This is a genomic window from Tenacibaculum sp. 190130A14a (genome assembly GCF_964048965.1).
In the GTDB taxonomy this organism is placed as follows: domain Bacteria; phylum Bacteroidota; class Bacteroidia; order Flavobacteriales; family Flavobacteriaceae; genus Polaribacter; species Polaribacter polynesiense.
Window position 1 is genome coordinate 2,595,214 of the sequence record NZ_OZ040189.1, and the last position, 115,343, is coordinate 2,710,556.

The window sequence follows — 115,343 nt, forward strand, 5'->3', positions numbered from 1 at the left end:
TTTGATAACAAGACTAGTAATACTTCTAAACTTAAAATATTGAACCAACCTATCTGAAAAGAATATAGAACCGGTTTGAAGACTTATAATATCTCTTTTTGCATAGTGTTTATCTAAGGCAATTTTCGCCCATCTGTAGAATAAATTCTCTTCGCTATAATCCTTAAATTCTTGATAGTTTTTGAAAGATAGATATCTTCTGTCAACCTCATCAATCAATGCGTCTTCTTCAGGAAAAATAGCAGATTTAGAGAATACGATCTCAGAAGTAGGAATCATCGGAATAAATAACAAATAATAATTCTGTTCTGTTCCTGTAATGTGAACCTTTCTAATTTTGTAGTCTTCTTCAGATACTTCAAGTTCTTTTAAACATTCTAAGAACTTTTCACTAATGATATATTTATAACCATTAAAATGAGGTGTAAACACCACCAAGTCAGTTTCTTTAGCACTTTTTAAAAAAGACGCACTCAAGTGTTCAATTTCTAAATTCGCTACTTGCTCTTGTTCGTTTACGAAATTGGGATTATAACTTAGTAGAACGTTATTTATGTCTTTGAAATTATCATTTTTACGCAATTCTTTTTCGGAAAATTCTAGTTGATAAACACCGTTTTTAACTCCGATTACTTTCGGCTCTGGATTATGTGATATTTGTTTGTAAGAGTGCATTCTAATTATTGAGTTTTCTAAAATAGTCATTTAATTTTATTCCGCTATCGTACGCCTGATTTAACTGTTTATTCAAGTTTTTTTGTAAGCCTCTAATGGCTTTTTTACTTAAGCTCCCTTCATTAATAAGTCTTTCAATTTGATTCCCTACATACTTATTGTATTGTGGATGATTCCCATGAAAAGGTGTGGGTAACTTCTTTAAATTCCAAACTGAATTTATTTCCATAAATGGAGCTAATATCGCTTTATGTTTCTTCCAAATTGCTTTAGGAATTATATGGTGTTTTTGAATTTTCACCAACTTAGCAGCTCTCGCTATTTGGGTAACACTCTGTTTAACGGGGCCTCCAATTAACTCCAGTGCTCCCCCACCTCCTAGTTGTAAATCGGACTCCCTCTTTACATCAGGAGTATTAAATAAATAATCGGCGATATTAGATATATTAAACTCCGAGTAGCTATTTTGCTCGTTATAAAAATCCGTATAAGCATCTGCAATGTCATCACTCACATAATTAATTACATTAGCCTCGAATGACTTTCCTCCAATAGTTACAGTAGTTGTTTTATCATTGATTTCATTAGCGAAAAACTTGGCTTTTGTAAAATCAGTATCACTAACTTTAATAGTTTTATTTATACCATCGTTTACCTCAACGGTCTCTCCAGTATTAATGTTTTCATAAATCGTTTCCGGAGCCAACCCGGTTGGATCTATAAAAAATATCGGATTGTTATTTGTGAAGTTATAGGGTGACATATCCGGAAATTCTTCACTTAAAGGATCAGGAGTCATCCAACGACTCACAATCTCTGGTTTTAAATCAGCCTCTGAAACACCCAAGTTTTCAGTTATAATGACACCTGTTATTTGCTTAGATTTTAGGTTATATGTAAAGCTCCCTATTTGAACGAGAGTGTCAGGAAAAGCTTCACGATATTTGCCTTTACTTAACGTGGCAATTTTTGGTTTATACCCCAAATGTCTAAAAGGGTTTACCTCATTGATATAGCGTTGTCCTCTTTCTTCTTTTGTTTCATTGTTTTGCTCCGTTTGGGCATACGCTCCAAAAAGTGCAAATACAAAAAGGATGGTTAATAGTTTTTTCATAGTTTAATTTTACTTTTTTAGGGTCATGATTTTTTTGTTTAAATATTTTTCTTTCTCCTCTTTTAGAGATACTAACCAATCGAGATACATTCTCTTAGGCATTTGGCGATATCCAAGTTCATGTATATTTCTAACTTGAGTATTTAGATTTACCCAAGCTATCTTACCTTTTGGGTCATCTATAATTTCATTAATTGTTTTATGCTTGCTCTTCACATATGCTTGAAGTTGCCTCTTCTCAGTTTCTAATTTTAACAACAGTGCATTGATGTAGTTTGGATAATATTGAAGTGCTTTCTCTAAACATCTAAGAATGAACGCTCCATTATTATCGGGATATTTCCTATGATATCCTTGAGCCAGGTCTACTAACAATAAAGCAAGGCTTTCCTTATCGTTTAAAGCCTTCATATAAAGTCCATTTCGTATTCCATCTAAATGGACATAGCCACTGGCCATTATCCAAGCATCAATTGGAAAATAGCCACTAGTCAATTCTGTGTTATACCATCCGTCTTTTTCGTTACGATGCTTGATATAAATATGGTTTGGTGCTAATGCTAAATGTGCTTTCACTCCAATTTCTTCCGCTAAGATTTTATACAAATATGGTAGAGAATGACAATTTCCTTTGTTCTCAATGAGTAGTTTAGAAACAAACATTTTTCTCCAATCTTTTTCGCCCCATATATCTTCAAAATCGTATCCATAAGGTTGATACTCGTACTGTCCTCCTTTCATATAGATTGGTATGGTGTCTTTCATAACACTGTATAAAGACGCGTATTTCAAAACAGCTTCTTTGTCTTTATGATTATAGTTAAGTAGTTTTCTGGATTTTACAATATTCTCAATTAACTTCGTTAATCCTTGAATCTCCATGTTGAGATATAGGGTGTCTAATTCTCCTTCCATATAAGCATTCTCCACTGCGAAAACAGCTTCCTTAAAACTGTATTTCTCTTTTGCATCGTGCATACTTACTATTTTTAAAAATGCATCTTCGTGCAAATGGTCTTGCCCGACCGCTATTTTTGGTAAGAAAACTGTTACCAAAAATGAGATTGCCAGAAATCTATTCATTAGTCCTTGATTATTGGTGCTTTATTTAATCCTTTATACTTTTCCTGATCTTGTTTTTCTTTTTCTTTGTTTAATGATTCTAACCAAGCTTCATATCGTTCTTTTGGCATTTCTTGAAAGCCTAATTCTTTAAGTTTCATATCCTGTAGTGCAAGCTCTTTGTACATTTCTAGTGCCTTCGGATGTCTAGACAATTCTTTAGGGTTTTTAGCTCGTAATTGTTGTGCTACGAAAGTCATTCTAGCCAATTTCATATTAAAATTATGAATGTTAGGGTTGATACCATTTGGATCAAGCTCCAGGGCACTATTAACGACCGTTTGCACAAATTCATCACGTCCGAACTTACTGATATAACCCGACGCCAAATCATCCAGCAGAAGGGACATCAATTGTCTTTTGGTTCTAGCAGTCATATAATTACCATTCCGTATGGTTTCAGCTTTTATAAACCCCGAATCGAACATCATCATATCGCTCATAATTGCCCCACTGGTCAATTCAGCGTTATGCCATTCCCCCTGACCATCCTTAAAACGGATGAATGAGTGATTCGGGGCTAAAGCCAAATAGCTATTCGCTTCTAATTCTTCAGCCAATATCAGATAGAGTCGAGGCATTGAATTGCATTGTCCTTTGCCTGTATATAGCAATTTAGAAACGAACATATTGTTCCAATTTTCTTTTCCCATATAATCATTAAAATCATATGTATATGGTAGATGCGTTCTTCCATCAACCGTAAGTGTGTCAGAAATAAATTGGTAAATACTTAAGTTTTTGGAAAGATTGCTTTTCGGGTCTAGTTCTTGATTTTGCATTGCTTTTCTTATAAATCCCGAAATATTGGATATTGTTTTATTGAACCTTGCACTGTCTAGCTTATTATCATAAAAGGCATTCTCTACTATAAATGTCGCATCCTTTATTGAGAAGTTATCCGGGTTCATTTGTTTAAGCTTCTTATAGGCTTCGTGATAATAAGATGTTCTCACATCTTTGCTAAAAGAAGGTAAGCTATATTGAACACGGCTTTTATTTATTTCAGCTGTATAATCTTTTATAAGTTGCTCTTGCTGAGCGACTCTTCTGAGGTCTTCTTGATAGTGGTTATGTTGTTGCTGATACCTAAGTGCATCGTTTGGTTGTAAGGTGTATAACTGTCTAGGCGGATGTGGGTTTGTAACGATATGTGGGTTTTTAGCCACATGTCCAAATTTGAATGGCTTAGGTACTCCAGGTACAATATATCCAACTGATTGAGCCATTGTAGTCATACTAATAATGAGCAACCCAACCGAGAAACCTCTAAGTAATATTTTCTTTTTCATTCTCGACAATTTAATTATAAGAGAAATAGCACGATAAGGGAAAAAACCTTGTTTTCTATAAGGAAAATCCTTCTTGTTAATTCAAATACATTTTTGCCTGTAATACCTTAAGGGGTTTACAAGTCTGCTATAATAATTAGAAAATTTACTCTCTCTTATAAAGAGTATTTAGGGAAAATATAAGACGTACTTGATTTAACAGTGTGCTATTTCTCGTTTAATCTTTTTGCTATTAAATGTTAAAATCCTTTTGCTTCATCTTATTAGTTCTAAATCTTCAAAGGTCTTTTTAACTGTCTTATAAGACAAAGTTATAAAAAAAATTCAATTCACGTCATATATGACGTAATTTATTTATCTTATTTTAAGGAGGTTTATATCATAATGAGCGACGATATAAACCAAACAAGGAGAAAAGCCATTGGCAATCGAATAAAAGAGCTAAGAAAAAAAGCTGGATACTCTAGCTATGAGACTTTTGCAACTGACAATGGAATGCCTCGAAAGAATTATTGGCGTGTAGAAAATGGAAATAACTTCACCATTAATACGCTCTTACGCTTATCTGAAATTCACAAAATTACCCTTGAAGAATTTTTTAAGGGTATAGACTAAATTTTCCTTAGAAGAGAAAAGCAAGCATTAGGTCACTTCAATTTAACGTATCTCAAGAAAGAAAATCAAGGCATAATTTTTGCATTAATTTGATTAAAGAAATGCCTATCTGATGCGAATTATAATGATTTTCTTTATTAAAATGTTTCAATATTTTCTAGGAGCAATCTTCTGGAAAATATTCAACTGGAATTCGCCTAAAAGAGAAAATTATTCTAAACGAAAAAGAACTATTAGTTTACCAAAGGATGGAATCATACGATTTAGCTTTGGGAAATATAGAGGTCAGCCCGTAAAAAAAATCTGGAACTCAAATAGACAATATATTGATTGGTTAAGAGAGAACGTCGATATGACCAAATATCCTAATGAGGAGTTTATGATTGAATTGCTTTTTAATGCTGAAGCTTAAACAAGATTTTTCGAAATTTCTGCGAATATCATTCCTTTATCTTTAAGACTGATTTCATATTCTGATTTCTTATAAAATTTGACTACATCCTTAGGATTTGAATAGTCCTTATTTTTTGTTATGTCTCCAATTATTTGCTTAAAATTTTCATTCTTTGCCCACTCTTCAAATTTAGATAAAACGAAACGACCTAATCCTTTTTTCCTTTTTTCTTCATCAACTTGGAAATGTGTAATCTTTAATATGCTACTATAAGGAAAACTAAAAAAAACAAGTTTAAAACCTTTATTATCAGACTTATCTATACCAGAACATTTTTGAGCTTTATTATCAAAGTTAACTTCAAAATTGCGTCCTTTAAAAACAAATGATTCCATACTAAAACAAAATTTATGTTTGTCATTGTTAAATTTAATAAAAAGTATAACCAAAATGAAAATATGATTATCATTTCCTCTTATCCCTACTTCCCTTATCAAACCCAATTAAATTAAATAGCTCACGCATTCGAGAGCGTACCCGATTACCATATCGTTCTTCTAATTCTTGAGCATTGAGGTTGGTTGTTCCGTGTGTTTTAATACGATGATTTACAAACAGTTCGTAACGTGATAGCAGTACTTCACCAATCACATTACAGTCTTTTCCAAAGAATCTACCCGTAGGCTCAACACCTAAATCGTCAAAGCAATAAAAACGACTATCTCCATACTGTTGAATGGTAGTATAACCAATATGATTAAACGCAAATGTGACGTTGCGAGTTGGAATCATTTCATAAGCTTTGTAATGCGGCGTGATGTAGCGGATGAGTTTCATCAAGCTAGTTTTTCCACAGCCTACAGGTCCAGAAAGTAAAATACCTTTTTTCAGGTCAACTCCTAATTTCTTGCACGTATGATAATCTCTGATTTGATAGTTGCACAGTTTGTAGAGTATGTTTCTATCCTCTATGTAAATCTTGAATTTATCTCCAAACAACAACTTTCCTTTAGCATCTAGATACTCCAAAATCTTATCGAAATCATACAAGATTTGATTGCCTTTTAATTTACCAAGTTCGTAGTGTTTGTTAGCTTCAAAAATGATATGTGGTGTTCGGTGATTCATAAAGGTTCGTTGTAATCTTTATCTGTGGTTGTCTTTAAGTTGTCCTGATATGGGACGGTTGCTTTATGTTTTTCGCCGTTTTCAAAATCCTTGGAATTTGAATTTTTAAAATCTCGCTGTTTGTTTTTATTTTTATTGTTTTCTATAGTTTGTATATGTTTGTTTATAGGTACCTGTGCTTGTCCACTGCTTGTCTTAATATTGGTACGGCTTTGGTACAGAACTTGTCCATTACTTGTCCCAAAATCGAACATCTTGATTCTGCTTCCTTTGAATGGGTTATGTGATGGTGTGTAGAGAATATATTTCCAGTGCGTAAGCTCCTTGATGCATCGATGATAGGTAGATTTTGAACCTATCTTTGAAAAATCCATGACCTCTTCGCGATTGATGTAAAATTCTTCGCGAAAGAAATTATTATTCCAAATCTGGAACAGTGCTACATACAAACTGATATGCGTTGGATTCAATCGATTGTCTTTAGAAAATTGCTCAAATACACTATTTAAGTGTTTGATATAATTGATATTTTCCAAAATATTTAGAATTTATTATGAACTCGGTTCTTCTCTAAGACATTCATTATTTCCTGATAATCATAATATAATACGCCTCCAACTTTGGTGTAGGGTATTGTTCCATTGATTCTAAGGTTCTGTAATGTTCCTGGTGAAATACCTAAAAGTTCTCTAACTTCTGGTGACTTTAACCATTTTTTAGTTGGATTTCCATTATGCTGGTTGAATAGTTGTTTAATCTCTTCTAAGAGTTCCATCTTGAACTCATAGAGATCTTCTGTAGTGATGATTGTTGCGCCCATAATAAAACGATTTAAAAAATAAAGCTGTCAAGGTTATCCATTTTTAAATGACAGCTTTACCCCGATTTAATTTTCGTTCTACAAAGTTGATGCAGTTTGTTTAAATTACATCAGAGTCTAATCCGAGTTCGGTTAATTTTTGAAGTCAAAAAATTTGTTATTGTTTAAACCAAATTGGTTTACCTATTGCCTAAACTTAAGAGTATTTAAATCGCATCTATTATTAAAATTAAAGCTTCAGAGTCCAACCCGAGTTCGGAAAACATTTATAGATCCAAACCATCTTCATCATCCATTTTTTGCAATAGGCTTTCACTAATTTCATCGAAAAATTTAACTCTAGAACTCTTTCGAGATTTAATCTCATTATAAGTACGTGAATGATTCCCTTTGGAAACACCAAGAAAAGCACCAAGCTCCTCGATGACCTTTTTAATATCGGTTGCTCCATTGTTTAACGCTCCAATGGTCTTTAAGCCATAAGTAAGTTCAACGAATGCGGCATAGCTCCCTGTCCATACTAAACTTGAATTATGTTTCATACTTGAAATTCGCTTGCCATTTCTTAAACTAACAAGTTTCTTATTAAGATACTTTACCATCAGCGTATAGGCTCTTAACTGCGCTAAGTTAACATCCTTTGGAGTGTTAAAATCTACATCCTCAATGATGAAGCTAGAACTAATCACTGGAAATTCATCGTTAAACTTTCTTGTGAAGTAATATTCATCAAAATGAATGAGCTGAGATTCTATATATTGCCCAAAATCAAAATTTTTGGAAAAGAAATTTTGGTACCGCAATAGTTGTTCTTCTATGAACTTTTTCTTTTTTCTCCTGGAGCTTTTAGGAAAGTTCTTCTCAATTCTAAAAACCTCTTTATAATATATCAATCTAGACAAAGGAACTTGTTTTATTTCCTTAAAGAATACTATTTCATCTTTTTTAGATTCAAATCCATTTGTAATTATTTCTCGACGGTATTTGGTCAATAATTTTCTACACAATAAAATACTTATATGAGATTGTTTGAGAATCGCAGGCGTAGATTTTTGGACTTTTTCCAAATCTTTAAGAAGATCTTGTGCGAGCAGCTTAAATTCCATACGCCTCCATTATTATCCAGTTTCCAAACTGCAAATAGAGGTGCTTCTAAAAGAAAGAAGCAAGGTTTATCACGAAAGTCCTTTCCCAATATTCATAAGGAAACCATTCATATTGTTACTATTAAATTTCAAAATACAATGCTTAGGGTTTATATCTTAAAAATACCCATATTATGGAGATACCTCGTAATAAAAAAGGCGTATATACGTACGGATTAAGACGTATTTTCGTACGTTTTTTGTTAAATTAATGTTTTATTTTAAACCTTTTTAAAAATGCGCTTCTATTCTTTACTCCGGTTTTTTTAAAAATGTTCGAGGCGTGCTTAGACACTGTTCTTTCTGCAATAAAGAAATCATCACCAATTTGTTTATAGGTTTTTCTACTTAAAATTGATACTGCAATTTCCATTTCTCTTCTGGTTAGTTTTTGATAAATAAGTTTGGATTCCAAAAGATTTTGTTTGTTCTCTCCATAAAACTTGAATACTTCAAACATTTTATTCTTGTTTTCTAAAAAGTACAAGTAACGATCAACTTCGATTGCTGTAATAGCATAAAAAGACAAGTTCATCACTGAAAAGGTAAGCCATTGATAATCTCCTATGACTGTCATAAGTGGTAACAAAGAAATACAAAAAGCACTCAAAAGAGATAGTCTACTTCTTCTCAAAGCAAACTTATTTGATTTTGGAATCTTCATTATTTTATCATAGAAAGCCCATGAAAAATAAAAGGCCAATAAAATTGTTGGCATGGTGAATATAATTCTTGCAATATTTATCGAATCAGTTAAAAAATAAGGCAAGAGAAACAAGCAAACAAAGGCTAGAAAAAGTATGACTGAAATATTGGTTACAGACAAGTAAATCTTGAGTATCAAAATATCATATTCCTCATATAGATAATAAATAATATAGATAATGAGAATAATGGCGACACTATATGTAATAATATATTGAATGATTAGCGGTCCTGGAAAACCTTCCATTGGCAAAAATCCTCCCGTTGCGTTATACGCTACAAAAAGTAAACCTAAAGTAATGTAGGTTCTTAAGTTAGTGTTTTTAAAGCGCGCAGATTGAAACAAACAAAAAACAACAATAAATATATCTATTAGCAAATAGAAAAAAGTTGTCCAATGTATTGAAGTTCCAAACATTACTATTTACATACTTAAAAGGGTTTCAAACTTATTCTTTTCAATATTCTTTCGCACATTTTCCCAATTAAAAACACTTTGATGCATAGCGATAAATACACCTGTTTTCTGTTCCTTAAATTGTGAAATTGCAAATTTTAGATTAGAGTCGGCATCAGTATTCTCTTCAGTCCCAAGAATAAAAGCTCCAGTAAGAATGATTGTTTTGTTAAGATTTAACCTTCCCAAATACCTTGCTGTTTCAACCATGGTATAGGTGCCATGCGTAATAAGAATCTTATTATTCTCAATGGTTTTGATTCTTCTAACTAAGGTCTTCAGGTCTTCTTCAGAAATGAATCGGCTATCTTTTGAAAACAAGGGTATAACCTCATAAGAAGTATCTGATTCTATTCTTGAAAGCAAATCCTTAATTGACACCCCAACTGTTAGAGGTTGAGATAATTCATTTGAATAATCCAAACCTTCAATTGTTCCTCCTGTGGTAATAATTGATACTTTCATGTGGCAATCTTTTTGGGAATATGACTAAAGACATTTAACTGAAAAATCCGTAGAGTTATTGTATTTACTCCAGTCTACTAAATTTACGAATTATATTTTTGCATATCAAGTGCCAAAACGAGTATGTATGTCACGGTAAATTTTGCTATAATTGATATCAATATCTCTATCAAACTTAGTACTTAAGGTTGGCGTCTCCTTTCTAATATTTGGCAGCTGAAATCGAACTTGTTTGTCCTTCCCATCTGCAAATGCTATAAACTCCCCCTGTCTTAATCGAAAAAAAATTTCAGCTCTTCGCTTCGGAACTTCTTTTTCTCCTTTTGTTATTCTAGCTTCCCACGAAAGACCTGTACCTTTACTAATGCTCCTCGTTGGATTTTTTACAATTTCAAAAAACCGTTCATAGTATTTTGCTGTATCTGGATCATTTACTTTCCCAAAGAACTGATACGATAAATTACTCAGAATAGCTTTACTCGCTTTATCACCATAAAGCATATCGTTTTGAATTTTGTCTTGCATTACATAAATAGTGGCAATGTCATAACTGCGAAGTGTTGCAGGAATGCGATGCATGTTTAAGAGTTTTATGGTAGATGCTTCTTCCATTAATACAAATGAAGTTTCTCTATTTCGAATACTCATTTGCTTAACAACTGTATGCATTATCGTTGCAATGATTGGAGAATATGCAGATTCATATTGAGGGTTGTTCACTATTGAAATTACCGCCTTATTTCCAGAATTATTAATATCAAGTGGTACCTCATCAGCGGAAAGAGCCATAAATATTTTTTTTGAACTTATTTTTTTAAAGGCATTAGCTAAAGTACTTTTTACCCCTGCCGTTTGCTTTTCAGATTCTATTCCATTGATAAAAGCACTCGCCAAAGCTTTTGACGTAAAATCCGAGCTTAAAAAGGTGACCAATTTCTTAGTACTCATAGATTGAAACAATGCAATTAAATGTGGCAAAGTACAAAGTTCAGGATATACCGTTTTTAACTTCCATATTAAACCGCTTAACAGCCCTTCTACTGCGTCAGCGAAAAACTTGGAACTACCATTGATATCCGATATATTTTGCTCCAACAAATTTTCTATCAACACCTTGGAAACCTCATTTACACTTTCTTCATTTGGCAGGTATCTTGGAGCTATTGGATTCACCTTGTAATGAATTTTATCAAATGAAATCGTATAGAAGTCAATATCATTACCTTTAAAAAGTGGATAGGCAATTTCCGTAAGTTCAAAATCCTTGTAATCATGAATAATTCCGCAAAAATTATATTTGGCGAAATGCTGTAATAAATTATAAACGACACTTTCTGTTTTGCCACTTCCAGCCGAACCAATAATGGAAACACCACGTCTGATATTGTCAATCTTAAATCTTCCTTGTTTTAATTTAAAGTGAACCTGATACTTTTTATCAATCTTTGATTTTCCTTCTGAAAACAGATACACATAGGCAATCATTCCTAGTATCAAAACTGGAATTACAATATATAAAATGATATGTGCTAGTGTCCAACTCATATACCAATAGAACTTGATTGAATACCTCTATCAATGGTTTGCTTTAGCTTTTTGAAAAATTTATATGCTAATTGTGCTTTATTGGTTGGAATGTTCATCAACGGAACTTTTACACCTGCATTACCCAACAACTTAAACGCCACAGCTTTTTGATGGGTTGACAATCCCATAATACTGGCAAAATATTTATCAGGATTTTTTATGAACTGCTTTCGTGCCTTATACGTTTCTACATAATTCCGCTTGTAATTAAATTGTTTGTCAAAGACCTCTTCGGCTTTCTTGAAAAATTCATTTCTGTTAAAACCTCGTTTTACATTTTTGCCATGCATTTTAGTCTCAGAAGCTATATACTTACTTCCAGGAGAAAGACTGTATGTATTACTCATATCCTTTCGGCTCACGATAATATGAACATGAGCTTGTGAACCTTCCTTTTGCATGCCTCTAACAATACGTTTTCCGTTTTGCTGATGTGGTGCTTCCTTTTCGAGTTTGACTATTTTTTTTTGTAGAGATTTTATATTACCTCTTAATTTTCCTTCTTCAATTTTTCTAATCTCATTTTTTAGTTCAAGGATTTTCGTTGCAAACGATTGATTTTCGATAATGACTTTATCAGTTCCTTTATAGGTGCGTTCGTGTTCAATTTTAGCATAGTACTTTATATCATCTACATTCACAGCTCGTCCGTTTATTTCTCTATTAAAATTCTTTGCATATTCTTTCATCAACTCTCTTGTATAGGCTTTTAAATCTTCAGAATTGCTTTGTAAATGCTTCAACTCTCTTGGACTTGGATTTACCGTGATGGAATAGAATTTTGGTTCATGCTTTTTAAGTTTTGCTTTGTTACCATCAATCTCGCGAATGACTTCTTTCGCAGAAACTCCCTCTCCATATTGGTTAAAGAAATGTTCCTGTTCTTCTATAGGTTTTCCTTCGTTTTCCTTTTCGAGATAGTTTACAAAATCTGCAGAACCTTGTGCAAAATTCTCACCTATTTTCTGTGCTGTTATCGTTACGTACATCTTCTAATTTCTGTTTTATTGTTTCATATTCTTCTTTCGTTATTTCTAGTCTTAAATAGCTATTTCCAAAGCTTCCTTTTGCATACTTCACTTTGCTCATTACTTTCTCCAAATCATTATGAGTTATATTGAATTGCTCTTTTATTCTGAAATAGTTATCTCTGTAATACGTAAGCTCTTCATTTTCTGAAATAAGTTCTGTTGAGCCAAAATCAAATTCCTCTTCTTCTACATCTGTTGAAGCTTGTTCAAATAGTTGCTGTAACATTGCTGTGGTGGGTTTAGTTTGGCTCTTTTCAATGTCTCGGATAATGGCAATAACAGCATTGAAACGCTTTTGCATTTGATGCTTTAAACTGGAAACCGTTTCGCCTAATCGTTCATTTGGTGACACCTCATTGATTTCAAAAAAGTCAAGCATGGCAAGTAAAGTCATCGATTGTGATTTACAAAACCGCTTACAAAATCTTCTAAACTTTTTCACCACTGAAGCTTTTATACTTAAGTTCTTAAACTGTTCATTTTCGTACCCTTTATCCATTTTTTCGTTAAAAATTCCTTGATTTTATTGGGTTTGAAGCGTTTTTCCGTGAAAAACAACTTCAGTATCAATTTTTAATATTCATCAAAACCCCTAATTTTAAAGGGATTGTAAAGCAAATAGACTATGTAACATCGCGTGAGCGTGTTACCCTCTTGCTTCTCCTTTTCGTCACGCTCGCGTGACAAAAATCCGAACAAGCTAACCCAATGGCTAGTTGCTTTTACTATTTAGATATTGGAAAAAATGGTTGTCTTTAGATTTCAGAAAACGAAATTGACAACTGTATTTTGATGCAGGATTATAGTGTTATAAATATACAAATTGAAACCTTATAAAATCAAAAAAGACTCGACATTTAATGTGAGCCTTTTTATTGTTTTTTAGGTGATTATAGGTTGAAAATATAATTATAATTGTATAAATTTCGCATCGCTTCTTCATCTAATAGTATTTCGTAGTCTATATGATGTTTTTGAGCGTATTGTTTCAATTGTTCACCGAAAGCATTTTCTACATCTTGTTTGGATGTAGCAATTAATTTATTTTGAGTTTCGGCATCGAGGTTTGTAAAATTCAGATACACCATAATTCAAAGGTTTAAATTATAACAAACCGCTATCAGCAAAGCTATAATATGCTCCATTGGGAACAACTATTAAATGGTCCAAAACCTTAACATCGAAGTAATTTCCTGCTTTAACTATCTTACGAGTAAGATGCTTATCTGCTTCACTTGGAATTAATTTACCGCTTGGATGATTGTGAGCTAAAATAACAGCCACAGAAAGTGATTTTAATATAACGGCATATAGTACACGTAGATCTACCAATGTGCCTGTAATACCACCTTGGGAAAGTTCATAAATTCCTTTTACTTTATTTGAGTTATTTAAAAGTAACACCTTAAAAGTTTCTTTTAAACTAATCGTGTCTTTATCCCAATTTTCATATAGTAACTTTCCTGCTACCAATGAACTTGTTATAGTTGGAGCCTTAGAAATTGCTTGTTTTTCTTTGTAACTCACAATGATTTCGTTAACTTTATTCTTCATTGTTATTCTATTTAGTTTGATAATGAAAAAAGAGGGTGTCTCTGTCGAAAGTTGCACCCTCTTTACTTTTTAATTAATTATTGTTACCCATTAGTAAGATTTCAGAAACCACTACTTCGGTAACATAGCGTTTTACACCCTCTTTGTCCTCGTAAGAACGTGAGGTTAATTTTCCCTCAACAGCAATCTCTTTGCCTTTATTTACATACTTTTCTATGATGTCCGCAGTCTTACCCCAAGCAACAATATTGTGCCAGTTAGTATCTGTCTGCTTTTCACCATTACTGTTTTTGTAATTCTCATTGGTTGCTAATGATAAACGAACTACTTTTTTACCACTTTCAAGAGTTGTGATGGTTGGTTCTTGCCCAACGTTTCCGATTAACTGTACTTTGTTTTTTAATGTACTCATGATATAAAAATTTAAGATTAATATTTCCCTTTAGATTTTAAACTGAATTAAATTTTAAGGGGTGTTTGTTTGATTTCTCTCGTGCGTAGCACAATAGTTGAAGTGGGTTTTGTCAAGACTTTTAGAAGATAAAATCAGGTGTGTTTGCGACGTAGTAAATTCCTTGGAATTTCAAGGAAGTAGATACCTTATTTTTTTCTAAAACTTGCATGGTCTTGACAAGTTCCATAGGGTATTAGCAATTCTTTTAAATGCAGTTGTGTTAGAGCGTACAGAAAGTTAAGCGAGATAAGCAACTGTGTTTAAATTAGAAATGCTTATAGCATTCCTGTTTTTCGCTGTCCCGAAAAACAAGCAAAGGCTTCATCTATTAGAAACCCCTTAAAATGTGTGAGGAAAGCGTATGGTTTTTAAGAATTATTGAGGAAAGTTAGAGAAGGCTTTCTCAATAATTCTGTAAAGAAAAATTATACGATTGACTTTCCGATTAAAAAATCTAATCTTTAAGATGAAACAGTCCCTTTTGCTTAACCTTTTTCTCTTTAGGAGTTGCTTTTTTATTATTCTTTAAAGATACTTTCAATGCTTCACGTCTCTTGTTATAAATCCATATTCTCAAATTTGTTAAAAGTGATTCTTCATATTGAGAAAGCTCACTCGGTGCAATATCATTCATTGCTTCAACCATCGACTTCTTTTTAAATGATTTGGCATATTGAAGTCCGCACCAAGTATAAATTCTTGTCCATTCAGATGACATAGGTGCTTCTAATGTCCTTGGCATCATATAAGCTACAACCTCAGTTATCGAAGCCATGTCTTCTTTTAACATTAAGGACATCATGCGTGCCATTGAGATATTATTCAGTATGTCTTTTGGTACGGTATCTTTCCATGCCGATTTAAAAACAATGATTGGACTGGTAAGGCAATCCATCATATCGAAAACCGAATCTGAAACCAATTTCTTATTCGGCTTTATATTCACTTTTGGGTTTGAAATTGGTTTACAATCGAAACCAAAATCAAGTTGTAATTTAGAATGACTCATGGTTATAGTATTTTAATTAAAAAACAAAGCCCACTCTTGCGAGTAGGCTTTACTTTTAAAAGGTTAGACATATTTTACAGTTCAAATTGCACAATCTGTTCTTCAATTTCAGATTTACGTTGTTCCAAGGTTGTTTGTAAATGAGAAGTAACCAATTTTATAAGATTTGAGTTGGTTGTTTTGAACTCCAAATTGTGAGAGTCTCTTAAATGAAAAGCACATGAACCATCTTGATTGTAATTAAATTTGGTGAGCTCGTTTAATGTCTGTGTCAATCGTTCACGTTGAGTTGCTAATCCTCTTAACTTCTCAAATTTTTGGATTCGATCATCTAAATTGACTACAGGTTTTTCAGTAATCGCTTTCTTTTCTGGCACAACTGTTTCTCCAACAGCTTCTTTGGTCAACTTGTCTTGAACTTCTTTTTTGACTTTCGCAGTCGTCTTTCTTGTAGTTCTTACTCCGTTTTGCTTTGCTTTTGTTTCCATTATTTTAAAATTTAGATTAAACAATATTTGAGCAAGCACCAAACGAAAGTAAAATCTCAGCTCAAAAGGAAACGGAATAAACAAGTAGAGGAATAAGCGATAGCTTTATGCCGTAGTCTTTTGATGGGAGTATTTTACGAGTTTAAATTGCAGGAATATTGGATATAAATATATTATACAAATAAAAAAAGAGGCTATAATTAGCCTCTCTATACACTTTAAAACAAAACTTAATTACTTCATTTCAATTTTGTTTCAATTTATGTTTTAAAACGTAACAATCTTAAGGCATTAAATACAACTAATAAAGTTGAACCTTCATGCATTAGCATTGCGGGTCCAATTTTGGCAATACCAGAAATAGTTAAAGGGATTAAGATGGCTACAATACCTAAACTCATCCATAAATTTTGCTTAATAATTGATTTTGACTGCCTACTTAATCCAATTACAAATGGTAAGTTTTCAATTTTATCAGACATTAAGGCAACATCTGCTGTTTCTAATGCTACATCACTACCCGCTGCACCCATAGCAATACCAACTGTACTATTAGCCATTGCTGGTGCATCATTTACACCATCACCAACCATAGCTATCTTACTATCGCGCTGTTTTAAATTTTTAATTGCAGTTACTTTATCCTCTGGTAATAAATTTCCTTTGGCTTCCGTTAAACCTATTTGTTTGGCAATACTTTCACCTACATTTTGATGATCGCCAGTTAGCATTATCATCTTTTTAATCCCGATTTCTTTTAATTTTTGAAGTGTACTTTTCGCATGCTCTCTTGGTACATCCATTACACTTAGTAACCCGATAAGTTTATTATTAAACGCTACCAACATTGCAGTATGTCCATTTTTTAATAAATCGCTCATTTGCATTTTAACATCCGAAGAAACAACAATATTTTTATCTATCATTAGTTTTTCATTACCAATAAATACTTCACCATTATCATAGTTGGCAGAAATTCCTTTTCCCTGAATAGCTTTAATATTAGTCGCTTTATTCGCAATAGTTAAACTGTACTGTTCTTTAATGTCTTTAGAAATAGCTTTCGCTAATGGATGATTACTTAAACTTTCAACTTCTAAAACTAATTTTAAGAATTCGTCTTGATCAAAACCTTTTAATGCAATAGCATTAGTTAGTTTTGGCTTCCCTTCAGTTAATGTTCCTGTTTTATCGAAAGCAATTGTAGTTAAACTACCTAGATCTTCTAATGCACGTCCGCCTTTAATCAATACTCCTTTTTGTGCAGCTCTCGCCACACCACTTAATACTGCACTTGGTGTAGAAATTGCCAAAGCACAAGGGCTTGCAGCTACTAAAACAGCAATAGCTCTGTAAAGGCTTTCTTTTGGTGTTTCATCTATTACCAAATATGCAAAACATAGCGCAACTACCAAAACAATAACCGCAGGCACAAACCATTTTTCAAACTTCTTGGTTAATAGTTGTGTTGGTGATTTTTGATCTTCGGCTTCACTTACCATTTTCACCAAGCGTGCAATCGTACTATCTTTACTCAAACGCAATACCTGTATTTCCAAAGCATTATCACCATTAATTGTGCCTGTAAATACTTTATTCTCAATATTAATATTTTCAAAACTTGGAATACTATCAATATTCGAAATTGCTTTTTTATCGACTGGCATACTTTCTCCAGTAATAGATGCTTGATTAATACTTGAATTTCCTTTTACAATGACACCATCTGCTGCTATTTTGGTATTAGGTTTTACTACAATTATATCATTAAGTTGTAGCTCTTCTATAGCTACTTCAACAATTGTATTATTACGCTTTACCAATGCTTTTTTTGGCGATAATTCACCTAATGCTTGAATAGATTTTTTAGCGCGCCCCATTGCATACTCCTCAAGAGCGTGCCCAATACTAAATAAAAATAGTAGCATTGCACCTTCTTCCCATTTTCCAAGATAGGCGGCACCAGCTGCGGCTACTAGCATTAAAAAGTCTATTTCAAATTGTCCTTTGCCTATTTTTTCGATGGCTTCTTTAGTTGTAAAAAATCCACCAAGAAAAAAGGAAATAATAAAACTTATCAGTGCATAGTTGGCTGGTAAGTTGGTTAATTTTTCTATAATTAATCCAGCGAAAAAGAAAACTCCACTTCCAATGGCAAAATAAAGCTCTGTATTTTTACCTAAAAATCCACCGTGATTTTCGTGATTGTGTCCGTCGTTTTTAGTATGTTTTTGTTGTGACATTTTTTTAATAAATATTAATGATCATCTTATATAAATGGTATCGACTATTCTGCTAATGCGCATGTCCTTCCATTCCTCCAGCTTTTTTAAGTAATTCACCTTTTAAAAAATGTGCCCCGCTGGTTACTATATTAATGTTAAAGTTATTTTCTTGAATAGTTTTTAATTCTGTAAACCCATTATCGGTACTTCCAATCGTGACTTCTAATGGAATAAATTCCTCATTACTTTCAGCCATGAATATAAACTTTTCACCTTCAATATCTACAATTGCTTCTTCTGGTACTGTGGTCTTATTTTCTCCACCTAACAAAATTTCAGCATTTATAAATGTACCCGCTCTTAGTAATTGTTGTTCATCTTCGAAATGCCCATGAACATTAACAGTTTTTGTTTGGTCATTAACTTTTTGACTAATCAATTTAATATAACCGTTATATTCTCTATCTATACCATTAGGTTTAAATACAAACTCATCTTTAATCTTTAATCTTGATATATCAGAACCAAATACATTTAGTTCAGCATGTTTATGATCGTTATCTATAATCTCCATCATTTCCGAATTTGCTTCTAAAAACTTTCCTTTATTTAGGTTGTTCTCTACAACGTAACCAGAAATTGGTGCTTTTACATAAACATATTGTTGTATACCACTATTTCTAACAATAGTTGGTGAAATTCCTGCCATTTTCAGTTGTGATGCATAACTGTCTACTAAACTTTTTGCAGATAGGTACACACTTTGAGCCATTTGGAACGACTTTTTTGAAGCAATGTCTTTTTCAAATAACATCTTCTTTCTATCATATTCGGACTTTGCTAAAGAATGTTTGTTTATTGCTTCTAAGTAATTGTATTGTAAATCGGTAAAATTAGGGTGCTGTAAAATTGCTACTGTTTGTCCTTTATGAACTTTATCTCCTGGCAACAAATCTGTTTTAAAAACAAAGGCCTCTAATGGAGCATATACAGTTGCTTTACTTTGTGGAGGCACTTCAATACTCCCAGTAACTTCAATGCGCTCACGAATATTTCGTTCACGAATACTATCGGTTTGTATGTTTGCCGATTTTATTTGAGTGGCGTTTAAGTGAATTTCATTTTCTGAATGTTCTTCCGAATCACCTTTATCCTCTTCAGACTTTACAATTCTGGATTGTTCTTTTTCATGATCGTGATCATCTTCATGTTTTGATTTACAGCTTATTACAGCTGCAATTACCATAAATAATATTATTATTCTTTTCATTTGTTTAATATTTTGTTGTAGAATTCATATTCTATAACTGTTTTATTATAGGTGTTTACTAATTGTAAATAGTTTTGCATTACTTGAAAATAAGCATTAAAGCTCTGATTGTATTGATAAGCATCTATTTCGCCCGCTTTATAAGCCGTTTCTAATTTTATAATGAACTTTTGGGCCTGTTCGGTTGTGCTTTTGATGCTTTCTAATTCTGATTGTAACTGTACAACCTGCAATTGCAAACTGCTACTATTATTTTTTAAGGCTACTTTTTTCGCTTCATTTTCAAAAGCAATCTCTTCTCTTATGATTTTTTGCTTTTTGATTTTTGCTTTATTAACTCCAAACGGTAAAGGAATATTTAAGCCTACTCTAAAACCTGTATATGCGTTAGCATTTCCTTCTTTCCTATTAATAATCCCAGCAGTAACTTCTGGAAAATATATGGATTTAGCTACTGCAACTTTTTTATCTGCCACTTCATTACTTTTATTAATAGCATCTAAAAACATTGTCGAATTGCTTTCTATAGTTGGTAATGGTAATGGTTTTGGAAATTCTTTTTCTGGCACAATTTTGTTATCTAATTGCAATAAGAATTTTAACTGATTTTCTATATTAATAAACTGCTTATATACATTACTTTTTTGTGACTGTACACCCAAGGATTGTAGAATAGTAACATCATTTTCTAATCCACCTATTTCTCCTGATTCATGTAGCTTATTTGAGATGCTTTTTATAGCATTTACATTTTTTTGCTGTTCTTCCATCAAGGATTTTAAGGCATATAAATAATGCCATTGCTGGTATAAATATCGAACATTTAAAACAGCTTGTCTTTGGGATATATCTGCATTTAGCTTTGCAAACTCTGTTTGTGTTTTAGCTAGTTTTTGTCTATTAATATGTGATAAAATAGAACCAAAATTTTGATTTATACTCCATTCTTTTTCATCTGCATTGGGTGCAATTCCCACAGTTTGATAGTTAACTGATAAGGGTTCTAATACTATCGCTCCGCCAATGTTAGTCTTCTGCTTTTCAATATTTAATGTGGCCTTTTTTAATGTAACTGACTTCGCTAATGCTAATTCGATAGCCTCTTTTTCAGTTAAAACATTGGTAGATTGTTGCGCACTGGCAAATGAAATACCTAAGAAAAATAGAGCTACAGTTATTGTATTTTTATTCGGTTTTTTAATCGATTTAGTTTCAAAAAACATATATAAAATTGGCAAAATCAACAAGGTTAATAAAGTAGCTGAAACTAAACCGCCAATAACTACAGTAGCTAATGGTTTTTGTACTTCCGCTCCTGCTGATGTGGCTAAAGCCATTGGTAAGAAACCAACAGATGCTACCAAAGCAGTCATTATAACAGGGCGTAAACGTACTGATGTTCCTTTTTTAATCACATCGACAACGTTAGTCATTCCGTCTTTTTTGAGGCGATTAAATTCAGCAATAAGTACAATACCATTTAAAACAGCAACACCAAATAGCGCAATAAACCCTATTCCTGCCGAGATACTAAAAGGCATATCTCTCAACCATAATGCAAATATTCCGCCAATGGCCGACATAGGAATTGCCATAAAAATAAGTAAGCTCTGTTTTACCGACTTAAACGTAATATACAGTAACATAAAAATAAGTAATAAGGCCACAGGTACGGCAATTCCTAATCTTGTACGTGCTTCTTCTAAATTTTTAAACGTACCTCCATAGGTTACATAGTAGCCTGCATCAAATTGAACTTTCTCTTCAATGTTCTTTTTTACTTCAGAAACTATACTAGCCACATCACGTCCACGTACATTAAACCCGACAGTTAATCGACGTTTGGCATCGTCTCTTTGAATTTGATTCGGGCCTGTTTTAAAACTTATCTCTGCAACACTTGCTAATGGAATTTGCATGCCATTAGGCATTGTAACATAGAGTTTTTTAATATCCTCTATACTATTGCGACTAGATTTTTGTAATCTTACAACTAAATCGTATCGCTTTTCACCTTCATATACTGTTCCTGCATTTTGTCCTGCAAAAGCTGCATTAATAGCAGTATTTACATCTTGAATAGCTAATCCGTAACGTGCTAGCTGTTCTCTTTTATAGTCAATTACGATTTGTTGTAATCCACCAACCTTTTCAACATATAAATCTTCAGCACCTTGAACAGTTGGAATTATTTTCGCAATCTTATTTCCATAAGAAATTAATTTGTCTAGATCTTCTCCATAAACTTTTAATACAACATCTTGTCGTGCACCAGTCATCAATTCGTTAAAACGCATTTGTATGGGTTGTTGAAAACCAAAGGTTACTCCCACCATATTTTCTTCAAGTTTTTCCTGCATTTTTTGAGCCAATTCTTCTTTGGAATTTGCTTTAGTCCAATGGTCTGGTTCAGAAAGGATAATCATTATATCTGCCGCTTCAATAGGCATTGGATCAGTTGGTATTTCAGAAGAACCTATTTTTCCCACAACTTCTATAACTTCATCTGGAAACTCTCGTAATAAAATTTGTTCTGCCTTTTCAGATGATTTAATAGTATGAGATACACTACTTCCTGTACTTACCATCATTTGTGCAGCAAAATCTCCTTCATCTAGTGTAGGTATAAATTCTGAGCCCATTTTAGTAAACGTAAAAATGCTAAACGAAAAGATTAAAAGTGTAGCAATAATTACTTTGGTAGCATTAGTAAGTACAAAATTTAATATTGGTTCGTAAACCTTTTGAATTGATTCGATAATTTTATCTGAAAAGTTCTTTTTATCAACTAACTTCTTCTTTAAAAAAAGTGCACTAATCATTGGCACGTATGTTAGTGATAAAATAAATGCTCCAAGTATAGCAAAGCTAACGGTCATTGCCATTGGTTTGAACATTTTTCCTTCGATACCTACTAAAGCTAAAATTGGCAAGTACACTATTAAGATTATAATTTCTCCAAATGCCGCACTCGTTCTAATTTTTGAGGCTGATTGATACACTTCATCGTCCATTTGAGATTGAGAGAGTAATGTACCTGATTTTCGCAATCCCAGATGATGTAAAGTAGCTTCAACAATGATAACAGATCCGTCAACTATAATCCCAAAATCAATTGCACCTAAACTCATTAGATTTCCTGATACACCGAATAAATTCATTAAGCTTATTGCGAACAACATGGATAAAGGAATAACCGAGGCAACTATTAAACTGGCTCTTAAATTTCCAAGAAGTAAAACCAAGATGAAAATTACAATTAGAGCTCCTTCAATTAAGTTTGTTGAAACTGTTTTAATAGCTTTATTTACTAATTTTGTTCTATCTAAAAATGGGCGAATTTCAACACCTTCAGGAAGACTTTTTTCAATTTGAGAAATACGCTCTTTTACGTTTTTTATTACTTTAGATGAGTTAGCTCCTTTTAACATCATTACAATAGCACCAACAACTTCACCCTCACCATTTCTAGTCATAGCACCATAACGAATGGCGTTACCAAATTGTACTTTTCCTATGTCTCTAATTAAAACAGGGGTGCCGTTTTGAGTATTCGTTACAACAATATTTTTAATATCGTCTAACGTTTTTATCAAACCTTCACTACGTATAAAATAGGCCTTTGGGTTTTTGTCAATATATGCTCCTCCTGTATTTTGATTGTTTTTTGACAAGGCACTAAACACGTCACTTATACTTATATTTAAGGCAGATAGACGCTCTGGTATTAGTGCAACTTCGTATTGCTTAAGATATCCTCCAAAACTACTTACATCTGCAACACCTTCTAACCCCAATAATTGACGACGGACAATCCAATCTTGAATAGAGCGTAACTCCATAGCATCGTATTGTTTCTCATAACCTTTTTTAGCATATAAAGTATATTGATAAATTTCACCCAATCCTGTTGTTACAGGCATCATTTCTGGTGTACCAATACCAGATGGAATTTGGTTTTTTGCTTCTATGAGACGTTCACTGATTTGTTGACGTGCCCAATAAATATCAATGTTATCCTTAAAGACGACAGTTACCACACTCAACCCAAAGCGCGAAAATGAACGTATTTCTTCTACATCTGGTATATTAGACATAGTCATTTCAACTGGAAATGTAACCAAACGCTCAATATCTTGAGCTGATTGAGAAGGGGCTGAAGTTATAATTTGTACCTGATTATTGGTAATGTCTGGTAAAGCATCTATTGGTAATTGTTTTGCAGAATAGATTCCCCAGCCTATTAAAGCAAATACCAATGTTCCAATAATCAATTTATTTTTAATCGAAAATTTTATAATATTATCCAACATAATGATGAATTTTGTTACTATTTATATTAATTAGTAGACATCTTTTCTAATGAAAAGATGCATTAAAATGAGTTTCTGAAATAAATTCAGAATAACTTAATACTAGTAACTCTAAACCCGAGGTGGTTGGAAAATACCGTCTAAATAAGAAGAATTGTAAATTGATTGATAAAAACTTATTAAAGTTTTTTCAGAAGAAGCAACAACTATTTGAAGTTGGTTTAATGGAAAAGAAATAGCCAAAATTGAAGAGAATTCTATGGAACAATGATGGTGGTGCTCCTTATTCTTATCTTCATCATTATCATTTTGATGATGCTCTTCTTCATGTTCATGATCAACATCAATATGTTGCTCGATATCATCTTCATATATAATAACATCATTATGCGCCAATAGCGGTGGCGACATCAATAAAAATGTTAATATATAGATTATTAGATGCTTCATAAACTTAGGCAAAGATACAAAGTTTACAATTTAGTTATGTTATTAACTGTTAAGGTTTCTTTAAATTATTAAGGTTGATTTTCATTTAGTTTGCAATAATGGAAAACTACCACGTTCAAAGTACTGCAAAATTCAATAACGATTATGATTGGGCGCACATAGTTGGTTAAAAGTCTTTCTGTTCTACAAAATTAAATTTTTACATTTCGCAATCGCAACGCATTCCCGATTACAGACACAGAGCTAAAACTCATAGCTAGTGCGGCAATCATAGGTGATAATAATATGCCGAAGATTGGAAATAAAACTCCTGCAGCAACGGGAACACCTAAAACATTATAGATAAATGCAAAAAATAGATTTTGCTTAATGTTTTGCACAACTTTATGACTTAGGTTTTTAGCTTTTACAATACCTTGTAAATCACCTTTTACCAAGGTAATAGAAGCACTTTCTATAGCAACATCTGTTCCTGTTCCCATAGCGATTCCAACATCCGATTGTGCTAATGCAGGTGCATCATTAATTCCATCACCAGCCATTGCTACAATTTTACCTTGCGCTTGTAATAACTCAATTTCTTTAAGTTTATCCTCTGGTAAGCATTCTGCTTTAAAATGTTTTAACTGTAATTTTTCCGCAACTGCTTGAGCAGTATTTTTATTATCACCTGTAAGCATTATCACTTCAATACCTTTTGCTTGTAAAGTTTTAATAGCTTCCTCACTTGTTTTCTTAATGGCATCAAAAATAGTAACATAACCAACGGCTTCTTTACCGATAGCAATGTATGAAACCGTTTTACCTTGTTGTTGTTCTGCTTTAGCTTGTTCTAACAAGTTATTAGAAAGCTCAATATTAAACTGATGTAACAATTTATCATTACCTAAAGACACTTGATGTCCGTCTATAGTTCCAATAACTCCTTTACCTTTTACAGCTTCAAAATCTGGAACATCAACATCCTTTATGTTTTTTTCTTTGGCAAATTTAACCACAGCTTCTGCCAACGGATGTTCACTATATTGATTCAATGATGCTATCTTTTGAGTTAAATCAGTTTCAGAGATTTTTTCTGAAATTGATATAACTTTTTCTACAGACGGTTTCCCTTCAGTAATGGTTCCCGTTTTATCTACAATTAAGGTATCAACCTTCTCCATTTTTTCAAGAGCTTCAGCGTTTTTAATCAAAACACCTGATTGTGCTCCACGTCCAATACCAACCATTACAGACATCGGTGTGGCTAATCCTAAGGCACAAGGACACGCAATAATCAACACAGCTATGGCATTTACAAAGGCAAATACATAAGCTGGTTCAGGTCCAAAAATAGCCCAAACAATAAATGTAAGTACAGCAACCACCAATACGATAGGTACAAAATATTTTGAGATTTTATCTGCTAACTTTTGCATTGGTGCTTTTGAACGACTCGCATTATTTACCATTGTGATAATTTGAGATAGCAAAGTTTCAGAACCTACTTTTTGGGCTTCCATCACAAAAGATTTTGTACCATTAATAGTTCCTGAACTTACTTTATCACCTTGCTTTTTATCTACAGGAATTGGTTCACCAGTAATCATAGATTCATCAATACTACTTACCCCTTCGTTAATTACTCCATCAACAGGAATCTTATCTCCTGGTTTTACACGTAATAAATCGCCTTGTTGAATTTTATCAATAGCAATAATTTTTTCTTCACCGTTTACCAATAGAGTGGCTGTTGAAGGCACTAACTTTAGTAACTCTTTAATAGCTCCACTAGTTTGACTATGTGCTCTTGCTTCCAGTAATTGCCCTAATAACACTAAGGTCAATATAACTGTAGTAGCTTCAAAATATACAAATACATTACCGTGAGGTGTTTTAAATTGCGCTGGAAAAATATCAGGAAATAGCATAGCAAATACACTAAATACCCACGCAATACCTGCGCCAATACCAATTAAGGTAAACATATTTAGGTTACGTGTTTTTATAGACTTCCATGCTTTTTCAAAGAACATCCAAGTTGCATAAAAAACAACAGGAATGGATAATACTAACTGAACCCAGTTCCACATTTTTTGATCTAAAATGTTATATAACGGATTGTTAGATACCATTTCTGACATGGCAATAATGAAAATAGGAATGGTAAAAGCTACCGCTACTTTAAACTTTTTAAGTAGTTTTTGATAAATAGCATCTTCTTCATTATCACTGTGTTCCATTGGTACTAAATCCATACCACAAATTGGACATGAACCAAATTCGTCTTTAACAATTTCCGGATGCATTGGACAGGTAAACTGTACACTTTTAGGCATCAGCTCTGGAATTTTTTCCAAATTCATTCCACAAACAGGACAATCACCAGGTTTATCATACACTTTAGAACCTTCACAGTGCATAGGGCAATGATATTTTCCAGCAGCTTCTGGACCTAATGTTGGTGTAGGGTGATTGTGTTCATTACCATGTTGATGATACTTACTTGTGCTGTGTCCAGTACTACAACATGAAGCGGTTTTTTCTTCTGTTTTATTTTGATGTGACTCAGTAGCTTTAGCATTTCCACCACAACAAGAGTCTCCTTTGTTTTCTCCTTCTTTTTTAGGAGTATGATGTGTCATTTCAATAGTATAGTTCCCTGCTTCAGCTAATACTTCTTGCATAGTTTCTGTAGTAACATGTTGCTCCATTTCTATGGTAGCGCTATCTGGTAAACTTACTTGTGCATTTATAATGCCTTCAATACTATTTAAGGTTTTTTCAACTTTAGTTCTACAACCATTACAGGTCATTCCTGTTATTTTATAAGTATGCTTCATTACATTTTCATTTTTTCTTGGTTCATTTTTAATACATTCAAATGCAATAAATGCAAATGACGTCCAACCCCGAATAGTAAAATTCCGAGCCCTAAAAATCGTGTTGGCATCCCCATTTGTTTAATAAATTGTATTGGGTTTGTTGATAGATTATTGAGAAAGTCCAATGTGAACGCAATACAAATGATAATTAACCCCAAAGCAATGATTCTATAACAGCTTTTTAGGTCTTTTAATTTGATGTTGATTTTATCTATATTTTCCATAATTCTTTTTTATTTAAAACCTAACTGTCAATCCGCCACCAGCTCCAAAACGATTGTCATAACTTGCTGATAATGAAAAATACTGTCCTAAAATATACTCTGCACCAACGCTCCAAATATATTCACGTTCCCAGTTTGTATCTGCTGGTAAGTCATTTTTCCAACCAAAATCGGCTTGCATTTGCCACATTCCTTGTAACTCTACGCGATTAAATATTGGAATTGCAGTTGAAAACTGAATTTGAGGACGTAGCTGTGTGTCGATACCTAAATCGCTATCAATAAAGAAAGGTAATAACCAACGTACACCAGCTCGTCCAACAGTTGTGATTTCATCTAAAGAATCTTCAACTTCGTTTTCGGCTTCTATTCCGATGTATGCTCTAAAAAATGTTCCGAGATAGCGTTCATAATCGGCACCAATTTCTACATTTTTATTCCAACCGTATTGTGCATCGACATTAAATTGGTTGTAGGTGTTAGTTGCTACTAATTCTAATGAAGCCATATGACTTGCCACAGTAGTTTCTCCCCAAGTATAGATTTTTTGATCTGCTTTGGTAAGTTGTTTTAATGGATAGTTTGCCATTCGAGGATCGCGCGGATCACCATAACTAAAAATACGTGCCATACCAGCTTTGGCGTGATACAAGATATGACAATGGAAAAACCAATCTCCAGTTTCATTAGCATCAAATTCGATAGTAACGCTTCCCATTGGCGGTACATTTACTGTGTGCTTTAATGGTGAATATTCACCATTGGCATTGACAACCCTAAAAAAATGTCCATGTAAATGCATTGGATGATGCATCATTGTTTTGTTATTAAGGGTAATACGTGCTTTTTCACCTCGTTTTATTTTTATTTTATCAACTTCGGAAAGGACTTTGCCATTTAAACTCCACACATAACGCAACATATTTCCAGTAAGATTAAGTGTGATTTCATTGGTCGGCAACTCGGAATGAATGGTTGTTTTTACAGGTGATTTTAAATAATCATACGAAAACTCCTTGTTCATCTGCATATTCATTCCTTTCATTTTTGTGGAATCTGATTTCATCATATCCATTTTATGATGTTGATGCTTGTCATTCATCTTCATTTTTGGCATCGAATCTTTTTTATGCATAAGCATTTCTTCCATTTCCATCTCTTTTTTCATAGACATTTTTTCATCCATTTTCATAGAACCTCCCATCTTCATATTACCCATTTGTTTAAGCATCTTTATGTAATCTACAGGGGGTAATACCTTAGCCTTTTCTATAGTACCGCTTCCTAATATTGCAGATGTGAATCCAGAACCATCTTGAGCAGTAGCTCTTACTTCTACGGCACCACTTTCGGGAATTGTTACGATATAATCATACGTTTCTGCAATGGCGTGTAATACCTTGTCTCTATGAACAGGAACTACATCTACACCATCACTGGCAATAAGCATTTGTTTTCCGCCAATGGTAATCCAAAAATAGGTAGCAGCCGAAGAGTTAACCATTCTAATACGTACTTTATCACCCGCTTTGAATTGTGGATAAGTAGGTGCTGGTTTTCCATTAATAAGAAAAGCATCAAAAGCCACATCGGAAATATCTACTCCTGGCATTCGCTTGCTCCATAACTTTAATTGAGCGCCAAGCGCATTGTTAGCAATGGCATTGGCTAAAGAAACATTAGTCTTACGTTTAATAGCATACCACTCATTATTTCGTTTTAGGTTTTTAAGTACGCTATATGGCTTTTCGTCTGTCCAGTCAGACAATACCAAGGTCAGGTCATAATCGTAATCGAGTTTTTGTTTTTTTGGCTTTATCATAATAGCACCATATACTCCTCGCTGTTCTTGTAAACCTGTATGTGAATGATACCAATACGTTCCTGAATGTGTAAGTGGAAATTCGAATTTGTGGGTTTTCCCTGGAAGAATAGGTGGCGAATTGAGATAGGGCACACCATCTTGAAAATTAGGTAAAATCAATCCGTGCCAATGCACAGAGGTTTCGACCTTCATGTTGTTAGTAACGTAGATAACAGCGTTTTGCCCTTCGGTAAAAGTCAAGGTTGGTGCTGGAATGGAATTGTTTACTGCCATTGCTTCAACTTCTTTCCCTGTGAAGTTTACCATTTTTTCATCTATGGTAATGCGATAAGTAACCGTGTTTCCTGAAATTTCAGGTATTATTTTTTCTTGTGCTATTATATTAATTACAAAAAGAAATGCGATTAAATTTAAAACTACTGATTTCATATTTTGAATATTTTGTTTCACGAATTTCTTATAAAACAGAACCCTTATCGTGTATAATTATGGTTAATTTGTATCAATTGTACTTCGTTATATTTTTTTAAAGACTAAGGTTATTTTTATTATTTCGATTCTTTTTCTATTCGTTTCTTTATATAGTTTATAAGACTAAATAATATACGCAAAAGGAACTTGTATGAAAAAAAAACAACTAAACTTATTATTACCGTTTTCATAATAACATCTTCATTAAATCAATCTGAAAAAGAATGAAAACAGTTATAAACCATTGTCATTATTAAGTTTATCAAGTGTATTTCTTTTACCAAAAGCTTTAAATTGCGTAGGGGTTAGCCCTGTAACTTGTTTAAATTGTCTTGATAAATGTTGAGGACTGCTATAATTTAAATCGTAGGATATTTGCGATAGATTTAGCTCACCATATTTTAGCAACTCCTTAACCTTTTCTATTTTTAGATGAATAATATATTTTTCAATAGTTGTCCTTTCAGTTTCAGAAAACAGTTTGCTAAGATTAGTATAATCCATACCAATGGCATCTGTTAATATTGTAGAAATGTTTTGTGTTACTTTAGTATTACTATGATGAATTTGTTCTATAAGAATTGATTTTATTTTATTTATAAGTTGCCTATCCTTATTTTTTAAGAGCTCAAACCCTTCTTTTTTAAGTATTTGTTTTATTTGATGTAGAGTAGTTTCGTCTACTGTTTCTTTAAAATGAATACTCCCCAAATTAACCTCATCAAAATTTATCTGGTTTTTAGTTAACTCATCAGTAATAACTTTAATACAGCGAGGACACACCATATTTTTTATGTAAAGAATAGTATTCATTATTTTTGTTGTTTTAGATATCTAATTGATTGCTTCCGAAAATATATTTTAATGTTTTCGGAAGCTATGTTTTCTTAATGATCGTGATTAGAATGGTCATCAGAACTGTTCTCTCCAGATTGATTCATTTGCATACTATGATCATATTTGCAACATCCTGGTAAGCCGTTATATGCTTCTTCATTCCCTGCTACTTTTTCAGTATCATAACCAGATGCGGCAATAGCATTATGAATTGCCATGACGTTAGTCTTTGATTCATCAAAAGACACATCAATTTTCTTTTTGTTTCTATCCCAAACTGCACTAGTAACACCAGCTACTCCATTAGCAGCTTTTTCTATGGTGTTTTTACACATACCACAATTTCCTCTAACTCCAAAACTAGTATTGGTCATTGCAATAGTTTTAACGGCTTCTATTTTAGGCGAATCCTTAGTTTCTTTTTTTGCTTCGTTTTTACAGCTAGTAAATAGTACTGAAACTACTACTGCTACACTTAAAATTACTTTTTTCATTATCTTTATTTTATTAATTATTATTCTATTGTTTCTTTAACTTCTCCACACCTTAACATCGCATCTCCGAAATAGGGGTTTAATACTTTTTCCTCAAGACTTAACCAGTAAGCTCCTTTGTTGTTATTTGCCATAGGGCAGAATTGATGATATATTTTTTGATTAACACCAAATAATTGCACTGCCTTTGTAAGATGTGTCGATAAATGCTTAAAATGATCTCTTTGTTTTTTAATATCTGAAATACTTGAAATGGATTTCGCAGCAGATTTAATTTCTTTCTCCAACGGCATCCAATGACTGTGTGCGCTCTCGTCTTTCAACAATTTCATATCTACTTTGTTTAAACTAGATTGAAGTGTTGTTGCTGATATACTTGAAATATTAGCATCATCTTTTACCAAAGCATCTTTTAATTGAATATAATTCTCGAAAACACTTTTTAGTTGGTTTTGAAATTTGGCAGATACTTCTATTCTTTCAACAGCTTCATTCATACTATGTCCTGCGTGTTCGTCCATTGTATTTTGATTGTTCATCATCGATTTTTTACCTTGTAATTGTGCCGCGGCATCAATAGTAAATGTACCGTTGGTAACAATTTCATCTCCTTTTTTCAAGCCTTTTATCACTTCATAATTTTCTCCAATCTCATTGCCTAATTTTACTTCACGCATTTCAAATACAGGTTGGTCAGAACTTGTTTTCACATATACTACTGAACGTTCACCAGTCCATAAAACAGCGGAAGTAGGAACCGATAGTAATTCTTTCTTATCATGATTTATAACTTCAATTCTCCCTTCAACAAACATTCCTGGTTTAAAAGTATCTTTTGAATTTTTTAAAACAACTCTTAGACTTACCGTTCTGGTTTTGGTATTTAAAACAGGATCTATAAAATCTACTTTGGCTTTAAACTTCTTATTTGGATAAGCATTCGTCGTTATGGTAATTTCCTGTCCTTTATTGAATAAATCGATTTGATTTTCATATACATCAAAATTTGCCCAAACAGTATTTAAGTTAGCTATTTTAAGTAAAGGTTGTCCTTGTTTTATAGCAGCTCCTTCTTCAACCAACTTTTCTGAAACTGTACCTGAAACTGTTGCATATACTGGAAAATTCTCTTTTACCTTTCCTAAATTTTCAATTTGATTGATTTGCTTTTCTGAAAGTTTCCAGAGTTTTAATTTTCTACGTACAGCTTGGTATAACGCAGGTTGTGATTCTTTTAGAGACGCTGCGGTAATTAACTCTTGTTGTGCTGCAAATAATTCAGGAGAATAAATGGTAGCTAGCAACTGTCCTTTACGTACCTCTTCACCTACATAATTAACATTTAATCGTTCAATTCTTCCTGAAAAATAACTGACCTGCACAGCATTCGCTTCTTCATTTTCTACAATCTTTCCTGACAACTTTATGGTATTTCCTTCTGTCTCACTATCTCCTACAACAGAGGTTTGTACGTTTGCCAAAGCCATAGCATTTTTTGACAATTTAAATTCATCTGGACGTAATCCATCTGCTCCAGCTTCAGCAGGAATCAAATCCATACCACATATAGGGCAATCACCAGGTTCTGGTTGCATAATTTGCGGATGCATAGAACAAGTCCATTGCTGATTTGCAGCCGTAGTTTCATCATGATTATGAGTTGTTTTACCTTCAGATGAACCACCAAAAAGTAACCAGCCAAATAGCAAACCAGCTAATAATATTCCTAAATAGATTATGTATTTTTTCATCTTTATTTTTTTATTCGTTTTAATAATTTTCTAACTGATGGTGAAGATGTATACCACAATAAAAATCCACTTAATACGGTTATTAATCCTAAAAGTGAAAAGGCTCTTAATACGAGTGTATTGAAGTTGTCTCTACCTTCATAATCCATTGTGTGTGTCATCCATAAAAAATCGAACCATCTCCAACTTCGATGTCTTACGGTTTGAAACTTTCCATCCTTAACAGATACATATGCTTTTAGCGCTTCATCGGTATCATAAGAAATTACATAAGCAGGTAATAATCGCTCTCTATATTCGTGGTGTTTTCCTGTTTCTTTAATCTTTTCAATCGAAGCTACTTTTAAGCCACCTTTCATGTAGTTTTTAGCTATGTACAAAGCTTCTTCTTCAGAAATATTTTCTTTTAGACTACCATCCAAAGCATTGTATAATTGTTTCTTGTTTATCCAATAAAATGGAAGACCATTAATATCTCTTAAAGCAATGGTATTAATTCCTCCAGAAATTTTTAATTCAGAAGGGCTCACGAGATTATTAAATGTTTTAGGCTGATACTCTGAATTCTTGAATTGGTCACCGTGAATATCGTCTATATTTGTCCAACTAAAATAAAGCCCACTGATTGTCCAAAATAGAAACTGAACACCTATAAAAATACCCAAATAACGATGAGTTTTTCTAATTTTTTGTGCTGTGTGTCTGTTAACCATTTTTTATTCTTTTACCTTAAAATCAAAACTTACAGTTACTTTTTCCCAGGCTAGAGAAATACTACCTTCATCATTACTAATCTTGCTAACTTTGTACTCTAAATGTTCTTTTATGTTATCAGAAATAGCGGGTTTAACCTTAAAGCGTAGTATATCATCCTTCTCATCATAATCATCTTTTCCATGTTGGTTCCAATTAGAATTAAAAATGATTGTCCACTCATCTTTCGATGGGATTGTAAAAAAACCATATTTCCCTTTAGGTAGTTCTTGTCCTTGAATAATTAAACCCTTATTGGTTTCTATCCATGTTGCCATATGGGCTCCTGCTTGCCATACTTTATCATAGGCTAATAAACCTCCAAAAATTATTCTATCTCTTACACCAGGTGATGAATAATCGATATGAATATGGGCATCACCAATCATTGCCATAGTAGAAGTATGAGGACTTAATACTTTTTTTGAAGGCTTTGATGAAGTTTCTGTTTTTGGTTGCTCTAAAGTTTCTTTGGTTTTTTTAGTCTCTTTTGCTTCTTGTTTACAAGACACAAAAAGAAACGTGCATAATAATAGGATAAAAAGAATACGTAGTCTCATATGATTTTATTTTTTATTTCTTGAAGAAGAATGTGTTTTGATGATTTTCCATTTGCCATCCATTTTCTTTAGAATGGAAGTTGCTACACCTTTTTTCTTAATAGTTCGAGAATTGCCCTTATCATTTGGATTTAAGGCTATAGTATAGATGTATGTTTCTGTAGTAAATGCATAGGGTGCATCTACTTTCACATCAATTTCATAATCTGAAAAAGTAAAGCTTTTAAAATGCCCTAATTCTGGACCTAGATGATGCTTTATATAATGTGCATAAGAACCTTCTACACCGCCTGACTCAAACACTTCAGAATCTTCAGAAAACAACTCAAACGTACCTTTTGTTGTTAAGTTTTGTAAAGCGTTTTTGTATGACTTCATTACTTCGATAACCTCTTGTTTATCTGTCATATTCTTACTGTTCTGCGCATTAGTAAAATTGACACTTGTTAGCAGAATAGTTACTAGTGTAATTAATTTAAGTATTTTCATAATAATAGTTTTATTCTAATTTTTTTCTTAGTTCTTTCATATAATCAAGAACCAAGGTCTTTTCAGATTTTGATAATTCAGCTTCCTTATGAATCAAAGTGTAAGAATCTAGAGGCATTTTATCACTTTCAATCTGTTTAATAATAGACCTTAGTTTACTTACTTTTCTTCGATTTGAAAGAGAACCCCACTCATTAAAATTTAACTCTGCTTTTCCCTCTTCAACATGATCTTCTATAAACCACGCTATTGGTTGAATTTTATTGTACCAAGGATATTTTGTGTTGTTACTGTGACAATCATAGCATGAGACTTGTAATATTGTTCCAATTTCTTTTGGTGTATTATTTAATATTAAAAAGTCATTTTTGGGTACAATACTACTTTGGTTTAGTTTTGTGGGTACAAATTGTATACCCACAAAACATACCAACAGAATAAGTGCTATGATTTTTACAACTCTCATTTAGTTAATTTCTTTTTGCACCTTTCCGCAGGTTAACATTTTATTACCATAGTAAGGGTTTTTTACATTTTTTTCCATACTTAACCATGCACCACCTCCATCATACATAGGACAAAACTGCTGATATAAAGTATTCTCTGTTCCTGTTATGGCAACCATATCTATAATATCCTTACTCAATACTTTAAAGTGCTCACGTTGATGCCCAATTTCACTTCTGCTAATATGTTCAGCATGTTCGGTAGCATCAGCGATAATATCTTTTAATTCCTTCTGCTGTTCTGCACTATAGTTGTTCACTTTAAATGCTTTTAATGTGTTTTCTAATGTTTTACCAGCTTTGGCTGCCGCAGATTCATTTGTTGCTACTAAAGCATCTTTAAGAGCCATATAAGCAGTTAATACTTTTTGAGCATCAGTTGAGTTTTGAGCATCAGAAACTGTCTTATCAGTAGAAGCATTCATTTCATCATGATTCATCTCAGAATGTTCTGTATTAGTAGCAGTATTTTCTTTTATACCATTCTTACATGACATGGCTGTTAAACTTAAAGATGTCATTAATGTAATTGCTAAGATTAATTTTACTTTTTTCATTGTTGTTTGATTTAAAAATTATGTTTGTCTTTAGTTACTTAAATAGTTAATAATAGTTGTTTGTACGAAGTAGTCTTTTATCGATTCTATTTGATTCATCTGAAACTTTAACTGCAATTCTTGAATGTCTAAAACATCATTAAAATCAATCGTTCCTGTTTCATAGTTTTTAATTAGAATTTCTTCTGCGTCTTTAGCTTGTTTTAGATTTTTTGTCTGCGTATTATAGCTGATTCTCGAAGCAATTCTGTTATTTATCGCTTTAGAAAGTAATGTCTCTAGTTTGTTTAATCGTTCTTGCTTTTGAGACAATAATTCTTCTTGCATTAATTGATGCTGCTTCGTTTTAGATTTGTACTTCTTATTAAATATGGGAATTGACAATGATACCATTGGCATTACAATATCTTTTCCGTTATCAGAAAAATTCATATTCGGACGTTCTGAAACAGCGATATAATCCAAACCAAAACCAATCATCGGGCTGCTTTCTTTTTGGTTTAACAGTTCTGATTGTTCAACAGATTGGTACAGTTTATCGTACTTACTAAGTTCTGGATGTAGTTCCAATTTTTTAACATCAATCTCATTTTTCTCTAAAGGAATATCTAACTCTTTAACGACTTCAACAACAGTAGTACTTTCTCTATTTAAGAGTTTGTTGAGTGCCGTTTGTTCAGCCAAATATTTTTGTGCTAGTACTTGTTTTAACTGCTCCAGTTCATTTTGTCGCATTTGTAATCGCAATACATCTACAGCAGATGCTTTTCCTACTTCTACAGAAGTCAATGCCAAGGTTTCATACGTCTTAAGCAATTCGATATTCTTTGTGAGTACATCTTGTTTTGCCTGAATAGTGTACAATTTATAATACGATTGAGATACATCTGTAATCAATTGACGTTTAGCAATAACAATGTCTTCATATTTAGCATCTGCTAAAGAATTCACATAGTTTTCTCGTGCTGTAATGGAACCAAACCACGGAAGCATTTGTTTTGCGGATATTTTAAAACGTTGTGCTCCAGTTCGTGTTTCTGGTTCGCTTGCAAAATAACCTATACCAAATTGCGTATTGGGTAATGTATTGACTTCGTTTACTTTTTCTGAAGCAATGGCATGTTGCAGTTCAAACTTTTGAATTTTAGGATTGTTCGCCAATGCCTCATTAATAAGTGATTGTAATTCTTGTGCGTTGGAAAAACAACTAAAAACAAGAATAAATAGTACGGATAATATATTTTTAGTTTTCATTATTTTTCTTTCTTTTTAATAAAAATTCTTCTCGCAAACTGTATAACACAGGTAGTAAAAAATAGGATGTAACATCGATTATCATACCTCCAAAAGCAGGAATTGCCATAGGTATCATGATATCACTTCCACGTCCTGTAGATGTTAGTACAGGCAATAATGCTAACACCGTTGTTGCCGTTGTCATTAAACATGGTCTGATACGTTTTTCACCAGCTTCTACAACCGATTTTCGTATATCTAATTTTGTGGTAGGCTGATTTTTACTAAACGTTTGTTTTAAATAGGTTGCCATAACCACTCCGTCATCAGTAGCAATACCAAACAAAGCAATAAAACCTACCCAAACAGCAACACTCAAGTTTATTGGGTGCATTTGGAATAATTCTCGAATGTTTTGTCCAAAAACGCTAAAGTTTAGAAACCACGATTGCCCATAAAGCCACATCATTATAAATCCACCAGCAAAAGCCACAATAATTGCGGTAAATACCATTAAAGAGGTAGTAGTAGAACGAAATTGGAAATATAAAATGATAAAAATGATTAATAATGCTAACGGTACCACCACAGAAAGTGTTTTCTCTGCTCGTATCTGATTTTCATACGTTCCTGTAAACTGGTAATTGATTCCTTTTGGAACTACGAGTTCACCATTATCTATTTTTTCTTGAATAGCTTTTTGTGCATTTTCAACAACGGTTACCTCTGCAAAATCGTTCAATTTATCAAACAATACATAACCTATTAAAAAGGTATCTTCACTTTTAATCACTTGTGCACCTTGCTCGTAGCGAATGGTTGCTAATTCACTTAAAGGCACAGAACTTCCACCGTTAACTGGCACGTAAATTTGCTGTAAATCAGTTGGGCTAGTTCTTAATTCTCTAGGATAACGTACACGTACTCCATAACGTTCTCGTCCCTCAACAGTTTGCGTAAGTGACATACCGCCAACGGCAACTTTTAAGACATCTTGCACCTCTTGAATAGAAATGCCATAACGTGCTATTTTTTCTCTGTCAATATCAATTAATAAATAGGGTTTTCCTACAATCCTATCGGCAAAGACAGCTTCTTTTTTAACCCCTGTAACATCTTTTAAAATGTCTTCCAGTTGTACACCAAAGGCTTCAATTTCTTTTAAATTTTGTCCTTTTACTTTTATCCCCATGGGTGCACGCATCCCTGTTTGCAACATTACCAATCGGGTCTCTATAGGTTGTAATTTTGGGGCAGAAGTAACACCTGGTATTTTAGTAGCTTTTACGATTTCATTCCAAATATCATCGGTAGATTTAATGTTAGGTCGCCAGTTTCGGTAAAACTCACCGTCATTATCTTCTATTAATTCATCAGTAGAAACATCAGAAAATATAATCTTAGAAGTAGCATCTGTTGAATTTGGATTTGCAACCGTTTCTCCATTTTTCAACATAAACAATCCGTCGTTATTTACTTTATAGCGTTGACGTTCTCCATTGCTGTTAAGTGCATATTCGGGTTTGTAAATAATTACATTTTCATACATTGAAAGTGGAGCAGGGTCTAATGCAGAATCGGTTCGTCCTGCTTTACCAACTACTGTTTTTATTTCAGGAATACTAGCAACACCCATATCTAACTGCTGTAAAACACGTTTGTTTTCTTCAACTCCAGAATGTGGCATTGAGGTTGGCATTAGTAAAAATGATCCTTCATTTAACGAAGGCATAAACTCTTTACCTGTGTTTTTGAATATTAAAAATCCAAGAATGGTAATCGTTGTTGGTATTGCTAAAAAGAGCATTTTGTTTGCTAGTGCCCATTGTAAAATTTGAGCATAGTATTTTCTTAATAACGAAAACGCACCCAGCAATCCGAAACAAATAATGGCTACAAACAATAGGTTTAACAATAAACTTTTGCCTACGCCTAAAGGTCTCCAATGTTCCGCTAATAAAAATACAATTGCCGCCGATGCAATAACAATATTGATAAGGTTTACTTGTTTGTCAGAAACTTTTTCTTGTAGTTTTAAAATTCCTGTAATTCCAAAAGCGATTAAAAGCATTCCTAACCAATACCCAAAGAAAATAGATAAAACACCCAAGATTATTAGTGCTGCATTAATGACATAAGAGAGTTTTTTAGTAGTACTTCTTCTTTTAAAAATGATAGTTGCAAATGGCGGAATTAGAAACAGCGCTACCACTAATGCCATAATAAGTGCAAAAGTTTTGGTAAAAGCCAACGGACTAAATAATTTACCTTCAGCACCAACCATAGTAAATACGGGTAAAAAACTAATAATAGTAGTCATTACTGCGGTAACGATTGCGCCAGAAACTTCGGCAGTGGCATTGTAAACCACGGTATTAATTGGGAGATTATTTCTGCTTTTTTCTAAATGATTTAAAATATTTTCGGATAGAATTACCCCCACATCTACCATAGTTCCAATAGCAATAGCTATTCCAGATAAGGCTACAATGTTTGCATCAATACCAAAGGTTTTCATCGCTATAAAAACCATTAAAACTGCTACAGGTAATAAACTGGAAATTAATATGGAAGCTCTTAAATTATATACCATTACAATAATTACTAAAATGGTAATGAGTATTTCTAAAGTCAGAGCTTCGTTAAGTGTTCCTAGTGTTTCTTGTATAAGTTCTGAGCGATCGTAAAAAGGCACAATGGTTAACTGCGAAGTGGTTCCATCTGCCAATACTTTTGAAGGCAAACCTGCGCTTAACTCTTTTATTTTTTCTTTGGTGTTATTAATTACCTCTAACGGATTTGCACCATAACGAGCCACTACAACACCTCCTACAACTTCTGCACCCTCTTTATCTAAAATCCCTCTACGTGTTTTTGCTCCAAGGGAAACTTTAGCTATATCTTTAATTTTTATTGGTGTATAATTGGCAGATGAAACCACTGCATTTTCTATATCTTTTATAGATTTTACATACCCCAAACCACGCACTAAATATTCTACCTGATTAATTTCTATGGTTTGCGCTCCAATATCTTGATTACTCTGTTTTACAGCTTGTACAACATGATGTAAACCAATATTGTATTGTCGCATTAATTCAGGGTTAACGTCAATTTGATATTCTTGAACATATCCTCCAATTGATGATACTTCTGAAACACCACTTGCCGATGATAAAGCGTATTTTACATAGTAATCTTGTATACTTCGTAGTTCGTGTAAATCCCAACCACCTGTTACGTTTCCGTCTTCATCTCTACCTTCTAAAGTATACCAATATACTTGCCCTAAACCTGTGGCATCGGGTCCTAAAGTTGGACTTACACCATCGGGTAATAAGTTACTTGGTAGCGAGTTGAGTTTTTCGAGAATACGTGAACGACTCCAGTAAAACTCAACATCTTCTTCAAAAATGATATAGATACTAGAAAAACCAAGCATAGAAGAGCTACGGATAGTTTTAACACCTGGTATTCCTAACAATGATGTGGTTAACGGGTAAGTAACTTGGTCTTCTATATCTTGTGGAGAACGACCAGTCCATTTAGTAAAAACTATTTGTTGATTTTCTCCAATATCTGGAATAGCATCAACGGCTACAGGATTACTTGGTAAAAAACCAGTATCCCAGTTAAAAGGTGCATTTACAGTTCCCCATCCTAAAAACAGAATGAGAAGTAATATGGCTACGAGTTTGTTTTCTATTAGAAATTTTATGCTTTTGTTTAGCATTGCTTTAATTTTTAAACTTTAGACATTGATATTTAGAAAATATCACATACAGAAAAGTACCCTAATGAATAGTATTCACAGGATAGTGCAGTCTATTGTTTAAAAATCAAATTAAATAAGTCTCGTCAAGTTTATAGATTTCCTTGACGACTAAAGGAGGTTTATAAAGTCTATAAAGCGTTTTATCTTCTTCTACACTTTCAAATAAATTGATGTAAGTATATACAAAAGAAGCAATAAAAACTTGCTGGTCAAATGAAAGAGAAGAATGAGATACTTTTAATTCATCCTGACCATCAATTGTAACTTGTTTATCGGTACAACAATTTTTCTTTGTAACAGAGCACTCTGAGTTTGAATTTGAAGTAGATGCTTTCATATTCATTCCGCAATTTTTTGCTTTTTTGAAAATGGCAGTATCTACCAAAGTATCACCGCAATAATGCATATCTATGGTAAAAGAAACCGTAGAAAGTAAGACCATTATAGCCATTACAAAAGATATTATTTTATGAAATACTTGTTTCATTCTATATGCAAAGTTATGAAAATCAATTAGAACTTCGTGTAAACTTAGTATATCATAAGCATTTCACTAGTTCAAACAATCATTATAAAGTACAAATTTATGACAACAACAGAAGTAAGTTGTGCATAATTTTGATTAAGATTTATCACAAAAATTATATAGTTCAAAGGTTTTTGAAACCTGAATAACTACCAAAAAACGTTAAAATATGTTAAATTTTATGAATTTGAGAAAAGTGTGCACAAAGTGTGCATTTTTAGAAACAAGAAAGGCTTCCAGTTTCCTGAAAGCCTTATTATTCCTGTGATCGCGACAGGATTCGAACCTGTGACCGTCTGCTTAGAAGGCAGATGCTCTATCCAGCTGAGCTACGCGACCAGTAACTCTTTTTGTCGGGGTGGCAGGATTCGAACCTGCGACCTCTTGGTCCCAAACCAAGCGCGATAACCGGGCTACGCTACACCCCGATAAGGTTATCTACAATTTTTTTGCGGAGAGACCGGGATTCGAACCCGGGCATCCCGAAGGATGACAGCTTAGCAGGCTGCTGCATTACCACTCTGCCACCTCTCCTTAACCCTTAAACTCGTTCGTTTTATTGAGTTAAAAATTGCGAGTGCAAATATATAACGGATTAAACATTCACACAAGTTTTTTTTAGAAAAAAAATCACTAATCTGGATACTCAACACGTAAGTGATAGATATTCATCAACTTATTCTTTATAATTTTTTTTATTTTTTCTATTTCTCTAAACGTGATATCCGAATTTATGAATTGATTCTCGTTTTTTTGCTTCTCAACAATTCGATCTATCAATTCATCGATACTCTGCGCAGTTGGCGTTTTTAAACTCTTAGAAGCTGCTTCCGCTGCATCACACATCATTAAAATAGCTGTTTCTTTAGAAAATGGAATAGGTCCTTGATATTGAAATTTCTTAATATCTACCTCTCCATCTACACTATTCTCCAATTCCTGCTTATAAAAATAATAAGTGACACTGGTTCCATGATGAGTTCTGATAAAATCTATAATACGGTCTGGTAGTTTATTCTTCTTTGCTATTTCAATCCCTTTAATAACGTGATCTAAAATAATTCGAGCACTATCTCGAGGTGATAAATCATTGTGTGGATTTACACCTGTTGATTGGTTTTCTATAAAATACATCGGGTTTGCCATTTTACCAATATCATGATATAAAGCTCCGGTTCTAACCAACATTGAATTGGCTCCTATTTCATTGGCTGCTGCTTCTGCTAAATTGGCAACCTGCATGGAGTGCTGAAAAGTACCTGGTGCTTTTTCATTCAACTCTCGTAATAATTTTGAGTTCGTATTAGATAATTCCAACAGGGTTACATCTGAAACTAATCCAAACACTTTTTCGTAAAAATAAATAAAGAACACAGATAAAAAAGAAAGTAATCCATTCGCTGCAAACAATCCAAAGTATTCCCAATTAATCTTATCGGCATTTCCTTCTTTCAAAATTGAAAATGCAAAATAAGTAATCATATAAATCAATGTAATTTGCCCTATCGATATAAACAAATTAGCTCTCTTATATAATTCAGATACCGTAAGTATGGTTACTATTCCAGCAATAATGTGCAAATAAATAAATTCAAAACTGTTCGGAACAATAAAACCTAGTAATAATACAGTCAATACGTGTGTAAATAATCCCAAACGAGCATCAAAAAACGCTTTTAAAACAATAGGAAGTATACTCAAGGGTACTACGTATAAAAAATCTGCATTGTACTTCACAACCAACGTCTGTACGAAAATCATCAATAGCACATTGATAAATATAAAAGTGACCTTATTGTTATCTTTAAAAATCTCAAATCTGTAGCGATGTAAAAACAATAATAACATAAGCAAAGCCAATGATACCAAAACGGTATATCCGAAAACAATCCAATTCTTATTAGACTTTGACCAAATTTGTGATTTAGAAGCATTTTTAAACGATTCTAAAACATTAAACTTCCTTCCCTCTACAATATCTCCTTTTAAAATAATCAACTCTCCTTTAGATACTTTTCCTTTTGCGAGCGAAATATTCTGTAATGATTCTTGCAATTCTTTTTGAGTAAACTTTATATCGAAAAACACATTAGGTTCTAACAACTCAGACAGACTATTTAGAAGTATTGATCTAGGGTATGGAGCGAACTCTTTGGTTCCTTCTTGAATGATTTGAAGGATCTTACTAGATACTACAAACTTCGAAAAAACCACATCTTCAATCGCATTATTATCTCTAATCAACGTAACTAAATCTTGTGTACTTTTTACCTTAGTTACTCCTTCATTTGAAACAAATCCAACATTATATACTTTATCTATAATCTTGTTTCCTGTATCCTCCATGTTTGACAAAGTCTTGCTAGACAATGTATCGGAAGGAAAAATTAAACTAATTTGATTGTTAAAAGACTCCTTTACTCCTTTCTTTATATCTTCTTTGTAAGTAAAATATACTCTAGAGGTACTTTCAATTTGTTTTTTCTCTTTTTCAAGTTCATCTCCCGTTTTTTGAATGGCAAAATCGAAAGGAGCAATTAAAGTTACATACTGCCAAGGTTTTCCTTGAACATAGTCGTACTTAAACTTCCCTCCCTTTGGAAACAAATACACAATCGCAAAAGCCGTAATTAAAAACAATATTGCTTTGTATATAATAGCATTGTTTCTATATAATGTGTTTATTAATTTATTCATTTAACTAATTTAACTTCTGTAAATATAACCTTAATTAATAATTTTACTACTTGCTATAAAATGGTTATTTTCGCAAGACAAATTTAAACAACAAATATACCCAACAATATGAAAGAAGTAGTAATTGCATCGGTTGCAAGAACACCTATAGGAAGCTTTTTAGGAACCTTATCAACTACTCCTGCTCCTAAATTAGGTGCAGTAGCTATTAAAGGTGCTTTAGATAAAATTAATTTACAACCAGAAATGGTAGAAGAGGTTTTTATGGGTAATGTAGTTTCTGCTGGTTTAGGGCAAGCTCCTGCTCGTCAGGCGGCTATTTTCGCAGGAATTCCAAATCACGTACCATGTACTACTGTAAATAAAGTATGTTCTTCAGGAATGAAGTCAATTATGTTGGCCGCTCAAACTATTGCTTTAGGAGATGCTGATATTGTTGTTGCAGGAGGTATGGAAAACATGAGTATGATTCCACATTACCAACATGCACGTAACGCTACTAAGTTTGGTCCAGTAAAAATGGAAGATGGTATGCAAAAGGACGGTTTAGTGGATGTATATGAACAAGTAGCTATGGGAGTTTGTGCTGATGAATGTGCTACGGAATATGAATTCTCTAGAGAAGATCAAGATAACTTTGCTATTGAGTCTTACAATCGTTCAGCAAAAGCATGGAGCGAAGGAAAATTTGCTGATGAAGTAGTTCCTGTTGAAATTCCACAACGTCGTGGAGAACCAGTTATCTTTGCTGAAGATGAAGAATATAAAAACGTAAAAATGGAAAAAATTCCAGCTTTACGCCCTGCTTTTACTAAAGAAGGAACTGTTACTGCTGCAAATGCTTCTACTATTAATGATGGAGGTGCTGCACTAGTACTAATGTCGGCAGAAAAGGCAAAAGAATTAGGTATTACTCCATTAGCTAAAATTAGAAGTTATGCAGATGCAGCACATGAACCAAAGTGGTTTACTACTGCTCCAGCAAAGGCATTACCAAAAGCATTGGCAAAAGCAGGAGTATCTATTGAGGATGTTGATTACTTTGAATTAAACGAAGCTTTCTCTGTTGTTGGATTGGCCAATATGAAAATTTTAGGATTATCTGCAGATAAAGTAAACGTAAATGGAGGTGCTGTCTCATTAGGACACCCATTAGGAGTTTCTGGAGCAAGAATTATCATTGCCCTAACTTCTATTTTAAAACAAAACAATGCTAAAATTGGTGCTGCCGGTATTTGTAACGGTGGTGGTGGTGCTAGTGCAATGGTTATTGAAAGAATTTAATTTTTAACATATTTATTATCCCTGTTTGTTGTTTAAACAACGAACAGGGATTTTCATTCTAAACATACATTTAATGCTTTTCGGAATTTGTAATTTAAGTATTGTACCTATGAGGCTAACTCCTTCAGATACTGCTGAGATGGTAAACCAGTTAGTATTTGGTGAGCATTTTGAAGTGTTAGAAAAAGATAAAAAATGGAGTAAAATAAAATTATCTTTCGATAATTATGAAGGATATATTGACAACAAACAATACGAGGAGATTTCTGAAGAAACCTACAACAATTTAACTTCAGAAGGAAAAAATTATGCTGGTGAATTGATTGATTTTGTGACCGACAACCTCAATAATTTAACAACCATCCCTTTAGGTGCCAGACTTCCGTTTTTCAAAAACCAACAATTTAGTATAAACGACACACAGTATTCTTATCAAGGTAAAATTTCTAATAAGCAATTACCAAAAGCAGCTATTATAGAAACTGCTTTTCTATTTTTAAGCACTCCTTATTTATGGGGTGGTAAAACACCTTTCGGTATTGACTGCTCTGGATTTACTCAAACTGTTTATAAGTTATGTGGATACAATTTATTACGTGATGCTAAAGAACAGGCAACTCAAGGTGAAGTATTAAGTTTTATTGAAGAAAGTGAACCAGGTGACTTAGCTTTTTTTGATAATGAAGAAGGAGTTATTACACACGTAGGCATTATTATGAACGACTACAATATTATTCATGCTCATGGTAAAGTAAGAATAGATAAGTTAGATCATAGTGGTATTTATAATACAGATACACATCAGCATACCCATAAACTAAGAGTTATTAAGCGCTTAGTTTAGTTTTCTACTATCAATCCGTCGTAAGCCAAAAACACATTTTCAGGAAGTTCTTTTTCTACCTCCTCATGAAAACCAAGTAACTCACTTATATGGGTTAAATAAGCTTTTTTAGGCTTTAAATCACTAATAAAACTCAAAGCTTCCTCAATATTAAAATGTGTTGCATGAGGCTCTTTACGCAAACCTGTTACCACTAAAACATCTAAATCTTTCAATTTATTCTTTTCTTCATCATGTATTGTTTTGATATCAGTAATATACGCTATATCTCCAAAACGATACCCTAAAATTGGTAAATTTCCGTGCATAACCTCAACAGGGGTAACCGTTACACCATGAAGTTCCAACGTATGCTCATGAGAAATTAGATTTGTTTCTACTTTAGGAGCTGAAGGATATCTATTTTCCGTTGCAAATATATAATCGTATCGTTTTTCTAATTTATTTAATACCCTATTGCTTAAATAAATTGGTACTGCCCCCATTTGAAAACAATAGGGCCTAATTTCATCTAAACCTGCAATATGATCTGCATGTTCATGTGTAAACAAAATTCCTTTGATACTTTCTACATTTTGACGAATCATTTGTTGGCGAAAATCGGGTCCACAATCAATAATATAGTTAATATCATCCCATGAAATCATCACAGAAGATCGTAATCTTTTGTCTCTTGGGTCTTTTGAAAAAGCAACGGGGTGCTTACTTGTAATCATAGGAACACCTGTAGAAGTACCTGTTCCTAAAAAAGTAACTTTAATTTGTTTTTTTTTATCCATGTAGATTACAAAAATACGATAAAAATTGTCTGATAGTAGCTAATTTCAGTACCTTTGCTTAACGTAACAATAAAACATAAAAATGGCAATTACGTTAAAAGGAGATCAGAAAATAAGTACAGTACTTCCTACTAAAAGTAAAGCTTTAAAAATCAATTTAAATGCCCATATTTATGGTACTTTCGCCGAGATTGGTGCAGGACAAGAAACAGTACGTAACTTCTTTAGAGCTGGAGGTGCGTCAGGTACAATAGCAAAAGCTATGAGTGCCTATGATAAAGATTTCTCCGACGCAATTTATGGAATTGAAGACGACGGACGTTATGTTACAGAGGCTAGATTAAAAAAGATGCTGAAACATGAGATGGACTTAATTGAAGAACGTCTTGATCGTCAAAAGCACCCAGATAAATTATTCTTTAGTTATGCCAATACTGTAGCAACCATTAACTTTACTAAAAAGTTTAAAGGACATGGTTGGGTTGGTATACGTTTTCAACTAGATCCATTAGAAGATTACAACGAGATCGTTTTACACCTTCGATTCAAAGAAACAGAAGCGAGATTACAACAAGAAACTTTAGGTATTTTAGGTGTAAACTTAGTATACGGAGCTTTTTATATGAATGACAATCCAAAAGAATTGGTAAAGTCGTTCTATGACAATATAGATCATGATAAGTTAGAAATTGATATGATCAATTTCTCAGGTCCAAGATTTATGTATGTTGATAACCGTTTAATGAGTTTACAACTTGTTAAAAATGGTATGACCAACGCAGTAATGTTTGGCCCTGATGGTAACAACTTACTACCAGCACAAGTTTTATATAAAAAGAACATCCTAGCATTACGTGGTAGTTTTAGACCTGTAACAAAAGTAAACATGGATATGTTTGAGAGGTCTAAAGACTTATTCTTTGCTGAAAATAAAGTTTCACCAGAAAAAACTCAGGTTATTTTTGAAATTACATTAAGTAACCTTAGAGCCGAAGGAGAAATTAACGAGCGAGACTTTTTAGATAGAGCTGAGTTACTTTGTTCTTTAGGACAGAATGTAATGATTACCAACTTCCAAGAGTACTTTAAACTAGTAGAATACTTTAGTGAATTTACTAAAGAACGCATGGGACTAGCTATGGGAGTTTATAACTTGATTCAAATTTTTGACGAAAAATACTACAGACATTTAAGTGGTGGTATTTTAGAAGCTTTTGGTAAGTTATTCTTTAAAGATTTAAAGGTATACATGTACCCTTATAAAGATGAAGAATCTGGTGAATTCATTACTAGCGAAAACTTAAAAGTTCATCCTAGAATGAAAGAACTATACAAGTTCTTCAAAACAAACGGAAGACTGGTTGACATTGAAAACTTTAACTCTGATATTTTACATATCTTCTCTAGAACTGTATTAAAAATGATTAAAGAAGGTGAAGAAGGATGGGAAGATATGCTACCAGAAGGAATTTCTGAAATGATAAAAACAAACCGATTATTTGGTTATTCAAGAAGAAAAGTTAGATAATAACACATTCATAAACTTTAAAAACAGTCCTTTTCGGACTGTTTTTTTTATAAAATTGATTAATTGATTAAACCTTTTTATTTTTATAGAGTCAAACATTTAAATGAATACTTTGACCGAAGAAATTACATTACTCAATCAATTACAAAACAATACAACCAAAGAACAAGCGTTTCGTTGGTTAATTTCTGAATACAAGGAACGTTTGTATTGGCATATAAGGAAAATTGTAATTTCTCACGATGATACAGATGATGTACTTCAAAATACTTTTATAAAAGTATACAGAAGTATCGATAAGTTTAAAGGAGAAAGTAAATTGTTTTCTTGGATGTACAGAATTGCTACCAACGAAGCCATTACCTTTATTAACAAGAGAGCTAAAGAAAAAAACATTGATATTTCTGATATGCAATTTCAACTAGCGTCAAATTTAGATAGCGATACTTGGTTTGATGGTGATAAAATTCAAATTATATTGCAAAAAGCAATTGCCACATTACCTCAAAAACAGCAATTAGTTTTTAATATGAAATATTTTGATGATATGAAATATCAAGAAATTTCAGACATACTAGATACCTCTGTGGGAGCGTTAAAAGCTTCATATCATCACGCCGTAAAAAAAATAGAAGAATACGTAAAGTTTAATCAACATTAAACCTTTTGTTTAAAAGCTAGTCTAAGATATAAATGAAAGATAAAAAACAACATATAAACAAAAAGTTCTCTTTAGAAGATATTAAAAGTAGTGGCTTTCAAAAGCCGAAAAACTACTTGACTTCTTTTGAAGATGATTTATTTGCCAAAATTGCGGAAGATACTTTACCTACTGAAAGCGGTTATAAGGTTCCAAAAGGATATTTTGACACCTTAGAAGATACCATTGTTGCTAAAGCAACCAATGACAAACCTGTAACGAAAGTAATTTCTTTATCACAAAGAGTAAGAAAAATTATACCATATGCCGCAGCGGCATCTGTATTACTTTTTGTCGGTCTTAATTACTTTTCAATAGGTACAGATAACATTACTATTGATGACCTGTCAGAAGCAGAAATTGAAAACTGGTTGTATGCAGCAAATGACTCAAATGAAATTACTGATGTTTTGCAAATAACAGATTTTGAAGATACTAGCATAACAGATAATATGAATGATGTAGAAATTGAAAATTATTTAGATGATATTGATACTTCTACTTTACTAAACGAAATTAATTAACATGAAAAAAGTTACCTTACTACTTACTCTTTTACTTTTCTCAAGTTTTGGGCTCTCAGCTCAGATGAAATACAGAAAAGGAAAACAAGAAAAAATAAAAGCAGCTAAAGTTGCCTTTATTACTGATAAACTGGATTTAACCGAAAAAGAAGCTCAACAATTTTGGCCTTTATATAATTCTTTTCAAAAGAAAATTAACTCTTTAAGGTTTGAAGAGCGTCAAAAAATTAAAAAGCAAATTGGAGGTTTAGAAAACTTAGATACACTTTCAGAAAGTGAAGCTAAGGACATTGTAAAGCGAATCAGTAATATTAAGTCTGACATTTATCAAACAGAACAAGAGTTTCAGAAAAAACTAAGAGGAATTTTAAGCTATAAAAAAGTACTTAAACTTGAAATTGCTGAAAGAGAATTCCATCGAACATTGATACGAAAACTAAAACATAGAAGAGTTAAAAAATAAAAAAGGAGAGCAAATTGCTCTCCTTTTTTATTTTTTTATTAATGCCATGCAAGCATACAGTTCGGGTTTATTAGCTGTATACTGCTTTAACCATATTGTTAGTTCTTCTACTTCGTATGGTAATAATCTGTTCAATGCCTTTTCCAGCTCTCTACAAAATAAATCTGCGTTGAAGCTTACTTTTCTTAGTACTGTTTTAGTGTACTCAAACATTGCTCTCGCCATAATTATTTAAGGGGATTTAAGGTTATATATTTCAAACGTAAGGTACAAAAAAATATTCTCTTCGAAATGTTAAAATATCAACAAAAAAAATCCAGCTTTGTTAAAAACTGGATTTTAAAATAAATTAAACACTTAATTATAAAGCACTTATCTTATCTAAAATAGCTTTCGCCTTTTCTTCTAACTCGTTGTTAATCGCTTTAAAGTGAGCCTTCTGGTTCTCAACATCCTTAGCATTCACCTTCGCTATTAAATCATCGAACGTATCAAATAATTCATCGATAATTTCTTCAGATTTTGACGCATCAACTTCTGGGTTCAATTGCGCATTTAGTTGACAAATATCATATAAGTCTCCTAATGTATAATTAATATCTTTCTTTAAATTCTTTATGCTTGCCATAATTCTAAAATTTGCTGCAAATTTAATTTATTTTATCTAATTGATTTTGAAATTCTTCAAAAAATAAACCAACATGATATCCATCCACTAAAGCATGATTTACATTTATTGCTACTGGCATCATTAATTTATCATTTTCTTCTTTTATTTTTCCAAAAGCCAATTGAGGAACGCTATCATCTTTATTTCCTGAAAACGGTTCTTTATGCCCAGAAAAACTTACCCATGGAATTGCAGAACAATGAATACATCCTAATGAATATTTAGGAGGAAATAAATCTCTTGTTTCTTGTATTCGTTTTTTTTCTTTTTGGAAATTATTATTAAAAACAACAAAGTTTTCATTGAATTCAACAAACGAAAATCCAAAGGTATGATCTTCTCTTGCTATAGTAGCCGAAGCATGAATAGTTTCATAAACTGCAATTTTATCGCCTTCTACCCTATACTTTAATGCCTCTACATTATTTATTGCAGTCATGCATGCATGCAGATAACGTACAAAAAACGAATCTCCTTTTTCTTTAGAATCTTTAAAAACTCTAGTTACCTCAACATCAGCAACCAATCCAAAAGTTGGATCTTTTAATGTTCTAAAATGATGAAACAATTCTTTTCTATTCCAAGAATCTATATCTAAATATTTCATTTATAAATACGTAAGAATTTCTTTAATATTCCCTGCCGTTTTATAATCCTCTGACTTTTGTTCTTCAGTAACCTCTTCATGGGCCCAAGTAGTATGAAACGGCACATGTATGGCAGAAGCTCCTATAGATATTAATGGTAGTACATCAGATTTTAACGAATTTCCTATCATCAATAATTCGGAAGGATGAATATCCAAATGCTTTACTAACTTATTATAATCTGGCACTTTCTTTTCGCTCATTACTTCAGTATGATGAAAATACCTTAAAATCCCAGATTTTTCCAACTTACGTTCTTGATCTAACAAATCTCCTTTAGTTGCTACTATCAATTTATACTTACCATGCAATGCTTGTAATACCTCTTCTACTCCATCTAGTAATACAATTGGTTTTTCTAACATTTCTTTACCAATATTTAGAATCCTATCAATAGTTTGCTGATTAATTTGATAATTAGAAAGTTCTAGAGCGCATTCAACCATAGAAAGCACAAAACCTTTTACTCCATACCCATAAACAGATAAGTTTGCTATTTCTTTTTTAAATAACTCCTGGTGTATTTTATTTTCAGTTTCGTAATCTGATAATAATTTAGCAAACTCATTTTCGGCATCTCTAAAATAAGTTTCATTTACCCACAAGGTATCATCTGCATCAAAGGCTATAACTTTAATATTATCCATTGTTTAAGTATTGAATTGCTTTTTCTAAATCTTCTGGTGTATCTATACCAATGGCTTCCACATTGGTTTCTACCATTTTTATCTTTTTTCCTACTTCCAAATAACGAATACATTCAATTTTCTCAGCTGACTCTAAAGGTGTCATTGGCAAATTATAAAAATCTAACAAGGCTTGTTTTCTAAAAGCATATACACCTTTATGCTTATAATATTTAACCTCTATATCCTTATCTCTATGATAAGGTATTGGATTACGAGAAAAATACAATGCCAAGTTATTCTCATCAGTAATTACTTTCACATTATTAGGATTATCTATATCCTCTTGTTTTGTAATATGTACCTTTAAAGAAGCTAAGTCTATTTCTTTTTGGAAGTCTTCTTTAAAAATTTGAATTAATTTTTTAAGCGAAACTTCATCTATAAAAGGTTCATCTCCTTGCACATTCACAACAATATCTACTTCTAAATCTTCAACTGCTTCAGCAATTCTATCAGAACCAGTTTCGTGTTCTTTTTTACTTTTAATAACTCTTCCTCCTACTGCTTCTATCGTATTATAAATAACATCAGAATCTGTAACCACATATACTTCATCAAACAAATTTGTATTTAATGCAGCTTCGTAGGTTCTAACAATCACTGGCTTCCCTCCTAGTTCCTTCATCAGTTTACCTGGAAAACGTGAAGCGCTATATCGCGCAGGAATCATTGCTATGATTTTCATATATATATCTTATTTCATTTCAAAGATACAATTTTAAACGTCAGTTCTTCTTTCGTTTAAATTTTAACTTTAACATAATTTTTCCCTCTTTTAACTAGCTATAATTGAGAAAGTTTTATACATTTGACCATATGAACAAGGTATTTATACATATTTCAAACGCAATTACCCGTATTATTTTCAATGCGATTACTTCGTGCTATACAATGTTTTTTGGCTATACACGTATGCAGAAACAGTATGTCTACATTAAAAAAAGTACCTATTCTAAATTTAAGAATCAATAAATAAATTTTAACTATAAAAATAGAAAGGTGCTTTTTAACAAAAGCACCTTTTTTTTATGTATTAATCCAAATATTATCATTATGAAAATGTATTCAACAACAACGTATCGACAAGGCAAATGTATTATCAATTCAGCACAAAATTTTTCATTTAAAGAACCCGAATTATTACTCATATTAAACACTTAAAATCATGAACACACACATAAAATCTAGTAACAATACTATACAATTCACTGTTAACAAAAAACAAGTTAGCAAAAACAAAGTCTTAAAAACTTCGGTTCTTTATGATAAAATTGAATCGAATGTAAATTCTTCTCTCAACTTCTTTCAAAATTCATCTAACTTAAATTTTAAAAGTATTGAATTTGATATCCTAAAAAATGCTTATTTGAACGATAAACTTATCATTCAAAACAATGTAAAAAAGCTCAGCAACACAGAACTTATATTGAACATAACTGTTGCCAAAAAAGAAGAGAAAAAACAAAATATTATTTGTGTAGCCACTTTTGGCTATAACGTACAAAAAGCTTCTTAATTAATCTATTAATTGATTTTTTCAATTATATATGATTTTAAGTTGATTTGGTTTGTTAACGAACAGACTTGAAGTTTTTTGTTTTGAGTCTGTTCTTATTTTATATATACTTCTAAAAGTTTTGATTTTAGTGTTGCAAACAACGAAACGTTCTTAACACATGCAGGTAGCATAATCGTTTCTCCAACCTTTACAGTTTCCTCTTGATTGTTATATTGAAATCGCACTTCTCCTTCTACACACATATAAATCACAAAGCTATCTTTATCTTTATGATTTACTTCTAACTCTCCTTCAAACGATACTAAATTAGTTGTAAAATGTGGACAAGAAACCATTTCAGAAATACCTCCTTCGTTCACTTGGTACGAAGTTTTATAATTGTTTATTGCCTTGTAATCAATAGCTTCTTTGGTTAATTCGGTATGAAGTTCTCGGTAATTCCCATCAATATCTTGACGATCCCAATCATAAACCCTGTAGGTATTATCAGATGTTTGTTGAATCTCTGCTAATACAACCCCAGCTCCAACAGCATGGATTCTTCCTGTAGGTATAAAATAAACATCTCCAGAAATTACATCATCTACATTCAATAACTCCAACAATGTTTTGTTCTCTACATGTGCCAAATACTCCTGTTCATTTGAATCCTCTTTAAACCCAACCATAATTTTTGAGTCTTCATCGGCCTGCATAATGTACCACATTTCAGTTTTCCCAAATGAATTATGACGTTTTTTTGCAAGCGCATCGTCAGGGTGCAATTGGATACTTAGTTTATCATTAGCATCGATGAATTTTATCAATAAGGGAAATTCATTTCCAAACTTTTGATAAACTTTTTCTCCTAAAAATTCGGTCGTGTATTGCTTTGTTAAGTTTTTTAAACTCTTTCCTTTTAATATTCCTTTACTAACAATTGTTTCATCACCCTTTACGTCAGAAATCTCCCAGCTTTCACCAATATTCTTCTTGGTTGAGTCTTTCCCGAATAGTTGTATCAGTTTTTGTCCACCCCATATTTTTTCTTTTAAAATGGGTTCAAATCGTAGTAGTAGGTCAATCATAAATTTTATCCGCTATATGTTACGTAGTTTCTTGGTGTTTCATATAAAGTAATTTCTAAGTCGTATTTTTTTTCAATCTTTACACGTAACTTATCATAAATAACTACAGCTATATTTTCTACGGAAGGATTTAAGTCTTTAAATTCCTCTACTTCAATGTTTAAATTTTTATGATCAAAAGAATCTTCTACATGAAGTTTAATAAGATCTTTTAGTTTTCCTAAATCATAAACATATCCTGTCTCCGGATCTATTTCTCCTGTTAGAGAAACAATTAATTCATAATTGTGTCCGTGATAATGAGGATTACTACATTTACCAAAAACTTCTATGTTTCGTTCATCACTCCAATTAGGATTAAACAATCTATGAGCAGCATTAAAATGAGCCTTTCTATGTATCGTAATTCTTGGCATATTATACAAACTTTGCAATTTTATTGTAAGACTCTTTAAATATAATCTTAAACCATTCTGTATAAATTTCTGGTTTAGTTTCGATGTCCTTTTTTACATCTTCTAGAGGCATCCATTTATAAGCCTCTACCTCATCTGGGTTAATTTTTGGTACTCCCTCAAATTTACCTACCATTACGTGATCTAACTCATGCTCCGTTAATCCATTATCAAATGGAGCCTTGTAAATAAACCAAAAAACTTCTTCTAAATCACAAGTAAACCCCATTTCTTCTTCCAATCTTCTTACACCTGCCTCCAATGAAGTTTCTCCATCACGTTGATGAGAACAACAAGTATTTGTCCAAAGCAACGGAGAATGATATTTATGAGCTGCTCTCTGTTGCAACATCAATTCTCCTCTTGAATTAAAAACAAAAACAGAAAATGCTCTATGTAACAAAGCTTTTTCATGCGCCTCTATCTTCTCCATTAATCCGATTGGATTATCTTGCTCATCTACTAAAATTACTTGTTCTTTCATTTGAATATTTTACTAAAAGCAAACTTACAAAATTGATACCAGTTCAACAATTAAACCTTTGAACAGTTCCACTATAAAACGTATCTTTGCTGCCTTAAAATTTATAGATGAGTTTTTTAGAAGAAATACAAAAGAGACGTACATTCGGAATTATATCGCATCCCGATGCTGGTAAAACTACTTTGACTGAGAAATTGTTATTATTTGGAGGAGCTATTCAAGAAGCTGGTGCAGTTAAAAACAATAAGATAAAAAAAGGAGCTACTTCTGATTTTATGGAGATTGAACGTCAACGTGGTATCTCAGTTGCTACTTCTGTATTAGCCTTCATTTATAAAGATAAAAAGATAAACATTCTAGATACTCCAGGGCACAAAGATTTTGCTGAAGATACATTTAGAACATTAACCGCTGTTGATAGTGTAATTGTAGTAATTGATGTTGCAAAAGGTGTTGAGCCTCAAACTGAGAAATTAGTGGAGGTTTGTAGAATGCGTAAAATACCTATGATTGTTTTTATCAATAAATTAGACCGCGAAGGTAAAGATGCTTTTGATTTATTAGATGAAGTAGAACAAAAATTAGGTTTAAGGGTAACTCCAATGAGTTTCCCTATTGGTATGGGATATGATTTTAAAGGAATTTACAACATTTGGGAAAAGAAGCTAAATATATTCTCGGGAGATAACAAAACTACCATTTCTGAAGGTGTTGAATTTAATGACGTAAACAATCCAGAATTAGATACTATTATTGGAGAACCTGCAGCTGAAACCCTTCGTGAAGAATTAGAACTAGTATATGAGGTATATCCTGAATTTGATCAAGAAGAGTATGTTAAAGGTGATTTGCAACCAGTTTTCTTTGGTTCTGCCCTAAACAACTTTGGAGTTAAAGAATTATTAGATTGTTTTATTGACATTGCTCCAAATCCACAACCAAAACAAGCAGAAGAGCGTGTTGTAGATTCTAAAGAAGAAAAACTTACTGGGTTTGTATTTAAAATCCATGCAAATATGGACCCTAAACACCGAGACCGTTTAGCTTTCGTAAAAATTGTTTCTGGTACATTTAAAAGAAACACTCCTTACTTACACGTACGTAACGGAAAAAAGGTAAAATTCTCAAGCCCAAATGCTTTCTTTGCTGAAAAGAAAGAAATCGTTGAAGAATCTTTCCCTGGTGATATTGTAGGATTACATGATACAGGTAACTTCAAAATTGGAGATACTTTAACAGAAGGAGAAAAATTAAATTTTAAAGGAATTCCTAGTTTCTCTCCAGAACATTTCCGCTATGTAAATAATGCCGACCCTATGAAGGCTAAACAATTATACAAAGGTTTAGACCAATTAATGGATGAAGGGGTTGCGCAGTTATTTACTATGGAAATGAATGGCCGTAGAATTATTGGTACTGTTGGTGCACTTCAATACGAAGTAATTCAATACCGTTTAGAACATGAATATGGTGCTAAGTGTTCATATGAAAACATTAATGTGCACAAAGCTTGCTGGGTACAGCCAGAAGATGAAAAAAATGAAGAATTCAAAGAATTTAAACGTGTTAAACAACGCTACTTAGCGAAAGATAAAGAAGGGCAATTGGTATTTTTAGCTGATTCTGCTTTTACTATACAAATGACTCAAAGTAAATACCCAACTGTTAAGTTACATTTTACAAGTGAATTTGAATAAAAAAAACATACTCGTCTTTTTCCTTTTATGTATATCATGGCTTATTCAAAGTCAAGATAATATTACTAATTTACAAGGAAAAGAACTTCATAATAAAGTTCGTTTGAATTTTATTCCTGTAGAAATGCCATCAGACAAGTTTCCTGAATTAAAGCCTACGATGGGTTTGATGGGATTGCATTATCAAATTCCAATAAACAATTGGTTATATGGTGGAGTTGGAATGCATGCTGCACTAACCGGTGATCAAGGAGGATTGTTTACCTTAGGTGTTGAACTAGGTATTAATAAACAACTTTATAAAAACCTTTATCTTGATGCTAATTTACATTTTGGTGGTGGAGGTGGCTACAGAAAGTATATCAATGATGGAGGCTTTATAAACCCTAATATTGGATTACAATACAAAAAAAATAATTACTCCTTTGGGGTTCAATACAGTAATGTTAACTTTTACTCTGGAGAGGTAAACAGCAACTCTATTTCTTTCTTTGTTGAAATACCAAGTCTATTGCGTTTTTCAGATTATAAAAATGCTCAAAAAGAGTTTACAGCAACCAATCTTTCTTCAGAAAACTTTTGGAAAAGACCAGCAGTTAAAAATGTACAACAAGTACGCTTTGATTTCTTTAAGCCCTTTGGTAAATCAAGAAAAGATAATGGAGAAGAATTGAACGAAATCTTATATGTATTAGGGTTTGAATATCAAAAGTACTTACAAGAAAATGTATTTTTATTTGTTCATACAGACGCTATTTATAAAGGGTTACGTGCTGGATTTATGGATTTATTTTTTGGAGCAGGGTATCATCCCTATCAATCTAAACATTTGAACATCTTTGGAAAATTAGGAATTGGTGCAGCTGGTGGTCGTATTGCTCCTGAAGGAGGGCTTACCATTTACCCATCAGCTGGTGTTGATTTAAAAATATCAAATAAGTTTGCTATTAGTGGACATGGTGGATACTACAAAGCTTTAGATGGTGATTTTGAAGCCTATACATATGGTTTTGGAATCAAATATTTTGGATTAAATGGAGGCACCGAATCCACTTCCAAAACAAACAATTATAAAACCCAAGGAATATCTGTTGGTATTGAAAACCAGACCTATTTTAATGTTGCTAAATTCGACCCACCAAATAGTAGATATGAAGTAGATTTACAATTATTGGCTCTTCAGTTTAATTATGATATTTCAAATCGTTTTTATTTAATAGGTGAAGCTGGTTTTGCTTATGATGGTCAATCAGGAGGATACGCACATGGACTAGCTGGTATTGGGTATAAGACCCCTTCAATATTAAACAACAAACTAAACGCTTTTGTCGACCTAGTTGGTGGTGCAGCTGGTGGTGCTGGTGTAGATACTGATGAAGGTATTGTGGTTAGACCAACAGCTGGTTTAAATTATAACCTAGCCAACAATTTTTCATTATCCGTTTCAGGAGGTAAATTTATTGCTCCTTTTGGTAATGTAAACTCAACAAATGTAAATATTGGTTTAAACTTCAATTTTGCAAGTTTAACTAGTAAAAAATAAAGTGTAAATAGATTTAAATTAAAAAAAATGAACAACGGAATTTATGCAAAGTTCACTACTCCTAAGGGAGATATTTTAGTAAACTTAGAACATGAAAAAACTCCTGGAACAGTAGGTAACTTTGTTGCTTTAGCTGAAGGAAATTTAGAAAACAATGCTCGTCCACAAGGAGAACCATACTATAACGGATTAAAGTTTCACCGTGTAATTGCTGATTTCATGATCCAAGGTGGATGTCCACAAGGAACGGGAACAGGTAATCCAGGATACAAATTTGATGATGAAATTCATCCAGAATTAAAGCATGATGCTCCAGGTAAATTATCTATGGCTAATGCCGGGCCTGGAACTAATGGTTCACAATTCTTTATTACACATGTTGCCACACCTTGGTTAGATGGTAAACACACTGTTTTTGGAAGCGTAATTGAAGGGCAAGATGTTGTGGATGCTGTTGAGCAAGATGATGAAATGAATGTAGAAATCATTCGTGTTGGTGAAGAAGCTGAAAAGTGGAATGCTGTAGAAGCTTTTAGAACTTTTGAAGGTGCTCGCGAAAAGAGAGAAGCTGAAGAAAAAGCTCGTCAAAAAGAATTATTAGACCAAGTTGCTGCTGGATATGATGAAACTCCAAGTGGATTACGTTATAAAATAGTTCAAAAAGGAGAAGGTAAAAAGGCTACTAAAGGCGCTATGGTTTCTGTACATTATAAAGGTCAATTATTAGACGGTACTGTATTTGATTCTTCATATAAACGCAAGCAACCTATTGACTTTGCTATTGGAGTTGGACAAGTTATTCCTGGTTGGGATGAAGGTATTCAATTGTTACAAGTTGGTGACAAAGCTCGTTTAGTAATCCCCTCTAACTTAGCTTACGGAGAGAGCGGTGCTGGTGGTGTAATTCCTCCAAATGCTACCCTTATCTTTGATGTAGAATTAATGAATGTAAAGTAATTTTACACCATATATATTATACTATAAAAGCTCATTTAACAATGAGCTTTTTGTTTACGAATAATTAACGTTCTTAACATTAAGAATATTAAAACTTAAATATCACATCAAATTATCTTAAAACATAAAAGCGGATTCTTTTTGATCTTTGTTATGCACCTATAACAAACATAACAATGAAAAAACTACTACCTTTTATCTGCTTAACCATCTTATCGATTTTTAACTCCTTCTCTCAAGCCAAAGTTTGTGAAACTTCTGAAAGTCAAATTAACGATATAAATGATCTTGGTATTAATAAATGTGAGGTACAGAATAATCACAAAACTCAAAATAAAAGGGTTATTAATACCAAAACTAAAAAAACAACTACTCGTTTCAGAAAAGTAAACTCAGCCAAGAAAACATTACATCAACTAACTAGTAATACTGGAGTTCAATTAACTGTAAACAACCAATCACCTGCTATACAACTTCCAACAAATAACAAAGCAATACTTTTTAATTTAGTTGAAGAAGTTCCTTTGTTTAGTGGTTGTAAAAAAACTACAAAGGAAGAAAGTAGCAAATGTTTCAAAACAAGATTAAATAAACACATCTCCAAATACTTTCATCCAGAAGAAATTATTGATGAAAGTATTAATGAAAAAATCTTAATTCAATTTGTAATTGGTATTGACGGTAAAGTATCTTCAGTACAAATAAATAGCAAATCAAACAACAGACTCATAACCAACAAATTAACAGAAATCATTAAGAAATCGCCACAATTTACTCCTGGAAAAGAACAAGGTTTTCCTGTTAATGTAGTGTATTCTTTTCCTCTAAACTTAACATTAATTTAAAGTTGGAGTTTTTATTTTTTTCTAATTTCGTTCTGGTTGAAAAAACCCCGAAAATTTAATCAACAAAACCCCTTAAATATGAAACCCTTCTATTCTACTGCAATTGCGGTAATGCTATCCTTGGCTTGCTATTCTCAAACAGAACAATGTACTACTCCAGATGAAACGGTTATTGACCCAAATAGTATTACTAAATGTAGTGTGGAAGATGTGAAAAAGGCTCTTGAAGACATTAATGACAAAGAAGTTAGTGTTAAGTATAGAAAAAAAAGAAACAGAGTAAACTCTAACTCTATGAGCTCTACTAAAAGTGTTTCGGCTCAACAGAACACTCAATTGGTTAGTCAAATAGAACTAAAAAAAGATGTACTATCTTCGGTTCACAAAATACCTTTTCACCTAGTTGAAGAAATTCCATTATTTAAAAATTGTGAAAATGTACCATTGATGAAGCAATCTAAATGCTTTGAAAAACAAATGTCTAAGCATATTATTAACAATTTCAATTATCCTCAAGAAGCACTGAGTAATAAGATAGAGGGACGTATTTTAGTTCAATTTACAATCAATGAAGAAGGTGAAGTTGTTGACATAAGAAAAAAGGGTCCTGAAGGTACAGAAATCTTAAAAAATGAAGCTGTTAGGTTAATTTCGAAATTACCAAAATTTATTGCTGGAAAACATAATGGTAATAATGTTAAGGTAAAATATGGTTTACCTATTACCTTTAAATTACCTAAAAGTTAAGCCCAAAAATTTCAAAAAAAATCACATTTATTTTTAACTACTTGATTTAAAAGATTTTAAAAAAATCATAAAATCAAGTAAAAGTTTGTGGTTTTTTATTTTTTACCATATATTTACAACCTATTCTATTTAAAACATTAAATATTAACCCCTTAAATAGGCACAATTATGGTTAAAAACCCCTTAGTAATTGCAGCTATGTTCTTCACGATGATAGCAGCTGCTCAGCAGGAGCATTGTACTACTCCAGATGAATCAATTGCCGACCCTAATAGTATAACAAAATGTGCAGTAGATGATACTGACGGTTCTAAAAAAACGTTATCTATTGAAGTCTCAACGCGTAAAAGAGTTGTAAGAAAAAATAAAGAAGCAGTTAACTCTATCGGGATGTCTAGCAATAATAAAATTGCAGATATCAAAAAAAACACATTACTTGTTGGTAAATTAGAGTTAGAAGATAATTCTTCTACACTAGAAAAAGTACCATTTAACCTTGTAGAAGAAATTCCATTATTTCCAAAGTGTAATAATGTACCTTTAATTAAGCAAGCTAAATGTTTCAGTGATCAAATGTCTAAACATGTTATTAGTAACTTTAAATATCCTGAATCGGCTATTAATAAAGGTATCGGCGGAAGAGTTCTTGTACAATTTACAATTACTCCAACTGGTGAGGTAGAAGATATACTTTTAAGAGGACCTCAAAATGGAGAAATCTTAGAAAAAGAGGCTAAAAGAATTATTACTAGACTTCCAAAGTTTACTCCAGGTAAGCATAATGGAAAGGCAGTAAAAGTTAAATATGGTGTACCAATTACATTCCAGTTACCAGAAGGAGTAACTAGAACAAATACTGGTAAGAGATCTGCTACAAAAACAGCAGCTAAAGCTCCTGTAAGAAAAGCAGTAGTAAGAGCACCTAAGAAAAATACTATCACGAATTTTGTTAAGTTTGCTGAAGTTCAAAGAATTCCACAATTCAAAGCTTGTTCAAAAGCATCTGACATGCAAAAACTTAAATGTTTCAATGATAGAATGATTAGTCATGTCCAAAGAAACTTTAACTATCCTGAAGCTGCTGCTCAGCAAAATATTCAAGGAAAAGTTTGGGTAAGATTTATCATAGACAAAACTGGTAATGTTGTAGACATTAAATCTAAAGGACCTAAAAACGGTAGATTATTAGAGAAAGAAGCTGAAAGAATGGTTTCTACATTACCTAAATTCATTCCTGGTAATCACGATGGTCAAACAGCTAATGTAGAGTATTACATACCTATTAACTTCCAGTTAAAAGAATAGAAATTGTTTTTAACCTATTTATATAAAAAAGCGAGTTCAAATTGAACTCGCTTTTTATTTTATTATTCTAATTTCTCTTATTATTTAAAATCTATTATCTCCATCTAGTATATCTCCAATTCCTCCCAAAATACTCCCTTCTCCTCTATCTCCTTTTCCTGTTTGAGGAGCCATAGCCAATACTCTTCCAGCTAATCTACTAAACGGTAAAGATTGAATAAAAACGGTTCCAGGTCCTTCTAATCTAGCAAAAAACAAACCTTCACCTCCAAAAATTGTGTTTTTAATTCCTTTTACAAACTCTATATCATAATCTATGTCTTTTGTAAAACCAACAATACAACCCGTATCTACTTTCAAAACCTCACCTGCTTGCAATACTTTTTTAGACATGGTTCCTCCGGCATGAATAAAGCCCATACCATCACCTTCCATTTTTTGCATGATAAAACCTTCTCCGCCAAACAATCCTCTTCCTAACCTTCTCGAAAATTCAATTCCAATTGATACTCCTTTTGCCGCACATAAAAAAGCATCCTTCTGACAAATAAATTTCCCTCCAAATTCGCTTAAATCAATTGGTACAATTTTCCCTGGATATGGAGAAGCAAAAGATACTTGCTTTTTTCCATGCCCTACATTTGTAAATACCGTCATAAACAAGTTTTCGCCAGTTAATAAACGTTTACCAGCTGAAAATATCTTTCCTAGAATTCCTTTTTCTTGATTAGAACCGTCTCCAAAAATGGTATTCATTTCTACATCAGATTCCATCATCATAAAACTTCCCGATTCCGCTACTACTCCCTCTTGTGGATCTAACTCTATTTCTACGTATTGCATTTCTTCGCCAAAAATGCGATAATCAATTTCGTGTGCATTCATAATATTAGTTTTTATAGATTAGACTTTCATCTTTGTCTTTTGTTACGATTTCACTTTTAAACTCCACTCGAATTCAAATTTAGAAACAGATATCTCATCCTCATTGATTCCTTCAGAAGTTACTATAACTGTTTGTCCTTCTCCGGTTTCAACTGACTTTTGAATCGCATTTTTTATTATATCACCATCATTACATTCAAAACGTATCCTACCTGTTGCCTTCTTTGTAAAAGTTGCATTCATATTTGTAACTAACATAGATACTTTTCTTCCCGATACATCAATTGCTTGCATAACCAAAATCCCTGTCGAAAGTTCCGCAGCCATACCCTGAACTGCCCAAAACATGGATTTAAACGGGTTTTGATTGATCCATTTATGCTTTACCGTTACTAAAGAATTCTCTTGAGAAATAGACTTTACTCTAATTCCGCAGATATATGCTGATGGTAATTTAAAAAATGTAAAAAAGTTAATTTTTCTAGGTGTAAATTTCATTTTATCAGTATTTACAGGCAATGTACAGCTTTTTATCCAAACAATTCAAATGAGTCTATATGTTAAAAAATGTTAAATTTTAGTACTATGTATTGCATAATACCTTTTAAAAGATATATATTTGCAATGTAAAGTATTATACAATCCATATTATTATGCAACACAATAACGAAAACACCAATGCTTTTTTGATACATATATCAGCCTTTGCCGGCTATTTATTTCCTTTAGGGAGTATTATAACACCGTTAATATTATGGCAAACATTAAAAACTAGAAGTTTGTTTTTAGATGATCATGGTAAAGAAGCTGTAAATTTCAATATAAGTTTTGGAATTTACATTTTGATTTTGAGTGCTTCTTTTTTCTCATTTATATTCGGAAACATCTTTGACATTTTTAATGGGATCGATATTGATTTTGGCGGTCGTCATGGATATGGAGGCCTTTTTGGATTTATAGGAGTCGCTTCTTTAGTAAGTGTAGTAACCTTAATAAAAATAGCCTTAATTATCATTGCCGCAATGAAAGCAAACAAAGGAGAACATTACAAGTATCCTTTTACTATAAAATTTATAAAGTAATAATATAAACCACTCTCAATGAAGATAGAAAACACAAAAGCGCAAATGCGTAAGGGAGTATTAGAATATTGCATCTTATCAATATTACAAAATGGAGATGCATATACTTCTGAGATTCTTTCTAACCTAAAAAGCGCAGAGATGATTGTGGTTGAAGGTACCATATATCCGTTATTAACTCGATTAAAAAACGCAGGATTATTAACCTATAGATGGGAAGAATCAACCTCAGGACCGCCACGTAAATATTACGTATTGACAGAAAATGGTCAATTGTTTTTAAAAGAATTAGACAAAACCTGGAATAATTTAGTATCAGCAGTAAACCAAGTAACAAGTACAAAATCAACTAAAAATGAATAAGACAATAAATATAAATTTAGGCGGGTTCTTCTTCCATATAGATGAGATCGCTTATCAAAAATTAAAACGCTACCTAGATGCAATTTCGCGTTCTCTTAGCGATGATCCTCAAGGCAAAGAAGAAATTATAGCCGATATTGAAACGAGAATTAGTGAACTTTTATCTGAAAGAATTACAGATGCTCGTCAGGTTATAAATGAAGGAGACATTGATGAGGTAATTGCTATTATGGGGCAACCTGAAGATTATACAGAAGACGAAGAATATGCAACTGAATCAGGTTCTTATTACAACAGAAGAAATCAATCATCTAAGAAACTTTTTAGAGATGGAGAAGATAAATTTTTAGCAGGTGTTGCTTCTGGATTAGGTCACTATTTCAATGTTGATGTTATTTGGATCCGTTTAGCATTCTTGTTATTAACCTTAGCCGGATTTGGGTTTGGAGTAATTGGATATATCATTTTATGGGTATTACTCCCAGAAGCAAAAACAACTTCCGATAAACTCCAAATGGAAGGTGAAGCTGTTAATATTGACAACATAGAAAAAAAAATTAGAAACGAATTTGACAACCTTTCTTCAAAGGTAAAGGAAGGCGCCCATGAATTAACTGATAAAATCTCTAATGCCGATTACCAAAAATTACGTAACCAAACTAAATCTGGCGCGCAAGATTTTGCAGATACTTTAGGAAAAATTTTACTAACCGTGTTTAAGGTGTTTGGTAAATTCATGGGCGTACTTTTAATTTTTATTGCTGGAATAACGTTGATTTCATTGTTATTTGGATTGTTTTTTGCTGGTAGCTTGGAGGTATTAAACTTTGATGGTGATTTAGTTCATTATCCACCATTTTTCTATGATTCTGCCTTACCAAAATGGTTATTAACCACCTTTATATTTTTGGTTGTAGGAATTCCTTTTGTAGCACTTTTCATTTTAGGTTTAAGGATATTATCTCCTAACTTAAAAAAGATTGGAACACCTACCACATTAACCTTATTAGGTGTTTGGTTTGTAGCTGTATTAGGGTTAGGTTTCTCAGCAGTAGAATATGGTACCTCTAGAGCGTATGATGGAAGCAATGTAAGTAAACATAGTATTACATACAATCAAGAAGAGCCTTTAAAGATTAGAGTCGTAAACGACGATAACATTTATTATTTACATAATTTAAGAAGAAGAGGAAATAGCATTGATGTAAACATAAATGATAAAGAAACTAAATATTCTAACAATGTTAAGATTGATGTAGCCAAAAGTGAAACTGGAAATGCTTATATCGAAATAAAAAAGACTTCAGAAGGGAGAAGGCGTAGTAAAGCAGGTGACAATGCAAAAAAAATAGTATACAACTTTAAATCTGCTAACAATACTATTGTATTTGATGCTTTCTATTTAAGTGAAATTCAAAACTTATGGAAAGAAGAAGAAGTAAAAGCTACTATTTTTATTCCGGAAGGTACTTCCCTTTACTTTGAAGGTTCATCAAGAAACTTCTTATACGGAGTTGACAATACTGAAGGAATTTATGATAGAGATATGGCCAACCATCACTTTAAAATGACTTCTAAAGGATTGGAATGTACTGACTGTGATTCAGATTCACCTGAAGAATCAACTAATGAAGATGATAATGACAGTAATAATGATAACGAAGTTAGTTTTATGTTTGACAGTACAATAAATGACATTAAAGCTGAATTCATTATTAACAGTAGTACAACCAAAAAAGAGCTTGAAAAATTGATTGATTGGTTTAAGTACAAAAAGAATATTGATATTGACGTTACAAATGCCCTATATGATGCTGAAGACAAAATCAAGAGATTACGATTAGAAATAAATTGTAATGATGGATATGAAGGTATCATAAATATCTCTAATAACATTGTAAAAGATCTTCCTAAAGGATTTAGAAGATTGTATAATGAAGAAGGGAACCTTGCCTTTAAAACCTGGTAATCGAAAACTGAAAAACTATGAACGAATTATTTGATTTCTTTTTTAAAGGCAACTTTTTCTTTAAAATTTTAGGTTTCTTATACGCACTTCTTCTTTCTTGGGTAATGAATGGACAAGTAAATGAAATTCCTAAATACCAACCAACTGACAACAAACTATATAAAGAGATAATAAAAATGGATAGTATTTATTTCACGGCGTACAACCAATGTGACATGAAAACACAAGCTTCTTTATACCATGACAACTTAGAGTTTTATCATGATAAAGGTGGGGTAATTACTTCAAAAAAAGAGCTTTTAGATGCTATCGAACAAAACATATGTAATAAAGTAACGCGAACTTTAGTTGAAGGAAGTGTTGAAGTATATCCAATACCTGATTACGGAGCTGTTCAAATTGGATATCATAAATTTTTCAATAATAGAGAACCCAATCAAAAATCAATACCAAGCAAATTTATTGTTCTCTGGAAAAAAGAAGATAAACACTGGAAAATAACAAGAGTTGTAAGTCTACATTAAAATATAGTTTCTACTAAAAACATTAGTTCATTAGTTAGCTAACTCTAATGACACTAATACTTGGTTTTATTAGTTTAGAAGGCCAAAGCAATATGCTTTGGCCTTCCTCTTTTTATGTTATATGTCAAAGTCAAATTTTAATCTTCCGTTATCCGTTGTTTTTTAAGCTTCTTACTCCCTTCGTACAATTCATACTTAACAAAACGACAATCTAAGTCAGCATTTTTTAAAGGAATTCTTCTAGAAGTTCTTAAACCGACATGTTTTAATGCTTGAATATCTGATGTTATTAACCAAGCTGTAGAATTTGAATAATTATGCTTAAGTGTATCTCCTATTTTTCTGTAAAATTCTTCCACATCAATATTTAATCTTTCTCCATATGGTGGGTTGAATAAAATGGTGGTCTTACCAAAAACTTCCTTTTTAGAATTGAAAAAGTTCACGTGATGCACCCCTACAAACTCTTCTAAATTTGCGTTAACAATATTTTGCTGTGCCTTTCTCACTGCAGAAGGAGCTTTATCAAACCCCATTATTTTAAAATGAGAACTTCTAATTTTCTTTAATAACGAATCTTGAATAGTAAAGTATAAATCCTCGTCGTAATCATTCCAATTTTCAAAAGCAAAATGCTTACGATTAATGTTTGCTGGTATTTTATTCGCTATCATAGCGGCTTCAATCAAAATTGTACCTGAACCACACATTGGATCTATAAAGTTCTCTTCTCCTTTATATCCAGAAAGTAAAATCAATCCAGCTGCCAATACTTCATTAATTGGTGCAATGTTTGTAGCACTTCTATATCCTCTTTTGTGCAATGATTCTCCAGAAGAATCTAAAGAAATGGTTAACCATTCTTTATGAATATGAATATGAATCTTTACATCTGGGTATTTTAAATCTACATTAGGTCTTTTACCATGTTTATGACGAAAATAATCGGCAATTGCATCTTTCGATTTTAAACTAATGTAATGAGAATTTGAGGTGAAATTTCTTGAATTTACTACAGCTCCTATAGCAAAAGTTCCATCGGCATCTAAAAAACGTTCCCATTTTACACGTTGAATTGCTTCGTATAAATCTTCTTCATCAAAAATCTTACTACGCTTAATTGGTTTTAAAATACGAATAGCAGTACGCAGAGCAATATTTGCTTTATACATAAAACCTTTATCTCCTCTAAAAGAAACATTTCGAATTCCTTCTTTTACTTCTCTTGCACCTAATAGCCTTAATTCATCTGCTAATACTCCTTCTAAACCAGCCATTGTAATGGCAGTCATTTTAAAATCTTGCTCCATAGAACTTATAAAATTGAATTGCAAAAGTACTGTTTTAAATAATTGTAAACACAGAGTCTTTTCAAAATGTAAGATTTACGTATTTTTGCAGACCTTATAGCATATGAAAACAACAGATTGGTTTAGCGAATGGTTTAATACACCATATTATCATATTTTGTACAAGCATAGAAATGATGCTGATGCTCAATTCTTTATGCGCAATATCACACAATTTTTAGCACTTCCTAAAAGCAGTCATATTGCTGATTTACCTTGTGGTAAAGGAAGACATTCCGTTTATCTTAATTCCTTGGGGTATCAGGTTACAGGAGGTGATTTAAGTGAAAATAGCATTTTACATGCAAAACAATTCGAAAATGACAGCTTACAATTTGAAGTTTGGGATATGCGTACTCCTCTTGAAAACAAATACGATGCTGTTTTTAACTTATTTACAAGTTTTGGGTATTTTGAAGATGATAACGAGGATATTACCATTTTAAAAAGCATTAAAAACGGGCTAAAGGAAAATGGTGTATTTGTTTTAGACTTTTTAAATGTTGAAAAAGTAAAAGCAAACTTGGTAAAAGAAGAAACTAAAACGGTAGATAGAATAGATTTTCATATCAATCGTGAAATTAAAAATGGTTTTATTTTAAAGCATATCAAATTTACTGCAGATGAGAAAACATATGCTTTTACAGAGCAGGTCAAATTTTTAACCCTTGACAAAATGAAAGGATATTTTGATGTTGTTGGACTCCAAGTTAAAAACATCTTTGGAGACTATGCTTTAAATGATTTCGATCCTGCTTCTTCTGACCGTTTAATTTTAGTTGCTGAATGAGTTCTTTGATTCTAATTATATCTGTATTAATTGGTGCTTTAATCGTATTGTATTTAAAGCCAAATACAAAGTTTGTTCGCTTACTATTGGCTTTTAGTGGAGCTTACTTATTATCTGTAACCATTCTACACTTGATACCAGAAGTATATATTGAAACTTCAAATTCAAAAAAAACAGGAATTCTTATCATTTTAGGAATTCTTATACAATCTATTTTAGAATCCTTTTCAAAAGGAGCAGAACATGGACATGTACACGTTCATTCAGATAAAAATCAATTTCCTTGGCTACTTTTTGTTAGTTTAAGTATTCATGCTTTTACTGAAGGACTACCTATTCATGACCATGATGATCACCAACATAATCTTTTATGGGCCATTTTTATTCATAAAATTCCAATCGCTATTGTACTTACCACCTTTTTACTTAAAGCGAAATACAGCAAAAAAACAATTGCTTTGTTTTTAGGTTTTTTCGCATTAATGAGCCCTTTAGGTATCTATATTTCGGAAAAGGCATCGTTTTTACATGAATACCACTCTGAAATTATTGCGGTGACCATTGGTATTTTTCTTCACATCTCTACGATTATCTTATTTGAAAGTTCTGAAAATCACAAATTCAATTTTCAAAAATTCACTGCTATTTTATTAGGTATTTTACTGACTGTTTTTACTTTATAATTTGTTTACCTATATTTAGGTAGTTTAAAATACCTAGTTGTAGGTAACTATAAACAATTGCTTTTAACCGAAATTTGGAAAAGTATAAACATCTAAAATTAACCAACATGAAACTATCTTCAAATTATTTAGGTATATTTTTATTCTTTGTATTCCTTTTTAATGTAACGCTAAACGCGCAAGAAAAAATTGAAATTGACACCATTCTTTACAAAAATGTAACTCCTAAAAAGCTTCTAAATCATCTTGATTCATTAAAAATTTCATTAGTTAAAGAAGAGAGAGTTTTAAAAGTATCTTTTTATGTAACTGGAAAAATAATTGATAAAGAAATTTCTGCAGAAAAGATAGAAGACAAAACCACTATTCCCATATTTGAAAGAAAGAAGTTTTTTCTAAATATAAAAAATTCATTCAAATTAGAACCTAATACTATTGACTCTCATTTAACTAAAGTAATTTTAACTATAAGTGAGAAAAGTTTTTCTAATCGAGATTTAAAAAACTTCGAAAAGTTTTTAAATAAAAGTGGACGAGTTTTAACTATAAAATTAAGTGGTTTTAATAAACCGAGAATACTTAATGACGTTAAAAAATCTGGGACGGTTGTTACTACCAATGAAGAAGAAGATGATCCTAACTTCTTATTTGCAATAATAATAAGTTTACTATCTCTTTTCGGACTAATTTCATTATTCAATGCATTCACTAAAAAGATTAAAAAGAACAAATAATTTTATATCTATAATATTTTTTATAATCATCCTGAGTATTTTGCCTTTTAAAGGCAATGCTCAGGATAACTATGTTCTTAATAATTTAGATTCTTTAATAAAGAAAAAAAATTATCAATCTAGCCTTGAACTGATTAAGCTACATTTAAAAAATGAAAAATCTAATTTCAATTTTAGAAACAACATTTACATTAAGGAATATTTGGTTAATTTAAAGCTTAAAAAAAAGGATTCCGCTTATAACACTTTGCTAAATGCCAAAAAGAAATACAAAGCACTCACCTCCAAAGAAAAAGCAAAATTAACATACTATTTAGCACATATTCATCAAATTCATACTAGAAGATATGATTCGGTCATTTTTTACAGTCTAAAGTCATTATCTAAACTTCAAAAAAACAATGAGATTTATGACAAGTTCACTGCAATGAATTATAAACTCTTATCAAGAGCATATTCTAACCTGGAAAAAGACAGTTTAGAAATATATTATTTAAAAAAACGTCTTAAATCGTATAAAAAAATTTCAGACATTAAAAACATAGTATACTCTTTAAACAACATAGGAACATTCTATAGTAATACTAATAGTAATTATTTTAACATTGACTCTAGCTCATTTTATTACAGAGAAGGACTTTCTTATCAACTAAACCATAAAATATCTGGTACTATTTTTCAAAACCTAGCAGCTATTCACCTTGAGCATTATAAAAATTATGACTCCACATTATATTTCACTAATAAAGCTCTTAGCTATAAATTATCGCCTAATAGTTTAGCAAGTTTATATTTTAATAAAGCCTCTATAAACATTAAAAGAAAAGACACTCATAATGCTGTAAAAAATTATAAAATTTCAAAAAAATACGCTCAAAACAGTGGAGGAATAAGGCTTTTGATGTTTATCGAAGAGAATCTATTCAATATATATATTAATAAAAAAGAATATCAAAAAGCCATCTTTCACAGGAAGCTATATGAGAAATTTAAAGATTCTATTCATACTTTGGACGTTTTAAAAAATTTAAATGACATAGAAGCCAAATACAAAACTGCAGAAAAGGAAAAAGCAATTGCTCAACAAAAAGAACAAATTGCAATTAGTGAAGCCAAACGAATACAAAACCAAAACTTTTTATATGGCTCCTTAGCGATTATATTTTTAGGTACTATAATTGCCTATTTAAACCTTAAAAACTCCCGCAAAAAACGTTTACTGGCAGAACAACAAAAAGAATTAGTAAAACAAAAAAACCTTACACTTTTAAAAGAACAAGAAATTAACACCATTAATGCAATGATTGATGGTCAAGAAAAAGAACGGGTGCGTATTGCAGAGGATTTACATGATAATATTGGTAGTGTATTAGCAACATTAAAACTTCATTTCGAAAATTTAAAACTCAATAGAGAAAAGAAACATTTTAATCAGGAAGAATTATATAACAAAACTGAAAAACTTATTGATGAGACTTACTTAAAAGTAAGAAGTATAGCTCATGCAAAAAATGCCGGAGTTATAGCCAATAAAGGTTTACTCATTGCGGTAAAACTTATGGCAGAGAAAATATCTGCTGCTAATAAAATAAAAATAGATGTATTGGATTTTGGTTTAGATAAACGTTTAGAGAATAGCCTTGAGATTTCCATTTTTAGAATCATACAGGAACTCACAACAAACATTATCAAACATGCCAATGCTACTCAAGCAACCATTAATATTTCTCAATTTGATCAAAATCTAAATATTATCATTGAAGATAATGGAAATGGATTTGACATTCATTCAATAAAGCAAAAAAATGGAATGGGACTCCACTCTATTCAAACAAGAATACAGTATTTAGAAGGTACTTTTGAAGTAGATTCTACTATAGGTAAGGGAACTTCTATTATAGTGGATATACCTATAGTAAATACCTAGACCTAAGTACAATACCAATATTTTTCTTTAGTATCTTTGGAATACTCCAAACTTAATAAAATGAATTTCTTTGTTAATTTTTTAGTAGCTATTGATCAGCTCGGAAATGTACTTGCTGGTGGTAATCCAGATAATACTATTTCTTCGCGAGTAGGATATTATACTGAAAAATATTACCCTGCTAATAAAATTCCTTTAAAATGGCGCATCTTTAGAGATATAATCGACTTTACCTTCTACCCTATCGACGGAAAAAATCATTGTAAGGAAGCTTATTTTAATGATGCTGGAGAGGAGTTTGATACTGGAACCAACGATTTTGCAGTTGCTGTTCTTGCAATTCTCATTATTATTAGTTGTGTGTTTATTACTTTTTTACTTTACTTTTTATATCTACTAGGTATTGTTTCTCCTAAAAAAATAAACAGAACAAAAAATATAAAACAACGACTTCTACTGGCAGAAGCCAAACTAAAAGGTGTGTATACAGAATTGAATGAACATCAAATAATAGTAGATGCAGAACTAGACGTTATAATTGATGAAACTCAAAATACCATTGAAGAAATTGCCCAAAAAGTAGAAGGTATTTTACAACTCAAAGAACGATTAGCTAACTTTAAAACTAACAAACAAAAAACTACCCATAAACATGATAACAATAGCCATGGCTGAAGACCATCAAATGCTCATTGATGGTGTAAAATCTTTTTTTGAATATGATGAAGAAATTGATATAATTGGAACTGTTAATAACGGAGAAGATTTGGTTAAACTCGTAAGTTTAAAACAACCTAAACTAGTTATAACAGATATTCGTATGCCAAGAATGGATGGTATAGAGGCCACCAAACAAATAAAAAAACAGTTTCCTCATATAAAGGTATTGGCCCTGACTATGTTTGATCAACCAGAAGCAATAAAGCAAATGTTAGATGTTGGAGCCTCTGGTTATTTACTAAAAAATTCTGGTATAAAAATGCTTTCAAAAGCCATTGTAACAGTAGCTAATGGAGAAACCTTTTTCGATCCAAATGTTGCTTTCAATTTTATGAACGACTACATTCAAGAGAATGTAACTATTGGAAAGTCTGAGAAAGTTACTCTTTCTAATAGAGAAAAGGAAATTTTACAATTAATAGCAAATGGAAAAACTTCGAAGGAAATTGCTGATGAACTATTCATTGCTAAAACTACCGTTGATACCCATAGAAAAAACATGATTCGTAAACTCAATCTAAGTGGTGGTAACGAATTAATAAAATACGCTATTGATAAGAAGTATCAATTTTAAAAATTTATGCTTCTCGATGTACCAAATCTATAGAAAACGCAGGTAAACAAATAGCAATATACTCACATGGTTCATCGAATGGATTAGAGTATTGAACACGAACATTTTTCTCTATTTTAATTGATTGTCCAGACTCTAAAACAATTATTTCTCCATCAATATTGAATTGTTTTTTTCCTTTTATAATATAAGTATATTCCTCAAATTCTGGAGTTTGAAATGGTTCACTCCATCCTGCTGGTGCAACCATATGTGCTATACTAACTTTACTGTTTTGATTAGTAGCATTTCCAAAATGTTCTTCAATTAATTTCCCATCCGTTGTTGGAACTACAAAGGGTGTTTTTTGAATTGTATATTTTTTACTCATACTTTTTTAAATAAAAAATCCGAAATTCTCATTTCGGATATTGTTTATTAGTTAAACCAAATGGTAAATGTTTTAATCTTTGCCAAGTCAGGTATTTGTTCAATACTAACTTTTTGACTTCCGAATCCTTTTAATCCTAATTCTTCTTTATCAATAGCAATCGTAGCATTTAATTCATCAATAAAAAGTGTTGCAGATGTAAATGATGTTTCTACTTTATCAATCTTATTGTTATTATTAATTTCTTGAAAATTAGAACTAATATTTAAACCTGTCTTTGTTTTATATCGATCGTCAAAAATTTCAATACTTCTAATTGTAGAAGTTGAATCTAATTGCTCTTTTGGTACTATGGTTAATAAATGTTTTCCTCCTTTTTCATATACATGGTACTTATCATCTTCTTGAAAATAATTATCTCCTTTTGCGCCTTCACTTAATATTTTGACTAGAGAATCATTTTCAAAAATTCTATCTAATTGTTTAATAGTTGTTTTTGTAGTTAAATCTCCTACTTTACCTTTAGCTATATCAAACTTGCTATTGCTACATTGATAAAAAGTAATCATTCCTACTGCTACTACTAAAACTTTGACTATGTTTTTCATTAATTATAGTTTTTAAAGATAACGTTGTTTTTTGTTTTCTATTATTTCAATACCTTCTTCAATATTCCAAAAGCAGCTCTAATAAACGTTGCACTGGTTAATACTTTTACCACTGGGTTCATTCGAGTACTTCTACTTCTTGTTGAAGATGACCTTCTACTTGTCTTTTCTTTTTCTTTACGTGCTTCTTCTTCTGATTTTTCTTTATTTATTCTAGTAATTTTATCGGTTAAAATCTCATATGCACTTTCTCTATCAACTTCTTTGTTATACTTGGTAATTAAATTAGAATTATCTAGTACTTCTTTTATTTCTTTATCTGTAAGCACATCCATTCTACTCATCGGCGCTCGCAACATTGTTCTTGCCAGTGGTGTTGGAATTCCTTTTTCATTCAAAACAGAAACCAATGCTTCTCCAATTCCTAATTGGGTTAAAACCTCTTTTGTATCATAATATTCTGAATCCGGATAGTTTTCTGCTGCTAATTTAATAGCCTTTCTATCTTTCGCTGTGAAAGCTCTTAACGCATGCTGTACTTTTAATCCTAATTGAGCAAGTACATCTTCAGGTACATCTTTTGGATTTTGAGTTACGAAATAAAGTCCAATTCCCTTTGAACGAATTAACTTAACAATACTTTCTATTTGACTCATTAATGCCTTTGATGCTTCATCAAATACTAAATGAGCTTCATCTATAAAAATTATAAGTTCTGGTCTTCCACTATCTCCTTGCTCTGGGAATGTTTCATATACTTCTGCCAACAATTGTAACATAAAGGTTGAAAACAGTTTGGGTTTGTCTTGAATATCTGTTAATCGTAAAACAGATATCACCCCTCTCCCATTTTCATCAATACGTGTTAAATCATCTACGTCAAATGATTTTTCTCCAAAAAACAAATCACCTCCTTGCTGCTCTATCTCAACTATTTTACGAAGAATTGCACCTGTACTTGCAGTTGAAATTCTTCCATATTCTGCTTGAATTTCTTCTTTACCTTCGTTAGTTATGAATTGAAGTATTTTTTTAAAATCCTTTAAATCTAACAACGGCAATTGATTATCATCGCAATATTTAAAAATAATAGCAACAATACCCGATTGTGTTTCTGTTAAGTCTAAAATTCTTGACAAAAGTACTGGTCCAAATTCAGAAACTGTTGCTCTTAAACGAACTCCGTCTTGCTCTGAAATAGATAAAATTTCAATAGGGAATTTTTTAGCATCAAATGGGATTCCAATTTTCTCATGACGCTCATCAATTTTTGGGTGTCCTGGACTAGCTTGCGCCAATCCACTTAAATCACCTTTAATATCCATTAACAATACCGGAACTCCTTTCTCTGATAAATTTTCAGCAATAACCTGCAATGTTTTTGTTTTACCAGTACCAGTAGCTCCAGCAATTAAACCATGACGATTCAATGTTTTAAGAGGCACATTTACCAATGCATTTGTTACTGTATCTTCACCTAACATACCTGCGCCTAAGGTTATAAAATCACCCTTACAAGCATATCCTTCTGTTATATGATTAAAAAAAGCTTCTGTATTGCTCATTCCTAATGAAATTTTTGATAAAAATACTATTAATATTAGCATTTCAAAAACTCGCTACATTTTATTTCTTAAATTTACTCGTAAATATCTTCCTGTGGAAATGACAAACTACTCAAAACATACATATTATGAAAACTAAGCTTTTTATTTCCTTTATTTTTCTTCTTTGTTTCTTATCGTGTAATACTGTTGAAAAACCTTCATTAGTTTTTCACAAATCCAAATTAGAACGTAAAAAGAATGCTCCATTTTCGGATGCTGTAGAAGTTGGCAACATCTTATATTTAGCAGGTCAAGTAGGTATCAACCCTAACACTAAAAAATTAGCAAGCGATGAAATTGAAGGTCAAACGGTACAAGCTTTAGAAAACATTAAAGAAGTCTTAGAACATCACGGATCTGACCTTGAACATGTTGTAAAATGCACAGTTATTTTAGCCGATGTAAACGATTTTAAAGCTTTTAATACAATTTTTCGTAAATATTTCCCTAAAAATAAGCCTGCAAGAACTACCTTTGCAGCCGATTTATTAGTAGGTGCTAAAATCGAAATAGATGTAATAGCAGTAAAAGCAGATGGATTTAAAGACGCAAGAGTTAATTAATAAAGGAGAAATGCTTCCATTAATGGAAGAGTTTTATACAATTCAAGGTGAAGGCGCCCATACAGGTACTGCGGCGTATTTTATACGAATTGGAGGTTGTGATGTTGGTTGTCATTGGTGCGATGTGAAAGAAAGTTGGGATGCTAATTTACATCCTCCTACACATACCGATATTATTGTTGAAAATGCAAAAAAATATGCAGAAACTGTGGTTATAACAGGAGGTGAACCTTTAATGTGGGATTTAAATTATATAACTGCTCAGTTACAAAACAACAATATTAAAACCCATATTGAAACCTCTGGAGCTTATGACTTTTCAGGAAAATGGGATTGGTTTTGTTTATCTCCCAAAAAAACAAAGTTACCATTAGAAAGAGCTTATCAAGAGGCAGATGAATTGAAAATGATTATTCATAATAAAAGTGATTTTCAATTTGCAGAAGAACAAGCCGCTAAAGTAGGAGATAAATGTAATCTTTTCTTACAACCAGAATGGAGTAAAAAAGAAAAAATGACTCCAATGATTATTGATTATGTTATGAAACATCCTAAATGGCGTATCTCACTTCAAACTCATAAATATTTAAATATACCATAATAAAAAAGCAACCAAAAATGGTTGCTTTTTTATTTTAGCTTAAACTAGCTTCTTATGCTAAGACACTAAATATTCCAAATAAATTAGCTCCTCCTAAAACTATTTCAAACATAATTCCTTGCATAATCTGTTTATTAGGTTTTCCATCTATTAACAAACTAACCACTCTTCCTAAAGCAAAACCACTAAAAATTAAGGTTCCAACAGTAAAAGAAGTTAAAGACATTTTAGGAATAAGAATTCCCAATAAAATGATAATTCCTGCACAAAACATTACAGCACTTACACCTCTTACTTCATTTAATAAATCAACATTGTTACTCAATTTTATTCCTGAACTCTTTAAATAAGTTTTTATCGGATTTGTTAACCTCATTAGTCCAACAAAAAGTAGCATTAAGCCTGATAATAATAAAATAATCGTCTTTACAATTTCCATTTTATATTGCTTTTAATTAATTATACCGCAATATTAAAATGCTACTATGACAGCGGTATGTCAGGGGTGCATTTGATCCTTAATATAGTTATCAAAATATTGCTGAATGGTCATTTTATGAGGTTCAAATTTTTCTCCTTTTTGAACAAATTTTTCAATAAAATCAATTCTAAAGTTTCTAAAATCATTTCTTAATCTACAAAATGCAACTAACAAAAAATTCCCATTGGTACTATATACAGCAAATGGCTCAATCTCTCTTTCTGTTTTCTCTCCTTTTGAAGAATTATATCTCATACTTACCACTTCAAAATGTATGATTGCAGATTGAATCTTCATTAAGTTATCACTTGTTTTAGTATAGTTATTATTTCCTCCAAAATAAACCCTCTCTGCTAATAATTCTACGTTTCCTTTTTGAGAATATCTTAGAATAGATTTTACTTTCTCTATAACACTAGAAATATTCTCACTAAAAGATTTGTCTTTATTTTTAAGTATTAATTGCTCTACTGTTATTAAAGCATTGGCTTCTTCTTCTGTAAACAAAACTGGAGGTAAATGATAGCCTTCCATTATAGAATATCCTTTTCCTTCTTCAGTTACAATTGGAATCCCAGACTTCTCTAAAGCTCTAATATCTCTATAAATTGTACGTACACTCACCCCATGTTTTTCAGCCAAATATGTAGCAGTCACAATTCTTTTAGATTGCAATTGAGTAATGATTGCAGTTAATCTAGACAATCGAGGTTTTTCTTTATCTTCCATTGTACATAATATAATGAAGTTGAAGTAGTATAAATGTAAGCATAAAAAAACTCGTTACATTACTGTAGCGAGTTTTAATTGTTTATTTGAAAAGAAAGCTTACTCTTTGTAGACTCCCATGTTTGCGTATTTATCCATACGTTGTTCTACCAAATCTGCTTCTGATAAATCTTTTAATTCATCATATGCTTTTAAGATCTGATTTTTTACTGCTGTAAATGCTCCATCTCTATCTGAATGAGCTCCTCCTAATGGTTCTTCTATAATTTCATCTACTAAAGCCAACTTCTTCATATCATCAGCCGTTAACTTTAACGCTTCTGCTGCTAGTTCTTTATATTCCCAGCTACGCCATAAAATTGAAGAACATGATTCTGGTGAAATTACTGTATACCAAGTATTCTCCATCATATAAACTCTATCACCCACACCAATTCCTAAAGCACCACCTGAAGCTCCTTCTCCAATTACTATTGTAATTATTGGAGTTTTTAAACGTGTCATTTCAAAGATATTACGAGCAATAGCTTCTCCTTGACCTCTTTCTTCCGCCTCTAAACCTGGATATGCACCTGGTGTATCTAATAATGTTACTACAGGAATTCCAAATTTCTCAGCCATACGCATTAAACGTAATGCCTTACGGTATCCTTCAGGGTTTGCCATACCAAAATTACGGTATTGACGTGTTTTAGTGTTGTATCCTTTCTGCTGACCTATAAACATAAAAGATTGATCTCCTATTTTACCTAAGCCACCAATCATAGCCTTGTCATCTTTTACGCTACGATCTCCATGTAGTTCCATAAAAGTATCTCCACATAAAGCTTTGATATAATCTAAAGTATATGGACGATTTGGATGACGTGATAATTGTACACGTTGCCATGGTGTTAAGTTTTTATAGATATCTTTTTTAGCTTTCGCTAATTTATCTTCTATTTTTTTACATGTTTCAGTAACATCAACATCACTCTCTTCTCCTATTTCAAAACATTTTGCCAATTGATCTTTTAATTCTTTTATTGGCATTTCAAAATCTAAATATTCCATTGTGTTTTGTTTGATTTCTTAAAATAGTTAGTCGTTTGTAAAGGCAAACATACTAAAAATATTATACAGTTTAACGTTTAGTTTACACTCTATTTGCCTTTTATTTTCTTTTTAATTCGACTTGTATTCTTTAATATACCATTCAATAGAACTACGCATAACACGATAATTGCTCCGTAGTAAAACTCTATATTCATTTGTTCTTTTTCTCCAAAAATTATCAAAGCTAATACAATTGCATATATAGGCTCTAAGTTAATGGTAAGCATTACTGTATATGGAGTTAAGTACCTCATTACATGAACTGATGCTATAAAAGCATATGCCGTACAAATACTACTTAGTACAAATAAATACAACCAATCACTAGTTGGTAATTGAAAAAATTCTAGAGAAAAACCGCCTATTACTAGTAAGTAAATAGTTACTCCAAGTACACCAAATAATAATTGATAAAATGAAATAACATCTGCCTCATATTTCTTTACGTATAATCCATTTAACACAGCAAATAATGCTGATAAAAAAGCAGAGATCAAAGCATAAATAATTCCTAAGGTATATTGGCTCTCAAAATTAAAAATGATATACAGTCCACCGATAACCAGTAAACCTAACAAAATTTCAATCGGCTTCACCTTTCTTTTAAAAAAAAATGGCTCAATTAAAGAAGCAAAAAAAGCTCCTGTACTCATAGTTACTAAGGCTACAGATACATTAGACACCTTAATTGCTTTAAAAAAAGTAATCCAGTGTAGTGCTATTACAACCCCTGTAAAAGCGAAATTTACAAGTCCTTTTTTATCTACTTTGAAAGATTTCTTTTTAAAAATAAAGTAAAAAGCTATAAAAATTACTGCTAATAGCATTCTATACCAAACCAAAGGTATGGCGTCAATGGAAATCAAGGCTCCTAAAATTGCAGTGAAGCCCCAGATAAAAACAATTAAATGTAAGTGTAGGTAATTTTTAAGTTTACTTCCTTGCATTGAAATATAAGTAAATAGCATAAGTTCCAAACACCATATTAGGAACCCAAACGTTTAACAATGAATTAGCTCCTGCCACAGCTCCTAAAACTTCTGCTACTTTCAAAAAGAATACGTAGATGAACATTATGGTAATTCCTAATGCTAAGTTAACTCCCATACCTCCTCTTCTTTTCTTATGAGCAAGCACTACCGCAATTAATGTTAAAATATAGCAAGCCACAGGTAAACTGGTTCTTTTATACAATTCAACCCAATAAGCATTTAAATTCTTTACTCCTCTTTCTTGAGATATTTCTATAAATTTTCTCAATTCTGGAGATTCCATTTCTTGAGGTACAATGGATTTATAATTCAAATCTTTTGGTGTAAAAGCAAATAGAGTATCTAAACTATTACCGCTAAAAATACTATCTCGCTCTTTAAATATCTTTCTTTCTTTCCAAGAGTATAATGTATATAAACTATCTTCTTTATTCCAATTTATATTGTCTGCTGTTAACTTATACTTCAGTTTTATTCCATCATAGGTTTCTGTGGAAAAATTATATCCCGAGTTCCTTTCCAAATCATAATTTTGAACAAAAACATAAGTGCTATCATTTATTTGTAAACTAAAGTTTTTTACCGATTTATCTGAATATTTCTTCTTTTTCAAGTACTTTTTCTCAAATCCTTTTTTCACCTTACTACTAGAGGGAACTACAAAATGATTCATAACAAATGCGACACTTGCTACAATGGTTGCTCCTACTAAATAAGGATATAAAAATCGTGTAAATGATATTTGTGAACTATTTATAGCTACAATTTCAGAATTGTTAGCCAGTTTAGATGTGAATAATATCACAGAAATGAACAAAGCCAAAGGCATGAAAGTATTGGCATAATAAATAATAAAATTGATATAATAGTCATTAACAACCTCAATAAATGTTAAGTTCTCATGTCTAAGAAACTTATCTATTTTTTCTGCAATATCAATAGCTACCGCAATAGGTATTAAAATTAACAGCGTAAACAAAAAGGTTGTTAAATAACGTTTTAATATGTACCAATCTAGCTTTTTCAACGAATACAGTTTTATAAACGTTTATTCATTTGTTTTACCATTCTATCTTTCCATTCGGTAAAATCACCAGCTAAAATATGCTTACGTGCTTCACGAACCAACCATAAATAGAATCCTAAATTATGAATAGATGCTATTTGTTTACCTAACATTTCTCTTGCAGAAAATAAGTGACGTAAATACGCTTTAGAATACATTGTATCTACATAGGTAATACCCATTTCATCTATTGGAGAAAAGTCATTCTCCCATTTTTTGTTTTTTATATTTATTGTACCATGAGCTGTAAACAACATTCCGTTACGAGCGTTTCTTGTTGGCATTACGCAATCAAACATATCAACTCCCAAAGCGATATTCTCTAAAATATTAATTGGAGTACCAACTCCCATTAAATATCTTGGTTTATCTTCTGGTAAAATACTACATACCACATCTGTCATTGCATACATTTCCTCTGCTGGTTCTCCTACTGAAAGCCCTCCTATGGCATTCCCTTCTGCTTCAACTGATGCTATAAACTCGGCTGATTGCTTTCGTAAATCGGTATAAGTACTTCCTTGAACTATAGGGAAAAGTGTTTGATTATATCCATATTTAGGTGGTACTTTATCTAAATGGTTTATACATCGTTTTAACCAACGATGTGTCATATGCATCGATTGTTTTGCGTAACCATAATCACACGGATATGGAGTACACTCATCAAAAGCCATGATAATATCAGCTCCAATTGAACGCTGAATTTCCATTACATTTTCTGGAGTAAAAAAGTGTGTAGAACCATCTATATGACTCTTAAACTTCACACCCTCTTCGTTAATTTTTCTTCGTCCTGATAACGAATAAACTTGGTAACCACCACTATCAGTTAAAATACTTCGGTCCCAATTCATAAATTTATGCAATCCTCCTGCTTGTTCTAAAATATCCGTTTTTGGACGTAAATATAAATGATAGGTATTCCCTAATATTATATCAGGATTAATTTCGTCTTTTAACTCAGATTGATGTACTCCTTTTACAGTAGCAACTGTACCTACAGGCATGAAAATAGGAGTTTCGATAGTTCCGTGATCAGTGGTTACAACACCTGCACGGGCTTTACTTTTAGGGTCAGTAGTTTTTAATTCAAATTGCATAGTTGGCAAAGATACGTATTTGGTTAAATTGTATAACTTAAAAGCTTCTTAAATCTACTTTTTCCTTTTTCTTCCAAATTTGGATTGAAAATTAGATTTATGATTCGTCTTCACGTTCTTTTTAGGCTTTGATTCTGTCTTGGAAGCTTCCTCTGTTTTAGAAGAAGTAGCTACTAGTTTATTGATTACTTCCATTTCATGAGATGTTAATTCGCGCCATTCTCCCACCTTTAAATTTCCTAAATTAACATTCATAATGCGGGTTCTTTTCAATTTCTTGACTTCATATCCCAAATATTCACACATTCTTCTAATTTGCCTATTTAAGCCTTGTACTAGTGTTATTTTGAATGTTTTCTCATTAATTCTTTCCGTTTTACACTTTTTTGTAACCGTTCCTAAAATAGGAATTCCATTACTCATTCTCTGTAAAAAACGATCATCAAAACTTTTGTTTACAGTTACTATATATTCTTTTTCATGATTGTTTCCTGCACGTAAAATTTTGTTTACAATATCTCCATCATTTGTAAGAAAAATTAACCCTTCTGATGGTTTATCTAATCTACCAATAGGAAATAATCTTTGTGGATGTCCAATAAATCTAACTATATTCTTTTTCTCTTTACTATCTGTAGTACATACAATACCTACAGGCTTATTAAGAGCAATATAAATTGTTCTAGGTTTAGATTTTAAAGGTCTACCATCTATCTTCACAACATCTCCTTCAAACACACGGTTTCCTAATTGTGTAGGCTTTCCATTAATTGTTACTCTTCCTTCTTTAATAAATCTTTCTGCTTCCCTACGAGAGCAAATCCCCGTACTACTGATATATTTATTAAGGTTTGTTGACGTTTCGTTTGATTTTTCCATTACTACAAAGAAAAGAAAATCCTCAAGTTTTACTTGAGGATTTTTCTCGATTTATTGTTTATTATTTCTAAAAAATAATCATTTTTTGTGTACAACGTGCTAAACTAGGTCTTCTTTCATAATCAAAACCTAAAGTTATCATATGTGTACCATAATTAAAGTCTTGTGTTTTGTTTACATTAATACTAAAACCATAAGACATATAAAGGCTTCCCTTTTTTAATCCAAATAATGGCGCTATAGCGTTTGGTTGAAAGAATTGATCATTTAAGAAAGTATAACTTACACCTGCCCAAACATAACCATCGCTAATTCCTTTTCGTACCTTAACATTCATGTCTGTTCTTGAACGCTTATCAAATTCTCTATATTCAACAAGCATCGATGGTTCTATTTCAATTTTTCTACCCATTCTTGCAAAAGTATATGAAGTAAAAACACTATACCTTCTTAATACATCTGGTTCATTTGGACCAAAGGTTTCTTCTATCTTTTTATTAAGAATGTTAGATGCATTCACACTGATAGCAAAACGCTCATAACGATACAACATCCCCACATCAAAATTTGATTGGTGTACGTTTCTCGTAGGTTTTCCACTTCCTGTATTATCTTGTGAAGTGTCTTGGCGAAATTGTAAAAAATTATAACTCAATGCAAACGATAAAAAGCTATCATGTAAGTCACTTAATGTTAAGTGACTTGCAAATGAAACTTTTGCTCCTAATTGTGAGGTAAATCCATTTTTATCATTAAAAATTGTTATCCCTCCTCCAAAAGTATCTGCTAATCTAGCTTCAACAGTTAAAGACTGCGTATCTGGGGCATCTTTTACTCCTATCCATTGGCTTACCCCATTTAACCTAATCTTAAGTCCAGAACCAATACCTGCATATGTTGGAGATATCAAAAACGGATTATCTGCTAAATGACTCACATATTGTGGTAAATTCATGTCTTGTGCATTTAAATTAACGCTGCACAAAATGATACTTAGTATTGCTATTATTCTTTTTTTCATTCTATTTCTTTCTATCTATAAAGCGTAAAGTGTCCCATTATTTTTCTTCTCTGACCTGATAACTCTTTGTAATAAATTGTATACCAGTAATCTCCTGATGGTAAAGGCTTACCTTCATAATTACCATCCCATCCTTGTTGAACTCCTTTGAATGTAGTTATTTGTCGAGCATATCTATCATAAATAAATACTTCTATTTCATGATAATCTTCTACTTCTTCAGGATACCAATAATCAGCGTCTCCATCTCCATCAGGTGAGAATAAGTTAGGTACGTTAATCGTAACATAAACTCCTTCTACCGTTTGTGCTGTAGGACAGCCTGTAATATTTCTAGTATCTCTTACTACAATATTATACTCTTTAGTTTGTAAAATTTGAATTACATAAATATCATCTCCAATAAGCCCTAAATCTGGATATTCAGACACATTACTTGTTTCAAAATCGCTTCCATCGTAACTAAATAAGTAATCTCCATTACCTCCAGTTGCTCGGATTATTAAGTGATTCTTCACTGAATGGTCTACAGTAAACTGTATTGGTTGATAATCTATAATATCTAATGGAGTTGCATTTGAATTATCAGAACATCCATTTGTTAAATGATTAACTGTTACTGTATATCCCGTTCCTCCAGGTACATCTATAAATTCACCATTTCTATTTCTATCAACTTCAACCCCAGCTCCATTATATAAAATGTACTCAACATCATTTTCATAAGCTGTATCTACTGAAGCTAATAGAATATTTCCTGATGGACATGAATATTCAAAATCAATAGCTAAATCTAAATCAATTGGTGTATCAAAGGTATGTGTAACTGACGCAGATGGGCATCCACCTCCACTATCTCTTACACTAATAAAGTAAGGGTTACCAGCTTGAATACCTTCTGCTGCACCTAACGTAATTGTATTTACATTATATGGAGTAGCTAATTCTACATTATTGATACTTACAAAATATGGTTGTGTACCTCCTTGAACATCAATTGTAATCGAAGCTCCTGGATCACTAACACATGTTTGCTCAACTGTACTTACTATTTGAACAGTTAATTCTTCTGGCTCTTCTATTTCTACTTGAATTACTTCAACACATCCTTTAGTGTCTTTTACCGTAATTGTATAAACTCCTGCCGCTAAATGTTCAAATACGTTCGTTCTTACAAATTTATCAACTGGTTCAGTACTAATATTGTACTCATATCCTCCTGAAACATTTCCTCCTGTTGGAGTTACTGTAATTGTACCGTCGTCTCCTCCAAAACAAGAAACATCTGTATGAGTTTCTGCTAATACTAATGCATCTGGCTCTCTAATTTCGTGTAGTCCAGTATCTGCCTCACAAATCTCTCCAGCTGGATTCGTACTTCTTACTCTTACTCCATAAGATCCTACAGGTAAGTCAACAAACATATTTGATGTTTGCCATACACCTGTTACTGGGGTACCGGTACCATCAATTAATAAGAATTCATAATTACCAAATCCTCCTACTGCATCTGCTGAAAGTACTCCATTTGCATCTCCATTACATGTTACAAAACCTTCAATAACACTTAATGTCGGCACTAACGCTTCATAAGCATCTACGGTAATAGTAAATGGATCAGAAATACACAATGCATTATCTCTTACATAGAATTGGTGCACACCTGCATCTACATTGAATATGTTCGAAGCTACAAAGTTAACTCCATCCGTACTATACATATAAGTTCCTGTTCCTCCAGCTCCAGTTACTTCTACAACTGCTTGTGGACGATTACATGTAATGTCTGCAGTTATTTGTGCTGTAACATTCACTTTTGTAGGATCTACAATATCTATAGGCTGAATTATTCCTTGACAACTAAATCCATCTTCAACCACAATTTGATACCCATTACCTTCTGGTAAGTTTGTAAAAATTGGTGAAGTTTGAGATGCAGTTCTAGTTCCATCAGGATATACTAAACTATATGTATAGTTTGGTGTTCCTCCTTGCACTTGTCCTCCTACTACATTAATCGCCTCTATTGTTGCAGTAACCTCTCCATTACATACATTTGGTGTAATTGTAAAGGCTCCAGTAATAGCTAAAGGTGCATCTAATGTAAAGTTTATTGTCTCTGTACAACCTTCTGCATCTCTAACAGTAGCAGTATAATCACCTGCTGTTAATCCTGTTATCGTCGCATTAGCATTATAGCTTTGAATTGTTGTTCCAGTTGTATTGTTTACCAACTCATATTGATAAGCTCCCCAACCTCCAGCTGCAGATAATACTACTTCTCCTGAATCTGTTGGATTACAGCTTACATAAGTTAATTGATTATTTAATGTTAAATCAGCTGTTGGTTGTACAATAGTAAAGTTCGATGATTGAACGTTACAGAATGGTGTGTTTGGCATTGTAGCTACTACATAGTAATCTCCGGCTGATAAACCTCCAATCGTAGTTGTTACTCCTCCATTTACTGGACCTCCTGTTAAAACTGCTACTGGATTTCCAACCTCAAATACCTCATACGTATAAACATCTCCATATGGTGTACTAGCATCAAAACTTACATCTACACTTCCGCCTGAAGCTCCAAAACATGTACTCTGTAAGTTATCTGTTACTAAAGTAAACGTTGGCGCTGAACCTACTACATAGTCTTCTGTATAAACACAACCTGTTACTGGGTGTGTTGCTGATATTGAATATGTTCCGGTAGCTAAACCTGTAAAAGTAGCCGAATCTGTTCCTAAAGCAACTGTTTGAGGTGCTGGAATCGTAAATCCTGCTGGTGCACTCACAATTGTATAAGTGATGTTAGCTATATCTGGCGTAGTTTTTACTGTAATATCTTCTCCTGTTGCACAATCAATTGCTTTTGTTTGTACGAATACTAAATCATCTATTCCTTCAAAAGCATTAATCGTTACAGTTTCTACATCTGTACATCCGCGATCATCGTAAACTGTAATCTCTACTGAACCGCCTAATTCTTCTGTTACAGTAAAATCAAATACTGAACTATCTTGAGTAACTACTGCTCCTCCTCCATTTGGTGTAAATACAAATACTACTCGTGTATAGTTTCCTGTTCCTCCAACTATCGCTGTATTGTCTAAAGAAACTGTTGCATTATTTGTCGTATTTCCTGTAGTACAACCAAACTGAGTTACAGTTATCGCTCCTGAAATATCTACTGGTCCATTCTCACTAATAGTAATGTTCTGTGTACTTGTACATCCATTAGTTCCTGTTCCTGTTATGATATAATCATCTGCTGGTAAGTTTGTAAATACTAACCCTGTTGGTGCTGCTGTAAACGTTCCTGCTACATTATCTATTTGATAAGTTAATGGTGATATTCCATTATCTGTCTCTGTTACAGTAACTTCTCCTGTCGCACTTCCATTACAAATATTATCAACAGTAGCAGATACTGCAAATACTGGTTGAGTAGCTGGTTGAATTACTATTTGTTTTACAACATCACAATTTGGTGTTGCTCCTGCGTCACTTACTGTTACTGTATACGTATCAGCTACAGTTGGATTAAATGTTATTGGATTAGTACCTATGGCTGTTCCTGCTGGTACTAATACTCCACTTACTGCTCCTACAACTGTATAAGTATATGTTCCTGACCCTGGCCAATTGGTAAGCTCTAAACTTACATCGGCTGCCGTTGGTGCTGAACATGTTAAATCTTTAGTCTGAACTAATGAGAAGTCTAACGCTGGATCAATCGTAATTGGTGCTGATGCTCCTGGACTACATCCATTTGAATCTGCAACAGTTACGGTATAAGTATCCGCAGCTAAATTTGTAAACGTATACGTAGTTGCTGTCAAGATTTGACTCGATACAACTCCGCCTCCATTTGATAATGTATAAGTATAAGTACCTGTTCCTCCTGCTGCTGTTACTGCTATACTTCCTCCTGTACTAGTATCACAACTATTGTCATTCTCTACGGTTGTAAATGATACAATTACTGGATCTGGTACATTAACATCTACGAAGTTTGTACATCCTACTGGATCTTGAATTCTTATTCTATAATCTCCTGCAGATAAGCCTGTAAATACATTATTATTACTATAAGCAACTAATACAGTACCTACTAAATCTTCTAACTGGTACTCATAACTACTCCATCCACCTGCTCCAGTTGCTGTAATTGTTGCATCTGAAGATCCATTACAACTTACTGGTGGATCAACTACTCCTGTTACTGAGATAGCTGCTGCTGGTTCATTTATCGTAAAGTTCGATGATTGAACGTTACAGAATGGTGTGTTTGGCATTGTAGCTACTACATAGTAATCTCCGGCTGATAAACCTCCAATCGTAGTTGTTACTCCTCCATTTACTGGACCTCCTGTTAAAACTGCTACTGGATTTCCAACCTCAAATACCTCATACGTATAAACATCTCCATATGGTGTACTTGCATCAAAACTTACATCTACACTTCCGCCTGAAGCTCCAAAACATGTACTCTGTAAGTTATCTGTTACTAAAGTAAACGTTGGCGCTGAACCTACTACATAGTCTTCTGTATAAACACAACCTGTTACTGGGTGTGTTGCTGATATTGAATATGTTCCGGTAGCTAAACCTGTAAAAGTAGCCGAATCTGTTCCTAAAGCAACTGTTTGAGGTGCTGGAATCGTAAATCCTGCTGGTGCACTCACAATTGTATAAGTGATGTTAGCTATATCTGGCGTAGTTTTTACTGTAATATCTTCTCCTGTTGCACAATCAATTGCTTTTGTTTGTACGAATACTAAATCATCTATTCCTTCAAAAGCATTAATCGTTACAGTTTCTACATCTGTACATCCGCGATCATCGTAAACTGTAATCTCTACTGAACCGCCTAATTCTTCTGTTACAGTAAAATCAAATACTGAACTATCTTGAGTAACTACTGCTCCTCCTCCATTTGGTGTAAATACAAATACTACTCGTGTATAGTTTCCTGTTCCTCCAACTATCGCTGTATTGTCTAAAGAAACTGTTGCATTATTTGTCGTATTTCCTGTAGTACAACCAAACTGAGTTACAGTTATCGCTCCTGAAATATCTACTGGTCCATTCTCACTAATAGTAATGTTCTGTGTACTTGTACATCCATTAGTTCCTGTTCCTGTTATGATATAATCATCTGCTGGTAAGTTTGTAAATACTAACCCTGTTGGTGCTGCTGTAAACGTTCCTGCTACATTATCTATTTGATAAGTTAATGGTGATATTCCATTATCTGTCTCTGTTACAGTAACTTCTCCTGTCGCACTTCCATTACAAATATTATCAACAGTAGCAGATACTGCAAATACTGGTTGAGTAGCTGGTTGAATTACTATTTGTTTTACAACATCACAATTTGGTGTTGCTCCTGCGTCACTTACTGTTACTGTATACGTATCAGCTACAGTTGGATTAAATGTTATTGGATTAGTACCTATGGCTGTTCCTGCTGGTACTAATACTCCACTTACTGCTCCTACAACTGTATAAGTATATGTTCCTGACCCTGGCCAATTGGTAAGCTCTAAACTTACATCGGCTGCCGTTGGTGCTGAACATGTTAAATCTTTAGTCTGAACTAATGAGAAGTCTAACGCTGGATCAATCGTAATTGGTGCTGATGCTCCTGGACTACATCCATTTGAATCTGCAACAGTTACGGTATAAGTATCCGCAGCTAAATTTGTAAACGTATACGTAGTTGCTGTCAAGATTTGACTCGATACAACTCCGCCTCCATTTGATAATGTATAAGTATAAGTACCTGTTCCTCCTGCTGCTGTTACTGCTATACTTCCTCCTGTACTAGTATCACAACTATTGTCATTCTCTACGGTTGTAAATGATACAATTACTGGATCTGGTACATTAACATCTACGAAGTTTGTACATCCTACTGGATCTTGAATTCTTATTCTATAATCTCCTGCAGATAAGCCTGTAAATACATTATTATTACTATAAGCAACTAATACAGTACCTACTAAATCTTCTAACTGGTACTCATAACTACTCCATCCACCTGCTCCAGTTGCTGTAATTGTTGCATCTGAAGATCCATTACAACTTACTGGTGGATCAACTACTCCTGTTACTGAGATAGCTGCTGCTGGTTCATTTATCGTAAAGTTCGATGATTGAACGTTACAGAATGGTGTGTTTGGCATTGTAGCTACTACATAGTAATCTCCGGCTGATAAACCTCCAATCGTAGTTGTTACTCCTCCATTTACTGGACCTCCTGTTAAAACTGCTACTGGATTTCCAACCTCAAATACCTCATACGTATAAACATCTCCATATGGTGTACTTGCATCAAAACTTACATCTACACTTCCGCCTGAAGCTCCAAAACATGTACTCTGTAAGTTATCTGTTACTAAAGTAAACGTTGGCGCTGAACCTACTACATAGTCTTCTGTATAAACACAACCTGTTACTGGGTGTGTTGCTGATATTGAATATGTTCCGGTAGCTAAACCTGTAAAAGTAGCCGAATCTGTTCCTAAAGCAACTGTTTGAGGTGCTGGAATCGTAAATCCTGCTGGTGCACTCACAATTGTATAAGTGATGTTAGCTATATCTGGCGTAGTTTTTACTGTAATATCTTCTCCTGTTGCACAATCAATTGCTTTTGTTTGTACGAATACTAAATCATCTATTCCTTCAAAAGCATTAATCGTTACAGTTTCTACATCTGTACATCCGCGATCATCGTAAACTGTAATCTCTACTGAACCGCCTAATTCTTCTGTTACAGTAAAATCAAATACTGAACTATCTTGAGTAACTACTGCTCCTCCTCCATTTGGTGTAAATACAAATACTACTCGTGTATAGTTTCCTGTTCCTCCAACTATCGCTGTATTGTCTAAAGAAACTGTTGCATTATTTGTCGTATTTCCTGTAGTACAACCAAACTGAGTTACAGTTATCGCTCCTGAAATATCTACTGGTCCATTCTCACTAATAGTAATGTTCTGTGTACTTGTACATCCATTAGTTCCTGTTCCTGTTATGATATAATCATCTGCTGGTAAGTTTGTAAATACTAACCCTGTTGGTGCTGCTGTAAACGTTCCTGCTACATTATCTATTTGATAAGTTAATGGTGATATTCCATTATCTGTCTCTGTTACAGTAACTTCTCCTGTCGCACTTCCATTACAAATATTATCAACAGTAGCAGATACTGCAAATACTGGTTGAGTAGCTGGTTGAATTACTATTTGTTTTACAACATCACAATTTGGTGTTGCTCCTGCGTCACTTACTGTTACTGTATACGTATCAGCTACAGTTGGATTAAATGTTATTGGATTAGTACCTATGGCTGTTCCTGCTGGTACTAATACTCCACTTACTGCTCCTACAACTGTATAAGTATATGTTCCTGACCCTGGCCAATTGGTAAGCTCTAAACTTACATCGGCTGCCGTTGGTGCTGAACATGTTAAATCTTTAGTCTGAACTAATGAGAAGTCTAACGCTGGATCAATCGTAATTGGTGCTGATGCTCCTGGACTACATCCATTTGAATCTGCAACAGTTACGGTATAAGTATCCGCAGCTAAATTTGTAAACGTATACGTAGTTGCTGTCAAGATTTGACTCGATACAACTCCGCCTCCATTTGATAATGTATAAGTATAAGTACCTGTTCCTCCTGCTGCTGTTACTGCTATACTTCCTCCTGTACTAGTATCACAACTATTGTCATTCTCTACGGTTGTAAATGATACAATTACTGGATCTGGTACATTAATCGTTGTAGAACGAGGACACCCGTTACCATCAATTACACGTACACGATAATCTCCAGCTGCTAAACCTGTAAATACATTATTATTACTATATGCTACTAATACAGTACCTATTAAATCTTCTAATTGGTATTCATAACTACCCCATCCATGCTCTGCTGTAGCTGTAATCGTTGCATCTGAAGATCCATTACAACTTACTGGTGCTGTTAAACTAGCTGAAATTTGTAATTCAACTGCTGGTTGTTCAATCGTAAAGTTAGCCGATTGTGATGTACAAGCAGCTACTGCTGGTGGCCCTGTAACTGCCGTTGCTGTTAATGTAGCCACAACATAATAAGTACCTGCTGGAATGTTTGCAATTGTTGTACTGTTCACAACACCACTTCCATCAATTGCTGGTACCACTGGCGTATTTGTACCCGCATCATAAACTACATAGTCGTATTGATTTGTATATGGTGTAGTTGGGCTAAAGCTTAACTCAACACTACCATCATCTGCAGATCTACAAGTTTCATCTTGTATATTAGAGATAACTAAATCAAATGTTGGTGCCGCTAATACCGTATGGTACGTTACTAACTCACAACTTGTAATTGGGTGTGTAATTGTTATTTGATACTCTCCTGTAGGTAAGTCATCAAAATCACCTGAAGTTGCATTTTGGGTAACTGGTCCATAAGTATGACCATTAATTCCTTCAATTGTAATATCTGCATTCGTTCCTGAAATAGATGAGAAACCAACCGTTATATCTTCATTCGTATTACAAGTAATTGTATTATCAACTGTTACTGTAGCATTAGATAAAACATCTAAAGCATTGATTGTTGCATTAGTTGTTACAGAACATCCTTGATCATCATATACTGTAATAGCCACCGTACCTCCAGAAATATTGGAAGTTGTAAAGCTAAAGCTATTACTATCTTGTAATTCTGCAGCTCCTGATGCTGGAGTATAATTAAATACTACTCTTGTATAATTTCCTGTTCCACCAGTAATACCTGCTGGTAACGTTACTGTAGCATTTCCAGGAGTATTTCCTGTGGTACATCCAAACTGAGTTACATTTGGTGTTGTTAATACTATCGGTGCTAAATCATCAATAGTTACATTAACTTCTGTAAAACAGTTATTCGTTGGAGACGTACCTCTAATTGTATAAGCTCCTGCAGGTAAATTATCAAATGTAAAAGCTCCATTAGAATTGATCGTTCCTACTCCATTTGGATCTGGAGTTATTATATAATCTAAAGGTGTTATTCCATTATCAATTGTTGTTACCGTAATTTGACCATTTGTTGCTCCATCACAAATATCATTTATACTTGCAACAGCAGTAAAGTTAGGGTCTATTGGGTCTTGTACTGTAATAGATTTCGTTCCTGCTGAACAAGATGTATTGTTATCTGTTACAGAAATATTATAAGTTCCTGGTGCTAAAGAAATCCCTACTGAAGTGTTTCCTGCTCCTAATGCAACTGTAGGTGCTCCATTTACACTATAACTATAATCTGCAGTTACACCACCTGTTAAGTGTGATCCTGAAGTTACATTTAAAGTAACCTCCCCATTTGCTGTACAAATTGCATTGGTAGTTACTTGTAAATTGAAGTCTACATCGTCATAGATTATGACAGCCGCCTGAGAATCTGTACAACCATTTGTATCTCTTATAATGATATCATAACTACCTGGCGCTAAACCATTCGCAACAAACGGACTGGTTGTTGGAGTACTAAATGACGTTCCATTATCTGTTGAGAACTGATATGGTCCAACTCCTCCTGAAGCATTGATTGTTATTGTATTATTAGTTCCACAGCTATCTGCTACTACAGAGTCAATTGTTGGTGATTGACTAACGTTTAATGCAATTGGACCAAGTGTTCCGGTACAACCATTTGTATCCGTTACTTGAACAGTTACATTAACTGGTAATGTAGTATTAGAGACATTAGCATATGCAACATCAAATGTATTTCCAGTTAAAGTAATTGGGAATGTAAGACCTGTTGTGTTAGTCGCCGATGTAACCGTATAAGTATATCCAGGGAAACCTCCAACAACATTATCAACTCTAATGGTTCCATCTAAACTACAGGTTATATCGTCAACCTTAGTCATTATTCCAGATATTGCTGTACCTTCAAGAATTACGGAATCTAAACTACCAAATTGACATACAGGAGGTCCTCCTGTTGTATTTGACAATACAATATAATATGTACCCGAAGATAATCCTGTAACTACGATATCAGCAAAACCTGTTTGCGCTATATTAGTATATGCTGGACCTACTACAGCACCAATACCTGTTACTGGGTCTCTTTCAAATAATGTCCAAGTAAAGTTATTATTTAAATCTCCACTAGTATTATCAATAGAATAAGTTATTTGTCCATTACTAGCTCCATTACATTGATTATTATTTAATGTGGCAGTAATTGGTACTGTAGGACTAAAGTCAGCGTATAAATCTTCATTATTTTGCTCGATACAACCATTACCATCTCTTACATAGAAGGTATAATTCTGTCCTGGTGTTAACCCTGTAAATGTTCTAGTTCTTGTTGGATCTAAAGCTCCAGGTCCAATAGCATCCGCTGGGAACCAAGTACCATTAGGATCATCAATTGCAAATTCAAAAGGAGCTATACCGTTAATTGCTTCTACCGTTACACTAAATCCACCAACACAAGAACCTGGATTTGCAACTGGATCAACAATCAAACCAGAAACATCAAAAGGTATTTCATATGGATCAAATGTTCTTAAACATCTTACTGTTACACCATCCGTGTCTAAAATTCTTATAACAGGGAAAACTGTGATTCCTTGATTAATTCCTGTAAATGTAGGAGAAGTTTGCCAAGTAGCTCCATTATCAGCACTAAATTCAATTGTGTAAGGAGCGAAACTTGGATATCCTGTAAATTCAAAACCAAATAATGACTCGTTTCCTACAAATGGAGTTCCACACGTTGGCAATATTGGAGTGAATGTAGCTGTTATAGCTGGTGGATTTGTTAAGGTTACGTTTTCTACATCTGAACATCCTAAAGCATCTGTTATTGTAACTGTATAACTATCTACTGGTAAATTATTAAAACTGAAATTTGTTCCTGTAAAACTACTTATCGTTTCTACCACAGTACTTGAACTATCTCTAATAACAATAGTATGAGGTCCTTCTCCAGTTCCTGCAGTAATTGTTCCATCGATGCTTCCTGCGTCTCCATTACAAGTTGGTTCATTTACAGAAAGTGAAATTGCTACATCTGGAACTGTTGCTATCACAACATCCTGAATAATATACTCACATCCTGCATCATCTCTAACATAAACATCGTATGTATTAGCTGCTAAACCTATAATTGGATTTGTAGTATCAAAAGTTCCCGCAGCGTTACCATCTGGCACTACAGAAAACTCATATCCTGCTCCAGATCCTCCTGTTGGATTCACTAAAATTTGTCCTGCAGAACAACTCGCATTAGTAGGATCTGCACTTGCTAATAATTGCGGGTTAATTGTTACCGCTTCCGTAGCACTACATCCTGCTCCGTCTCTAATAGTTACATTATAATTACCTGCTGACAACCCTGTAATGCTGAACGTTGGTACAGCTGTTGGTGTTTGCCATGTTGTACCATCTAAACTATATTGATAATTTCCATTACCTGTATTAATCGTAACGTTAATTGTTCCGTTACTACCATCATAACATACTGTCGTTGGAGTAAAAGTTACACTATCTGCTGGATCTACAGTAATTGCAAATGGTGCCGATTGACATCCTCTTACATCTGTTGCTACTACTGTATATGATCCTGCTGCTACATTTGTAAATGGACTTACTGTTGATACTGATGTATTTGTATTATCAAATAACTCAAAAGTATATGGCCCTCCATTTCCTCCAGAACCTGTAGGTGTAATTGTTGCTCCTGTTGCTGGTACACAAGTTACTTCTTTGGTAATACTTGCTCCTGCTACTACAACTGTTGGTTGACCTATAGTAATATCTGCCAAGTTTAAAGTACACGTTGGTAAACCTACGCTTGGTCTTATTAAAATATCATTATATGTTCCTACTGCTACATTGGTAATTGTAAATGGACTTGTTGCTATTGCTGCACTCCAAGTTCCTCCATTGTCTAATGAGTATTCAAATGATGCTCCGAAGTTACTTGCACTCACTGTGATCGTCCCATCACTATCTCCATTACATGTTACATCCGTACTTCCTGTTACACTTGCTGTAAATTCATTATTTGGCTCTACAGTTACATTAATATCTACCGTACAGTCTCTTCCATAGTCTACAGTTATTGTATGACCTCCAACAGCTACATTATTAAATACATTTCCTGCCTGTGCCGTTCCTCCATCTAAACTATAAGTATAAGCTCCTGCTGGTGTTGGTGTAATAGTAATATTTCCTGTTCCATCACAATTATAAACTACTGCACTTGCTAAAGCTGGTGCTGTTGGTAATGGATCAATTGTAATATCTGGTGTAATTGTAAATGTACATCCATTTGCATCTTCTACTGTTAAAGTATAAGTGCCATCTACTAATCCTCCTTTTACTGGGTTGTTTGATCCAGTTGTTGTTGTTCCGTCATTGATACTGTAGAAATATGGTGGTGTTCCTCCTGTTACATTTTCTATAGTAATTTCTCCTGTTTGGTTACAAGTATAATCTTGTGTAATACGCGCCGTTGCACTCAATGCTGCAGGCTCAGTAATTACAATAGTTGCTGTAGCTGTAGCACATCCATTTACATCAGTAGTAACTACCGTATAAGTATCTGCTGCTAATCCTGTAAACGATACTGTTGTATCTGTCGATGGACCTGAGGTACTATTATAACCTGTTGCTGCTGTTCCTGTTACTGTTGTTGAATATGGTGATGTTCCGTCTGAAATTGTTACGTTAATCGTTCCTGTTTCTCCATTACAGTTTGGTTGAACGGCTGTCGCTGCAATCGTTGGGTCTGTAATTCTTGTAATCGTTACTGTTTGAACAAACTCACAATATCCTGTATTTCCACTATTGTCTCTAACATAAACATCATAATCTCCTGCTGCTACATTAATTGAATTTGACACTCCGAAATCTCCAATCGTTACTCCAATTCCTGTAGTTACTGCTGCATAAACATAATTCCCATCACCTCCTGCTGCTGTAATTGTTATTTCTCCTGTATTACATGTCTCATTGGTAGTTGCTATAGTAGCGGTTAATTGTGGGTTGATTACATGACCTGTTGTAGTTGTTGAACATCCAAATCTATCTTGAACTGTTACATCATAACTTCCGTCTGTTAATCCTGTAAAAGTATATGTATTAGACGTTGTTGGTGTTGGCGTTTGCCATGTTGTTCCACCATCAAGACTAAATTGATATTCTCCATTCCCTGCTGTAACTGTTACCGCTAAACTTCCGTTGGTACCGTCATAACATGCTTCTGGTACTACATCAAATGCTACTGTTACTGTAGGGTTTACTGTTATTGCAAATGGTGCCGATTGACATCCTCTTACATCCGTTGCTACTACTGTATATGATCCTGCTGCTACATTTGTAAATGGACTTACCGTTGATACTGATGTATTTGTATTATCAAATAACTCAAAAGTATATGCTGCTCCGTTTCCTCCAGAACCTGTAGGTGTAATTGTTGCTCCTGTTGCTGGTACACAAGTTACTTCTTTAGTAATACTTGCTCCTGCTACTACAACTGTTGGTTGACCTATAGTAATATCTGCCAAGTTTAAAGTACACGTTGGTAAACCTACGCTTGGTCTTATTAAAATATCATTATATGTTCCTACTGCTACATTGGTAATTGTAAATGGACTTGTTGCTATTGCTGCACTCCAAGTTCCTCCATTGTCTAATGAGTATTCAAATGATGCTCCGAAGTTACTTGCACTCACTGTGATCGTCCCATCACTATCTCCATTACATGTTACATCCGTACTTCCTGTTACACTTGCTGTAAATTCATTATTTGGCTCTACAGTTACATTAATATCTACCGTACAGTCTCTTCCATAGTCTACAGTTATTGTATGACCTCCAACAGCTACATTATTAAATACATTTCCTGCCTGTGCCGTTCCTCCATCTAAACTATAAGTATAAGCTCCTGCTGGTGTTGGTGTAATAGTAATATTTCCTGTCCCATCACAATTATAAACTACTGCACTTGCTAAAGCTGGTGCTGTTGGTAATGGATCAATTGTAATATCTGGTGTAATTGTAAATGTACATCCATTTGCATCTTCTACTGTTAAAGTATAAGTACCATCTACTAATCCTCCTTTTACTGGATTGTTTGATCCAGTTGTTGTTGTTCCGTCATTGATACTATAGAAATATGGTGGTGTTCCTCCTGTTACATTTTCTATAGTAATCTCTCCTGCTTGATTACAAGTATAATCTTGTGTAATACGCGCCGTTGCACTCAATGCATTTGGTGCTGCTATTACTATGGTTGCAGTAGATGTAGCACATCCATTTACATCAGTAGTAACGACTGTATAAGTATCTGATGCTAATCCTGTAAACGATACTGTTGTATCTGTTGATGGACCTGAGGTACTGTTATAACCTGTTGCTGCTGTTCCTGTTACTGTTGTTGAATATGGTGATGTTCCGTCTGAAATTGTTACGTTAATCGTTCCTGTTTCTCCATTACAGTTTGGTTGAACGGCTGTCGCTGCAATCGTTGGGTCTGTAATTCTTGTAATCGTTACTGTTTGAACAAACTCACAATATCCTGTATTTCCACTATTGTCTCTAACATAAACATCATAATCTCCTGCTGCTACATTAATTGAATTTGACACTCCGAAATCTCCAATCGTTACTCCAATTCCTGTAGTTACTGCTGCATAAACATAATTCCCATCACCTCCTGCTGCTGTAATTGTTATTTCTCCTGTATTACATGTCTCATTGGTAGTTGCTATAGTAGCGGTTAATTGTGGGTTGATTACATGACCTGTTGTAGTTGTTGAACATCCAAATCTATCTTGAACTGTTACATCATAACTTCCGTCTGTTAATCCTGTAAAAGTATATGTATTAGACGTTGTTGGTGTTGGCGTTTGCCATGTTGTTCCACCATCAAGACTAAATTGATATTCTCCATTCCCTGCTGTAACTGTTACCGCTAAACTTCCGTTGGTACCGTCATAACATGCTTCTGGTACTACATCAAATGCTACTGTTACTGTAGGGTTTACTGTTATTGCAAATGGTGCCGATTGACATCCTCTTACATCCGTTGCTACTACTGTATATGATCCTGCTGCTACATTTGTAAATGGACTTACCGTTGATACTGATGTATTTGTATTATCAAATAACTCAAAAGTATATGCTGCTCCGTTTCCTCCAGAACCTGTAGGTGTAATTGTTGCTCCTGTTGCTGGTACACAAGTTACTTCTTTAGTAATACTTGCTCCTGCTACTACAACTGTTGGTTGACCTATAGTAATATCTGCCAAGTTTAAAGTACACGTTGGTAAACCTACGCTTGGTCTTATTAAAATATCATTATATGTTCCTACTGCTACATTGGTAATTGTAAATGGACTTGTTGCTATTGCTGCACTCCAAGTTCCTCCATTGTCTAATGAGTATTCAAATGATGCTCCGAAGTTACTTGCACTCACTGTGATCGTCCCATCACTATCTCCATTACATGTTACATCCGTACTTCCTGTTACACTTGCTGTAAATTCATTATTTGGCTCTACAGTTACATTAATATCTACCGTACAGTCTCTTCCATAGTCTACAGTTATTGTATGACCTCCAACAGCTACATTATTAAATACATTTCCTGCCTGTGCCGTTCCTCCATCTAAACTATAAGTATAAGCTCCTGCTGGTGTTGGTGTAATAGTAATATTTCCTGTCCCATCACAATTATAAACTACTGCACTTGCTAAAGCTGGTGCTGTTGGTAATGGATCAATTGTAATATCTGGTGTAATTGTAAATGTACATCCATTTGCATCTTCTACTGTTAAAGTATAAGTACCATCTACTAATCCTCCTTTTACTGGATTGTTTGATCCAGTTGTTGTTGTTCCGTCATTGATACTATAGAAATATGGTGGTGTTCCTCCTGTTACATTTTCTATAGTAATCTCTCCTGCTTGATTACAAGTATAATCTTGTGTAATACGCGCCGTTGCACTCAATGCATTTGGTGCTGCTATTACTATGGTTGCAGTAGATGTAGCACATCCATTTACATCAGTAGTAACGACTGTATAAGTATCTGATGCTAATCCTGTAAACGATACTGTTGTATCTGTTGATGGACCTGAGGTACTGTTATAACCTGTTGCTGCTGTTCCTGTTACTGTTGTTGAATATGGTGATGTTCCGTCTGAAATTGTTACGTTAATCGTTCCTGTTTCTCCATTACAGTTTGGTTGAACGGCTGTCGCTGCAATCGTTGGGTCTGTAATTCTTGTAATCGTTACTGTTTGAACAAACTCACAATATCCTGTATTTCCACTATTGTCTCTAACATAAACATCATAATCTCCTGCTGCTACATTAATTGAATTTGACACTCCGAAATCCCCAGTCGTTACTCCAATTCCTGTAGTCACTGCTGCATAAACATAATTCCCATCACCTCCTGCTGCTGTAATTGTTATTTCTCCTGTATTACATGTCTCATTGGTAGTTGCTATAGTAGCGGTTAATTGTGCATTAATTACATTATCTGTCACAGTTGCTGTACATCCAAATCTATCTTGAACTGTTACATCATAACTTCCGTCTGTTAATCCTGTAAAAGTATATGTATTAGATGTTGTTGGTGTTGGTGTTTGCCAGGTTGTTCCTCCATCAAGACTAAATTGATATTCTCCGTTTCCTGTTGTAACTGTTACCGCTAAACTTCCGTTAGTACCATCATAACATGCTTCTGGTACTACATCAAATGCTACTATTTCCGGTGCATCTACAGTAACATTTACTGGTACACAAGTAGTAGAAGCTATTGCTATGTTTACATTATCTATAAAGTTCCCTACAGTGATACTTCCTGCTGCCGAAACTGCTTCAAATATTAAAACTGTAGTAGTTTGACCAGCTGGTACTGTATAAGTTCCTGAGTATGATCCCCAAGCACTTGTTCCATCCGACATTGTTTCTACTACCCCAGCACTAACTAAATCTGAACCAATTCTAACTGAAGCTACATCCGTACCTGCTCTACCTCTATGATCTACGGACCAAGAAATCACATCTCCAGGTCTTGTACAATATTCTTGATATAATAAAGCTTCTTGAGATGCATTTAACTCAACAAAATAATCTCCATCTGATGCAGGAACTCCATTAAATCCAGACCTCCAAACTTCTATGATGTTATTCGAAGGAATACTGCTATCTGCCGATGTTGAATCCCATCCCGGAATATCATTTTCATTTATAAATCTAAAACCGGTAAATGCAGAAGGTACATCTTCAAAACTTCCATTTTGGAATGCATCTGTAGTACATCCACATAAAGTACAGTTTCTACTATCACGAACATCAATTGTGTAATCTGTTGCACTTGGTGCTACATTAGTAAATACATTTGATGTTTGCCAAGTTGTTCCTCCATCAATTGAATATGTATAAGGAGGTGTTCCTCCATTTGCTATTACTGTTATAGTTGCTCCAGCTCCAGAACATGTTGCCTCATCTGTTACAGAGGCTGTAACAGTCATAGGAGTTGGTTCTGTTATTGTTACTTGACCTAAAGAGATGTTACAATTAGCCAACCCATCATTCTCTCTTACACTAACATCGTAAACTCCTGATGCTAATCCAACAATTCTATATGGGTTATCTACTGCATCATGCCAAGTTGTTCCTCCATCAATTGAGTATTGATAACTCGCTCCAATAAAATTTGTAGCCGTTATAGTAATGGTTCCATCTGCTGAACTATTACAAGTACTATTTGTTGTTCCAGTAACAGAAGCCGAAAACTCATTGTTCGGTTCTACTGTTACGTTAATATCTTCTGTACAATTACTTCCATAATCGACAGTAATTGTGTGTCCACCTACGGCTACGCTATTAAATACATTACTAGCTTGTGCAGCTCCGCCATCTAAACTATAAGTATAAGTTCCAGCTGGTGTAGGTGTAATCGTAATATTACCTGTACCATCACAATTATACGCTACCGCACTTGCCAATGCAGGAGCTCCTGGTAGTGGATCAATTGTAATATCTGGAGTAATGGTGAATCTACATCCATTAGCATCTTGAACAGTTAAGGTATAAGTACCCGCCGTTAAACCACCTTTCACAGGATTATTTGATGCACTTGTATTTGTTCCATCACTTATTTCATAAACATATGGTCCTGTTCCTCCGGTTACATTAGCTATGGTAATTTCTCCAGTTTCAGTACAAGTATAGGTTTGTGTAATACTCGCTGTTGCACTGATAGCATCAGGCTGTGTAACTACTAAATCTGGAATTGAATAATCACATTGATAAGTATTTCTTGAAGTTCTTATATCAATTGTATACGTATTCGCTGCCAAACTGTTAAACACTCCTGTAGTATTCCAATTGGTTCCTCCATCGATACTATATTCTACAGTATATCCTAAAGAACTTCCATTAACACTTACATTAATTACACCATCTGTTGCTCCATTACAAGACGCTGGTGTTATGGTATTATTGAATGTTAACGGTGCCTCTACTTCTATTTCCACAGGTTGAGAAACCAAATAACAGTTGTTATCATCAACAATAGCAAATTGATATGTTCCTTCATTTCCATTAGGCACATCAAATGTAAACACATTGGTTGCACTACTAATAAACTCAGAAGCAGGAACATCTGTTATATCTGTATATGGTGTTCCAATTACAGGACTTGACCAAATAACAAAAGAATAAGATGATCCTGTAGAAGGATCAATAGTACCTCCACCTCCGGTCAATTCAATAATTCCATTTGATGTTCCATTTAAACAAGTAATATCTTTTAATTTTACTGCTGAAAGTGTTAACTCATCTGGTTCTGTAATTACTACAGTTTCTGTTGCAGTACAGTCAGGTGTATTTACTGTAACCGTATAGGTTCCTCCATCGGTCACATTGAACACAAAATTATTATCAGTAATTGGTCCTTGTGTACCAATAACGCTTCCTCCTTGAGATAAGGTATAGGTATATGCTCCTGGTACATTGTTTACTTGTACCTGAATAGATGCTGGTGCATTAGCACAAGCCATATTAGATGAAATCACATCTAAATCAATATCTAAACTACGTACATTTATTAATGGGAATGAATATACACAAGAAGCTGCTGTAGGATTATCTAATCTGATTGATAAATTATAATCTCCAGCTTGCGTTACTGCAAATGTGTTACTTGTTTGATAGTCTACAAAATATCCATCTGTAGCTGTACCTGCTACTCCACTTAAACTATATTCATAATCAACAGGAATATTGTTTACAATAATTTCTCCTGGTGAACCACAAATAATATCATTTACTACAATACTCGGATCTAATGTTGCTTTAAATACATTGAAATAAAAACTTCTTGGACATTGACCATCATATAAAACGTCTAATCTAAATTCACCTGCATCTGTAAATGTTTGTGATAATTCTCCTGCTCCAATTTCATTCCATGTACATGCCGTATTTACATTGGCACATCCTGTTACGGTTTCATCTGGACACGATGTTTCATCTAACTGGAACCAACGCACTGTGGTTGCCGATGCCGGATCAAATGGTAAGTTAATGGTTCTTGAACTTCCGTCTCCACATAAATAAATCTCTGCTAAATCAAAACTATTACTCGGACAAGTAGTTAACAACCTATCTGCGAATGGTTCAATTGGATTTGGTTCAGAACTAAAAGAAATCACATTGACCACTTCCGTTGTGCTCACACATCCTACTGGTGCTGTAGTATTTACTGTATACGTTCCTGGTGCTGTAACTGTTACTGATTGAGAATTTCCAATAACTGTTCCTGAAGCATCTGTCCATACATAGGTGTCAAACCCTGCTCCTGCTGTTAAAGTAACATCTCCACCACAAATTACCTGATCTCTTTCAAAAACACACCCACTTGTATCTACTAAGAAATTAGATGTTCCTACAACTCCAAAATCACAGGCATCAATACCTGCGAAACTTGGTTCATTTATAATTCTATCATACGCAGGGTCTCCTGTTGCTGATTCATCTCTTGTATAATTAGCAAATGCCTGATTTTCTATTCGATTAGAACATACATCACGTAACTGACTACAATCTGTTACAACCCGAGTTCTAAATCTGATTCTATAAACTGGGTCATTTTCTTCTACTAAATTGTCAGGAATATCAAAGTTTAACTCTCCTCTAAATCCATTTGCCAATGATGGTGGCGTATATGTATAAGTTACTCCAGGAGCTTGTGATAAATCTAAATCTGCTTCAATTAAATCTACATTTTTAGGCAATCTATCAATTAACTCCGTATCTAATGCATCGTCTGTTCCTATATTTTGAAAACTTACTTCATACCATAAATAATCACCTAAATTAAGTGCTGTTCCGGCTAAATCATTTCCTGCACCGTCATCTATGGTTTTTACCAATCGTAATTTTGGCTCAATTACCTCTACTGCCAAGGCATTTAAAAATGCCCAATACACATCTCCATCAGTTGTGAATCTAACGTTGGCACTCGTTTGATTATTCGCTATTACAGCATTACCAGTATTTTCTATTTCAAACAAATCTACATCAAACCCAAGGGTGTTTTCACTATCGGGATTCCGTCCTGGTCCTGTTAAAAACGCATCATTTTCACTAATGGAACCATTAAAGAAGTTGTAAATTCTATCCCAGACCCACCATCCAATAGAGGGATCCCAAACCCAACCAAAAGTTGATGGATTGATATTTGGAGTTGTTTGATCTACATAGGTACCTCCAGTATCTTGAATTTGAAAACTATCTCCTGGTATACCTCTATCACCTTCTAAAGCACCTACTAAAATTTTTGCTCTTACAGGCCCCACAGGAATCGTGGTAAACCCTGAATATGATAAGTCTGTAAAAGGATTTGAACCTGGGTTAATAGTAGAGAACCCATCAAAAACAGAAATATTTTTACTTGATAAAGATTCATTTTCATAAATCACTACCATTGTCCACCCTGCAGAACCACCAACTCCTTGATAAGAATCTCTACCTCTTGTCCCTCTTATATTTGCGGCCGTATAGGTTCCTGTTGGATCTGCTAAGGAGCTCACCAAACTGGTAACATCACTAAACGACACATAAGGTAATAATGTATTCTCCCCGTCATCGTAGATTGTGGTACCTGTAATATCTCTATAGGTAGTCTCTCCTGGTAATTTTAATTTGATTTGATTAAAATCATGTGCTCTAGGCTGAGCATTTTCCCATGTTTCAAAGGTATAAACTCCTCCCCAGTACAATCCAGCAAATACAACTCTAGAACAGTTTGGTAAATTTAATGTTGAAGATGATGATGAAACTGTAGAAAGATCACTGTCTACATCTATATACTTCATGTCTAACCCTCCATTCTGAGAAAAACCATCATATGGATCGTTAGGACTTTCTGTATCAGTATTTCTACTCATTACATTATTACCTATAAAGGTAATGTCACCTCTTACATTGACACCTCCTGCACCCAAACGATTGGAAAAAGGTGTATCTGGTCGGCTACTCTTTTGAACTGTACTTTCCGTAATTTGTGTTTTTTGTGCCATTACGCCTAAAGACAATGACACAAATAGTAACAACAGTAATTTTTTCATCATATTCAAGGGGAATTGAATTCTTCAACTAATGTTTTGTATACAAATGTAATTTATTTTATATGAATAATAGATTTTCGGTCATAAAATGAACCGTCTAAATTATTATTATACATACGTATAGCTTCTTCTCTACTATCCGTTTTAAATATATAGGTATGGTAATAACCTGTTGCAGGATTTATGAAATATCCAGCATCTATACCATCACTTCTTAACTCGTCTACGTTTCTATCGGCATACGACTTTAAACCATTTACATATACTTGTAAATAATACCCAGGCGCTATACCGTCAGACTTCGATAATGTTCTTACTCTCGCAGGTGGTTGCGACTTTTGTTCTCTATAAGACCCTGATTCACCACCTAAAGTTATTTTCACTTTATATACAGGATCTTTTACCTCTTTCTTAACTTTAATTACCACATCATCTTCATCTTCATTTTCAAACTGACGTGTACTATCATTAAAATCTTCTAACATTTCATCGGCATCCTCTTCCTTTGCAAACCTATCTACATATACATAATATATTTTCTTCTTAGGTTCAAATACATATTTAACAATATCAGAATCTTTATTTCTACTTTTAAACTTATTAATTAAAGCATCTGCATTATCTTTGTTTCTAAATTGATCTAACACAATATAGTACATAGTACCTCCGCCACCAGCTCTTTCTACATAACTCTTTCTCCAAGGCTTATCACTTCTTCTCTTTAAAGAAGTATCTTTATTGGCAGCTTGTTCCGCTGGTTGTTGAATAATTGTAGTTGTATTTTGCGGTTGATTCTTTAATAATTTTAAAATCTCATCAACCTTCTTATTTAAGATATCTATTGAATCCTGAGCACGTTGTATTTCATCCGATAAATCATTATGTTCCGGATTGTTGTATTCATTTTTAGGTTGTGGATTGGTACGTTCTGGTAAAGACACATTCACCTTTCCAGTTCTTCTAGTTGGAATTCTTCTTCTTTTAATAGTTTTCTTTCCGAAGTTATAAATGATACCTACTTCATTGGTAGATGCAAAATCAGACTTTTCGTAACTAAATCCAATGGCTAATTGATCCGATATATTCACACCAACTCCAGCTGAAACTCCAAAATCTTTATCATATCCTACCTTTACCCATCCTGCTTTTGGCAAATCAAATATTACATTTCCAGCATAACCAAAATCTCCTTCACCAGGCTTCCTTGCTATTCCTAAAAAACGTAAATCTGCTCCTTCCATCAAACCTGTTGCGTAGGTGAATTCATGAGAGTACATTGCATGCGCAGAAATTGTTTTTTCTCCAAAATCAGTTGCTAACTCACTGCTTTTCAAATTAAAATCTAATAAATTCTCAAAAAACACTCCTACATCAAATCTTCCAAAAGAAACTGTAACGGCTGGTTGAAACATTACTACTGGGACATCTTGAAAATTCGCTACTTGCGGATCTGGAACAGTTGAGTTTACTTTCAATCCATCTGCACTTCTTCTACTATATAATAAGTTAAAACCAAAAGTTAAATCCATGGTTTCATTCAAACGCAATCTATGTGCATAGTTGGCAATAGCTCCAAAATCTTTAAACACACCAACTTCTTGTTGATATACCGCAATACCCGCTCCTACATTTTCACGCATTTTACCAGAATATGCTCCTATATACACTCTTGGATTATCTTCAAATTCTATATTACCATTACGAACTATGGCTGTTAATGAAGTTTTATTTTCTCGTAAAGCAGAAAAAGTCGGTACCGTTAAGAAACGATTAAACTTCATAAAACTACGAGAGTTAAACGTATTATACTCTTGCCCACTACCAGATGTTTGAGCTTGAAGCAATGCTCCACTCAATACACTAAACAATACAGTATAAATTGCGTACTTTTTTACCATACTTTTTAATCTAAAACAGAAATTGTACCCGCTTTGATGAGTACATCTTCTCTTATTATTTTATAATAAAATACTTTTTGAATTCCTAAATTTTCAACTGGCCAATTGTTTTGATAATCCGTCGTTTTAAACACTTCTTTACCATTTGCATTGTATATAACAATACTAACTGTTGGTTGAAATGCCAGTCTATTTGTTATTTGCCACGTATCATTAATACCATCTCCATTAGGTGATACAATATTTGGTACTATTTCTTGATCATCTTGTTCTACAGCTTCAATTGTTTTTACAACACTACAAGTACCTACTGTAGCCACTATTGTATAAAAACCTAAAGCACTTACATCTAAAGTTTCATTGGTAGATAAAACAGCTCCTGTTGTATCTGCTCCTTCATACCATACATAGGACTCTGCACCACTCGCAGTAACTGTTACTGTTTGACCTTGTTGCAAAACTACCTTATCTGAAGGAGTTACTTCAATAACAGAATCATCAAAAGGCACTACCTCAATTGGACCCATGTCTTTTGAACAATTGGCATCAAAAAATTTTAAGGTATACACCCCAACTTCTGTTACGGTGATGGTTTGTTCATTCACTGCAAATGGAGTTGTTTCATCATCTTTGTACCATTCATATGTATACCCTGCATCAAGTTCATCAATTGTGTAGCTAATATTTCCTCCTGGACAAAGTGAGTTTGATGTTTGGCTTGAATTAATTAACGGATCGGGAGCTATCAACTTAATATCCAAGGTATTGATAGAGTTGGTCTTTATATTTCCTGCTGGGCAAGAAGCAACTTCTAACACATATGCTCCATTATCTACATATGAATCTACCCTATATTCAACAGTGGTTGCAGAAGGAACCATTGCTCCATCTTTATACCATTGGTATGTTAAACTTGTTAATCTATCTTGACTTAGTTCATATTCATTATCATCAGTTCCAATCGCTTTAATACCAACTACTTTTAAAATAGTTGAATTAGTATTACATTCTTCATAATCTTCTGCTCTTATTTCTGTACTAAATTCTTTTAAACCGAATAATTCATAAACTTCAGAATCTACAATCGCATTACAGGTAGAGCTTCCTACTTCAGTAACCCTAGCAAAATACTCTCCCGGATCTCTAGCATTCATTTCAGGTTGTGTTCTAGAAGGTAATGGAACATTGTCTTTATACCATTGTATGGTGGCTGAAGCTGGAACCCCCTCTATTTTAAGTCCTATCGTTTCACATGGTAAAATCACATTTTTACCTGCATCTACTGTGGTAATAGTAAAACCTGCTGTAGTTTGTTGCTTCAATTCTACTTCAGCAGCAGACTCTACCGAACAGCTTCCATCTTTTGCTATAATTTGAACTTTATAGTTTCCAAACTGACCTGCATTTGGGGTTGTGTAGGTAGGTGCTGTTGCTCCGCTGATTGCAGAACCATCTTTGAACCATTGATAATCATACAACACAGTATCTTGCGTGGTAGCCTCAAAAGTATGGGTTTGATCTCCACATATCTCTACTTCACTTGGCCCTAGGATTTGAGCATCTGCTGGTGTAAGACCTGTAACAATAGCAATAATAGTTTGTCTATTTCCACAAGCTCCATAATCTATTCTAGCTTGATATCTCCCCGCTTCTGAAACGGTTAATCGAGGTTCATTTGTAGTTGTAAATGGTGTTAACGCTCCGTCTTTAAACCATTGAAAAACTCCAGTTTCTCCATCTAAATTTGCTATTTCAATTGTAAAAGTATCACTTCCACATAATACTTCATTAGCATCAACTAATGTTAAAATAGGACCATCTCCTATCATATCATAGGCTGCAAACACATCTGATTCTGGACTTGTTGATTCAGGGTTACTTGATTTCACTCTAATTTTATAACCTGTTCCATATGTACCGTTTGGTAATTGAAATCCTAAATCAAATTTAAATGCAGCATTCAAACTTGCATCTTGAACTTCCTTCACCTCTGTAGGCGAGGCAAAACTTCCACTCGCATCTGAAAGTTCCAAAATAAATTTATTATCACTGGCAAAAGCAGTTCCTGAAAAATTTATCTCTACTATAAAATCTTTTTTGACATTCGTATCATCACAAGCACTTGTACCAAACTTTAAATCAGGTTTTAATAGTGTTTGCCCAACAGTACTGCTAGTACACAGTAAGCATATGGTTAGTAAACAAAAAGTAAGCTCCTTAATATGTTTATACATCTGAGGGTTCTTTTAGGGGATATCAAAATTACACTTTTATTATTAGTATTTACTCAAATTTTGAACAAATATTAACATTTAAAAATATAAAATGCACTTTACATGTGCAACTAATTCTATATAACGTTAAAAAAAACTTAAAAGTATACGGACTCTTCTTTTAAAGATTTTACCTTTTAGAATTTGTTAAAAAAAATTAAACAAAGACATAATTCAGTTTAATTCCGTTTATTTGTAACTGTAAATATGCTATGAACGTATCTACAAAAATTGTACAACCCATTTAAAATTAATTTATTCACTCAGATGTCTTTGACTTAAAAAAAGACTTCTAAACCCTTGTATTATGAAAAAAAACATTACTCTTTTTTTAGGGCTATTGCTATGCCTTAGTTTGAACTCCTTTGCTCAGGTTACTTTTACCGACACTAATTTTAAAAACGCACTATTAAGTAATCCAGCTATCAATACCAATGGTGATGGGGCAATTAGTTTTGCCGAAGCAGCTGCTGTAACCAACCTTACTATAACAAATAAAAGCATATCAGATTTAGATGGTCTTGAACATTTTATAAATGTTGAAGTACTTGATTGTAGTAATAATAACATTGAAGAAATTGATACTAGCCCTTTAACCAAACTTAAATTTTTAATTGCTGAAAACAACTCTATAAAAACCATTGATGTACGAACTAATACTCTTTGGACCTTACGTTTATCAGGAAACCCTTTAGTGCATGCCTATTTAACAGGACCAAGCACCTTTCAAATAGAGAGTATCTTCGGAGTAAGTTTTTCAAAAGACAAGATTGAATACGTGTGTATTAGCGCTGCCCAATACGGAGTACAAGATAATGGTGTAGATCACAAATATTTCTGGGATAGTTTAGGTAGTGCCTTGCATATTGGTGATTGTACAATCCAAGCACCCCCTACTTGTCCAATTATCAATTTTGCTGATATTAACTTTAAAAACGCATTATTAAATCATTCTCCGGTAATTGATACTGATGGTGATGGTGAAATTTGTATCGATGAAGCTGAAGCTGCTACTGGTTTATTCTTATACGCTAAAAATATTTCTAACCTTACAGGTTTAAATCATTTTATTAATATTGAAACCCTCTATTATTCTGACAATAACCCAACAACCAATATACACCTAAACAACAATACTAAGTTAAAAAATCTTATATTAAGAAATCAACCTATTACCAATCTTGATATTTCCAATAATCTTTTACTGGAAAGTGTACAAGCTTTTAACTGTGGTTTAACTTCACTTGATATCACCAACAACATAAACTTAAAAACATTAGATGCTTCACAAAATGAATTAACAGAAATAGATATTAGTAACAACTCAAGTTTAACAGACATTAATTTACAAAAAAACAAATTAAGTAACTTTAATATTACACCTAACAATAGTGGTTTAAAATCTATTATTTTGTACTTTAACCAAATAAAAGAAATCGATATTAGAAATTGCACTTCTGTAAATACTATTGGAATTGCTGACAACCCTCTTTTAGAAAAAGCCTTCCTTACAGGTAATCATACCTTTTATGATTCTTCTGGTTCCTATGCATCTTTTGCTGATACTGTAAATTGTCCAAACCTAAAATTCGTATGTGTTAACAATGTTTCGTTTTTCAACACTATAAAAGAATTAATTACAATAACTTGGGGAAATCCTGATTGTACTGTAACCACTGATTGTAGTTTAAGTACCAGCACTCCTTCTTTTGATTCTCTATTTGTTTTAGGACCCGTTCCAACAATTGGCACTATGTATTTAACAAGAAGAGATGCTAGCACCATTGTACAATCTGCAGACATATACAATGCAAGTACAGGAGCATTAGCGAAAAGAATAGCCTTAACTTTTGAAGATGGTTTTGCTGTAAATCCAACTAGAGGCTCTTCTCCTGGTGGAACTACTAAACCTCTTGGAGATCCTAATTCTGCTTTAATAGATTGTACTGACCTGTTACCAGGAACCTATATTTTAAAGGTATATAGTACGAATGGTACGGGAACATTCTCTAAAACATTTGTAAAAATTTAAACCTTAATGTAAATTTTACAAAGCATATTTACCATGTAAACAAGGAAGTTAACGCTTCCTTGTTTTTTTGTTGATATCTTATCCATTTTTTTAGAATCACTCAACATTTGTCTTTTAATTTCTAGTTTAGAACTTCATAAAAAAACTTAAAAAAAGATTTACTTCAATTTTATTTCGTTTATTTGTAACTGTAAATATGCTATGAACGTATCTACAAAAATTGTACAACCCATTTAAAATTAATTTATTCACACAGATGTCTTTGACTACAAAAAAGACTTCTAAAACCTTGTATTATGAAAAAAAACATTACTCTTTTTTTAGGGCTATTGCTATGCCTTAGTTTGAACTCCTTTGCTCAGATTACTTTTACCGACACTAATTTTAAAAACGCACTATTAAGTAATCCAGCTATCAACACCAATGGTGATGGGGCAATTAGTTTTGCCGAAGCAGCTGCTGTAACCAACCTTACTATAACAAATAAAAGCATATCAGATTTAGATGGTCTTGAACATTTTATAAATATTGAAGTACTTGATTGTAGTAATAATAACATTGAAGAAATTGATACTAGCCCTTTAACCAAACTTAAATTTTTAATTGCTGAAAACAACTCTATAAAAACCATTGATGTACGAACCAATACTCTTTGGACCCTACGTTTATCAGGAAACCCTTTAGTGCATGCCTATTTAACAGGACCAAGCACCTTTCAAATCGAGAGTATCTTCGGAGTAAGTTTTTCGAAAGACAAGATTGAATACGTATGTATTAGCGCTGCTCAATACGGAGTACAAGATAATGGTGTAGATCACAAATATTTCTGGGATAGTTTAGGTAGTGCCTTGCATATTGGTGATTGTACAATCCAAGCACCCCCTACTTGCCCAATTATCAATTTTGCTGACATCAACTTTAAAAATGCTATTTTAAAGAATTTTCCTAGTTATGATTTAGATGGAGATGGAGAGATTTGCATCGATGAAGCGGAAAAAGTCAAAAATTTATATGGATTAACTAACGAAAACATTAATGATATTGGTGGAATAGAATATTTTAAAAATTTAGAAACGATTGGTGTTTCTAACAATAATATAACTTCATTAGACTTTAGTCAAAACCCTAAATTAATTGATGTTCAAGCCTCTAACAACAACATTAACAATGTAAACTTTACACAAAATGTTATTTTAGAAAATTTTTATCTATCTTCAAATCAATTATCAGAAATTGACCTTAGTAATAATACAAAACTAATAAGTGTTTCTATAAACAGTAACCAACTTAGTCAATTGGATGTCAGTAACAAGCCTAATTTAATTACTGTATTAGCTATTAACAACCAAATCACTTCTTTTAACACTGATAATTGCAGCTCTTTAAATTGGGTACAAATTTGGGATAATCAAATAACTTCAGTTAACTTGGGTACAAACACAAGTCTGGAAAGATTTCAAATTTCAAATAACAAACTATCAGAAATTGATATTAGAAACTGTAAAATAAAAACTCTTGATGTTAGTGATAATCCTTCATTAAAAAAAGCATTTTTAACTGGAGACCATACAATTTATAATAGTTTTTCAGATTTCTTACCACCTACAAGTGGATCAACATCAGGCGTGAACATCTCTAACTGTCCTAACTTAAGTTTTATTTGTGTTAACAATGTTTCATTTTTTAATGATATAAAAAATTACATCACAGGCATATATCCTGGATGCACTGTAACCACTGATTGTAGTTTAAGTACCAGCACTCCTTCTTTTGATTCTCTATTTGTTTTAGGTCCCATTCCAACAAATGGCACTATGTATTTAACAAGAAGAGATGCTAGCACCATTGTACAATCTGCAGACATATACAATGCCAGCACAGGAGCATTAGCGAAAAGAATAGCCTTAACTTTTGAAGATGGTTTTTCTGTAAATCCAACTAGGGGCTCTTCTCCTGGTGGAACTACTAGACCTCTTGGAGACCCTAATTCTGCTTTAATAGATTGTACTGATTTGTTACCAGGAACCTATATTTTAAAGGTATATAGCACGAATGGTACGGGAACATTCTCTAAAACATTTGTGAAAATTTAAACTTTAATATAAATTTTACAAAGCATATTTACCATGTAAACAAGGAAGTTA

The 115,343-nt window shown here is 33.0% G+C and carries 92 protein-coding genes and 3 tRNA genes (1 of these 95 running past the window's edge); 29 read left to right on the forward strand and 66 right to left on the reverse strand.

Going from position 1 to position 115,343, the window contains the following annotated elements:
- The 4 genes in view from ABNT22_RS12205 to ABNT22_RS12220 are tightly spaced (at most 9 nt apart) and all read right to left on the reverse strand, a layout consistent with a single transcriptional unit that may run on beyond the window.
- Positions 1 to 705, reverse strand: the 5' portion of a protein-coding gene (locus ABNT22_RS12205) for a hypothetical protein (protein ID WP_348718420.1). It extends 27 nt beyond the left edge of the window; 705 of the gene's 732 nt are visible here — the first part of the coding sequence; the start codon lies at positions 703 to 705; its stop codon lies off the left edge, out of view.
- Complete coding sequence (locus ABNT22_RS12210) at positions 677 to 1,789, reverse strand: AHH domain-containing protein (protein ID WP_348718419.1); 1,113 nt, start codon at positions 1,787 to 1,789, stop codon at positions 677 to 679. Before ABNT22_RS12210 ends, ABNT22_RS12205 begins: the two co-directional genes overlap by 29 nt.
- Before the next feature lie 9 nt (positions 1,790 to 1,798).
- Positions 1,799 to 2,872 carry a hypothetical protein gene (locus tag ABNT22_RS12215; protein ID WP_348718417.1) on the reverse strand — a complete coding sequence of 358 codons (1,074 nt, stop codon included), beginning with the start codon at positions 2,870 to 2,872 and terminating at the stop codon, positions 1,799 to 1,801.
- Positions 2,872 to 4,203 carry a hypothetical protein gene (locus tag ABNT22_RS12220; protein WP_348718415.1) on the reverse strand — a complete coding sequence of 444 codons (1,332 nt, stop codon included), beginning with the start codon at positions 4,201 to 4,203 and terminating at the stop codon, positions 2,872 to 2,874. The genes ABNT22_RS12215 and ABNT22_RS12220 overlap by 1 nt, the downstream gene beginning before the upstream one ends.
- 384 nt (positions 4,204 to 4,587) lie before the next feature.
- Here ABNT22_RS12220 and ABNT22_RS12225 point away from each other — a divergent pair, with 384 nt between their 5' ends.
- Together ABNT22_RS12225 and ABNT22_RS12230 are read left to right on the forward strand one after the other, a co-directional pair.
- Positions 4,588 to 4,818, forward strand: a complete 231-nt coding sequence (locus tag ABNT22_RS12225) for a helix-turn-helix transcriptional regulator (RefSeq protein WP_348718414.1) — start codon at positions 4,588 to 4,590, stop codon at positions 4,816 to 4,818.
- A gap of 142 nt (positions 4,819 to 4,960) precedes the next feature.
- Positions 4,961 to 5,230: a hypothetical protein gene (locus ABNT22_RS12230; RefSeq protein ID WP_348718413.1), complete on the forward strand. Its 270-nt coding sequence runs from the start codon at positions 4,961 to 4,963 to the stop codon at positions 5,228 to 5,230.
- On the opposite strand, the gene ABNT22_RS12235 is transcribed toward ABNT22_RS12230, so the two are convergent.
- From ABNT22_RS12235 to ABNT22_RS12410, 36 genes are all read right to left on the reverse strand, one after another.
- Positions 5,227 to 5,607: a GNAT family N-acetyltransferase gene (locus ABNT22_RS12235; RefSeq protein WP_348718412.1), complete on the reverse strand. Its 381-nt coding sequence runs from the start codon at positions 5,605 to 5,607 to the stop codon at positions 5,227 to 5,229. The genes ABNT22_RS12230 and ABNT22_RS12235 overlap by 4 nt on opposite strands.
- Before the next feature lie 70 nt (positions 5,608 to 5,677).
- On the reverse strand, positions 5,678 to 6,340 hold the full coding sequence (locus tag ABNT22_RS12240) for an ATPase (protein ID WP_348718411.1): 663 nt from the start codon (positions 6,338 to 6,340) through the stop codon (positions 5,678 to 5,680).
- A complete protein-coding gene (locus ABNT22_RS12245; protein ID WP_348718409.1) occupies positions 6,337 to 6,876 on the reverse strand; it encodes a hypothetical protein in 540 nt (179 codons plus the stop codon). Before ABNT22_RS12245 ends, ABNT22_RS12240 begins: the two co-directional genes overlap by 4 nt.
- A 5-nt stretch (positions 6,877 to 6,881) precedes the next feature.
- Positions 6,882 to 7,160: a helix-turn-helix domain-containing protein gene (locus ABNT22_RS12250; protein WP_348718407.1), complete on the reverse strand. Its 279-nt coding sequence runs from the start codon at positions 7,158 to 7,160 to the stop codon at positions 6,882 to 6,884.
- Between the two features lie 266 nt (positions 7,161 to 7,426).
- On the reverse strand, positions 7,427 to 8,266 hold the full coding sequence (locus tag ABNT22_RS12255) for an RteC domain-containing protein (RefSeq protein WP_348718406.1): 840 nt from the start codon (positions 8,264 to 8,266) through the stop codon (positions 7,427 to 7,429).
- A 247-nt stretch (positions 8,267 to 8,513) separates the two neighbouring features.
- Positions 8,514 to 9,023: a LuxR C-terminal-related transcriptional regulator gene (locus ABNT22_RS12260; protein ID WP_348727102.1), complete on the reverse strand. Its 510-nt coding sequence runs from the start codon at positions 9,021 to 9,023 to the stop codon at positions 8,514 to 8,516.
- A gap of 411 nt (positions 9,024 to 9,434) precedes the next feature.
- A complete protein-coding gene (locus ABNT22_RS12265) occupies positions 9,435 to 9,932 on the reverse strand; it encodes an asparaginase domain-containing protein (protein ID WP_348718404.1) in 498 nt (165 codons plus the stop codon).
- 105 nt (positions 9,933 to 10,037) lie between these two features.
- Positions 10,038 to 11,477 (reverse strand): type IV secretory system conjugative DNA transfer family protein, encoded by a 1,440-nt coding sequence (locus tag ABNT22_RS12270; RefSeq protein WP_348718403.1) that lies wholly within the window; start codon positions 11,475 to 11,477, stop codon positions 10,038 to 10,040.
- Positions 11,474 to 12,508: a MobB family relaxase gene (mobB, locus tag ABNT22_RS12275; protein WP_348718401.1), complete on the reverse strand. Its 1,035-nt coding sequence runs from the start codon at positions 12,506 to 12,508 to the stop codon at positions 11,474 to 11,476. The genes ABNT22_RS12270 and mobB overlap by 4 nt, the downstream gene beginning before the upstream one ends.
- Positions 12,474 to 13,049 carry a BfmA/BtgA family mobilization protein gene (locus ABNT22_RS12280; protein ID WP_348718400.1) on the reverse strand — a complete coding sequence of 192 codons (576 nt, stop codon included), beginning with the start codon at positions 13,047 to 13,049 and terminating at the stop codon, positions 12,474 to 12,476. The genes mobB and ABNT22_RS12280 overlap by 35 nt, the downstream gene beginning before the upstream one ends.
- A gap of 391 nt (positions 13,050 to 13,440) precedes the next feature.
- Positions 13,441 to 13,638, reverse strand: coding sequence for a hypothetical protein (locus ABNT22_RS12285; RefSeq protein ID WP_348718399.1), 198 nt, complete (start codon positions 13,636 to 13,638; stop codon positions 13,441 to 13,443).
- Positions 13,639 to 13,654: 16 nt separating this feature from the next.
- A complete protein-coding gene (locus tag ABNT22_RS12290) occupies positions 13,655 to 14,104 on the reverse strand; it encodes a JAB domain-containing protein (protein WP_348718398.1) in 450 nt (149 codons plus the stop codon).
- Between the two features lie 73 nt (positions 14,105 to 14,177).
- Complete coding sequence (locus tag ABNT22_RS12295; protein ID WP_348718397.1) at positions 14,178 to 14,516, reverse strand: single-stranded DNA-binding protein; 339 nt, start codon at positions 14,514 to 14,516, stop codon at positions 14,178 to 14,180.
- Positions 14,517 to 15,012: 496 nt separating this feature from the next.
- Positions 15,013 to 15,567, reverse strand: a complete 555-nt coding sequence (locus tag ABNT22_RS12300; protein ID WP_348718396.1) for a hypothetical protein — start codon at positions 15,565 to 15,567, stop codon at positions 15,013 to 15,015.
- A 74-nt stretch (positions 15,568 to 15,641) separates the two neighbouring features.
- Positions 15,642 to 16,055 carry a hypothetical protein gene (locus tag ABNT22_RS12305; RefSeq protein WP_348718394.1) on the reverse strand — a complete coding sequence of 138 codons (414 nt, stop codon included), beginning with the start codon at positions 16,053 to 16,055 and terminating at the stop codon, positions 15,642 to 15,644.
- A gap of 260 nt (positions 16,056 to 16,315) precedes the next feature.
- Positions 16,316 to 18,298, reverse strand: coding sequence for a heavy metal translocating P-type ATPase (locus tag ABNT22_RS12310; protein ID WP_348718392.1), 1,983 nt, complete (start codon positions 18,296 to 18,298; stop codon positions 16,316 to 16,318).
- Between the two features lie 52 nt (positions 18,299 to 18,350).
- On the reverse strand, positions 18,351 to 19,550 hold the full coding sequence (locus ABNT22_RS12315) for an efflux RND transporter periplasmic adaptor subunit (RefSeq protein WP_348718391.1): 1,200 nt from the start codon (positions 19,548 to 19,550) through the stop codon (positions 18,351 to 18,353).
- Complete coding sequence (locus tag ABNT22_RS12320) at positions 19,547 to 23,863, reverse strand: CusA/CzcA family heavy metal efflux RND transporter (RefSeq protein ID WP_348718390.1); 4,317 nt, start codon at positions 23,861 to 23,863, stop codon at positions 19,547 to 19,549. Before ABNT22_RS12320 ends, ABNT22_RS12315 begins: the two co-directional genes overlap by 4 nt.
- 111 nt (positions 23,864 to 23,974) lie before the next feature.
- Positions 23,975 to 24,274, reverse strand: coding sequence for a hypothetical protein (locus tag ABNT22_RS12325; protein ID WP_299009075.1), 300 nt, complete (start codon positions 24,272 to 24,274; stop codon positions 23,975 to 23,977).
- A gap of 230 nt (positions 24,275 to 24,504) precedes the next feature.
- Positions 24,505 to 27,135, reverse strand: a complete 2,631-nt coding sequence (locus tag ABNT22_RS12330) for a heavy metal translocating P-type ATPase (RefSeq protein WP_348718388.1) — start codon at positions 27,133 to 27,135, stop codon at positions 24,505 to 24,507.
- 279 nt (positions 27,136 to 27,414) lie between these two features.
- Positions 27,415 to 29,655: a multicopper oxidase domain-containing protein gene (locus ABNT22_RS12335; protein ID WP_348718386.1), complete on the reverse strand. Its 2,241-nt coding sequence runs from the start codon at positions 29,653 to 29,655 to the stop codon at positions 27,415 to 27,417.
- A gap of 276 nt (positions 29,656 to 29,931) precedes the next feature.
- Positions 29,932 to 30,510 carry an AraC family transcriptional regulator gene (locus tag ABNT22_RS12340; RefSeq protein WP_348718384.1) on the reverse strand — a complete coding sequence of 193 codons (579 nt, stop codon included), beginning with the start codon at positions 30,508 to 30,510 and terminating at the stop codon, positions 29,932 to 29,934.
- Between the two features lie 74 nt (positions 30,511 to 30,584).
- Complete coding sequence (locus tag ABNT22_RS12345) at positions 30,585 to 31,028, reverse strand: heavy-metal-associated domain-containing protein (RefSeq protein WP_348718383.1); 444 nt, start codon at positions 31,026 to 31,028, stop codon at positions 30,585 to 30,587.
- A gap of 20 nt (positions 31,029 to 31,048) precedes the next feature.
- Positions 31,049 to 32,779 (reverse strand): efflux RND transporter periplasmic adaptor subunit, encoded by a 1,731-nt coding sequence (locus ABNT22_RS12350; RefSeq protein WP_348718382.1) that lies wholly within the window; start codon positions 32,777 to 32,779, stop codon positions 31,049 to 31,051.
- A gap of 2 nt (positions 32,780 to 32,781) precedes the next feature.
- Positions 32,782 to 33,492, reverse strand: coding sequence for a PepSY domain-containing protein (locus ABNT22_RS12355; RefSeq protein ID WP_348718381.1), 711 nt, complete (start codon positions 33,490 to 33,492; stop codon positions 32,782 to 32,784).
- 3 nt (positions 33,493 to 33,495) lie between these two features.
- Positions 33,496 to 34,092 (reverse strand): DUF2911 domain-containing protein, encoded by a 597-nt coding sequence (locus ABNT22_RS12360; RefSeq protein ID WP_348718380.1) that lies wholly within the window; start codon positions 34,090 to 34,092, stop codon positions 33,496 to 33,498.
- Between the two features lie 6 nt (positions 34,093 to 34,098).
- Complete coding sequence (locus ABNT22_RS12365; protein WP_348718379.1) at positions 34,099 to 34,581, reverse strand: nuclear transport factor 2 family protein; 483 nt, start codon at positions 34,579 to 34,581, stop codon at positions 34,099 to 34,101.
- Positions 34,582 to 34,591: 10 nt separating this feature from the next.
- Positions 34,592 to 35,047: a heme-binding domain-containing protein gene (locus ABNT22_RS12370; protein ID WP_348718378.1), complete on the reverse strand. Its 456-nt coding sequence runs from the start codon at positions 35,045 to 35,047 to the stop codon at positions 34,592 to 34,594.
- Positions 35,048 to 35,644 (reverse strand): DUF3347 domain-containing protein, encoded by a 597-nt coding sequence (locus ABNT22_RS12375; RefSeq protein WP_348718377.1) that lies wholly within the window; start codon positions 35,642 to 35,644, stop codon positions 35,048 to 35,050. It abuts the gene before it with no gap.
- Between the two features lie 30 nt (positions 35,645 to 35,674).
- A complete protein-coding gene (locus ABNT22_RS12380; RefSeq protein ID WP_348718376.1) occupies positions 35,675 to 36,898 on the reverse strand; it encodes a TolC family protein in 1,224 nt (407 codons plus the stop codon).
- Positions 36,888 to 40,613: an efflux RND transporter permease subunit gene (locus ABNT22_RS12385; RefSeq protein ID WP_348718375.1), complete on the reverse strand. Its 3,726-nt coding sequence runs from the start codon at positions 40,611 to 40,613 to the stop codon at positions 36,888 to 36,890. The genes ABNT22_RS12380 and ABNT22_RS12385 overlap by 11 nt, the downstream gene beginning before the upstream one ends.
- 106 nt (positions 40,614 to 40,719) lie before the next feature.
- On the reverse strand, positions 40,720 to 41,142 hold the full coding sequence (locus tag ABNT22_RS12390) for an HYC_CC_PP family protein (RefSeq protein WP_348718374.1): 423 nt from the start codon (positions 41,140 to 41,142) through the stop codon (positions 40,720 to 40,722).
- 304 nt (positions 41,143 to 41,446) lie between these two features.
- Positions 41,447 to 41,520, reverse strand: a tRNA-Arg gene (locus ABNT22_RS12395).
- 14 nt (positions 41,521 to 41,534) lie between these two features.
- Positions 41,535 to 41,609, reverse strand: a tRNA-Pro gene (locus ABNT22_RS12400).
- A 24-nt stretch (positions 41,610 to 41,633) separates the two neighbouring features.
- Positions 41,634 to 41,715: transfer RNA gene (locus ABNT22_RS12405), tRNA-Ser, on the reverse strand.
- Between the two features lie 99 nt (positions 41,716 to 41,814).
- Entirely contained in the window at positions 41,815 to 43,878 is a 2,064-nt protein-coding gene (locus tag ABNT22_RS12410) for an HDIG domain-containing metalloprotein (RefSeq protein WP_348718373.1), read from the reverse strand.
- Positions 43,879 to 43,986: 108 nt separating this feature from the next.
- Here ABNT22_RS12410 and ABNT22_RS12415 point away from each other — a divergent pair, with 108 nt between their 5' ends.
- Entirely contained in the window at positions 43,987 to 45,162 is a 1,176-nt protein-coding gene (locus ABNT22_RS12415) for an acetyl-CoA C-acyltransferase (protein WP_348718371.1), read from the forward strand.
- Between the two features lie 73 nt (positions 45,163 to 45,235).
- Positions 45,236 to 46,006 carry a C40 family peptidase gene (locus tag ABNT22_RS12420; protein WP_348718370.1) on the forward strand — a complete coding sequence of 257 codons (771 nt, stop codon included), beginning with the start codon at positions 45,236 to 45,238 and terminating at the stop codon, positions 46,004 to 46,006.
- Here ABNT22_RS12420 and ABNT22_RS12425 read toward each other — a convergent pair.
- Positions 46,003 to 46,785, reverse strand: coding sequence for an MBL fold metallo-hydrolase (locus ABNT22_RS12425; RefSeq protein WP_348718369.1), 783 nt, complete (start codon positions 46,783 to 46,785; stop codon positions 46,003 to 46,005). The two genes, ABNT22_RS12420 and ABNT22_RS12425, sit on opposite strands and share 4 nt — an antisense overlap.
- An 82-nt stretch (positions 46,786 to 46,867) precedes the next feature.
- Between ABNT22_RS12425 and ABNT22_RS12430 the strand changes: the two genes are divergently transcribed.
- From ABNT22_RS12430 to ABNT22_RS12445, 4 genes are all read left to right on the forward strand, one after another.
- Positions 46,868 to 48,313 (forward strand): TonB-dependent receptor, encoded by a 1,446-nt coding sequence (locus tag ABNT22_RS12430; RefSeq protein ID WP_348718368.1) that lies wholly within the window; start codon positions 46,868 to 46,870, stop codon positions 48,311 to 48,313.
- Between the two features lie 103 nt (positions 48,314 to 48,416).
- Positions 48,417 to 48,974, forward strand: coding sequence for an RNA polymerase sigma factor (locus ABNT22_RS12435; RefSeq protein ID WP_348718367.1), 558 nt, complete (start codon positions 48,417 to 48,419; stop codon positions 48,972 to 48,974).
- 32 nt (positions 48,975 to 49,006) lie between these two features.
- Positions 49,007 to 49,537, forward strand: coding sequence for a hypothetical protein (locus ABNT22_RS12440; protein ID WP_348718365.1), 531 nt, complete (start codon positions 49,007 to 49,009; stop codon positions 49,535 to 49,537).
- Position 49,538: 1 nt separating this feature from the next.
- Complete coding sequence (locus ABNT22_RS12445; RefSeq protein ID WP_348718363.1) at positions 49,539 to 50,000, forward strand: sensor of ECF-type sigma factor; 462 nt, start codon at positions 49,539 to 49,541, stop codon at positions 49,998 to 50,000.
- Between the two features lie 27 nt (positions 50,001 to 50,027).
- On the opposite strand, the gene ABNT22_RS12450 is transcribed toward ABNT22_RS12445, so the two are convergent.
- From ABNT22_RS12450 to kdsB, 5 genes are all read right to left on the reverse strand, one after another.
- Positions 50,028 to 50,225, reverse strand: a complete 198-nt coding sequence (locus tag ABNT22_RS12450) for a hypothetical protein (protein WP_348718362.1) — start codon at positions 50,223 to 50,225, stop codon at positions 50,028 to 50,030.
- A 136-nt stretch (positions 50,226 to 50,361) separates the two neighbouring features.
- A complete protein-coding gene (locus ABNT22_RS12455; RefSeq protein ID WP_348718361.1) occupies positions 50,362 to 50,628 on the reverse strand; it encodes a hypothetical protein in 267 nt (88 codons plus the stop codon).
- Positions 50,629 to 50,650: 22 nt separating this feature from the next.
- Positions 50,651 to 51,277, reverse strand: a complete 627-nt coding sequence (locus ABNT22_RS12460; RefSeq protein ID WP_348718360.1) for a CatA-like O-acetyltransferase — start codon at positions 51,275 to 51,277, stop codon at positions 50,651 to 50,653.
- Complete coding sequence (locus ABNT22_RS12465) at positions 51,278 to 51,964, reverse strand: HAD family hydrolase (protein ID WP_348718359.1); 687 nt, start codon at positions 51,962 to 51,964, stop codon at positions 51,278 to 51,280. It lies immediately after the preceding gene.
- Positions 51,957 to 52,691: a 3-deoxy-manno-octulosonate cytidylyltransferase gene (kdsB, locus tag ABNT22_RS12470; RefSeq protein ID WP_348718357.1), complete on the reverse strand. Its 735-nt coding sequence runs from the start codon at positions 52,689 to 52,691 to the stop codon at positions 51,957 to 51,959. The genes ABNT22_RS12465 and kdsB overlap by 8 nt, the downstream gene beginning before the upstream one ends.
- A 480-nt stretch (positions 52,692 to 53,171) precedes the next feature.
- Here kdsB and ABNT22_RS12475 point away from each other — a divergent pair, with 480 nt between their 5' ends.
- Positions 53,172 to 53,522 (forward strand): hypothetical protein, encoded by a 351-nt coding sequence (locus ABNT22_RS12475; RefSeq protein WP_348718356.1) that lies wholly within the window; start codon positions 53,172 to 53,174, stop codon positions 53,520 to 53,522.
- A gap of 95 nt (positions 53,523 to 53,617) precedes the next feature.
- On the opposite strand, the gene ABNT22_RS12480 is transcribed toward ABNT22_RS12475, so the two are convergent.
- The 3 genes from ABNT22_RS12480 to idi are packed head-to-tail and all read right to left on the reverse strand — an operon-like array spanning position 53,618 to position 55,531.
- Positions 53,618 to 54,592: a type I phosphomannose isomerase catalytic subunit gene (locus ABNT22_RS12480; RefSeq protein WP_348718355.1), complete on the reverse strand. Its 975-nt coding sequence runs from the start codon at positions 54,590 to 54,592 to the stop codon at positions 53,618 to 53,620.
- 5 nt (positions 54,593 to 54,597) lie between these two features.
- Complete coding sequence (locus ABNT22_RS12485) at positions 54,598 to 55,008, reverse strand: 6-carboxytetrahydropterin synthase (RefSeq protein WP_348718354.1); 411 nt, start codon at positions 55,006 to 55,008, stop codon at positions 54,598 to 54,600.
- A gap of 1 nt (position 55,009) precedes the next feature.
- Positions 55,010 to 55,531, reverse strand: coding sequence for an isopentenyl-diphosphate Delta-isomerase (gene idi, locus ABNT22_RS12490; protein ID WP_348718353.1), 522 nt, complete (start codon positions 55,529 to 55,531; stop codon positions 55,010 to 55,012).
- Between the two features lie 107 nt (positions 55,532 to 55,638).
- On the opposite strand from idi, the gene ABNT22_RS12495 reads away from it, so the two are divergent.
- From ABNT22_RS12495 to ABNT22_RS12520, 6 genes are all read left to right on the forward strand, one after another.
- Positions 55,639 to 57,228, forward strand: coding sequence for a peptide chain release factor 3 (locus ABNT22_RS12495; RefSeq protein ID WP_348718351.1), 1,590 nt, complete (start codon positions 55,639 to 55,641; stop codon positions 57,226 to 57,228).
- A complete protein-coding gene (locus ABNT22_RS12500; RefSeq protein ID WP_348721684.1) occupies positions 57,215 to 58,771 on the forward strand; it encodes a hypothetical protein in 1,557 nt (518 codons plus the stop codon). Before ABNT22_RS12495 ends, ABNT22_RS12500 begins: the two co-directional genes overlap by 14 nt.
- Positions 58,772 to 58,798: 27 nt before the next feature.
- A complete protein-coding gene (locus tag ABNT22_RS12505) occupies positions 58,799 to 59,728 on the forward strand; it encodes a peptidylprolyl isomerase (RefSeq protein ID WP_348718349.1) in 930 nt (309 codons plus the stop codon).
- 176 nt (positions 59,729 to 59,904) lie between these two features.
- A complete protein-coding gene (locus tag ABNT22_RS12510; protein ID WP_348718348.1) occupies positions 59,905 to 60,573 on the forward strand; it encodes an energy transducer TonB in 669 nt (222 codons plus the stop codon).
- A 78-nt stretch (positions 60,574 to 60,651) separates the two neighbouring features.
- A complete protein-coding gene (locus tag ABNT22_RS12515) occupies positions 60,652 to 61,320 on the forward strand; it encodes an energy transducer TonB (RefSeq protein WP_348718347.1) in 669 nt (222 codons plus the stop codon).
- Positions 61,321 to 61,488: 168 nt separating this feature from the next.
- Positions 61,489 to 62,625, forward strand: a complete 1,137-nt coding sequence (locus tag ABNT22_RS12520; RefSeq protein WP_348718346.1) for an energy transducer TonB — start codon at positions 61,489 to 61,491, stop codon at positions 62,623 to 62,625.
- Between the two features lie 84 nt (positions 62,626 to 62,709).
- Here the strand turns inward: ABNT22_RS12520 and ABNT22_RS12525 are convergent, their stop codons facing one another.
- Positions 62,710 to 63,510 carry a TIGR00266 family protein gene (locus ABNT22_RS12525; RefSeq protein WP_348718344.1) on the reverse strand — a complete coding sequence of 267 codons (801 nt, stop codon included), beginning with the start codon at positions 63,508 to 63,510 and terminating at the stop codon, positions 62,710 to 62,712.
- A gap of 42 nt (positions 63,511 to 63,552) precedes the next feature.
- Positions 63,553 to 64,008: a DUF4442 domain-containing protein gene (locus ABNT22_RS12530; RefSeq protein WP_348718343.1), complete on the reverse strand. Its 456-nt coding sequence runs from the start codon at positions 64,006 to 64,008 to the stop codon at positions 63,553 to 63,555.
- Between the two features lie 155 nt (positions 64,009 to 64,163).
- Between ABNT22_RS12530 and ABNT22_RS12535 the strand changes: the two genes are divergently transcribed.
- The 4 genes from ABNT22_RS12535 to ABNT22_RS12550 are packed head-to-tail and all read left to right on the forward strand — an operon-like array spanning position 64,164 to position 67,448.
- Positions 64,164 to 64,592, forward strand: coding sequence for a DUF4870 domain-containing protein (locus ABNT22_RS12535; RefSeq protein ID WP_348718342.1), 429 nt, complete (start codon positions 64,164 to 64,166; stop codon positions 64,590 to 64,592).
- A gap of 18 nt (positions 64,593 to 64,610) precedes the next feature.
- The gene (locus ABNT22_RS12540; protein WP_299108560.1) at positions 64,611 to 64,955 is read left to right on the forward strand and encodes a PadR family transcriptional regulator; all 345 of its coding nucleotides are present in this window, start codon (positions 64,611 to 64,613) and stop codon (positions 64,953 to 64,955) included.
- Positions 64,948 to 66,924 carry a PspC domain-containing protein gene (locus tag ABNT22_RS12545; RefSeq protein ID WP_348718341.1) on the forward strand — a complete coding sequence of 659 codons (1,977 nt, stop codon included), beginning with the start codon at positions 64,948 to 64,950 and terminating at the stop codon, positions 66,922 to 66,924. Before ABNT22_RS12540 ends, ABNT22_RS12545 begins: the two co-directional genes overlap by 8 nt.
- Positions 66,925 to 66,941: 17 nt before the next feature.
- The gene (locus ABNT22_RS12550; RefSeq protein ID WP_348718340.1) at positions 66,942 to 67,448 is read left to right on the forward strand and encodes a nuclear transport factor 2 family protein; all 507 of its coding nucleotides are present in this window, start codon (positions 66,942 to 66,944) and stop codon (positions 67,446 to 67,448) included.
- Between the two features lie 137 nt (positions 67,449 to 67,585).
- Here ABNT22_RS12550 and ABNT22_RS12555 read toward each other — a convergent pair whose 3' ends face one another.
- The gene (locus ABNT22_RS12555) at positions 67,586 to 68,758 is read right to left on the reverse strand and encodes a class I SAM-dependent RNA methyltransferase (protein WP_348718604.1); all 1,173 of its coding nucleotides are present in this window, start codon (positions 68,756 to 68,758) and stop codon (positions 67,586 to 67,588) included.
- 103 nt (positions 68,759 to 68,861) lie between these two features.
- On the opposite strand from ABNT22_RS12555, the gene ABNT22_RS12560 reads away from it, so the two are divergent.
- The 6 genes from ABNT22_RS12560 to ABNT22_RS12585 all read left to right on the forward strand — a co-directional run bounded on the left by ABNT22_RS12560 (position 68,862) and on the right by ABNT22_RS12585 (position 74,225).
- A complete protein-coding gene (locus tag ABNT22_RS12560; protein WP_348718339.1) occupies positions 68,862 to 69,587 on the forward strand; it encodes a class I SAM-dependent methyltransferase in 726 nt (241 codons plus the stop codon).
- Positions 69,584 to 70,270 (forward strand): ZIP family metal transporter, encoded by a 687-nt coding sequence (locus ABNT22_RS12565; protein WP_348718338.1) that lies wholly within the window; start codon positions 69,584 to 69,586, stop codon positions 70,268 to 70,270. The genes ABNT22_RS12560 and ABNT22_RS12565 overlap by 4 nt, the downstream gene beginning before the upstream one ends.
- Before the next feature lie 107 nt (positions 70,271 to 70,377).
- Positions 70,378 to 71,004: a hypothetical protein gene (locus tag ABNT22_RS12570; RefSeq protein WP_348718336.1), complete on the forward strand. Its 627-nt coding sequence runs from the start codon at positions 70,378 to 70,380 to the stop codon at positions 71,002 to 71,004.
- Complete coding sequence (locus ABNT22_RS12575; protein ID WP_348727104.1) at positions 70,970 to 72,931, forward strand: sensor histidine kinase; 1,962 nt, start codon at positions 70,970 to 70,972, stop codon at positions 72,929 to 72,931. The genes ABNT22_RS12570 and ABNT22_RS12575 overlap by 35 nt, the downstream gene beginning before the upstream one ends.
- Positions 72,932 to 72,991: 60 nt before the next feature.
- Positions 72,992 to 73,606, forward strand: a complete 615-nt coding sequence (locus ABNT22_RS12580; RefSeq protein WP_348718333.1) for a hypothetical protein — start codon at positions 72,992 to 72,994, stop codon at positions 73,604 to 73,606.
- The gene (locus ABNT22_RS12585) at positions 73,584 to 74,225 is read left to right on the forward strand and encodes a response regulator transcription factor (RefSeq protein WP_348718332.1); all 642 of its coding nucleotides are present in this window, start codon (positions 73,584 to 73,586) and stop codon (positions 74,223 to 74,225) included. The genes ABNT22_RS12580 and ABNT22_RS12585 overlap by 23 nt, the downstream gene beginning before the upstream one ends.
- A 4-nt stretch (positions 74,226 to 74,229) precedes the next feature.
- On the opposite strand, the gene ABNT22_RS12590 is transcribed toward ABNT22_RS12585, so the two are convergent.
- The 3 genes from ABNT22_RS12590 to ABNT22_RS12600 are packed head-to-tail and all read right to left on the reverse strand — an operon-like array spanning position 74,230 to position 76,768.
- Positions 74,230 to 74,595, reverse strand: coding sequence for a cupin domain-containing protein (locus ABNT22_RS12590; RefSeq protein ID WP_348718331.1), 366 nt, complete (start codon positions 74,593 to 74,595; stop codon positions 74,230 to 74,232).
- Positions 74,596 to 74,642: 47 nt separating this feature from the next.
- On the reverse strand, positions 74,643 to 75,203 hold the full coding sequence (locus ABNT22_RS12595) for a hypothetical protein (RefSeq protein WP_348718330.1): 561 nt from the start codon (positions 75,201 to 75,203) through the stop codon (positions 74,643 to 74,645).
- 41 nt (positions 75,204 to 75,244) lie between these two features.
- Positions 75,245 to 76,768: a helicase HerA-like domain-containing protein gene (locus tag ABNT22_RS12600; RefSeq protein ID WP_348718329.1), complete on the reverse strand. Its 1,524-nt coding sequence runs from the start codon at positions 76,766 to 76,768 to the stop codon at positions 75,245 to 75,247.
- A gap of 128 nt (positions 76,769 to 76,896) precedes the next feature.
- On the opposite strand from ABNT22_RS12600, the gene ABNT22_RS12605 reads away from it, so the two are divergent.
- Both ABNT22_RS12605 and ABNT22_RS12610 read left to right on the forward strand, forming a co-directional pair.
- Positions 76,897 to 77,373 (forward strand): RidA family protein, encoded by a 477-nt coding sequence (locus tag ABNT22_RS12605; RefSeq protein WP_348718328.1) that lies wholly within the window; start codon positions 76,897 to 76,899, stop codon positions 77,371 to 77,373.
- Complete coding sequence (locus ABNT22_RS12610) at positions 77,345 to 77,974, forward strand: 7-carboxy-7-deazaguanine synthase QueE (protein ID WP_348718327.1); 630 nt, start codon at positions 77,345 to 77,347, stop codon at positions 77,972 to 77,974. Before ABNT22_RS12605 ends, ABNT22_RS12610 begins: the two co-directional genes overlap by 29 nt.
- Before the next feature lie 52 nt (positions 77,975 to 78,026).
- On the opposite strand, the gene ABNT22_RS12615 is transcribed toward ABNT22_RS12610, so the two are convergent.
- The 11 genes from ABNT22_RS12615 to ABNT22_RS12665 all read right to left on the reverse strand — a co-directional run bounded on the left by ABNT22_RS12615 (position 78,027) and on the right by ABNT22_RS12665 (position 111,128).
- Positions 78,027 to 78,413: a DUF4345 family protein gene (locus tag ABNT22_RS12615; protein WP_348718325.1), complete on the reverse strand. Its 387-nt coding sequence runs from the start codon at positions 78,411 to 78,413 to the stop codon at positions 78,027 to 78,029.
- Positions 78,414 to 78,473: 60 nt separating this feature from the next.
- On the reverse strand, positions 78,474 to 79,184 hold the full coding sequence (locus ABNT22_RS12620) for a YafY family protein (RefSeq protein WP_348718324.1): 711 nt from the start codon (positions 79,182 to 79,184) through the stop codon (positions 78,474 to 78,476).
- A gap of 99 nt (positions 79,185 to 79,283) precedes the next feature.
- Positions 79,284 to 80,237: an acetyl-CoA carboxylase carboxyltransferase subunit alpha gene (locus ABNT22_RS12625; protein ID WP_348718323.1), complete on the reverse strand. Its 954-nt coding sequence runs from the start codon at positions 80,235 to 80,237 to the stop codon at positions 79,284 to 79,286.
- An 89-nt stretch (positions 80,238 to 80,326) separates the two neighbouring features.
- A complete protein-coding gene (locus tag ABNT22_RS12630; protein WP_348718322.1) occupies positions 80,327 to 81,226 on the reverse strand; it encodes a DMT family transporter in 900 nt (299 codons plus the stop codon).
- The gene (locus tag ABNT22_RS12635) at positions 81,213 to 82,298 is read right to left on the reverse strand and encodes an LptF/LptG family permease (protein WP_348718321.1); all 1,086 of its coding nucleotides are present in this window, start codon (positions 82,296 to 82,298) and stop codon (positions 81,213 to 81,215) included. Before ABNT22_RS12635 ends, ABNT22_RS12630 begins: the two co-directional genes overlap by 14 nt.
- Positions 82,299 to 82,309: 11 nt before the next feature.
- Positions 82,310 to 83,440, reverse strand: a complete 1,131-nt coding sequence (gene tgt / locus ABNT22_RS12640; RefSeq protein WP_348718319.1) for a tRNA guanosine(34) transglycosylase Tgt — start codon at positions 83,438 to 83,440, stop codon at positions 82,310 to 82,312.
- A gap of 54 nt (positions 83,441 to 83,494) precedes the next feature.
- Positions 83,495 to 84,319, reverse strand: coding sequence for a 23S rRNA pseudouridine(2604) synthase RluF (rluF, locus tag ABNT22_RS12645; protein WP_348718317.1), 825 nt, complete (start codon positions 84,317 to 84,319; stop codon positions 83,495 to 83,497).
- Between the two features lie 67 nt (positions 84,320 to 84,386).
- Positions 84,387 to 85,340: a type IX secretion system membrane protein PorP/SprF gene (locus tag ABNT22_RS12650; protein WP_348718316.1), complete on the reverse strand. Its 954-nt coding sequence runs from the start codon at positions 85,338 to 85,340 to the stop codon at positions 84,387 to 84,389.
- A gap of 11 nt (positions 85,341 to 85,351) precedes the next feature.
- The gene (locus ABNT22_RS12655) at positions 85,352 to 106,999 is read right to left on the reverse strand and encodes a T9SS type B sorting domain-containing protein (RefSeq protein WP_348727106.1); all 21,648 of its coding nucleotides are present in this window, start codon (positions 106,997 to 106,999) and stop codon (positions 85,352 to 85,354) included.
- Positions 107,000 to 107,049: 50 nt separating this feature from the next.
- On the reverse strand, positions 107,050 to 108,894 hold the full coding sequence (locus ABNT22_RS12660) for a PorP/SprF family type IX secretion system membrane protein (RefSeq protein ID WP_348713710.1): 1,845 nt from the start codon (positions 108,892 to 108,894) through the stop codon (positions 107,050 to 107,052).
- Between the two features lie 5 nt (positions 108,895 to 108,899).
- The gene (locus ABNT22_RS12665) at positions 108,900 to 111,128 is read right to left on the reverse strand and encodes an immunoglobulin domain-containing protein (RefSeq protein WP_348713712.1); all 2,229 of its coding nucleotides are present in this window, start codon (positions 111,126 to 111,128) and stop codon (positions 108,900 to 108,902) included.
- 346 nt (positions 111,129 to 111,474) lie between these two features.
- Here ABNT22_RS12665 and ABNT22_RS12670 point away from each other — a divergent pair, with 346 nt between their 5' ends.
- Together ABNT22_RS12670 and ABNT22_RS12675 are read left to right on the forward strand one after the other, a co-directional pair.
- Positions 111,475 to 113,199, forward strand: coding sequence for a hypothetical protein (locus ABNT22_RS12670; protein WP_348713714.1), 1,725 nt, complete (start codon positions 111,475 to 111,477; stop codon positions 113,197 to 113,199).
- 296 nt (positions 113,200 to 113,495) lie between these two features.
- Positions 113,496 to 115,292, forward strand: a complete 1,797-nt coding sequence (locus ABNT22_RS12675; protein ID WP_348713716.1) for a hypothetical protein — start codon at positions 113,496 to 113,498, stop codon at positions 115,290 to 115,292.
- The last annotated feature ends 51 nt before the right edge of the window (positions 115,293 to 115,343 follow it).

Coding starts and splice junctions, on each gene's coding strand:
- ABNT22_RS12450 (WP_348718362.1), bottom strand. CDS start 50,225: ATGGCGAGAGCAATGTTTGAGTACACTAAAACAGTACTAAGAAAAGTA.
- ABNT22_RS12585 (WP_348718332.1), top strand. CDS start 73,584: ATGATAACAATAGCCATGGCTGAAGACCATCAAATGCTCATTGATGGT.
- ABNT22_RS12380 (WP_348718376.1), bottom strand. CDS start 36,898: ATGAAAACTAAAAATATATTATCCGTACTATTTATTCTTGTTTTTAGT.
- ABNT22_RS12425 (WP_348718369.1), bottom strand. CDS start 46,785: ATGGATAAAAAAAAACAAATTAAAGTTACTTTTTTAGGAACAGGTACT.
- ABNT22_RS12480 (WP_348718355.1), bottom strand. CDS start 54,592: ATGATTGACCTACTACTACGATTTGAACCCATTTTAAAAGAAAAAATA.
- ABNT22_RS12285 (WP_348718399.1), bottom strand. CDS start 13,638: ATGGTGTATCTGAATTTTACAAACCTCGATGCCGAAACTCAAAATAAA.
- ABNT22_RS12365 (WP_348718379.1), bottom strand. CDS start 34,581: ATGAAAATACTTAAATTAATTACACTAGTAACTATTCTGCTAACAAGT.
- ABNT22_RS12370 (WP_348718378.1), bottom strand. CDS start 35,047: ATGAGAGTTGTAAAAATCATAGCACTTATTCTGTTGGTATGTTTTGTG.
- ABNT22_RS12390 (WP_348718374.1), bottom strand. CDS start 41,142: ATGAAACAAGTATTTCATAAAATAATATCTTTTGTAATGGCTATAATG.
- tgt (WP_348718319.1), bottom strand. CDS start 83,440: ATGCAATTTGAATTAAAAACTACTGACCCTAAAAGTAAAGCCCGTGCA.
- ABNT22_RS12655 (WP_348727106.1), bottom strand. CDS start 106,999: ATGATGAAAAAATTACTGTTGTTACTATTTGTGTCATTGTCTTTAGGC.
- ABNT22_RS12270 (WP_348718403.1), bottom strand. CDS start 11,477: ATGAGTTGGACACTAGCACATATCATTTTATATATTGTAATTCCAGTT.
- ABNT22_RS12555 (WP_348718604.1), bottom strand. CDS start 68,758: ATGGAGCAAGATTTTAAAATGACTGCCATTACAATGGCTGGTTTAGAA.
- ABNT22_RS12565 (WP_348718338.1), top strand. CDS start 69,584: ATGAGTTCTTTGATTCTAATTATATCTGTATTAATTGGTGCTTTAATC.
- ABNT22_RS12665 (WP_348713712.1), bottom strand. CDS start 111,128: ATGTATAAACATATTAAGGAGCTTACTTTTTGTTTACTAACCATATGC.
- ABNT22_RS12415 (WP_348718371.1), top strand. CDS start 43,987: ATGAAAGAAGTAGTAATTGCATCGGTTGCAAGAACACCTATAGGAAGC.
- ABNT22_RS12570 (WP_348718336.1), top strand. CDS start 70,378: ATGAAACTATCTTCAAATTATTTAGGTATATTTTTATTCTTTGTATTC.
- ABNT22_RS12315 (WP_348718391.1), bottom strand. CDS start 19,550: ATGAAAAGAATAATAATATTATTTATGGTAATTGCAGCTGTAATAAGC.
- ABNT22_RS12475 (WP_348718356.1), top strand. CDS start 53,172: ATGAACACACACATAAAATCTAGTAACAATACTATACAATTCACTGTT.
- ABNT22_RS12300 (WP_348718396.1), bottom strand. CDS start 15,567: ATGAGTCATTCTAAATTACAACTTGATTTTGGTTTCGATTGTAAACCA.
- ABNT22_RS12435 (WP_348718367.1), top strand. CDS start 48,417: ATGAATACTTTGACCGAAGAAATTACATTACTCAATCAATTACAAAAC.
- ABNT22_RS12625 (WP_348718323.1), bottom strand. CDS start 80,237: ATGGAATATTTAGATTTTGAAATGCCAATAAAAGAATTAAAAGATCAA.
- ABNT22_RS12485 (WP_348718354.1), bottom strand. CDS start 55,008: ATGCCAAGAATTACGATACATAGAAAGGCTCATTTTAATGCTGCTCAT.
- ABNT22_RS12580 (WP_348718333.1), top strand. CDS start 72,992: ATGAATTTCTTTGTTAATTTTTTAGTAGCTATTGATCAGCTCGGAAAT.
- ABNT22_RS12280 (WP_348718400.1), bottom strand. CDS start 13,049: ATGGATAAAGGGTACGAAAATGAACAGTTTAAGAACTTAAGTATAAAA.
- ABNT22_RS12465 (WP_348718359.1), bottom strand. CDS start 51,964: ATGGATAATATTAAAGTTATAGCCTTTGATGCAGATGATACCTTGTGG.
- ABNT22_RS12215 (WP_348718417.1), bottom strand. CDS start 2,872: ATGAATAGATTTCTGGCAATCTCATTTTTGGTAACAGTTTTCTTACCA.
- ABNT22_RS12385 (WP_348718375.1), bottom strand. CDS start 40,613: ATGCTAAACAAAAGCATAAAATTTCTAATAGAAAACAAACTCGTAGCC.
- ABNT22_RS12325 (WP_299009075.1), bottom strand. CDS start 24,274: ATGTCGCCACCGCTATTGGCGCATAATGATGTTATTATATATGAAGAT.
- ABNT22_RS12225 (WP_348718414.1), top strand. CDS start 4,588: ATGAGCGACGATATAAACCAAACAAGGAGAAAAGCCATTGGCAATCGA.
- ABNT22_RS12335 (WP_348718386.1), bottom strand. CDS start 29,655: ATGAAATCAGTAGTTTTAAATTTAATCGCATTTCTTTTTGTAATTAAT.
- ABNT22_RS12320 (WP_348718390.1), bottom strand. CDS start 23,863: ATGTTGGATAATATTATAAAATTTTCGATTAAAAATAAATTGATTATT.
- ABNT22_RS12510 (WP_348718348.1), top strand. CDS start 59,905: ATGAAAAAACTACTACCTTTTATCTGCTTAACCATCTTATCGATTTTT.
- ABNT22_RS12520 (WP_348718346.1), top strand. CDS start 61,489: ATGGTTAAAAACCCCTTAGTAATTGCAGCTATGTTCTTCACGATGATA.
- ABNT22_RS12330 (WP_348718388.1), bottom strand. CDS start 27,135: ATGAAGCATACTTATAAAATAACAGGAATGACCTGTAATGGTTGTAGA.
- ABNT22_RS12505 (WP_348718349.1), top strand. CDS start 58,799: ATGAACAACGGAATTTATGCAAAGTTCACTACTCCTAAGGGAGATATT.
- ABNT22_RS12255 (WP_348718406.1), bottom strand. CDS start 8,266: ATGGAATTTAAGCTGCTCGCACAAGATCTTCTTAAAGATTTGGAAAAA.
- rluF (WP_348718317.1), bottom strand. CDS start 84,319: ATGGAAAAATCAAACGAAACGTCAACAAACCTTAATAAATATATCAGT.
- ABNT22_RS12305 (WP_348718394.1), bottom strand. CDS start 16,055: ATGGAAACAAAAGCAAAGCAAAACGGAGTAAGAACTACAAGAAAGACG.
- ABNT22_RS12350 (WP_348718382.1), bottom strand. CDS start 32,779: ATGAAAAAATACATAATCTATTTAGGAATATTATTAGCTGGTTTGCTA.
- ABNT22_RS12360 (WP_348718380.1), bottom strand. CDS start 34,092: ATGAGACTACGTATTCTTTTTATCCTATTATTATGCACGTTTCTTTTT.
- ABNT22_RS12530 (WP_348718343.1), bottom strand. CDS start 64,008: ATGAAATTTACACCTAGAAAAATTAACTTTTTTACATTTTTTAAATTA.
- ABNT22_RS12290 (WP_348718398.1), bottom strand. CDS start 14,104: ATGAAGAATAAAGTTAACGAAATCATTGTGAGTTACAAAGAAAAACAA.
- ABNT22_RS12610 (WP_348718327.1), top strand. CDS start 77,345: ATGGATTTAAAGACGCAAGAGTTAATTAATAAAGGAGAAATGCTTCCA.
- ABNT22_RS12675 (WP_348713716.1), top strand. CDS start 113,496: ATGAAAAAAAACATTACTCTTTTTTTAGGGCTATTGCTATGCCTTAGT.
- ABNT22_RS12630 (WP_348718322.1), bottom strand. CDS start 81,226: ATGCAAGGAAGTAAACTTAAAAATTACCTACACTTACATTTAATTGTT.
- ABNT22_RS12310 (WP_348718392.1), bottom strand. CDS start 18,298: ATGTCACAACAAAAACATACTAAAAACGACGGACACAATCACGAAAAT.
- mobB (WP_348718401.1), bottom strand. CDS start 12,508: ATGTACGTAACGATAACAGCACAGAAAATAGGTGAGAATTTTGCACAA.
- ABNT22_RS12455 (WP_348718361.1), bottom strand. CDS start 50,628: ATGGCAAGCATAAAGAATTTAAAGAAAGATATTAATTATACATTAGGA.
- ABNT22_RS12340 (WP_348718384.1), bottom strand. CDS start 30,510: ATGAATACTATTCTTTACATAAAAAATATGGTGTGTCCTCGCTGTATT.
- idi (WP_348718353.1), bottom strand. CDS start 55,531: ATGAAAGAACAAGTAATTTTAGTAGATGAGCAAGATAATCCAATCGGA.
- ABNT22_RS12550 (WP_348718340.1), top strand. CDS start 66,942: ATGAACGAATTATTTGATTTCTTTTTTAAAGGCAACTTTTTCTTTAAA.
- ABNT22_RS12615 (WP_348718325.1), bottom strand. CDS start 78,413: ATGGAAATTGTAAAGACGATTATTTTATTATTATCAGGCTTAATGCTA.
- ABNT22_RS12495 (WP_348718351.1), top strand. CDS start 55,639: ATGAGTTTTTTAGAAGAAATACAAAAGAGACGTACATTCGGAATTATA.
- ABNT22_RS12515 (WP_348718347.1), top strand. CDS start 60,652: ATGAAACCCTTCTATTCTACTGCAATTGCGGTAATGCTATCCTTGGCT.
- ABNT22_RS12355 (WP_348718381.1), bottom strand. CDS start 33,492: ATGGTTAACAGACACACAGCACAAAAAATTAGAAAAACTCATCGTTAT.
- ABNT22_RS12560 (WP_348718339.1), top strand. CDS start 68,862: ATGAAAACAACAGATTGGTTTAGCGAATGGTTTAATACACCATATTAT.
- ABNT22_RS12345 (WP_348718383.1), bottom strand. CDS start 31,028: ATGAAAAAAGTAATTTTAAGTGTAGCAGTAGTAGTTTCAGTACTATTT.
- ABNT22_RS12600 (WP_348718329.1), bottom strand. CDS start 76,768: ATGAGCAATACAGAAGCTTTTTTTAATCATATAACAGAAGGATATGCT.
- ABNT22_RS12220 (WP_348718415.1), bottom strand. CDS start 4,203: ATGAAAAAGAAAATATTACTTAGAGGTTTCTCGGTTGGGTTGCTCATT.
- ABNT22_RS12590 (WP_348718331.1), bottom strand. CDS start 74,595: ATGAGTAAAAAATATACAATTCAAAAAACACCCTTTGTAGTTCCAACA.
- ABNT22_RS12235 (WP_348718412.1), bottom strand. CDS start 5,607: ATGGAATCATTTGTTTTTAAAGGACGCAATTTTGAAGTTAACTTTGAT.
- ABNT22_RS12545 (WP_348718341.1), top strand. CDS start 64,948: ATGAATAAGACAATAAATATAAATTTAGGCGGGTTCTTCTTCCATATA.
- ABNT22_RS12420 (WP_348718370.1), top strand. CDS start 45,236: ATGCTTTTCGGAATTTGTAATTTAAGTATTGTACCTATGAGGCTAACT.
- ABNT22_RS12430 (WP_348718368.1), top strand. CDS start 46,868: ATGGCAATTACGTTAAAAGGAGATCAGAAAATAAGTACAGTACTTCCT.
- ABNT22_RS12620 (WP_348718324.1), bottom strand. CDS start 79,184: ATGGAAGATAAAGAAAAACCTCGATTGTCTAGATTAACTGCAATCATT.
- ABNT22_RS12575 (WP_348727104.1), top strand. CDS start 70,970: ATGCATTCACTAAAAAGATTAAAAAGAACAAATAATTTTATATCTATA.
- ABNT22_RS12240 (WP_348718411.1), bottom strand. CDS start 6,340: ATGAATCACCGAACACCACATATCATTTTTGAAGCTAACAAACACTAC.
- ABNT22_RS12525 (WP_348718344.1), bottom strand. CDS start 63,510: ATGAATGCACACGAAATTGATTATCGCATTTTTGGCGAAGAAATGCAA.
- ABNT22_RS12250 (WP_348718407.1), bottom strand. CDS start 7,160: ATGGGCGCAACAATCATCACTACAGAAGATCTCTATGAGTTCAAGATG.
- kdsB (WP_348718357.1), bottom strand. CDS start 52,691: ATGAAAATCATAGCAATGATTCCTGCGCGATATAGCGCTTCACGTTTT.
- ABNT22_RS12230 (WP_348718413.1), top strand. CDS start 4,961: ATGTTTCAATATTTTCTAGGAGCAATCTTCTGGAAAATATTCAACTGG.
- ABNT22_RS12535 (WP_348718342.1), top strand. CDS start 64,164: ATGCAACACAATAACGAAAACACCAATGCTTTTTTGATACATATATCA.
- ABNT22_RS12460 (WP_348718360.1), bottom strand. CDS start 51,277: ATGAAATATTTAGATATAGATTCTTGGAATAGAAAAGAATTGTTTCAT.
- ABNT22_RS12445 (WP_348718363.1), top strand. CDS start 49,539: ATGAAAAAAGTTACCTTACTACTTACTCTTTTACTTTTCTCAAGTTTT.
- ABNT22_RS12540 (WP_299108560.1), top strand. CDS start 64,611: ATGAAGATAGAAAACACAAAAGCGCAAATGCGTAAGGGAGTATTAGAA.
- ABNT22_RS12660 (WP_348713710.1), bottom strand. CDS start 108,894: ATGGTAAAAAAGTACGCAATTTATACTGTATTGTTTAGTGTATTGAGT.
- ABNT22_RS12440 (WP_348718365.1), top strand. CDS start 49,007: ATGAAAGATAAAAAACAACATATAAACAAAAAGTTCTCTTTAGAAGAT.
- ABNT22_RS12670 (WP_348713714.1), top strand. CDS start 111,475: ATGAAAAAAAACATTACTCTTTTTTTAGGGCTATTGCTATGCCTTAGT.
- ABNT22_RS12210 (WP_348718419.1), bottom strand. CDS start 1,789: ATGAAAAAACTATTAACCATCCTTTTTGTATTTGCACTTTTTGGAGCG.
- ABNT22_RS12605 (WP_348718328.1), top strand. CDS start 76,897: ATGAAAACTAAGCTTTTTATTTCCTTTATTTTTCTTCTTTGTTTCTTA.
- ABNT22_RS12595 (WP_348718330.1), bottom strand. CDS start 75,203: ATGAAAAACATAGTCAAAGTTTTAGTAGTAGCAGTAGGAATGATTACT.
- ABNT22_RS12375 (WP_348718377.1), bottom strand. CDS start 35,644: ATGAAAAAAGTAAAATTAATCTTAGCAATTACATTAATGACATCTTTA.
- ABNT22_RS12650 (WP_348718316.1), bottom strand. CDS start 85,340: ATGAAAAAAAGAATAATAGCAATACTAAGTATCATTTTGTGCAGCGTT.
- ABNT22_RS12410 (WP_348718373.1), bottom strand. CDS start 43,878: ATGAATAAATTAATAAACACATTATATAGAAACAATGCTATTATATAC.
- ABNT22_RS12265 (WP_348718404.1), bottom strand. CDS start 9,932: ATGAAAGTATCAATTATTACCACAGGAGGAACAATTGAAGGTTTGGAT.
- ABNT22_RS12295 (WP_348718397.1), bottom strand. CDS start 14,516: ATGAGTACATTAAAAAACAAAGTACAGTTAATCGGAAACGTTGGGCAA.
- ABNT22_RS12260 (WP_348727102.1), bottom strand. CDS start 9,023: ATGCCAACAATTTTATTGGCCTTTTATTTTTCATGGGCTTTCTATGAT.